Origin of the sequence: Streptomyces sp. JH34 (assembly GCF_029428875.1) — a bacterium.
In the GTDB taxonomy this organism is placed as follows: Bacteria; Actinomycetota; Actinomycetes; order Streptomycetales; family Streptomycetaceae; genus Streptomyces.
Genome location: NZ_JAJSOO010000001.1, coordinates 56362 through 169293, shown reverse-complemented (window position 1 = coordinate 169293; position 112932 = coordinate 56362). Strand labels below are relative to the sequence as shown.

General features: G+C 68.7%; 106 protein-coding genes and 10 pseudogenes (2 of these 116 cut by a window edge). 54 read left to right on the top strand and 62 right to left on the bottom strand.

Annotation, left to right across the window (positions count from 1 at the left end; all coding sequences use genetic code 11):
- The 10 genes from LWJ43_RS00875 to LWJ43_RS00830 form a co-directional block, all read left to right on the top strand.
- Positions 1-701, top strand: partial view of a 4-oxalomesaconate tautomerase gene (locus LWJ43_RS00875; protein ID WP_277330325.1) — the 3' portion only. The gene continues 487 nt to the left of window position 1, outside the view; only the last 701 of its 1188 coding nucleotides appear in the window; its start codon lies off the left edge, out of view; it ends in the stop codon at positions 699-701.
- Positions 698-1723 (top strand): amidohydrolase family protein, encoded by a 1026-nt coding sequence (locus tag LWJ43_RS00870; protein WP_277330324.1) that lies wholly within the window; start codon positions 698-700, stop codon positions 1721-1723. Before LWJ43_RS00875 ends, LWJ43_RS00870 begins: the two co-directional genes overlap by 4 nt.
- Before the next feature lie 74 nt (positions 1724-1797).
- Positions 1798-2481, top strand: coding sequence for a 4-carboxy-4-hydroxy-2-oxoadipate aldolase/oxaloacetate decarboxylase (gene ligK, locus LWJ43_RS00865; RefSeq protein ID WP_277330323.1), 684 nt, complete (start codon positions 1798-1800; stop codon positions 2479-2481).
- 20 nt (positions 2482-2501) lie between these two features.
- Entirely contained in the window at positions 2502-3425 is a 924-nt protein-coding gene (locus tag LWJ43_RS00860) for an amidohydrolase family protein (protein WP_277330322.1), read from the top strand.
- 54 nt (positions 3426-3479) lie between these two features.
- A complete protein-coding gene (locus tag LWJ43_RS00855; protein ID WP_277330321.1) occupies positions 3480-4859 on the top strand; it encodes an MFS transporter in 1380 nt (459 codons plus the stop codon).
- Between the two features lie 369 nt (positions 4860-5228).
- Complete coding sequence (locus LWJ43_RS00850) at positions 5229-5723, top strand: hemerythrin domain-containing protein (protein WP_277330320.1); 495 nt, start codon at positions 5229-5231, stop codon at positions 5721-5723.
- 510 nt (positions 5724-6233) lie between these two features.
- Positions 6234-6470, top strand: a complete 237-nt coding sequence (locus LWJ43_RS00845) for an alpha/beta fold hydrolase (RefSeq protein WP_277330319.1) — start codon at positions 6234-6236, stop codon at positions 6468-6470.
- Between the two features lie 191 nt (positions 6471-6661).
- The gene (locus LWJ43_RS00840) at positions 6662-6964 is read left to right on the top strand and encodes a hypothetical protein (protein ID WP_462100857.1); all 303 of its coding nucleotides are present in this window, start codon (positions 6662-6664) and stop codon (positions 6962-6964) included.
- A 9-nt stretch (positions 6965-6973) separates the two neighbouring features.
- Positions 6974-7561, top strand: a complete 588-nt coding sequence (locus tag LWJ43_RS00835) for a TetR/AcrR family transcriptional regulator (protein ID WP_277330318.1) — start codon at positions 6974-6976, stop codon at positions 7559-7561.
- A 118-nt stretch (positions 7562-7679) separates the two neighbouring features.
- Positions 7680-8387 (top strand): type 1 glutamine amidotransferase domain-containing protein, encoded by a 708-nt coding sequence (locus LWJ43_RS00830; RefSeq protein ID WP_277330317.1) that lies wholly within the window; start codon positions 7680-7682, stop codon positions 8385-8387.
- Positions 8388-8800: 413 nt separating this feature from the next.
- Here the strand turns inward: LWJ43_RS00830 and LWJ43_RS00825 are convergent, their stop codons facing one another.
- Positions 8801-9712: a LysR family transcriptional regulator gene (locus LWJ43_RS00825; RefSeq protein ID WP_277330316.1), complete on the bottom strand. Its 912-nt coding sequence runs from the start codon at positions 9710-9712 to the stop codon at positions 8801-8803.
- A 114-nt stretch (positions 9713-9826) separates the two neighbouring features.
- On the opposite strand from LWJ43_RS00825, the gene LWJ43_RS00820 reads away from it, so the two are divergent.
- The 3 genes from LWJ43_RS00820 (at position 9827) to LWJ43_RS00810 (ending at position 12608) form a co-directional block, all read left to right on the top strand.
- Positions 9827-10639, top strand: coding sequence for an inositol monophosphatase family protein (locus LWJ43_RS00820; protein ID WP_462100856.1), 813 nt, complete (start codon positions 9827-9829; stop codon positions 10637-10639).
- Positions 10640-10686: 47 nt separating this feature from the next.
- A complete protein-coding gene (locus tag LWJ43_RS00815; RefSeq protein WP_277330314.1) occupies positions 10687-11322 on the top strand; it encodes an NADPH-dependent F420 reductase in 636 nt (211 codons plus the stop codon).
- 110 nt (positions 11323-11432) lie between these two features.
- A complete protein-coding gene (locus LWJ43_RS00810) occupies positions 11433-12608 on the top strand; it encodes an alpha/beta fold hydrolase (protein WP_277330313.1) in 1176 nt (391 codons plus the stop codon).
- Positions 12609-12914: 306 nt separating this feature from the next.
- Here the strand turns inward: LWJ43_RS00810 and LWJ43_RS00805 are convergent, their stop codons facing one another.
- Positions 12915-13388 (bottom strand): ArsI/CadI family heavy metal resistance metalloenzyme, encoded by a 474-nt coding sequence (locus tag LWJ43_RS00805; protein WP_277330312.1) that lies wholly within the window; start codon positions 13386-13388, stop codon positions 12915-12917.
- A gap of 82 nt (positions 13389-13470) precedes the next feature.
- Between LWJ43_RS00805 and LWJ43_RS00800 the strand changes: the two genes are divergently transcribed.
- Genes LWJ43_RS00800 through LWJ43_RS00790 form a run of 3 tightly spaced genes read left to right on the top strand, consistent with a single transcriptional unit; the run spans position 13471 to position 14983 of the window.
- Positions 13471-13851 carry an ArsR/SmtB family transcription factor gene (locus LWJ43_RS00800; RefSeq protein WP_277330311.1) on the top strand — a complete coding sequence of 127 codons (381 nt, stop codon included), beginning with the start codon at positions 13471-13473 and terminating at the stop codon, positions 13849-13851.
- The gene (locus LWJ43_RS00795) at positions 13848-14621 is read left to right on the top strand and encodes an aquaporin (protein WP_277330310.1); all 774 of its coding nucleotides are present in this window, start codon (positions 13848-13850) and stop codon (positions 14619-14621) included. The genes LWJ43_RS00800 and LWJ43_RS00795 overlap by 4 nt, the downstream gene beginning before the upstream one ends.
- Positions 14621-14983, top strand: coding sequence for an arsenate reductase/protein-tyrosine-phosphatase family protein (locus tag LWJ43_RS00790; protein ID WP_277330309.1), 363 nt, complete (start codon positions 14621-14623; stop codon positions 14981-14983). The genes LWJ43_RS00795 and LWJ43_RS00790 overlap by 1 nt, the downstream gene beginning before the upstream one ends.
- A 232-nt stretch (positions 14984-15215) precedes the next feature.
- Here LWJ43_RS00790 and LWJ43_RS00785 read toward each other — a convergent pair whose 3' ends face one another.
- The 9 genes from LWJ43_RS00785 to LWJ43_RS00745 all read right to left on the bottom strand — a co-directional run bounded on the left by LWJ43_RS00785 (position 15216) and on the right by LWJ43_RS00745 (position 26399).
- Positions 15216-15629 carry a hypothetical protein gene (locus tag LWJ43_RS00785; protein ID WP_277330308.1) on the bottom strand — a complete coding sequence of 138 codons (414 nt, stop codon included), beginning with the start codon at positions 15627-15629 and terminating at the stop codon, positions 15216-15218.
- Between the two features lie 118 nt (positions 15630-15747).
- Positions 15748-15975: a hypothetical protein gene (locus LWJ43_RS00780; protein WP_277330307.1), complete on the bottom strand. Its 228-nt coding sequence runs from the start codon at positions 15973-15975 to the stop codon at positions 15748-15750.
- A gap of 372 nt (positions 15976-16347) precedes the next feature.
- Positions 16348-18120, bottom strand: a complete 1773-nt coding sequence (locus tag LWJ43_RS00775; RefSeq protein ID WP_462100855.1) for an NB-ARC domain-containing protein — start codon at positions 18118-18120, stop codon at positions 16348-16350.
- Between the two features lie 12 nt (positions 18121-18132).
- A complete protein-coding gene (locus LWJ43_RS32985) occupies positions 18133-18570 on the bottom strand; it encodes a helix-turn-helix domain-containing protein (protein WP_462100854.1) in 438 nt (145 codons plus the stop codon).
- A gap of 194 nt (positions 18571-18764) precedes the next feature.
- On the bottom strand, positions 18765-19184 hold the full coding sequence (locus LWJ43_RS00765; RefSeq protein WP_277330306.1) for a hypothetical protein: 420 nt from the start codon (positions 19182-19184) through the stop codon (positions 18765-18767).
- Positions 19181-23731 (bottom strand): DNRLRE domain-containing protein, encoded by a 4551-nt coding sequence (locus tag LWJ43_RS00760; protein ID WP_277330305.1) that lies wholly within the window; start codon positions 23729-23731, stop codon positions 19181-19183. Before LWJ43_RS00760 ends, LWJ43_RS00765 begins: the two co-directional genes overlap by 4 nt.
- Before the next feature lie 1013 nt (positions 23732-24744).
- Positions 24745-24954 (bottom strand): hypothetical protein, encoded by a 210-nt coding sequence (locus LWJ43_RS00755; RefSeq protein ID WP_277330304.1) that lies wholly within the window; start codon positions 24952-24954, stop codon positions 24745-24747.
- An 804-nt stretch (positions 24955-25758) separates the two neighbouring features.
- Entirely contained in the window at positions 25759-26004 is a 246-nt protein-coding gene (locus tag LWJ43_RS00750; RefSeq protein WP_277330303.1) for a hypothetical protein, read from the bottom strand.
- Entirely contained in the window at positions 26001-26399 is a 399-nt protein-coding gene (locus tag LWJ43_RS00745) for a hypothetical protein (RefSeq protein ID WP_277330302.1), read from the bottom strand. Before LWJ43_RS00745 ends, LWJ43_RS00750 begins: the two co-directional genes overlap by 4 nt.
- Before the next feature lie 328 nt (positions 26400-26727).
- On the opposite strand from LWJ43_RS00745, the gene LWJ43_RS00740 reads away from it, so the two are divergent.
- The 5 genes from LWJ43_RS00740 to LWJ43_RS00720 all read left to right on the top strand — a co-directional run bounded on the left by LWJ43_RS00740 (position 26728) and on the right by LWJ43_RS00720 (position 43306).
- Positions 26728-28002: an APC family permease gene (locus tag LWJ43_RS00740; RefSeq protein WP_277330301.1), complete on the top strand. Its 1275-nt coding sequence runs from the start codon at positions 26728-26730 to the stop codon at positions 28000-28002.
- Between the two features lie 273 nt (positions 28003-28275).
- Positions 28276-28632: a DUF6153 family protein gene (locus LWJ43_RS00735; RefSeq protein WP_277330300.1), complete on the top strand. Its 357-nt coding sequence runs from the start codon at positions 28276-28278 to the stop codon at positions 28630-28632.
- A gap of 229 nt (positions 28633-28861) precedes the next feature.
- Positions 28862-32884: a non-ribosomal peptide synthetase gene (locus tag LWJ43_RS00730; protein ID WP_277330299.1), complete on the top strand. Its 4023-nt coding sequence runs from the start codon at positions 28862-28864 to the stop codon at positions 32882-32884.
- Positions 32884-42345, top strand: a complete 9462-nt coding sequence (locus LWJ43_RS00725; protein ID WP_277330298.1) for a non-ribosomal peptide synthetase — start codon at positions 32884-32886, stop codon at positions 42343-42345. The genes LWJ43_RS00730 and LWJ43_RS00725 overlap by 1 nt, the downstream gene beginning before the upstream one ends.
- 70 nt (positions 42346-42415) lie before the next feature.
- Positions 42416-43306 (top strand): TauD/TfdA dioxygenase family protein, encoded by an 891-nt coding sequence (locus LWJ43_RS00720; RefSeq protein ID WP_277330297.1) that lies wholly within the window; start codon positions 42416-42418, stop codon positions 43304-43306.
- A gap of 335 nt (positions 43307-43641) precedes the next feature.
- On the opposite strand, the gene LWJ43_RS00715 is transcribed toward LWJ43_RS00720, so the two are convergent.
- The gene (locus LWJ43_RS00715; RefSeq protein ID WP_277330296.1) at positions 43642-44064 is read right to left on the bottom strand and encodes a CehA/McbA family metallohydrolase domain-containing protein; all 423 of its coding nucleotides are present in this window, start codon (positions 44062-44064) and stop codon (positions 43642-43644) included.
- 32 nt (positions 44065-44096) lie between these two features.
- Between LWJ43_RS00715 and LWJ43_RS00710 the strand changes: the two genes are divergently transcribed.
- The 3 genes and pseudogenes from LWJ43_RS00710 to LWJ43_RS00700 all read left to right on the top strand — a co-directional run.
- Positions 44097-44294, top strand: a complete 198-nt coding sequence (locus LWJ43_RS00710; protein ID WP_277335772.1) for a DUF5133 domain-containing protein — start codon at positions 44097-44099, stop codon at positions 44292-44294.
- Between the two features lie 300 nt (positions 44295-44594).
- On the top strand, positions 44595-45656 hold the full coding sequence (locus LWJ43_RS00705; RefSeq protein WP_277330295.1) for a YihY/virulence factor BrkB family protein: 1062 nt from the start codon (positions 44595-44597) through the stop codon (positions 45654-45656).
- Positions 45657-46062: 406 nt separating this feature from the next.
- A pseudogene (locus LWJ43_RS00700) lies at positions 46063-46134 on the top strand (hypothetical protein); the annotation flags it as partial.
- Between the two features lie 102 nt (positions 46135-46236).
- On the opposite strand, the gene LWJ43_RS00695 reads toward LWJ43_RS00700, so the two are convergent.
- On the bottom strand, positions 46237-46884 hold the full coding sequence (locus LWJ43_RS00695; RefSeq protein ID WP_277330294.1) for a type III effector protein: 648 nt from the start codon (positions 46882-46884) through the stop codon (positions 46237-46239).
- Positions 46885-47012: 128 nt separating this feature from the next.
- On the opposite strand from LWJ43_RS00695, the gene LWJ43_RS00690 reads away from it, so the two are divergent.
- From LWJ43_RS00690 to LWJ43_RS00680, 3 genes are all read left to right on the top strand, one after another.
- Complete coding sequence (locus LWJ43_RS00690; protein WP_277330293.1) at positions 47013-47447, top strand: Hsp20/alpha crystallin family protein; 435 nt, start codon at positions 47013-47015, stop codon at positions 47445-47447.
- 340 nt (positions 47448-47787) lie between these two features.
- Positions 47788-48222, top strand: a complete 435-nt coding sequence (locus LWJ43_RS00685) for a DUF2267 domain-containing protein (protein WP_277335771.1) — start codon at positions 47788-47790, stop codon at positions 48220-48222.
- Positions 48223-48549: 327 nt separating this feature from the next.
- A complete protein-coding gene (locus LWJ43_RS00680; RefSeq protein ID WP_277330292.1) occupies positions 48550-49176 on the top strand; it encodes an SMI1/KNR4 family protein in 627 nt (208 codons plus the stop codon).
- A 139-nt stretch (positions 49177-49315) separates the two neighbouring features.
- Here the strand turns inward: LWJ43_RS00680 and LWJ43_RS00675 are convergent, their stop codons facing one another.
- Positions 49316-49480, bottom strand: coding sequence for a hypothetical protein (locus LWJ43_RS00675; RefSeq protein ID WP_277330291.1), 165 nt, complete (start codon positions 49478-49480; stop codon positions 49316-49318).
- 129 nt (positions 49481-49609) lie between these two features.
- On the opposite strand from LWJ43_RS00675, the gene LWJ43_RS00670 reads away from it, so the two are divergent.
- Both LWJ43_RS00670 and LWJ43_RS00665 read left to right on the top strand, forming a co-directional pair.
- Complete coding sequence (locus LWJ43_RS00670) at positions 49610-49978, top strand: VOC family protein (RefSeq protein ID WP_277330290.1); 369 nt, start codon at positions 49610-49612, stop codon at positions 49976-49978.
- A gap of 226 nt (positions 49979-50204) precedes the next feature.
- Complete coding sequence (locus tag LWJ43_RS00665) at positions 50205-50492, top strand: hypothetical protein (RefSeq protein WP_277330289.1); 288 nt, start codon at positions 50205-50207, stop codon at positions 50490-50492.
- A gap of 402 nt (positions 50493-50894) precedes the next feature.
- Here the strand turns inward: LWJ43_RS00665 and LWJ43_RS00660 are convergent, their stop codons facing one another.
- Both LWJ43_RS00660 and LWJ43_RS00655 read right to left on the bottom strand, forming a co-directional pair.
- Positions 50895-52013: a fatty acid desaturase family protein gene (locus tag LWJ43_RS00660; RefSeq protein ID WP_277330288.1), complete on the bottom strand. Its 1119-nt coding sequence runs from the start codon at positions 52011-52013 to the stop codon at positions 50895-50897.
- 7 nt (positions 52014-52020) lie between these two features.
- On the bottom strand, positions 52021-53076 hold the full coding sequence (locus tag LWJ43_RS00655) for a ferredoxin reductase (protein ID WP_277330287.1): 1056 nt from the start codon (positions 53074-53076) through the stop codon (positions 52021-52023).
- Between the two features lie 87 nt (positions 53077-53163).
- On the opposite strand from LWJ43_RS00655, the gene LWJ43_RS00650 reads away from it, so the two are divergent.
- On the top strand, positions 53164-54303 hold the full coding sequence (locus LWJ43_RS00650) for a PucR family transcriptional regulator (protein WP_277330286.1): 1140 nt from the start codon (positions 53164-53166) through the stop codon (positions 54301-54303).
- A gap of 152 nt (positions 54304-54455) precedes the next feature.
- Here LWJ43_RS00650 and LWJ43_RS00645 read toward each other — a convergent pair whose 3' ends face one another.
- From LWJ43_RS00645 to LWJ43_RS00635, 3 genes are all read right to left on the bottom strand, one after another.
- On the bottom strand, positions 54456-55775 hold the full coding sequence (locus LWJ43_RS00645; RefSeq protein WP_277335770.1) for an IS630 family transposase: 1320 nt from the start codon (positions 55773-55775) through the stop codon (positions 54456-54458).
- A gap of 115 nt (positions 55776-55890) precedes the next feature.
- Complete coding sequence (locus LWJ43_RS00640) at positions 55891-56328, bottom strand: cytidine deaminase family protein (RefSeq protein ID WP_277330285.1); 438 nt, start codon at positions 56326-56328, stop codon at positions 55891-55893.
- A 21-nt stretch (positions 56329-56349) separates the two neighbouring features.
- On the bottom strand, positions 56350-57429 hold the full coding sequence (locus tag LWJ43_RS00635; protein ID WP_462100933.1) for an IS630 family transposase: 1080 nt from the start codon (positions 57427-57429) through the stop codon (positions 56350-56352).
- Positions 57430-57593: 164 nt separating this feature from the next.
- Between LWJ43_RS00635 and LWJ43_RS00630 the strand changes: the two genes are divergently transcribed.
- From LWJ43_RS00630 to LWJ43_RS00615, 3 genes and pseudogenes are all read left to right on the top strand, one after another.
- Complete coding sequence (locus LWJ43_RS00630; RefSeq protein WP_277330283.1) at positions 57594-58193, top strand: hypothetical protein; 600 nt, start codon at positions 57594-57596, stop codon at positions 58191-58193.
- Positions 58194-58533: 340 nt separating this feature from the next.
- On the top strand, positions 58534-59448 hold the full coding sequence (locus LWJ43_RS00620) for a transposase (RefSeq protein WP_277335769.1): 915 nt from the start codon (positions 58534-58536) through the stop codon (positions 59446-59448).
- A gap of 55 nt (positions 59449-59503) precedes the next feature.
- Positions 59504-60097, top strand: a pseudogene (locus LWJ43_RS00615) (transposase family protein); the annotation flags it as partial.
- An 89-nt stretch (positions 60098-60186) separates the two neighbouring features.
- On the opposite strand, the gene LWJ43_RS00610 reads toward LWJ43_RS00615, so the two are convergent.
- The 3 genes and pseudogenes from LWJ43_RS00610 to LWJ43_RS00600 all read right to left on the bottom strand — a co-directional run.
- Positions 60187-60897 (bottom strand): hypothetical protein, encoded by a 711-nt coding sequence (locus tag LWJ43_RS00610; protein WP_277330282.1) that lies wholly within the window; start codon positions 60895-60897, stop codon positions 60187-60189.
- Between the two features lie 259 nt (positions 60898-61156).
- Positions 61157-62395: an IS701 family transposase gene (locus tag LWJ43_RS00605; protein ID WP_277330281.1), complete on the bottom strand. Its 1239-nt coding sequence runs from the start codon at positions 62393-62395 to the stop codon at positions 61157-61159.
- A 99-nt stretch (positions 62396-62494) separates the two neighbouring features.
- A pseudogene (locus LWJ43_RS00600) lies at positions 62495-62934 on the bottom strand (transposase); the annotation flags it as partial.
- Between the two features lie 401 nt (positions 62935-63335).
- Between LWJ43_RS00600 and LWJ43_RS00595 the strand changes: the two are divergent.
- The 5 genes from LWJ43_RS00595 (at position 63336) to LWJ43_RS00575 (ending at position 67522) form a co-directional block, all read left to right on the top strand.
- Positions 63336-64532 (top strand): M4 family metallopeptidase, encoded by a 1197-nt coding sequence (locus LWJ43_RS00595; RefSeq protein WP_277330280.1) that lies wholly within the window; start codon positions 63336-63338, stop codon positions 64530-64532.
- A gap of 74 nt (positions 64533-64606) precedes the next feature.
- Positions 64607-64915, top strand: coding sequence for a protealysin inhibitor emfourin (locus LWJ43_RS00590; RefSeq protein ID WP_277330279.1), 309 nt, complete (start codon positions 64607-64609; stop codon positions 64913-64915).
- A gap of 89 nt (positions 64916-65004) precedes the next feature.
- Positions 65005-66171, top strand: coding sequence for a DUF2235 domain-containing protein (locus LWJ43_RS00585; protein WP_277330278.1), 1167 nt, complete (start codon positions 65005-65007; stop codon positions 66169-66171).
- Positions 66172-66291: 120 nt separating this feature from the next.
- Complete coding sequence (locus LWJ43_RS00580; protein WP_277330277.1) at positions 66292-67047, top strand: hypothetical protein; 756 nt, start codon at positions 66292-66294, stop codon at positions 67045-67047.
- Between the two features lie 4 nt (positions 67048-67051).
- Positions 67052-67522, top strand: a complete 471-nt coding sequence (locus tag LWJ43_RS00575) for an immunity 49 family protein (protein WP_277330276.1) — start codon at positions 67052-67054, stop codon at positions 67520-67522.
- Positions 67523-67670: 148 nt separating this feature from the next.
- Here the strand turns inward: LWJ43_RS00575 and LWJ43_RS00570 are convergent, their stop codons facing one another.
- The 7 genes from LWJ43_RS00570 to LWJ43_RS00535 all read right to left on the bottom strand — a co-directional run bounded on the left by LWJ43_RS00570 (position 67671) and on the right by LWJ43_RS00535 (position 74224).
- Positions 67671-68045, bottom strand: a complete 375-nt coding sequence (locus tag LWJ43_RS00570; RefSeq protein WP_277330275.1) for a hypothetical protein — start codon at positions 68043-68045, stop codon at positions 67671-67673.
- Positions 68046-68241: 196 nt separating this feature from the next.
- Positions 68242-69042: an SDR family NAD(P)-dependent oxidoreductase gene (locus LWJ43_RS00565; protein WP_277330274.1), complete on the bottom strand. Its 801-nt coding sequence runs from the start codon at positions 69040-69042 to the stop codon at positions 68242-68244.
- Positions 69039-69452, bottom strand: coding sequence for a helix-turn-helix domain-containing protein (locus tag LWJ43_RS00560; RefSeq protein ID WP_277330273.1), 414 nt, complete (start codon positions 69450-69452; stop codon positions 69039-69041). Before LWJ43_RS00560 ends, LWJ43_RS00565 begins: the two co-directional genes overlap by 4 nt.
- Before the next feature lie 272 nt (positions 69453-69724).
- Positions 69725-70390, bottom strand: coding sequence for an SDR family NAD(P)-dependent oxidoreductase (locus LWJ43_RS00555; RefSeq protein ID WP_277330272.1), 666 nt, complete (start codon positions 70388-70390; stop codon positions 69725-69727).
- Positions 70391-70560: 170 nt separating this feature from the next.
- A complete protein-coding gene (locus LWJ43_RS00550; protein ID WP_277330271.1) occupies positions 70561-71328 on the bottom strand; it encodes a glucose 1-dehydrogenase in 768 nt (255 codons plus the stop codon).
- Entirely contained in the window at positions 71328-71687 is a 360-nt protein-coding gene (locus LWJ43_RS00545; protein WP_277336059.1) for an MDR/zinc-dependent alcohol dehydrogenase-like family protein, read from the bottom strand. Before LWJ43_RS00545 ends, LWJ43_RS00550 begins: the two co-directional genes overlap by 1 nt.
- A gap of 1136 nt (positions 71688-72823) precedes the next feature.
- Positions 72824-74224, bottom strand: a complete 1401-nt coding sequence (locus tag LWJ43_RS00535; RefSeq protein ID WP_277330270.1) for a cytochrome P450 — start codon at positions 74222-74224, stop codon at positions 72824-72826.
- A 223-nt stretch (positions 74225-74447) separates the two neighbouring features.
- Here LWJ43_RS00535 and LWJ43_RS00530 point away from each other — a divergent pair, with 223 nt between their 5' ends.
- The gene (locus tag LWJ43_RS00530; RefSeq protein ID WP_277330269.1) at positions 74448-74600 is read left to right on the top strand and encodes a hypothetical protein; all 153 of its coding nucleotides are present in this window, start codon (positions 74448-74450) and stop codon (positions 74598-74600) included.
- Between the two features lie 92 nt (positions 74601-74692).
- On the opposite strand, the gene LWJ43_RS00525 is transcribed toward LWJ43_RS00530, so the two are convergent.
- Positions 74693-75619, bottom strand: coding sequence for a DUF3048 domain-containing protein (locus LWJ43_RS00525; protein WP_277330268.1), 927 nt, complete (start codon positions 75617-75619; stop codon positions 74693-74695).
- Between the two features lie 404 nt (positions 75620-76023).
- On the opposite strand from LWJ43_RS00525, the pseudogene LWJ43_RS00520 reads away from it, so the two are divergent.
- Both LWJ43_RS00520 and LWJ43_RS32980 read left to right on the top strand, forming a co-directional pair.
- Positions 76024-76344: pseudogene (locus LWJ43_RS00520) on the top strand (pyridoxal-dependent decarboxylase); the annotation flags it as partial.
- Positions 76345-76415: 71 nt separating this feature from the next.
- Positions 76416-76598: pseudogene (locus LWJ43_RS32980) on the top strand (helix-turn-helix domain-containing protein); the annotation flags it as partial.
- Positions 76599-76658: 60 nt separating this feature from the next.
- On the opposite strand, the gene LWJ43_RS00510 reads toward LWJ43_RS32980, so the two are convergent.
- Complete coding sequence (locus LWJ43_RS00510; RefSeq protein WP_277336058.1) at positions 76659-76955, bottom strand: hypothetical protein; 297 nt, start codon at positions 76953-76955, stop codon at positions 76659-76661.
- Between the two features lie 967 nt (positions 76956-77922).
- The gene (locus LWJ43_RS00505) at positions 77923-78054 is read right to left on the bottom strand and encodes a hypothetical protein (RefSeq protein ID WP_277330266.1); all 132 of its coding nucleotides are present in this window, start codon (positions 78052-78054) and stop codon (positions 77923-77925) included.
- 775 nt (positions 78055-78829) lie between these two features.
- Here LWJ43_RS00505 and LWJ43_RS00500 point away from each other — a divergent pair.
- The 5 genes from LWJ43_RS00500 to LWJ43_RS32975 all read left to right on the top strand — a co-directional run bounded on the left by LWJ43_RS00500 (position 78830) and on the right by LWJ43_RS32975 (position 81411).
- Positions 78830-79186 (top strand): DUF1036 domain-containing protein, encoded by a 357-nt coding sequence (locus LWJ43_RS00500; protein ID WP_277330265.1) that lies wholly within the window; start codon positions 78830-78832, stop codon positions 79184-79186.
- Positions 79187-80148: 962 nt separating this feature from the next.
- A complete protein-coding gene (locus LWJ43_RS00495; protein ID WP_277330264.1) occupies positions 80149-80439 on the top strand; it encodes a MerR family transcriptional regulator in 291 nt (96 codons plus the stop codon).
- A gap of 167 nt (positions 80440-80606) precedes the next feature.
- On the top strand, positions 80607-80804 hold the full coding sequence (locus tag LWJ43_RS00490) for a hypothetical protein (RefSeq protein ID WP_277330263.1): 198 nt from the start codon (positions 80607-80609) through the stop codon (positions 80802-80804).
- Positions 80805-80843: 39 nt separating this feature from the next.
- Complete coding sequence (locus LWJ43_RS00485; protein WP_277330262.1) at positions 80844-81281, top strand: ankyrin repeat domain-containing protein; 438 nt, start codon at positions 80844-80846, stop codon at positions 81279-81281.
- Positions 81208-81411, top strand: a complete 204-nt coding sequence (locus LWJ43_RS32975) for a hypothetical protein (protein WP_462100964.1) — start codon at positions 81208-81210, stop codon at positions 81409-81411. Before LWJ43_RS00485 ends, LWJ43_RS32975 begins: the two co-directional genes overlap by 74 nt.
- Before the next feature lie 312 nt (positions 81412-81723).
- Here LWJ43_RS32975 and LWJ43_RS00475 read toward each other — a convergent pair whose 3' ends face one another.
- The 3 genes and pseudogenes from LWJ43_RS00475 to LWJ43_RS00465 all read right to left on the bottom strand — a co-directional run bounded on the left by LWJ43_RS00475 (position 81724) and on the right by LWJ43_RS00465 (position 83145).
- Positions 81724-81885, bottom strand: coding sequence for a hypothetical protein (locus LWJ43_RS00475; protein ID WP_277330261.1), 162 nt, complete (start codon positions 81883-81885; stop codon positions 81724-81726).
- Positions 81886-81998: 113 nt separating this feature from the next.
- Positions 81999-82151, bottom strand: a pseudogene (locus LWJ43_RS00470) (recombinase family protein); the annotation flags it as partial.
- A gap of 148 nt (positions 82152-82299) precedes the next feature.
- The gene (locus LWJ43_RS00465) at positions 82300-83145 is read right to left on the bottom strand and encodes a 4Fe-4S domain-containing protein (RefSeq protein WP_277330260.1); all 846 of its coding nucleotides are present in this window, start codon (positions 83143-83145) and stop codon (positions 82300-82302) included.
- 153 nt (positions 83146-83298) lie between these two features.
- Here LWJ43_RS00465 and LWJ43_RS00460 point away from each other — a divergent pair, with 153 nt between their 5' ends.
- Positions 83299-83901: a TetR/AcrR family transcriptional regulator gene (locus LWJ43_RS00460; RefSeq protein ID WP_277330259.1), complete on the top strand. Its 603-nt coding sequence runs from the start codon at positions 83299-83301 to the stop codon at positions 83899-83901.
- Positions 83902-83997: 96 nt separating this feature from the next.
- Here the strand turns inward: LWJ43_RS00460 and LWJ43_RS00455 are convergent, their stop codons facing one another.
- Positions 83998-84369 carry a MerR family transcriptional regulator gene (locus LWJ43_RS00455; protein WP_277330258.1) on the bottom strand — a complete coding sequence of 124 codons (372 nt, stop codon included), beginning with the start codon at positions 84367-84369 and terminating at the stop codon, positions 83998-84000.
- A 158-nt stretch (positions 84370-84527) separates the two neighbouring features.
- Between LWJ43_RS00455 and LWJ43_RS00450 the strand changes: the two genes are divergently transcribed.
- Both LWJ43_RS00450 and LWJ43_RS00445 read left to right on the top strand, forming a co-directional pair.
- Positions 84528-84878 carry a putative quinol monooxygenase gene (locus tag LWJ43_RS00450; protein ID WP_277330257.1) on the top strand — a complete coding sequence of 117 codons (351 nt, stop codon included), beginning with the start codon at positions 84528-84530 and terminating at the stop codon, positions 84876-84878.
- 673 nt (positions 84879-85551) lie between these two features.
- Positions 85552-85797 carry an integrase core domain-containing protein gene (locus LWJ43_RS00445; protein WP_277330256.1) on the top strand — a complete coding sequence of 82 codons (246 nt, stop codon included), beginning with the start codon at positions 85552-85554 and terminating at the stop codon, positions 85795-85797.
- A 274-nt stretch (positions 85798-86071) separates the two neighbouring features.
- Here LWJ43_RS00445 and LWJ43_RS00440 read toward each other — a convergent pair whose 3' ends face one another.
- From LWJ43_RS00440 to LWJ43_RS00425, 4 genes are all read right to left on the bottom strand, one after another.
- Complete coding sequence (locus LWJ43_RS00440; RefSeq protein ID WP_277330255.1) at positions 86072-86335, bottom strand: hypothetical protein; 264 nt, start codon at positions 86333-86335, stop codon at positions 86072-86074.
- 26 nt (positions 86336-86361) lie between these two features.
- Positions 86362-87498: a protein kinase family protein gene (locus LWJ43_RS00435; protein ID WP_277330254.1), complete on the bottom strand. Its 1137-nt coding sequence runs from the start codon at positions 87496-87498 to the stop codon at positions 86362-86364.
- A gap of 165 nt (positions 87499-87663) precedes the next feature.
- Entirely contained in the window at positions 87664-88707 is a 1044-nt protein-coding gene (locus tag LWJ43_RS00430; RefSeq protein WP_277330253.1) for a zinc-binding dehydrogenase, read from the bottom strand.
- 169 nt (positions 88708-88876) lie between these two features.
- The gene (locus LWJ43_RS00425; protein WP_277330252.1) at positions 88877-90154 is read right to left on the bottom strand and encodes an MFS transporter; all 1278 of its coding nucleotides are present in this window, start codon (positions 90152-90154) and stop codon (positions 88877-88879) included.
- Positions 90155-90290: 136 nt separating this feature from the next.
- On the opposite strand from LWJ43_RS00425, the gene LWJ43_RS00420 reads away from it, so the two are divergent.
- The gene (locus LWJ43_RS00420; protein ID WP_277330251.1) at positions 90291-91196 is read left to right on the top strand and encodes a helix-turn-helix transcriptional regulator; all 906 of its coding nucleotides are present in this window, start codon (positions 90291-90293) and stop codon (positions 91194-91196) included.
- Between the two features lie 67 nt (positions 91197-91263).
- Here the strand turns inward: LWJ43_RS00420 and LWJ43_RS00415 are convergent, their stop codons facing one another.
- Complete coding sequence (locus LWJ43_RS00415; protein ID WP_277330250.1) at positions 91264-91404, bottom strand: hypothetical protein; 141 nt, start codon at positions 91402-91404, stop codon at positions 91264-91266.
- A gap of 221 nt (positions 91405-91625) precedes the next feature.
- Positions 91626-92477, bottom strand: a complete 852-nt coding sequence (locus LWJ43_RS00410; protein ID WP_277330249.1) for a helix-turn-helix transcriptional regulator — start codon at positions 92475-92477, stop codon at positions 91626-91628.
- Positions 92478-92562: 85 nt separating this feature from the next.
- Between LWJ43_RS00410 and LWJ43_RS00405 the strand changes: the two genes are divergently transcribed.
- Complete coding sequence (locus LWJ43_RS00405) at positions 92563-93357, top strand: SDR family NAD(P)-dependent oxidoreductase (RefSeq protein WP_277330248.1); 795 nt, start codon at positions 92563-92565, stop codon at positions 93355-93357.
- A 462-nt stretch (positions 93358-93819) separates the two neighbouring features.
- Here LWJ43_RS00405 and LWJ43_RS00400 read toward each other — a convergent pair whose 3' ends face one another.
- Entirely contained in the window at positions 93820-94116 is a 297-nt protein-coding gene (locus LWJ43_RS00400) for a Rossmann-fold NAD(P)-binding domain-containing protein (protein ID WP_277330247.1), read from the bottom strand.
- Between the two features lie 188 nt (positions 94117-94304).
- Positions 94305-95303, bottom strand: coding sequence for a hypothetical protein (locus LWJ43_RS00395; RefSeq protein ID WP_346771957.1), 999 nt, complete (start codon positions 95301-95303; stop codon positions 94305-94307).
- Positions 95304-95683: 380 nt separating this feature from the next.
- Here LWJ43_RS00395 and LWJ43_RS32970 point away from each other — a divergent pair.
- Positions 95684-96043: pseudogene (locus LWJ43_RS32970) on the top strand (helix-turn-helix domain-containing protein); the annotation flags it as partial.
- 12 nt (positions 96044-96055) lie between these two features.
- On the opposite strand, the gene LWJ43_RS00380 reads toward LWJ43_RS32970, so the two are convergent.
- The 7 genes from LWJ43_RS00380 to LWJ43_RS00350 form a co-directional block, all read right to left on the bottom strand.
- Positions 96056-96628, bottom strand: coding sequence for a S1 RNA-binding domain-containing protein (locus tag LWJ43_RS00380; RefSeq protein WP_277330243.1), 573 nt, complete (start codon positions 96626-96628; stop codon positions 96056-96058).
- Positions 96629-97012: 384 nt separating this feature from the next.
- Positions 97013-99172, bottom strand: a complete 2160-nt coding sequence (locus LWJ43_RS00375; protein ID WP_277330242.1) for an alpha-galactosidase — start codon at positions 99170-99172, stop codon at positions 97013-97015.
- Complete coding sequence (locus tag LWJ43_RS00370; protein WP_277330241.1) at positions 99172-101232, bottom strand: beta-galactosidase; 2061 nt, start codon at positions 101230-101232, stop codon at positions 99172-99174. Before LWJ43_RS00370 ends, LWJ43_RS00375 begins: the two co-directional genes overlap by 1 nt.
- Positions 101229-102125: a carbohydrate ABC transporter permease gene (locus tag LWJ43_RS00365; protein WP_277330240.1), complete on the bottom strand. Its 897-nt coding sequence runs from the start codon at positions 102123-102125 to the stop codon at positions 101229-101231. Before LWJ43_RS00365 ends, LWJ43_RS00370 begins: the two co-directional genes overlap by 4 nt.
- The gene (locus tag LWJ43_RS00360; RefSeq protein ID WP_277330239.1) at positions 102122-103048 is read right to left on the bottom strand and encodes a carbohydrate ABC transporter permease; all 927 of its coding nucleotides are present in this window, start codon (positions 103046-103048) and stop codon (positions 102122-102124) included. Before LWJ43_RS00360 ends, LWJ43_RS00365 begins: the two co-directional genes overlap by 4 nt.
- A gap of 63 nt (positions 103049-103111) precedes the next feature.
- A complete protein-coding gene (locus LWJ43_RS00355; RefSeq protein ID WP_277330238.1) occupies positions 103112-104479 on the bottom strand; it encodes an ABC transporter substrate-binding protein in 1368 nt (455 codons plus the stop codon).
- A gap of 326 nt (positions 104480-104805) precedes the next feature.
- A complete protein-coding gene (locus LWJ43_RS00350; protein WP_277330237.1) occupies positions 104806-105792 on the bottom strand; it encodes a LacI family DNA-binding transcriptional regulator in 987 nt (328 codons plus the stop codon).
- A 287-nt stretch (positions 105793-106079) separates the two neighbouring features.
- Between LWJ43_RS00350 and LWJ43_RS00345 the strand changes: the two genes are divergently transcribed.
- The gene (locus LWJ43_RS00345; protein WP_277335768.1) at positions 106080-106460 is read left to right on the top strand and encodes a hypothetical protein; all 381 of its coding nucleotides are present in this window, start codon (positions 106080-106082) and stop codon (positions 106458-106460) included.
- A 108-nt stretch (positions 106461-106568) separates the two neighbouring features.
- On the opposite strand, the pseudogene LWJ43_RS00340 reads toward LWJ43_RS00345, so the two are convergent.
- The 11 genes and pseudogenes from LWJ43_RS00340 to LWJ43_RS00290 all read right to left on the bottom strand — a co-directional run.
- Positions 106569-106913 (bottom strand): annotated as a pseudogene (locus LWJ43_RS00340) (amino acid permease); the annotation flags it as partial.
- Positions 106914-107219, bottom strand: a pseudogene (locus LWJ43_RS00335) (transcriptional regulator); the annotation flags it as partial. It lies immediately after the preceding pseudogene.
- Between the two features lie 126 nt (positions 107220-107345).
- Positions 107346-108302, bottom strand: coding sequence for a DUF4184 family protein (locus tag LWJ43_RS00330; protein ID WP_277330236.1), 957 nt, complete (start codon positions 108300-108302; stop codon positions 107346-107348).
- A gap of 274 nt (positions 108303-108576) precedes the next feature.
- A complete protein-coding gene (locus LWJ43_RS00325) occupies positions 108577-109464 on the bottom strand; it encodes a hypothetical protein (protein WP_277330235.1) in 888 nt (295 codons plus the stop codon).
- A complete protein-coding gene (locus tag LWJ43_RS00320; RefSeq protein WP_277330234.1) occupies positions 109461-109796 on the bottom strand; it encodes a PadR family transcriptional regulator in 336 nt (111 codons plus the stop codon). Before LWJ43_RS00320 ends, LWJ43_RS00325 begins: the two co-directional genes overlap by 4 nt.
- A gap of 27 nt (positions 109797-109823) precedes the next feature.
- Positions 109824-110075, bottom strand: coding sequence for a Tn3 family transposase (locus LWJ43_RS00315; RefSeq protein ID WP_277335767.1), 252 nt, complete (start codon positions 110073-110075; stop codon positions 109824-109826).
- Positions 110076-110161: 86 nt separating this feature from the next.
- Positions 110162-110433: pseudogene (locus LWJ43_RS00310) on the bottom strand (Tn3 family transposase).
- 174 nt (positions 110434-110607) lie between these two features.
- Entirely contained in the window at positions 110608-110838 is a 231-nt protein-coding gene (locus LWJ43_RS00305) for a tautomerase family protein (protein WP_277330233.1), read from the bottom strand.
- A gap of 29 nt (positions 110839-110867) precedes the next feature.
- Positions 110868-111098, bottom strand: coding sequence for a hypothetical protein (locus LWJ43_RS00300; protein ID WP_277330232.1), 231 nt, complete (start codon positions 111096-111098; stop codon positions 110868-110870).
- 110 nt (positions 111099-111208) lie between these two features.
- Complete coding sequence (locus tag LWJ43_RS00295) at positions 111209-111346, bottom strand: hypothetical protein (protein WP_277330231.1); 138 nt, start codon at positions 111344-111346, stop codon at positions 111209-111211.
- Between the two features lie 41 nt (positions 111347-111387).
- A complete protein-coding gene (locus LWJ43_RS00290; protein ID WP_277330230.1) occupies positions 111388-112170 on the bottom strand; it encodes an SDR family oxidoreductase in 783 nt (260 codons plus the stop codon).
- A 158-nt stretch (positions 112171-112328) separates the two neighbouring features.
- On the opposite strand from LWJ43_RS00290, the gene LWJ43_RS00285 reads away from it, so the two are divergent.
- On the top strand, positions 112329-112932 hold the 5' portion of the coding sequence (locus LWJ43_RS00285) for a helix-turn-helix transcriptional regulator (protein WP_277330229.1). Its footprint extends 302 nt past the window's final position; only the first 604 of its 906 coding nucleotides appear in the window; it begins with the start codon at positions 112329-112331; the stop codon falls past the right edge of the window.

Sequence of the window (112932 nt, the reverse complement as noted above, 5' to 3'; positions counted from 1 at the left end):
TCGACTACCGGGGCCAGGCGCGTATCGACGGTGTCCCCGGCACCGCCGCTCCGGTCGAGATCGGCTTCCTGGACACGGCCGGCTCCGTCGCCGGCTCCCTGCTCCCCACCGGGCGTACGCGCGACACCGTCGAGGTTCCCGGGGTCGGCGCCGTCGACGTCACCCTGATCGACAACGGCCAGCCCCTGGTGATCGTGGCAGCCGAGCGCCTGGGCGCCACCGGTTACGAGACGCCGTCAGAGATCGACGCCGACGACAGGCTCAAGGCCCGTGTCGAGAGCCTGCGCCTGATCTGCGGTGAAGCCATGGGCCTGGGCGACGTCACGGAGAAGAACTACCCGAAGATGACGCTGGTGGCGCCGCCGCGTCACGGGGGCACCCTCTCCACGCGCAGCCTCATTCCACGGGTCTGCCACCAGTCCATCGGCGTGCTCGCCGCCGTCACGGCCGCGACCGCCTGTGTACTCGAAGGCAGCGTCGCCCGCGACGTCGCCGCCGATGTGTCCGGCACGGAACCCACGGTCTCCGTCGAGCACCCGTCCGGAGAGTTCAGCGTCACCCTCGGCCTCGCCCCGGACGTCCCCCAGCGGGTCACCCGCTCCGCGCTGCTGCGCACCGCCCGCCTCATCATGGCCGGCGACCTGCTCGTACCCCGTTCCCTCTGGGACCCCGCCCCCACCACTCAGGAGAACACCGCGTGATCATCGACGTCCACGGCCACTACACGACGGCGCCGGCCCCGCTGGGGGAGTGGCGTGAGGCCCAGATCGCCGCGCTCACCGACCCGGCACGGGCACCCGACCGCGCAGGGCCCGCCATCAGCGACGACCAGATCCGCGAGTCCATCGAGACCAACCAACTGCGCCTCATGGACGAGCGCGGCATCGACGTCACCGTCTTCTCCCCCCGCGCCTCGTTCATGGCCCACCACATCGGCGACTTCGCCACCTCCTCCGCCTGGGCCCGCATCTGCAACGACCTGTGCCACCGCGTCGCCGAGCTGTACCCCGGGCGATTCGCCCCCGGCGCGATGCTGCCGCAGTCACCGGGAACCGATCCGGCCACCGTCGTCCCCGAGCTCGAACGCGCCGTGCTGGAGCTGGGCGCCGTCACAGTCAACATCAACCCGGACCCCTCCGGTGGCCACTGGACCGCACCGCCGTTGACCGACCGGTCGTGGTACCCGGTGTGGGAGAAGCTCGCCGAGCTGGACGTGCCGGCCATGGTTCACGTCTCCACCAGCTGCAACGCGGCCTTCCACACCACTGGGGCGCACTACCTCAACGCCGACACCACCGCGTTCATGCAACTGCTGACCGGCGATCTGTTCGCCGACTTTCCCGAGCTGCGCCTGATCGTCCCGCACGGCGGCGGGGCCGTGCCCTATCACTGGGGCCGATTCCGGGGCCTGGCACAGGCGTTGGGCAAGCCGGAGGCGGTGGAGTCACTCCTGCGCAACGTCTTCTTCGACACCTGCGTCTACCACCAGCCAGGCATCAACCTGCTGCTCGACGTCGTCCCGCACGGCAACGTCCTCTTCGCCTCCGAGATGATCGGGGCCGTCCGCGGCATCGACTCGCGCACCGGCCACCACTTCGACGACACCCGCCGCTACGTCGAGAACGCGGGCCTGTCCGACGAACAACTGACCGCGGTCCAGGAAGGGAACGCCAGGCGCGTCTACCCCCGTCTGGACGCCCGCTTGACCTCCCAGGGCCGCTGAGCCCGGGCCTCGTCCCCACACGGCCTGGTCCCGCTCTCGCATCGATCGCCCACGACAACGCAAGGAGTCACACCATGCACGAACTCGGAGTCGTCCACCGCGGCATACAACGCGCCGACCGCGCGGCGGTCCAAGCCCTGTCCCGGTTCGGGGTCGCCACGGTCCACGAGGCCATGGGCCGACTCGGCCTGATGCGTCCCTACATCCGGCCCGTCTACGAGGGCGCGAAGCTCTGCGGCACCGCTGTCACCGTGCTGCTGCAGCCCGGCGACAACTGGATGCTGCATGTGGCCGCCGAGCAGGTCCGGGAGGGCGACGTGGTCGTCGCCGGCTGCACGACCGAGAGCGAGGACGGCTTCTTCGGCGAGCTGCTCGCCACCTCCCTCCGCGCCCGCGGGGCCGAAGGGCTGGTCATCGACGGCGGCTGTCGCGACATCGACGAGCTGCGGCAGATGGACTTCCCCGTCTTCTCCCGCGCGATCAACGCCAAGGGCACCGTCAAGGCCACGCTCGGTTCGGTCAACGTTCCCGTCATCGTCGCCAACGCGCTGGTCAACCCGGGTGACGTGATCGTCGCCGACACCGACGGCGTGGTCGTGGTCCCCGCTTCCCAGGCCGTCGCGGTGGCCGAGGCGGCCGCAAGGCGCGAGGCCGCCGAGGAGGGCAAGCGGGAACGGTTCGGGGAGGGGGAACTGGGGCTGGACATGTACGCCATGCGCGGACCCCTGGCCGAGCTCGGCCTGACCTACGTCGACTGACGGCACGAGGAGCACTCCCGATGACTGACCAGGCCTTCGCCATCACCCAGGGATGGCTCGACTGGTACCGCGGCCCCACCACCCCCGCGTTCACGCTGCCGGCCGGGGCGGTGGACGCCCACTGCCACGTGTTCGGCCCCGCCGCCGAGTTCCCCTTCGCGGCCGAACGCAAGTACACGCCCGTCGACGCTTCCAAACACGACCTGTTCGCCCTCCGCGACCACCTCGGCATCGCGCGCAACGTCATCGTGCAGGCCACCTGCCACGGTGCCGACAACAGTGCCCTGGTGGACGCCCTGCATACTGCCGGCGACCGGGCCCGCGGGGTGGCGACCGTGCGCCCCGACGTCAGCGACGAGGAGCTGCGGCGCCTGCACGACGCCGGAGTGCGAGGGGTGCGATTCAACTTCGTCCGACGCCTGGTGGACGCCGCGCCCACCGAGGCACTGGCGGCCGTCGCCCGCAGGATCGCACCGCTGGGGTGGCACGTCGTCCTCTACTTCGAGGCTCCGGACCTGGCCGACCTGGAGACGTTCTTCGCCTCCCTGCCCGTCCCGCTCGTCATCGACCACATGGGCCGCCCCGACGTCACACGGAGCCCGGACGGGCCCGAGTTCGCCCGTTTCCTGCGCTTCGTCGAGACCAACGACGTCTGGGTCAAGGTCTCGTGCCCCGAGCGCCTGACCGTCACCGGACCGCCCGCCCTGGACGGCGAGCGCCACTCCTACCGTGATGTCGTGCCGTTCGCCCGCAAGGTCGTCGACGAGTTCACCGACCGGGCCCTGTGGGGCACCGACTGGCCCCACCCCAACCTCAGGAACCACATGCCCGACGACGGTCTGCTCGTCGATCACATCCCGCATGTCGCCACGACCACCGCCCGGCAGCAGGCCCTGCTGGTCGACAACCCCCGGCACCTGTACTGGCCGGAAGCGGCCGGCTGACCGCGAACCACCGGCCCCGCAACGGTGCCGCGTCCCCACCCCCAGGAGCGTGCAGTGCAGCACACACCCGCCACCAACGCGGCCAACCGGCTCGACCGGTTGCCCATATCGAAGTTCCACAAGACCGCCCTCTACGCGGTGGCGTTCGCATACTTCTTCGAGTTCGCGGACATCAACACCTTCGCCATCACAGCCCCCGTGGTGCGTGAACAATGGGGCGCCGATGTCAACCACATCGCCTATGTGATCTCGTTGTCCTTCGTCGGCATGTTCTTCGGGGCCGTCGTCGCCGGCGGACTGGCCGACCGGCTGGGACGCCTGCGCATGCTCGTCACGAGCACGGTCTGGTTCACCGCGTGGTCCTTCGCGTGCGTCTTCGCCTGGGACCTCTGGTCCCTGGGTGTCTTCCGCGTGATGACCTCGGCGGGACTGTCCGCGATGACCGTCGTCGCCGTCGTCTACATCAGCGAGCTCTACCCGCGCGCCAAACGCGGCAAGTTCCAGGCGTACGCCATCGTCATCGGTATCTGCGGCACCCCTGTCACCAACCTCATCGCCTCCGCGGTGGTGCCGCTGTCCGACTGGTCCTGGCGTCTGGTCTACCTGTGGGGCTCTCTCGGCGTGCTGTTCCTGTTCTTCGTGCGGAAACTCGAGGAGTCCCCGCAGTGGCTCGAGTCCCGCGGCCGCCACGAGGAGGCCGACGCCGTCCTGACGCGCATCGAGGCGGGCGTGGCAGCCGAGCACGGTGAGTTGAGCGCCGCACAGGAACCGCAGCCGCAGGGCCCGGCCGGCAGGTCCGGTCTGGGCATGCTCAAGGAAAAGAAGTTCCTGTTCCCCACGGCCCTGCTGTCGGTCCTGTGGATCACCCAGACCATCGGCTTCTTCGGCTACTCCAGCTGGGCGCCGACGCTGCTCGCCGCCGAGGGCGTCAGCGTGGAGGACTCGATCTTCTACGTGGCCCTGACGACGGTCGGCGCACCGCTCGGCTCCTTCCTCGCGGCGATGGTCACCGACCGGTTCGAGCGCAAGTGGTCCCTGGTGGTCTTCGGGCTGGTCATCGCCGTCACCGGTTTGATGTACGGGCTCACGTTCACCCCGCTGCTGATCGTCGTCTTCGGGTTCCTGGTCAACCTCTTCGAGCGCGGCTACACCGCCCTGGCCTACGCGTACTCACCGGAACTCTTCGACACCCGGGGCCGATCGCTCGGCACGAGCATCGCCTACGGCCTGGGACGACTGTCGAACGCGGCCGGCCCGCTGATGATCGCCGGTATCTACAACGGCGTCGGCTACGAGGCGGTCTTCATGTTCATCGCCGGAACCTGGACCGTCGGAGCCATCGTGCTGGCCGTCTTCGGCCCTGCCACGCGCCGCCACCGGCTGGCGGCAGAGGCCGCGGCCCTGGAGAAGCAGAAGGCCGTACCGGCATCCTGAACGCCGGAGTCACAGCAGGCGCACCCAGGGTGGGGGTGTGCCGGATCGACCGATCGAGGGGGAGCCCGCCAGTTCACGCTTCCTCAAGCTGAATGGACGGTCGCTCCCCCGCACCGAGCGCGCCGAAGACCTCCGCTGCGCGGCCGAACCGGCGCATCACGGGTTCTCTCGATGAGGTTGCTCCTTAAGCCTCAGCAGGGACGCGCATCACGGTGCCGGCAGACGCGTACCGCAACTCGTCCAGCACCGACCGCTCGGTCAGGACCGTGACGCGTGACCGGTGGAAGCAGCGAGATGCGGTGGCCGTTCTTGCTTGTCGTCGCCTCTCCGGGGTACCAGCGGAGCACTGGCCGAGGAGAGGAGTTCGTGGTGTCCGAAGCGCGTGACGTGGTGGCCGTGATTCTCGAGGACCATCGCACCATGGAGGAGCTGCTGCGGCGTATGCGGAGCGTCGAGGACGACCGCAGGGCGGCCCTGCATGATTTCGCCGCGCTCCTGATCGCCCACGCGGAGGCGGAGGAGGCCGAGGTGTACCCCGCGCTGAAGCGCTTCCGGAACGTGGACGACGAGGAAGTGGAGCACGGCGAGGAAGAGCATCACGAGGGCAACAAGGCGCTCCTCGCTCTGATGGAGGTGGAGGAGGTCAACTCCGACGAGTGGGACGAGAAGCTCGAGGAGCTCGCGACGGCCATCACCCACCACATCGACGAGGAGGAGCGCACGATCCTCAACGGAGCGCGGGCGAACGTACCGGACGCACGTCGCGCCGAGCTCGGCGCGGTCTTCCTCCGGGACAGGGAGAAGCACCTGAAGGCGGACTGCGGGAACATCGACAACGTCCGGGCGGTCGTCCAGGCGCAGTGAGTCTCACAGCTGCGGGTGGCACCCATCCGGACAGACTGACCTTGTCCATCCTGATCAGCCGGAGAGTTTCAAGGGTGACAGCTCGGAGGACGGCGGTGATCCGGGTGGTGCCGCAGCGGACTTTCCGCAGAGCCGCCAGGACTCGAGGATCGTCATGGCGCGTTCGCCCGGGCTGCGGACGGGCTCCGCACCTCGACGGGTACGACGACCACGGCCACGGACGGGCATCCGTGCCGCTCCCTGCCCGCCATCACGGTCTGCGTCTCGTCACCGTCACGGCTGAGGAACTGGACCGCCTCCCGTAGGTCTTCGCGGACCGGCTCACCGAGGCTTCGGCCGGCTGAGGCCGGAGAAAGCCGGTTCCGACGCCCTGGAAGAGCCCGAGGCAGCACCGGCCCATGATTTCGACCATGGCAGGGAACGTCATTGCCGCCGGTGAGGAGGGCGGATGACGGCCCTCTACCCAACTACGCCGCAGTGAAATTGTGGGTACCGCCGTGACGTGGCTACATGTACGACTCGGAGGAGCAGGTGCACGGCGACCACTGGAGCGACTGGACGGCCAGCACCTGCACCGCCCTGCTGATCCATGGCACCAAGGGCATCATCCCGCCCGAGCAGGTGCGCGCCATGGTCGAGCGTCGCCCCGGCACCGTATCGACCGAACTGGACGGCGACCACATGCTTCCCACCACCGCCCCGGACGCGTTCGCCACCGCAGTCCGCACCTTCCTGGCCACGATCTAGTGCCGCATCAGGCTGCGTTCGCCTCGCCGTGACGTTGGCGAAAACTGTCCTGCCGTTCGCGAGGTCGGCCGAATGTCTCGCGGTGGCGCTTCAGCCGAAGTCGCCGGCGGAAGTGAGGCCCTCGACGAAAGATCCGAAGTCCGCCGGAGGGGGCTCAGGCGTCCAGAATCCACGTGGCTGAACGTGTGCGCGTGCGGAAGATCGATGACGACGAACCCGCACCCACCTCACCGACCCCGGCGCCCGTACCCACCCGCCCCGAGCGGCGCGCCCGTAGCGCTGCCCGCGCGCGGGCCGGCACCACCCTCCTCATCGCCCGCGCCGTCCAGGAAGAAGCCGAGCGAGCCGGCGGGGACGAGGAGGCGGCCCTGCAAGCGCTGATCAAAAGGGCTGTCCCCGATGTGATGCACCTGCTCAACGAGACCCGGGCCCAGATCCTCGTGGACGTCCTCGACCACCGACCACGACTAGACGACCGGTCTAGTTGGAGATAGGGTAGGTCCATGCCAGTCACTCAGGGCGACACTCGCCGCAGCATTCTCGACACGGCTCAGCGGATCATGTCCCGCAAGGGGTTCGCCGCGGTCGGGATCAATGAGGTCCTCTCCGGGGCCGGAGTGCCGAAGGGGTCCTTCTACCACTACTTCGACTCCAAGGACGCCTTCGGTGAGGCGATGATGCGGTCGTACTTCAGCGACTACCTCGCGGACATGGACCGCATCCTCGGCGAGCCGGGCGCGACCTCTGCGCAGCGGCTACTGGACTACTGGCAGAGCTGGCGCGAGACCCAGAGCGTCGATGACTGCCAGGGCAAGTGTCTGGCCGTGAAGCTCGGCGCGGAGGTCTCCGACCTGTCGGAGTCGATGCGGCTCGCTCTGAAGGAGGGCACCACCGCCATCGTCGACCGCCTGGAGCGGGCGATCGCCGCCGGTCTGGAAGACGGTTCGCTCGCGATTGATGATGACGCCCGTACCACCGCGCAAGTCCTGTACGACCTGTGGCTCGGCGCAAGCGTCATGGCCAAGATTCACCGCGACACCGGCTCCCTGGCCACCGCTATGACGGTCACCCGCCGGCTCCTGCATCTGTAGTACCTTCCGCCCCCCGGCGCCACCACCACACCGCGCGTTCGGGCGGTCTGATGTCCACCTCTAGACGACCGGTCTACTCGTGGAAGTGGCCGGTTCACCATTCGAAGGAGCAGTAATCATGAAGGTTCTCATCGTCCTCACCTCGCACGACGAGCTCGGCGACACCGGCAGGAAGACCGGCTTCTGGCTGGAGGAGCTGGCCGCCCCCTACTACCGCTTCCGGGACGCCGGCGTCGGCCTCGTGCTCGCCTCTCCGCAGGGTGGCCGGCCCCCGCTGGACCCCAAGAGCAATGAGCCGGCCAACCAGACCGACGAGACTCGCCGCTTCGAAGCGGATCCCGAGGCCATGGCCGCTCTCGCCCACACCGTGCGCCTCGACTCCGTCGCCGCCGACGACTTCGACACCGTCTTCTACCCCGGCGGTCACGGCCCCCTGTGGGACCTGGCCGAGGACGTCACCTCCGTCCGCCTGATCGAGACCACTCTGCGCTCCGGCAAGCCGCTCGCTCTGGTCTGCCACGCCCCCGGTGTTCTGCGGCACGCGGTGAACGCGGACGGCACGCCGCTGGTGCAGGGCAAGAAGGTCACCGGGTTCACCAACAGCGAGGAAGAGGGCGTCCAGCTCACCGAGGTGGTCCCCTTTCTGGTCGAGGACGAACTCGTCCGGCTCGGCGGCGACTACTCCAAGGGTGACGACTGGGCGCCGTACGTCCTGCGGGACGGCCTGTTGATCACGGGGCAGAACCCCGCCTCCTCCGGGCCGGCCGCCGACGCGCTCATCGGACTCGTCACCAAAATCGCCGCGACCGGCAAGGCCGACGTGTGAGCGCTACGTCGTGATGCTGCGCGAGTGGCCTGATGACCCCGCCGGGCTGGAGGCCTGCACGGCCCTGGCCCGGGCGGGCCCGCCCGGGCCACCCGGTCAGTCCGGCGCCGTCGGATACGGCGTGATCCAGACCCTGGAGGGCGAACCGTGGGACGGCGTCCTGATCCGCCGGTTCCCACGGCCGAGCCGGTACGTGCCTGGTGCGGCAGCCCGGCCTGCCAGCAGGCAGCGACGACCACCCTGGCACTGACCTTCATCGCCATGCCCCACAAGGTCCGTTGACCGCGCAGCGCATCTCCTGATGCGCCGTCGCCTCGGCCCGCGGGGACCTGCACCCTCAATCCGCAGTTGCGACGGGACGGCCGTGTTACGCCTTTTGACGGCGCCTTCGGCTGGGTCGGATGCCGTGATCTTCAGATGCCCGTCGGTGCAAACAGCGCCTGGACGGTTTCGGTGGCCAGGTCACGTAGCCAGAGGTGGGCGCGATCGTCGTCGTAGCGCTGGTGCCACAGCAGGTACAACGAGACCTCGGGCACCAGGAGTGGCAACGGCATTGTGATCAGGCCGAGTTGGTCCCGGGTCGAGCGGGTGACCGCGTCGGGGAGGGTGACCACCAGGTCGGTGTCGCGGGCGAGTTGCAGCGCGAAGGCGGCGGTGGGCCCGGCGGCGACGACGCGTCGTTCGAGGCCGTGCGCGGCCAGTGCGTCGTCGATCGGGTCGTGCAGGCTTCCGCGACGCGAAATGGTGAGGTGTTCGGTGGCCGCGTAACGCTCGGGGCTCGGCACGCCCTCGGTGAGCGGGTGGCCTGGCCGGACCGCGACGACCAGCCGGTCCGTACCGATGTGGCGGTGGCGGATGTCGGGGAGTGCCGGCTCGCTGGAGCTGGATTCGAGGTCAACCTCCCCTCGGCGCAACTCGGCGTCGTCTGTGCCGGGTTCGGCGGAGAGGCGCAGTCGAACGCCTGGCGCCTGTTGGTGGACGGAGGTGATCAGAGCGGTGCCGCAGGCCGCGGTCAGGGCGTCGTGCCACCGCACGGTGAACACCCGGTCCAGAGCTGTCAGGTCAAGTTCCTCCTGCGCCGACAGAAGGTGGTGGGCCTGTTGCACGAGCGTATGGACCTCAGCACGCATGGCCAGTGCGCGGCTGGTGGGGACCATGCTGCGGCCGGTGCGGACCAGGATCTGGTCACCGGTTGCCTTGCGGATGCGGCCCAGTGAGCGGCTCATCGCCGGTGCGGTGACGTGGAGGCGGGTCGCGGCGCCAGTGACACTGCCCTCCTCCAGAAGGGCATCCAGGGCCGTGAGCAGGTTCAGATCCAGTTGCATGAAAGTAACTCTACAAGTGCAAAGCATGCACTTGCCGTCAATTGTCGGGCGGCCTATTTTCGAAGGGCGGGGCGAGAGAATCCCTCCGCTTCCACTTATCCCAGGGACCCGACCATGAGCCAAGTCATGCCTTTTCCCACCGACGCCTCGCTCATGTCCGATGTGACGGCCGCGGTGAAGACCGCCGGTCTCACGCTGCGCGACCGCTCCACCTCGCACGCCCGCGGCGTGAGTCTGAACGAGGTCGTCAACGAGATCCACGCCAACGACGACGCCGTACTGGACGCTCTCCGAGAACCGCTGCTGCAGGCCCGGGACGGCTCGCAGTGGGCCGAGGACGAACTGGCCGGTGGTGCGCTTCCGCCCGGGGAGTGGTGGGTCGTCGACCCCGCCGAGGGCAACATCAACCACGTCCACGGCATGGAGGACTGGGCCGTCACCGCCACTCTGGTCCGCGACAACCAGCCGGTGCTCACCGTCGTCCACCTGCCATTGACCGGCGATACCTACACCGCGGTCGTCGGCGGCGGTGCCCGCCTCAACGACCGACCCCTGAAGGTGTCAGCCAAGACCGACCTGGGCGCCGCACTCATCGGCACCGGTCAGGCCAAGCCTGGCGAGGACCACCGCACCTTCCGGCGGATCGGCGACTCCGTCACCGCCATGCTCGTCAACGGCCTGGTCGTGCGTGTTTCCGTGCCCGCCACGATGCAGCTCATCCATGTCGCCGCCGGACGGATGGACGCGTTCTGGCAGTTCTCCGACGTCCGCTCCGGCCTGGTCGCCGGCGCGCTGCTGGTCTCCGAAGCCGGAGGCACCGTCACCGATCTGGCGGGCGACCCCTGGCACACGGGCAGCCGCGACTTCCTGGCCGCCGCCCCTGGCGTCCACGCCGCCGCCCTCAAGGTCTTGGCGCCCATCGTCTGACCGGACGCCCCGCTCTTTCCACCCGATCCCACAAGGAGCATCACCTCATGACCAACATCGGTATCCTGGGCGCCGGCCGCGTCGGGACCAACCTGGCCGACAAGCTCGCCGCAGCCGGGCACCATGTCACCCTGGGCGCCCGAAGCCCAGAAGACACCACGGCCCACCCCGCCCCGCGGATCACCATCGCCGACCAGCGCACCACCGCCGGTACCACCGACATCGTGATCAACGCGACGCCCGGCGACAGCTCCCTGGACCGGCTCACCGACCTTCGCACCGAGCTCTCCGGAAAGATCCTCATCGATGTCTCCAACGCCACCCGTGACGGCGATGACGGTCTGCCCGGCGACTTGTGCTACCCCGGCAGCAGTCTCGCCGAGAAGCTCCAGGCCGCGCTCCCCGGTACACACGTGGTCAAGACGCTCAACACCATGCTCTTCATGGTCATGGCCGCGCCGGAAACCCTGGCCACCCCACCGACCGTCTACGTCTCAGGCGACGACGAGAACGCGAAGAAGACCGTCACCGGCCTGCTCGGCGACCTGGGCTGGCAGCCCGCCTGGATCGAGGACCTCGGTGACATCCGTACAGCCGGCGCCACCGAGGCCATGATCCTGGTCGTGCCCCACATCCTGCGCCGACACGGGTTTCAGCCCTTCGCCGTCTCCCTCGCCCGCTAGCCTTCCCGCCTGAGATCCTGGCGTCTCATACTGACCGGACAGGTCGCTCGAATCGCGGCCGGCTGACGATCGCTTGACCTGAACCACGGTCCAGGGGCGAGGCTTGAGGCATGAGTGAGGATGAGCTGTTCGGTATCGCGGACGTCTCGGCCTGGACCGGTCTGGCGCCCGACACGTTGCGGTACTTCGAACGTCAGGGGGTCGTACCGTCTCCACGGCGCGACATTGCGGGGCGTCGCCAATACACCACGGCCGACGTCGAGCTGATCCGCATGTTGGTTCATCTCCGTGAGACCGGGATGCCGCTGGCCGATATCGCGCAGTTCACAGGCGTCGACGACAAGGTGGCTGATCCGGCGAGGCTCCGAGTGGAGTTGCTGACGGCGCATCGCCGTCGCGTCCACGACAGGCGCGAGCAGCTGGACCGTGCGCTCGATGTGATCACTCGGAAGATCGCGGACTTCACTGATCGGATCACGAGTTCGGTGGACCTGCTCGACCGGCCGGACTGCACGATTGCATTCGGTGTCCAGGGCGAGGGGCCACTGCTGTTCCTCGTCGGCGCACCGGCTGGGCGGGCCGGTTTCGCAGCTCTGGCGCATGAGCTTGCGGGCCGGTTTACCGTCGTCACCCACGATCCGCGTGGTATCGGTGCCAGCCGCGCGGTCCCAGGGATGGCTGCGCCCACGCCCGAGGTCCTTGCCGCGGACCTCGCTGCGCTTGTCGACAGGTTCACCGGAGAGCCCGCTCTTTTTGTCGGCACCAGTGGTGGTGCCGTGACGCTGCTGGAGCTGGCCAAGCAGCGTCCTGAGATGGTCAGCCGGGCCGTCTTGCATGAGCCGCCCCTCGTGTCTCTTCTGGATGACGCAGACCTGGCGGACCGGGCCGCAGCAGCGTTCAAAGCTGCGGAGGCTGATCCTCAGCGGGCAGTGCAGGAGTTCTTTGACCTCAGCGGCGCTGCCCACCACACAGGACCGGATCAGATGCCTCCCGCCCATATGGCGCTACCCGAGCTACCGGGCGAGGAACTCGACAAGAACCGCTACTTCCTGGGGCGGATGGCCGGCCCCACGGTTTTCTACGTCCCTGACATCGAGGCCATCCGTCGTGTCTCGGTGACGCTGTGCGCTGGTTCGCTGAGCCATCACCAGATGGCGCGCCGGGCGACCCAGGCACTTGCTGAGCTTCTGGGGGTACCTCTGATCGACATGCCCGGCAACCACCTCGGCGCAAGCGCCGAGCCGGCAGACTTCTCCCACGTCCTCGGGCCCCTGCTCGAACTCTGAACACAACCCGCGGGCCCCTCCTGGGCCGGACGGCCCAGGAGGGGCCTTGCCCTGTCGCACTTCAACGCCGTACTGACTCCGCGCGACCACCTGAACGTTGTAGGACTCGTCGTCGAGGACGAGCGGCCGAGCAGCGAAGGTCACCGTTCGGTTCCAGGGGATGCGGTCACCCTCGCGAGGGCCCCACGGGCGGCGCGCACCCGACTCAGAGGTCTGCGACGGCGGTGCGGATCGCGCCCCTGCGGGTGCTATGAGATCGGGGCGAGGGCGGGGAGGACGAGCCGTAAGGAGGGGGAGCGGCGGCGTTCAGCTGCCGCAGGCGCAGCCGGAAGCCGCCGGCACGGGCTCGGTGCTCTCCTCCTGTCCGGCGCAGCAGGCGTCACCGCCGGCGACGACGCTCTTGCCCGGCTGGTCGGCGTCGGCCTTGACGACGTACACCTCCCACGGCTCCTTGCCGGGGCCGGTGACCCACACCTTGTCCTGGAGGGCGTAGCAGCACGAGGTGTCGTTCTCCTCGAGGGTCGTCAGCCCAGCGTCCTTGAGCCGGGTCGTGGCGGCATGGACCTGCTCGGTGGAGGCGACCTCCACGCCGAGGTGGTCCAGGCGGGTGTCCTCGCCGGCTTCGCCCTCGATGAGGACGAGCTTGAGCGGGGGCTCGGTGATGGCGAAGTTGGCATAGCCGTCGCGGCGCTTGGCCGGCTCGGTGCCGAAGAGCGTGGAGTAGAAGGTGATCGACGCCTCGAGGTCGGCGACGTGCAGGGCGAGCTGGACACGGGACATGGCGGTCTCCCAACTGCTTGTTTCGACATCTGTCGATACAGTCGACGTTGCCACCAGGATCGACGGCTGTCAATATTGAGGAATGTCGAAACAAGCTGCTCTGTCGATGCTCGGACAGGACGACGCCGCGTGCTGCGCGCCGATGGTCCGCGAGCCGCTCGGCGAGGAATCCGCGACCGAGCTGTCCCGGATGTTCAAGGCGCTGTCGGACCCGATCCGGCTGCGGCTGCTGTCGCTGATCGCCTCCCACGAAGGCGGCGAAGCGTGCGTGTGCGACCTCATCGGCCCCTTCGACGTCTCCCAGCCGACGATCTCCCACCACCTGAAGGTGCTGCGCGAAGCCGGGCTGGTCGGCTCCGAGCGGCGCGGGACCTGGGTGTACTACTGGGTGCTCCCCGAGGCCCTGGCGAAGCTGTCCGCCCTGCTGGAGATCCCCGCCTTCTCCGCGAAGACGCCCGCGTGAGCACGTCCGTGCCGCTGCTGCGGCGGGCCGCCGTCGAGGGGCTGGGGGCGGCCGCGCTGGTCACGGTGGTGGTCGGCTCCGGGATCCAGGCCACTGAACTGACCCGCGACGTCGGGACGCAGCTGCTGGCCAACTCCCTGGCCACGGTCTTCGGTCTCGGCGTGCTCATCGCCTTCCTGGGACCGGTTTCCGGAGCGCACTTCAACCCCGCGGTCACTCTGGCCGCCTGGTTCACCGGCCGCCGCACCCGCGAGGGCCTCGGACTGCGCGACGTCGCCGCGTACGTGCCCGCCCAGGTGGTCGGGGCGATCGCCGGTGCGGTGCTTGCCGACGCCATGTTCGGAAAGCCGCTGGTGGCCTTCTCCACCCATGAGCGGTGGGCCGGGCACCTGTGGCTGGCGGAGGTCGTGGCCACCGCCGGACTGGTCTGGCTCGTCTTCGGCCTGGCCCGCGCCGGCAGCGCGCACCTGGCGCCGCTGCTCGTCGCCTCCTACGTCGGCGCGGCGTACTGGTTCACGTCATCCACCTCCTTCGCCAACCCGGCCGTCACGATCGGCCGGGCTTTCACCGACACCTTCGCCGGTATCGCCCCCACCTCCGTGCTGCCCTTCCTCGCCGCCCAGCTGTGCGGCGCCGCCGCAGGGCTCGGTCTGGTCACCGTCTGCTTCGGCCGCCCGGCTGCCGTGGGGGAAGCGGAGGTTCCGGTCCCCGACGACGGGCGGCACCCTCCCAGTCCTGACCGTTCCACCGAAGGAAGCGCCCTGGTCTGATGGACACGCCCGCCGTTGCCTCCGTGCTGTTCGTCTGCGTGCACAACGCCGGCCGCTCGCAGATGGCCGCCGCCTTTCTCACCCACCTCGCCCACCTCGGCGCAGACCGGGTCCAGGTCCGCTCCGTCGGGTCCGCCCCCGCCGGAACGGTGAACCCGGCTGTCGTGGAGGCCTTGGCCGAGGTCGGCATCGACATCTCGGCCGAGACCCCGAAGGTCCTCACCACCGCGGCGGTGCAGGCCTCGAACGTGGGCTCGATCTCCCGTGCCACTAAGCGACTCCGCGATGCCTGGAACGAATTCCTCCATGTAATCGCGTTGTCCCAGGTGAATCGCGGATTCCGGAACTTTCCCCAAAGGTGATATATCGACCCCGTCGAGCCTGCCGCATTCTTCAAGATCGGACAGCGCGTGCGGGAGAGCCTCCCAGGTCACCCGGGATCTCTCGGGTGGCGCCGGCACGGCGAGCAGGTCACCCGTCACTCTGGCTTGAGTGTCGGAGAGCAGGTCCACGACGACGACGGCCCCCGCAAGCAACTTCCGCTCGCGGGGGCCGTCGAATGAGGTGAGGGAGCCCCGGCCGGGCGCGCGGTGATCAGCCGTTGAGCGGGAGGTCGTAGCGGGTCCACGAAGACCAGTTGCCGTCGTGGTCACGGTTGCGGCCCCAGTACTCCGCGGTCTGGTCGTAGTAGAACACCCTGAAGGTCCAGGGGTCGCTGGTTTCGTAGTCGTAGGCGCGCACCGTGCTCCACGCGTTCCCGCCCATGGACATCCACCCCGACCAGTCCCCGTCGGAGTCGGTCCAGCGGGTCCACACCGCACGGTCGGTACCGACGACGAACTCCTGCTTCGTACCGTCGGGCAACTTGTAGCTGCTCACGCCGTATTCGCAGATGTAGACGCCGCCTCCGCGCGAGCAGTTACTCGCCTCGGCCGGCGTGGCCACCACCGATACACTCACGACCGCGGCGGCCACAATCACGGCTGCCTTCAGCTTACGGACCAGCATGACTCTCTCCTTCGGATGTGCGACCGGCCCGTTCGGGCACGCGCGCGGTGCTGACAGCAGACTCTCCACCTCGTGGCCATCCTGATCAGGACACGATGCTGGCCGAAGAGACAGGGCCTCAGGCGCGCGGCGTCCGCCGACCCACGCCCCACTCGCCGAGCGGCGCGGCGAGGTCGGACTCGGACAGCTGGTAGCCGAAGACCGTGGTCGCGTGCGGGGCGGGGGCGGAAACGGGCTGTCCATGGTCTGCCTCGGACGCCTGGCCGGTGGCCACGGCCGCGGCCGCGATGACGACGGCACCGGCCAGGGCCATGGCACCGGCAAGCGACGTGATCTTCTGCTTCATGTTCGCTCTTACCTTTCGCTCTGCTCGAATTTCGCGCTTTTCATTCCTGGACCACCGAGAGGGGCCAGGCGGGGGCGCTGTGCGCCGACGGTGGGGTTGACCGCCGGTGCGGTGAAGCGCCCCTGTGGCAGGCCCAGTCGATCACGGTGGACGGGTACGGCCCCAGGCAATTCCACCTGCAAAAATACGGACGGCGTTCTTCTGTCGGGCCTTGGACCAGCTGTGCCCCGCTGCATCAGCGCAGTTGCCGCTGTGCCGTCGCGGTCGCGCTGTCGATGCCGGGAGACGAGGGCGGCGGCGCCCATCCCGGCCGAACATGCGCAGAAGGACGACCACGCAGAGTGCGTCTTTCCGGCGAAGACCTGCCCGGCTTCAGGTGGGCGTAGTGAGGCGGACGAGTGCCGCGTCGTAGCGTGTCTGGAGGGCCGCGTTCGGGGATGCGCGCAGCAGCGCACCGAGGGCTCGTACTGCGCCGTCCTCGTTGCCGGACGATTCCGCCTCTCGGGCCACCAGGTCGAGTTGAGTGAGGCCCTCGGCCTCGTTACCGAGCCCGAGCAGGGCCTCTCCCCTCACGATGAGGAGCAGGATCCGAGGAATGTCGGCCGTCGCCGAGCGGTCGTCCAAGGCCAGGGCCTCGGTCGCGGTGTCGAGGGCTTCGCGCCATCTGCCGGCGTCGGCCTGGTGGCGGGCGAGGTGCTGCATGGTCAGTCTCTCGAGACCCCGGTCACCGCCTTTCCGAGCCAGCTCTACCGCCCGTTCGCACCCCTGCGCAGCGTCGTCCAGGCTTCCGAGCGCCGCTTGCGCCATGGCCAGGGCGATCAGGGCGTTCGCCTCGGCGGCTGTGTCGCCTGCACACGAGGCGAGCGCGGACGCGGCTTCCAGATGGGTGAGCGCCTCCGCGATGTGTCCTTCCTCGGTGAGTACCCAGCCGAGTACGTTCAGGACCCGCGCCTCGCCGTACCGGTCGGCGTCGGCTCGGGCCGCCTCCAGGCCGGTCTTCAGGAGCGGGGCCCAGCCGTCGCGGACACGCCACACCATCAGCGGCCACAGCGTCATGACGATGCGCCAGGTCCTGTCGTGCAGTCCGGCGGCGTGCGCCGCGGACACCGCCTGCGTGAGGTCGTTCCTCTCGGTCGTGTACCAGGCCACGGCGGCGGACCGGTCGGCGAACTTCCGTATCACGGCGGGCGGGAGGTAGTGCGCAGGCAGCGGGAAGCAGTCCTCGTTACCGGGCTCGGCCGCAGCGATCGCCGCGAGGGCCGTGGCGATGTAGTGGTCGAGCACGCGCGTGAGCCCGTGGGGCCCGGTGTCCAGGCTGCGTGCGTAGAGCCGCACGAGATCGTGCATCGTCCAACGGCCGGGCGCCGTCTCCGTGACGAGGTGCGCGACGGTCAGCCGCTCCAAAGACGCCTCGGCGCTGCCCGGGTCCGTGCCTGCCAGGGCCGCCGCCGCGTACCGGTCGACGTGCGTACCGGGGTGGCAGCCGAGGTGGGCGAAGAGATCGGAGACGTCCCGGGGGAGCTGTTGCAGCGTCAGCCGCAGCGCCGCTCGTACGCCGGTGTCCTCCACGTCCAGCAGGCTCAGCCGGCGGCTCTCGTCGGACAGCTCGGCGGCCATCGCGGCCAGCGACCAGGAAGGCCGTTGCGCCAGGCGGGCGGCTGCCACCCGCAGGGCGAGGGGCAGCCCGCCGCACAACTCGGCCAGCCGTCGTGCGGCTGCCGGCTCTGCGAACACCCGTTCCTCTCCGAGTACCTCCGCGAGGAGCATTGTGCCGTCCTGCGGATCGAACACGTCCACGGCGACGAGCCGGGCGGTGTCGGTGACGATCAGCCCTGGCAGACGGTGCCGGCTGGTGACGACGGTCACGCAGCGGCGACCGCTTGGAAGGAGCGGCCTGACCTGCTTGGAGTCCCGAGCGTTGTCGAGTACCACGAGGAGCCGGCGGTCCGCGGTGAGCGACCGGAACAGCGCGGCCGCGCCGTTCGCCGACTCCGGTATCCGACTGTGCGGCACACCCAGTGCCGGCAGGAACTCGCGCAGCACCTCTACGAAGGTCGGCTCGCTCGTGTCGCCGAAGCCGCGTAGGTCGGCATAGAGCAGCCCGTCGGGAAATCCGGCACGGCCGTGGTGGGCCCAGTGCAGCACGAGGGCCGTCTTTCAAACCCCGGCGGGCCCGACGACCAGACAGACGGGTGCCTCGCCTTCGGCAGCACGTGACAGAGCGGCCAGTTCCGCCACCCGCCCGTGAAAGCCGCGCGGCGCGCGCGGCAGCAGGTCAGGCGCACCGGCCGGCGCGACAGCGTCCGGCACGGCGGCAGTTGGCGGGACATCCGTCGCGGCGGCGCGGCGGGGACGGCCAAGGCTCGCGGTGTACTCCAACTGCCGTGCACCATCCGCGTCCAAGCCCAGGGCTGCGGCCAGCGCCTGCACGGTGCGGCGCTGCGGCCCCCGGGAGCGTCCGCGCTCCATGTACGACAGCGCCCGCACACTCACCCCCGCGGCCAGCGCCAGCTCCTCCTGGCTCAGCCCGGCCCCCGTGCGAAGACCACGCAGAAGTGCGCCGAAGCCGACGGTGGCCGGTGTACCGGTGTCCATATCTGGAAATCCCCTGGTCAGTGCGGCCCAGCCGGAATGTCGTACCTCTCCTGCAAAAGTATGCACGACGTTACTTTTGCAGGTGAAGGCCACTGTTCCAGCCCTGATCGCGACCTGTGGGAATGACGCAGTGGGGCGAAATCAAAGAGTGTCGCTGGTTGCCGGGCGGGGACTTCGCCCCCGCCCGGCATGGTTCAGCCCATGTCCTTCAACTTACCGTCCGCGGTTAGTTGCAACGACCCGGTCAGGGCCTGGTCGCAGCCGTCTTCGGCCTGTTCCAGAGTGATTGTCTGTGAGGCGTTCAGGATTGGCGTGCCCGAATCGTCCGACAGCCGAAGTGTCACCTGTAGTGTCCGGTCGTCGAAACTCTCCGGAAGATCCACCGAGACGTGCACCTGGTCGCCGTAGGTCCGCAGTGCACCCGTCGTGCAGTGTTCTGCGGCGCACAACCGGTACGTGGCGGCGGTGTCGTAGGGATGGGATCCTGCCCGCCAGGACACGCCGACCGTCGGGATGAGGTCGAGCGCTGGGCACGGTTCCGGACGCCCGCCGCAAGCAGTGAGCGTGGCCAGGGCGGCGAGTGTGACCCCGCCGCAGCGCAGTGCACGGGTCACCACTTCTTCACCAGACCGGGCAGTGCGTCCTCGGCCAGCTTGATGTCGGTAAAGAGGATCTCGCAGTCCCAGTCAGTGGCGTCCGAGCAGTCCTTGTCGTCGTTCCATCCGTCGTCGTTTCCGTCGGAGCCGATGCCCCAGCCCGCGCAGAGCCCGCCTGAGTTCACGCCCTTGGCGTAGATGTGGCCGTTGCTGAGTACGGTGTAGATGGCACCGCCGGAGTCACCCGGGTAGATGCAGGTCCCCGAGTTCTTCTTGGCACGGGTGGCGTTCTTGAGGATCGTGCCGTCGCCGTACTTGACTGTCTGTTTTCCGCTGGTGACCTTCCAGCCACAGATCTCGCCGGTCGTCGAACCTCCGTGGCAGAACTTCTGTCCCACCTTGGAGCGGGTGGTCCAGCGGTCCTGCACCCGGCGGGTCTGGGAGCCGGTGGGGCCGCCCTTGTAGATGCGCGCGGAGACGCTGTACTTGTTGTCTATCACCTTGCCGGTGGACAAGTCTCCGGAGTAGTAGGACTTACCGGCCAGCTTGACCGATCCCTTGCTGTTGTTCCAGTTGTCGTAGGCGACGGGTGCGTAGGTGACCTCGGGGTTCCAGCTGTCCATGTAGCCGTTACCGGAGGTGCAGTGCCCTGCGGTGAGCATGTAGGGCTTGCCTTCATGGGTCCACGGGAACGCGGTGGTGCAGCGGTATTCCGTGACGCTGCCGTCGGAGCGGGGGATGATAGATCTGAAGGCCGCCGCACCCTTGAAGGGCGAGACGTCCGAGTAGCGGCCGGCCGAGCTGCGCAGTGCCGTGACCTCAGGTGCGACCCGGACGGCGATGGCGTCACGACCGTAGCGCTGGCCGAGTGCGTCGACGACCTTGTCGTTGCCCGCAGGGATCTCGACGACGACGCGGTTGTTCTCCGCGTCGATGGCGGCGGTGACCAACTGGGAGGCGCCGGGTATGTCGTCCTCGGTCAGCAGCAGCACCTCATCGGTGATGGACTGCAGTTCGGCCTGGCTGTGGCCGACCATCTCGGTCACGGGAGTGATCGTCGTGTCCTGGGTGGCGATCGGGTCGGCTACTCCGTCCTCGCCCGCAGGGGCGTCCACGTCGGTGTCCGGGTCGCCCTCGGCGCTGCCGTCGTCGCTTCCCTGGTCGAGGGGGATGTCGGTGAGAGTGATGGTGGCGCCGGCTTCAGGTGCCGCGGCGGTGTCCGTCACGGGCGCCATGATCTTGCCGGTGCCGTCGTCGAGGTAGGGCGGTGCGAACACGTCGGGGTCTGCTTCGGCGCGTCCTTCGGCAGCGTCCAGGGCGTAGGACTCGGCGGTGTCCGGCTCGGCGAGGGAGTCGAGATCGATCGGCTGGGTGAGGACGTCGACGCGGTTGAGCGTCACGGATACCGCTTCGGAGGGTGCTGGGTTGTCGTCGCCTTCGAAGCGGGTTCGTATCTGCAGTTGGCCGTCGGCCGGGAGCGCTCCGGTGTCCCAGAGCAGTCCAGACAGCTTGCCGTCGGATATCGCGGCGGGCCAGACCACCGCTTTGCCGTCGGCGGTGGTCACCTGCGCGGCCGGGATGTCGGCCCAGGCGTCGGTGTCCGCGCGGCGGTACTGGAAGGTGGCTCCGGTCAGGTCGCCGGGCCCAGCGGCCGCCAGCGGAACCTGGTGGCCGACGTCCTCGCCTGCCAGCGGGGAAACGAGACCGGCCGTGCCGACGTGAAAGGTGTACGTTGCGGCGGCGGAGGCGTTGCCCGCCTTGTCCACAGCGACCACCGTGAGGTGGTGACTGCCCTCGTCCGGGATGCCGATCTGTACGGTGGTGGCTGTTCCGGAGGCCTCGACGGTGCTCTGCACGCCGTCGTCGAGCCGATAGCGCAAGGTGCTGATATCGGAGTCGGCGGACGTCAGCTTGAAAGCACCGGTGTCACCGGCGTCACCGGCCCAGCCGTCTTCGGGGAAGTCCGGCGAGCTGACACCCGGGGCATTCGGCGCCACGGTGTCGATGGTGAACCGATAGTGCGATGGGGGGCCCCAGGCGCCGGCTGAGTCGACGGCGCGGACGTGCAGGTACCACGTGCCTTCGCCCTTTGTGCCGGAGTAGGAGGCCTGTGTGCCCTCGCTGACCGTGTCGGGGACGGTTGTCGCGGAGCCGTCGACGCCATAGCTGAAGCCTACGGAAGCCCCGGTGGTCTGCCAGGCTGCAGAAAATCCCGTGCTGTTGTAAGCGCCGGACTGGTCCGGGTGGCTGGTGGAGGTGATCGTGGGCCGCAGGGGCAGGCCGGCGTCGACCTGGAAGGCGAAGTGGCCTGCTGACGTTGACCAGTTGCCCGCCTTGTCCTTGGCCCGCACATGGAGATACCAGGTGCCGTCCGAAGCGACGCTCGCTCGGAAGGTGCTGGTCGACTGGACCGCTCCCGTCGTTGCGGGCAGGGTATCGGGGCTCTGGTCGACGCTGACCGAGTACCCGCCTGTGCCGGAGGGGTCAGTGGGCGGGGTCCACGCGAAGTCGGCGGTTCGGCTCGCGTAGGCGGCCGTGGAGAGCGGGTGGGTGGAGGAGACCACACTGGGGGCACCTGGCGAGACGGTGTCCACGCGGAAGGTGAAGTGACTGGTGGCGGACCACAGCCCCGCCCGGTTCCGGGCGGCGGCGTGTACGTACCAGATTCCCTGCGCGCGGTCGGCCGCCGAGACCGTCGCAGAGGTCTGAGTGACCTCGGTGCCTGCCGGGGTGAGCGGGTCCCGGTCGATCTTCACGGCGTAGCCGGCGATGCCGCTGGTGTCGCTCGCGCTCAGAGTGCCGGTGAAGTCATCCGTTGAGTACCAGGAATCGGTCGCTGCATGGCTGGTACTGCTGATCACCGGCACTGCGGGTGCGGTGGGGTCAACGGTGAGGGTACGCCAGCTGGACCAAGATGCTGACCAGTTGGCTCCGTCGTATGCCCTCACCCGCCACTTGTGCACGCCTGCGGGCAGGGTCGGCGAGGACCAGCTCGCGATGGACGCGGGTGCGAGGTAGGCGGTGGTGCCGGTCGTCCGGCGGTTGGTCAGGTCTGCGTCCCACACCTCGAACGTGTAGCGCAGCTCGTCGAGATCGGCGTCGGTCGCACGCGCCCGCAAGGTGGGCGTGGCATCGGCCGTCGTACTGCTGGCGAACGGCGGAAACGGTGCAGCGGTGCTCGGGTAGGCGTCGTAGGTGATGGACAGGTGCGGTTCGGTCGCCCCGTCCTCCCCGGCGGCGTAGTTCGCGGAACGGTAGCGCCGCCAGGTCAGCGAGTCGTTCTCGTCGAGGCCACGTACCTGTATGCCGTTGTTGTCATCGCCGTCGGCCCAGGCCTGGACGATGGCGTCGACGTCGAAGTTCACGGTGCCGGCGGGACAGTCGCTGGAATAACCCTTGGCGACCGTGCTGGTCACCGCGCCCGTGGTGGTCGTGGCGGGCTGGTCGCCCCAGGTCACGGTCGATGAGTTCAAGGGGGCGGTGACACGCCGGATCTGAGTGCCGGAGCCCGCCGTCGAGCAGGACGAGGACCACGTCGAGTACAGCGCCAGATTGGTGTCGACGACGTGTTTGCCAGCCAGCTCGGAGACGTCGAACTTCAGGTACGAACGAGCCTTCGTCGTACCGCCGTCGTACGTGCCGGACTTGAGCTCGGGCGAGGAGACCTGCGAGTCGGGATAGTTGGTGGCGACCCAGGTGTCGGTGCTCGCGGCCAGCGTGGACGTCGGGTCGACGGTGACCGGGTATTCGGCAGACGAGAGGAAACTCGGGTCCGGCGTGAGGACCAGGGTCTGCCGCCCGTTCGCGTCTTCTTCGATGTCGGTGGTGACAGCGAGTTGCTGCTCCGGTTCACCCGATACCGGGTTCTTGCTGGAGTCCCACATCATCGGCGCAGGTGCCTCGGCCACGAGCCGGCCTGCGGAGTTCTTCAGGAGCAGATGCCCTGACTCCGCCTGCGAGAGACGCAGACCGTCGGTCCGCACCGGTATGCGGTAGGTGACCGGATCAGCGGGTGCTTCGCTCAGCACGATGTTCTGCGAGAAGCCGTCGGGCAGGGCGGTGACGGTAAGCGTTTCGTCCCGTCCCACATCGTAGGAGGCGGTGTCGTCCTTCACGGCGGGGGTGGGAAGCGGTTCCGGCCAACCCAGCCCGAAGGACAAGCTGCCGTCCGTCACGGTGGCGAGTTTCGTGTCCCCGCCATCCGAGATGTCCAGGTCGGTGTCGGTCGTCGCCGGTGTGAGCGCGGAACCGGTGTCCGACAGCGCGGTGTCGATGTCCTTCCAGGCCCCGTTGTCCTTCACGCGAATGGGGGCGGGGTACGCCTCAGCGGTGAGGGACCCTTCTGGGTTGGCCCAGACCCCGCCGGTCGCGGTGCGCCGAGAAAGGATCTCGATACGACGGCCCTGCATCTGGGCGAGAATCCGGGCCTCGGACTCATTGGCGGCCTCGGCCGGCCCGAGGTCGGGCGCCGGCGGTGCGGCCGGCGCTGACACTGGCTCGGTGTCCGCCTGTGCTTCGTAGTTGGCCGCTGCCGCGAAGCCACCCGTGAGGGCCAGCACCAGCATGGCGGCGGCGGCCCGTTGGCCACTTCCCCATCGGGGTCTTCGTCTGTTGTGTACGTTCGTCGGCGGCATTGTGCCCTCCCCATTTCGTCCCGAGCAAGATCGCTGGGAGGACGAGTATGCATGGAGTCCCCGGCGTTTGTGGACAGGTCAACTGAAGCGACAGCGGCCCGAGACGGCGTTTAGGCAGATAAGTTCCAGAAGGCGGCTTTGCTCAGTGTCCTTCCCTGCTCGGGTTCGGGGAGTACGCGAACTTCATCCCTCTTGCCGTGCAGGACCTGCAGTCCGTTTCGCTCGCTTCCGCGACGAGGATTCCGTCTGGTTTGTGATGCATCAGAACCTCCCGACGAACAGCGGAACGGCACCTTCCGGCCTTCTCCCGGCACCTATGGCGTGAGCCGGCGCAAGTCGTACCGAGCGACCTGTCCGACGTCCGATGGGCCCTGATCGAGCAGACTCCGACGGCGTGCCGGAAAGCCCCGCTCCAGGGCCGCCTCGACGTGAAAGCGAGTGTGGGTTCACCCCAACTGCCTTTGTTGGTCGGCATCGAGGAACTGCTGGGGACTCACCCTCTGAAGGCGATCGCGTCGGTCACCACCCTATGTCACGCCAGCGGCCACCCCGCTTCGGCGTGCGGTCCGGGAACAACGGCTCGATCCGCGCCCACTACGCGTCAGCCAAGGACGCACACGGATTGACAATCAGATGATCTGACCGGAACGGCCGAGCTCACTTGCGTTCGAGCGCGGCCCGCACGGCCCCTGTGTCCGTATCCCCATCAAGGTTGACCGACTGATCGACGAGCCAGCTGTCCCGTTCCCCAGGTACGAGCCGGAGCGCGCTGTGAATCGCCATGCCGCCTGCACCGGGGTACTGCAACGGGCAGCAGCACGCCCGTCTTTTCCTTGCAGAGCGAGGTGCCCACCCACCCTTTCGCCGCCCCACGTGTCGCATTCTGAAGCGATAGGTGAGAGGGCGACGCTGCCGCGTGCAGCCGGCTGAGCTGACGCCGCTCCCTACGCCGCCGCGTACTGGTGCGCGCGCCCGCCCCGCCACTCCACCCACTCCGGCTGATCGAGCAGCCGGTCCGCGTCCGGGAGCCCGGCACGGCGCAGGAACTCCACGACGTCGTGATCTTCGTAAGCGAGGCCGGCGATCTGCCCGCGAATGGTGACCCGGCGCCCGCCCGTGGGGGAGGGGCGGTGAATGACGATCGGCGCGCTCATCTCTCCAGGGTGCGACTCCACGCCGGTCACAGCACGCCGGGCGGGCTCCTTGAGTCGCGCCTTGGAGTGGGGCGTCGTACACAGGAAACATGAGCGAGGAACAGACATCGTGGCATCCGGGCGAGGTCGTGCCGGAGAGCGGGATCTATGAGTGCGACTGCGGTGCGGGCCACCACTGGAGCACCGACGTGAAGGGCCACCGTTTCCCGCCTCTCCCGGCGGGTTGCCCCGGGGGCTCGTGGACGCTTCAGACGGACGCGCACCCGGACTCCTGACCCAGGTGCCCGACCGGCCGGGAGGGAGCCTCGTGCGGTCCTGAGGCCGCCTGTGGAGCCGATGCTCGCGCTGGCCCGCGAGACCTCCCACTCGTATGCACCAGCCCCGGCCGGGTGGCGGTCCAGCCAGAGCCTGACGGGCCACTGCCGGCCAGGTCCTGGAGCTGGGTAAACCCTGCAGCATCGTCGCCGATCCTCACCTTGGCGAGTTGCCTTTCGCCAGCATCGACCAGTGCAATGTCATGGTGGTCTTCGGCCCGGTCCACGCCAGAGAACACTGGCGTCGGTGACTCGGCAATCGCCATCCGGTCCTCCTTCGTCACGATTCGGACAACGGACAACAAACCGGTCCGATGGCCGCTGACGGGCCGGCCCGCAGGAACGGGACCACTTCGAGACCCAAACAGACAGAACAGTTCCTGGATCCGAGCACTCATGCCCAGACAGCTGGGCGCGAGCCAGCCTCGTCTTGTCACCAGGGCACCCAGGCCCGGGCACTCTGAATGGCGGCCCGCGACATCAGCCATCTCTAGAGCATGACTTCGCCGGTCCTTCGGATCCGATCGGCCTGATCCCGCGCCGCGGACGCTTCCGCGTCGGCCCGGATCTGGTCCTCCTCGAAGGGGAGCACGCCGGCCAAGGCATCCAGGGCGTCAGCGATCCGGTCCCGCCAGTGAGCGAACTCGCCTGGCTCAGTACCGGTCGGCCGCTCTGACTTCACAGCGCGAAGGTGGCGCAGGGCGACCTTCAGCGCAGGGTCGGCGACGCCTGTCACGGCCGCCCCTCGCCCGCCCGCAGTAGCCATTCCCGGACCGAAGGGGCCTGGTCAATGAGCCGCCTGACGTGCATCCCCTCTTCACGTGAGGTCACCTTCGGCAACGAGGTGAAGTCGTCGGGAATCACATCCAGCAGGCTCGTCACACGGTCTCCCGTACACAGAGTGATCAGCAGTTCCCACCGCACGTGACGTGGAACGTCCGGGCGGTGGGACAGGTTGGCCCACAGGGCCGGCCACAGATAGTGCTTGCCGTCGGGGGCCGCATTCGCGCGCACCCACGCCGGGGCCAACCGCTGGCTCAGCCGGAGGTCACCCGCCCGCTCCTCCAGGCTGAACAACGACGCCGAATCGATGACCTTCACCTCGCGAGGCAGCGACTGTTCGGAGTCCATCGCACCATGCTGCCCGACCGCGCCACACGCCGGGCAGTCGATCCCAAAGCGTCATGGTGCGGCCTCGGGGCGCAGCGGTGCAGCGGGCGCAGCGGCCAACGCTGAGCCGGTGATCACAGGATCGGGACAGGTCGGGGCGGACCTACTCCGTCTCCGGCCTTTCGGTACAGCTGGTGACGTCAAGCACTTGATCTTGGACCTTGAGCCGCCGAGACAAGCGAGAAGGGGGCGCGAGGTGATCCTGCTGGGCGTGCCCCGACCGGACATCTTGTGCCGCTACCGTGCACCTCGTTCGACAACAAGGCGATGGTCCAGGCAGGGAGTAGCGATGGACACGACGGGAGCTTCCGCGGGCCCGAATGGGCTGAAGCGCCGACTCGGGGTGTCCGATGCGGTGGTCATCGGTCTGGGGTCGATGATCGGAGCCGGGATCTTCGCCGCGCTGGGCCCGGCGGCCGGCGCCGCCGGTTCGGGGCTGCTGCTCGCCCTGGCGCTGGCCGCGGTGGTGGCCTACTGCAACGCGACTTCCTCAGCCCGGCTGGCCGCCCGCTATCCGCAGTCCGGCGGGACCTACGTCTACGGCCGTGAGCGGCTGGGCCCGTTCTGGGGCTACCTGGCGGGCTGGGCGTTCGTGGTCGGCAAGACCGCTTCCTGCGCGGCCATGGCGCTCACGGTCGGCTCGTACGTCTGGCCCGGCCAGGCGCACGCGGTGGCGGTGGCCGCCGTGGTGGCGCTGACCGCGCTCAATTACACCGGCGTGCAGAAGTCCGCGTTTCTCACCCGCGGCATCGTCGCTCTCGTCCTGGCTGTGCTCGCCGCCGTGGTGGTCACCGCCCTGACCTCCACCGGAGCCGAGGCGGCGCGGCTGGGCATCGGGTCGGACGCCACCGTTGGCGGTGTGTTGCAGGCGGCGGGCCTGCTGTTCTTCGCCTTCGCCGGCTACGCCCGTATCGCCACTCTCGGCGAGGAGGTCCGCGACCCGGTGCGCACCATCCCCCGTGCCATTCCGATCGCGCTGGGGATCGCCCTGTTCGTGTACGCGGCGGTCGCGGTCGCGGTCCTTTCGGTGCTGGGCCCCGGGGATCTGGCGGACGCCGCCGCACCGTTGTCGGATGCCGCACGGGCCGCGGGTGCCGGTTGGCTGGTGCCGGTGGTCCGCACCGGTGCGGCCGTTGCCGCACTCGGCGCTCTGCTCGCGCTGATCCTCGGAGTGTCCCGCACCACTCTGGCGATGGCTCGGGACCGACACCTGCCGCACGCCCTCGCCGCCGTCCACCCCCGCTTCGCTGTTCCGCACCGCGCCGAACTGGCCGTCGGCGCCGTGGTGGTTGTGCTGGCCGCGACCACCGACGTGCGCGGGGCGATCGGCTTCTCCTCCTTCGGTGTCCTGGCCTACTATGCGATCGCCAACGCCTCCGCGTGGACTCTCGCCCCCGGCGAGGGGCGTCCGAACCGTCTGGTGCCCGTCGTGGGCCTGACCGGCTGCGGGGTCCTCGCTTTCGCGCTCCCCGCGACCGCCGTCATCATCGGAGCCGCCGTCCTGGCCCTGGGGGCAGCGGTGTACGGGCTGCGGGCGGTTGTGGCAGGCGGCTCCAGCCGTTGACGCGCATGGCGGGGTGGTCGCTGGTCAGTTCTGCCGCGTCTGCGCGCTCGGGTGGGGCTGGGGCTGGAGACGTTCTCGGAGGTAGATGTCCTCCAGTGTCAGCGGGTCTTCGGGCCGGCGGATGTGGACGGCTTCGGGGCGGAGCGGCGGGCCGTTGTCCGCTGCGGCGTCCTCGGTTTCGGCCAGGGCTCGGCAGAGCGAGGCGACCGAGGGGCCTTTGCCGAGCGCGAGGTGTGGTGAGTGGCGCCGGATCGTACGATGGCCGCATGTCCTGTGCCGTCCCGTCGCCCTGCCGGGCGCGGTTTCGTGCTGCTGGTCCTGGCGGTGCTGGCCGGGGTGCTGGCGATGCACGGGCTCGCGCCGGCCAAGGCCACGGTGGCGGGCAGCACCCACGGCATGGTGATGGTCAACGAGGAGACCGCCCGGACGGCCGGGGGCTGGGCGCACGCCGTCGGCGGATCGGGGCATGCGCATCCCGCGGTGTCGCCCGGCACGGCACGGCAGGTGAGCGGCTCGAGCGGGGGAGCCCGTTCGGCTGGATCGCCGAAACCCGAGGTGGCGACCGCGGGATGCCTCGAAATAGGACAACCACCAAGTGATCGTATCCCCTTCTCCTCCGCCCGTCAGTGAACTGTTGACAGGCCGGATCGGCATGATCAATCATCGCGGGACGGCAGCCCTGATCGTTTCTGTTCGGTCGTGAGGGCCGGTGCGGGCGGGGCAGCACCCGGCACACGGTCGGCATGTGGCCGATCCTGTGCACCAGCGGCTTCGCGGCCCGAGCTCACACCACCCAGCGGGGCGCGGGGTCGCGCGGTCCCACCGTCACGTACGCACACAGTCGGGAAGGCAGCCCCCGGTGCCACACGCCTCACGCCATGTCAGTCCCCCCTCGCCGGCGGCTCCGGAGCCGATCGGGCGACGCGATCCCGGTTCCCCAGCGGCGATCAGGCCGGCCTCGTTCGCTCAGAAGCGGCTCTGGTTCCTGGCCCAACTCCCCAGCGGGAACGCCGCGTACAACGAACCGCTCGCCTTCCGGCTCGACGGTCCGCTCGACCGCGACGCCCTGGCCCTCTGCCTCGACGTGCTGACGGAGCGTCATGAAACTCTCCGAACACGCCTCGTGGAGCGCGACGGGGAGGTGTGGCAGCACATCGATCCGCCCGGCGCCGGATTCTCCCTGGCTCTCGTCGATCTCACGGACAGTGCTGATCCCGACGCGCGTCTCGAAGAGCTCCGGTCGGAGGAGGCAGGCACCCCCTTCGACCTGGCCGCCGGCCCGCTGGGCCGCGGCCATCTGGTCACTCTGGGAGCAGGGAGCCACATCCTCCTGCTGACGTTCCATCACACTGTGTACGACGGACATTCGATGAACGTCATGATGCGAGAACTCGGCCGGCTCTACGCGGCCCGAATGTCCGGCGACGCCGACCCGCTGCCCCCGCTCGACGTCCAGTACGCCGACCACGCACAGGTTCAGCACGACGCCGTCACCGACGGTGGTCTGTCCGGCCAGGAGTCCTACTGGCAAGGCGTTCTCGCCGGTGCCCCCGCGGTGTTGGAGCTTCCCGCTGACCGCACGCGCCCCGCCGAGCAGGCCTACGAGGGCGGCCGGATCGAGTTCGCGGTCGATGCGGCGACCACCGACGCGCTACGAGCCATGGCACGCAGGCACGGTGCCACGCTCTTCGTGACCGTCCTGACCGGATGGGCGATCCTGCTCTCCCGGCTCTCCGGACGCGACGACATCGTTGTCGGCAGCCCGGTCGCCAATCGCCGGGGGCCCGCCGCCGCGGACCTGATCGGCTTCCTCGTCAACTCGCTGCCCCTGCGGGTCGACCTGTCCGGCTCACCCACCGCGGCCGAGGCGCTGACGCGCACCCGCGCCGTCGTGCGCGAGGCGCTCAGGAACCAGGACCTGCCCTTCGAGCGCATGGTGGAGCTGGTCAACCCGCCTCGCAGCGCCGCCCACACCCCCCTCTTCCAGACGATGTTCGCCTGGCAGCCGGACCGGCACGACCTTCTCGACCTGCCCGGGGTACGGGTGCGGCCCCTGCCGATCGGCCACGCTCCCGCGCGCTTCGAACTGTCGCTGGTGGCGGTGGACGCAGGGGACCGCGTCACCGGCCACCTGGACTACGCGACCTCGCTCTACGACCGGGCGACGGCGCAGCGTTGGGCCCGACACCTCGAACACCTGCTCCGGGACATGGCTCGCGCGCCGGAGCGGACCATCGGGGCTCTGGAGTTGATGGACGACGAGGAGCAGTTGCGCCTGCTGCGCGACTGGGATGCCACCGGCAGCGTCCTGGAGCCCTCACTCCACGCCCCCGAGGGCTCGGTGACGCCGAAGTCCGTCCTGGCGGCCACCGGGCTCGTGGAGCTGTTCGAGAATCAGGTGCGCGCCCGGCCGCACCACACCGCCGTCGTGGGCCGGGACGGCACCCTGGACTACGTGGACCTCGACCGTCGGGCAGGCCACCTCGCCCACGCTCTCACCGCCCGCTCCGTGGGCCCCGGCGACGTGGTGGGCCTGCATGTCAGCCGCACCACCGCACTCGCCGTCGGCATCCTCGGCATCCTCAAAGCCGGTGCCGCCTACCTTCCCCTCGACCCCGGGCAGCCGTACGACCGGCTCGCCGCCATGATCGAGGACGCGGCCTGCCCGGTGGTGCTGAGCGACCGTGTCGGGGACGGAAGCCCCGGCCAGTGGCTGGACCTGGCGGCCGTCGAGGCCGAGGGAACCGACGGGCGGGCGCCGGGCGGCATCGGCCACACCCCGGACCAGCTCGCCTACGTGATCTTCACCTCCGGATCCACCGGACGGCCCAAGGGCGTCGCGGTGGAGCACCGCAGCGTGCTCAACCTGTTCGCCAACTGGCAGTCCCGCATGGGGTCCGGGCCCGGCGAGCCCGGCTCCGCCTGGTCCAGCGTCGGGTTCGACGCCTCGGTCCACGAACTGCTGCTCCCACTGATCACCGGTGGAACGCTTCACATCGTCCCCGAGGAACTGCGCGGCGATCCGGCTTCCCTCATGACGTGGATGGGCGAGCACGGCATCACCCAGGCCTTCCTGCCACCCGCTTATGTGAAGTGGATCGACGAGGACCCCGCCCGGCGGCTGGCGGGACTCCGGCTGCGTACCTTGCTCACCGGCGTCGAGTCGCTCACCGAGGCCGCCCTGTACCGCCTGACCCGGCACCTGCCCGGCCTGCGGATCTGCTTCGGCTACGGACCCACCGAGGCGACGCTCTACAGCACCGCCTACTACGAGCCCGGCCCGCTGGAGCGGCAGTGCCCCGTGGGGCGTCCGCTCGGCAATACCCGCCTGTACGTGCTCGACCGGGATCTACGGCCGGTCCCGCCCGGCGTGGTCGGCGAGGTCTACCTCGGCGGTGACTGCCTCGCCCGGGGCTACCTCAACCGTCCCGACCTCACCGAGGAACGCTTCCTGCCCGACCCGTTCCTGCCCGGCGAACGCGTCTACCGCACCGGTGACCTCGCCCGCCGTCTCCCCGACGGCCAAGCCCACTACGCCGGCCGTGCCGACGACCAGGTGAAGCTGCGCGGCTTCCGGATCGAGCCGGCCGAGATCGAGGCCGCACTGGGCACACTGCCCGGTGTCCGTGAGGCTGTCGTCCTGGTCGACCCGGACGCGGAGGGACAGCCCCGGCTCGTCGCCTGCGTCGGGCGGGGCGAGGCGGCACAGCGCACCACCCACGACTGGCGCACCGAACTCGCCCGCCTGCTGCCCGACTACATGGTCCCGGCCGCCTTCGTGGACCTGCCGACCCTCCCGCTCAACCGCAGCGGGAAACTCGACCGGGAGGCGCTGCTCGAGCTCGCCAGCTCCCAGACGTCCCGCGGGGTCAACGCGGCCAGCCCGCGCGACCACATAGAGCACGGGCTGTACCGGATATGGGGAGAGATCCTGCTCGCCCCGGACATAGGCATCGGCGACGACTTCTTCGAGATGGGCGGCACCTCCCTGTCCGCGATCAAGATGGCGCACCGTGTCGCCGAAACGTTCGGCCGGACCGTACCGGTGGCCGAGATCATCCTCCGGCCGACCATCGAGGCCCTCGGCGCGTTGCTGCGCGACGGGGGAACCCCCGACGCCACGGGCAACGTCATCGAGTTCCGGGCCGGCACGGGCGCGCGCGTGATCTGCGTACACCCCGCCGGAGGCACAGCCTTCTGCTACCTGCCGCTGGCCGGACTGCTGCCCGACTCGGTGGCCCTGCACGGCATCCAGTCCCCGGGGCTGAACGCCGGAGAGAGCCACCTGCCGAACGTCGAGGCGATGGCCGAGACGTACCTACGGCTCCTGGAACCCCTGGGGCAGGGGCCGCTCGTGCTGACCGGCCTGTCCTACGGCGGGCTCGTCGCCCACGAGATGGGGCGCAGGCTCGCCCTCAGCGGCCGCACCGACGTCAGCGTCGTCCTGCTCGACACCCAGGCCACCGACGATCCGGCCGCCCGTGAAGCCATCGCACCCGTGGACATGGCCGAGTTCCGCGACAAGCTGGTGCGGTTCAACGGCATGTACCCCGGTATCGAGGACGCCCAGGTGGAGCGGTACTTCCGGATCTACAACCACAACCGGATGACCGCCCGGGACCACGTCCCGGCCACCTCCGGAGCACGCGTCGTCCTCGCCCAGGCGGTGCCCGGGCGGGAGGACACCCCCTTCCACGCGGAAGTGCGCGAATTCTGGCGGCGCCGCTGTGCCGGGCTCCGGGTCGAGACCATGGACTGCGACCACTGGGAGATACTGGAAAGCGCCGAGGTACCACAGGTGGCGGACATCATCGCCGCCGAACTCGCGCACCACACAGCCCTGTCGGTCACCGGCGACGCCCTCCCGGCCCAGGAGGCGTGATGCACGACCACCTCCTCCCGTCGGCCGGCGCCCCGGCTCTCCCCTCGCTCCCGCCGACGAATCCGACCCTGGCCGAGGCCGTGCTCGCCCGGATCCGGCGCACTCCCGGCGCACCGGCCGTCGAGGACGGAGCGGTCGTCATCGACCACGCCGGACTCGACCGCCTCAGCGGCCGGGTGGCGTCAGCCCTGCGCGCCGCCGGTGTACGTCCGGGGCAGGCGGTCGCCGTCTGCCTTCCCCGGTCCTGGCAGCTCGTCTGCGTCATGCTCGGCATCCGCCGAGCCGGGGCGACCGTCGTACCGCTCGACCGTCTCAGCCCCGACCGGCGCCGCCGGCACATACTCGACGACTCCGGGGCCGTGGCGGCCGTCCACCGCGCGGCGGACGGAATCGACCTGCCCGCCTCGCTCCCGGCGTTCGACGCGGACCGGCTGATGGCAGGAGAGGACGAGCCCGCCGACGCGTTCCCGCCCGACGAGCCGCGGCATGGCACCGCTTCCGAAGCCGCCTTCGTCTTCTACACGTCGGGGACCACGGGCCTGCCCAAGGGCGTCGAGGTCACCGACGCGGGCGTACTCAGGCTGGCCGGAGCGCAGTACGTGACGGAGGGTGGGGGCGGCCGCTTCGGCTGCCTGTCCAACCCCGCCTTCGACGCACTGAGCTTCGAGGTCTGGACCCCGCTCCTGACCGGCGGCGTCTGTGTGGTGCTCCACGACGAAGTGGTGCAGAGCCCCCCGCTGTTCGCCACGGCCCTCCGCGACCTGCGCATCGACACGATGTTCATCACCGTGTCCCTGTTCAACGCCGTCGTGGCGGCGGTGCCCGACTGCTTCGCCACCGTCGGCCGGGTACTGATCGGCGGCGAGCAGCTCAACGCCCACGTCGTACGGCGCTGGTACGAGAACAACCCGGACAGCGGCACGGTCCTGTTCAACGCGTACGGGCCCACCGAGGCCACCACGTTCGCCCTGTGCCATCCCGTCGCCCGAGGGTTCACCGGTGACGCCGTCCCCATAGGCACCGCCCTGCCCGGCACCGGACTCCTCCTGCGCACCCCGGACGGGCGCATCGCCGAACCCGGTGAGACGGCCGAACTCCTGCTCGCAGGGGATGCGTTGGCTCTCGGCTACCGCAATCTTCCCGAGGAGACCGAGCGGTGCTTCGTACTCCTGCCACGAGCGGACGGCGGTGAGGTACGCTGGTACCGAACCGGTGACCTCGTACGGGCGGACGACGAGGGCCGCCTCACCCACCTCGGCCGCGCCGACCGGCAGGTCAAGGTGCGTGGCTTCCGCATCGAGCCGGGGGAGGTGGAACGGCACCTGCTGGCCCACCCCTCGGTGCGCCAGGCGCACGTGTGCACCCGGCGCGAGGACGCCGAGCAGCACGAACTGCTCGCGTTCCTCGTGCTGGAAGGCGACCTCTCCTACGAGACCTACGAACGGCATCTCGCCGACACCCTCCCGGCGTACATGCGTCCCCACCGCACGCACCGGGTCGAGCGGATCCCACTCAGCGCCAACGGGAAGGCGGACGAGCCCGCCCTGCTCGACACCGCTGACGCACAGGCGCCCTGGCGCGGCGAACACCATGGCGCCCAGGTGGCCACCGCCGCCCAGCGGGAGATCCTCGACCTCGCCGCCGAAGTGCTCGGGATCGAGGGGCTGCGTCCGGCCGACCGGCTGACAGCGAGCGGCGGCGACTCGCTCAAGGCGCTGCGCCTGCGGTTCGACATCCAGCGCCGGTTCGGTGTGGACCTTCCCCAGGACCTCGTGCTGCGGGCCGACTTCGCCGCCATCGCGGACGCCGTGCACGCCCCGGACGCCGCCGGTGACATCCACCCGCCCGTACCCCTCACCGTCCCCGGCCCCACCTCGCCCGCCACCAGCGAGCAGGAGCGCCTGTGGCTCCATCACGAACGTGACCCCGAGGACGCGGCGTACGACGTCCCGCTCGCCTTCGAGGTGCGCGGGACCGTACGCCTCCCCGCGCTCCGGCGGGCGCTGCGGACGGTGGTGGAACGCCACACGTCCCTGCGCACCCGTCTGGTCCCCACCGCGCAGGGACTGCTGCAGGAGGTGGACGCCCCCTACGACCCGTGGCAGCCGTGCGAGGCCGACGCCGACGAGCCGTGGCAGGACTCGGCCTCCCGCTTCTTCGCCCACCGCTTCGACCTGCGCTCCCCGTACATGTGCCGGGCCACCTGGCTGCCGTACGCCGAGCCGGACACGGACGGCCAGGAGCGCGGCGACGGCCCGGCTCGCGGCACCGTCGACGGGGGAGCCCTCCTGCTGCACCTGCACCACATCGCTGTGGACGGCTGTTCGCTCGGCATCATCCTCGGCGACCTCACCGAGGCGTACGGAGCGGCGTACGAGGGCGCGGAATCCCCGGCCGCCCCAGGCCCGGCCACGACCGTCGCACACTTCGCCCACTGGCAGCGGGCCTGGCGCGCGAGCCCCGCCTACGACGAACAGCGCACCCGCCTGCACGCGTACTACGAGCAGGGCGCCGAGACCGCGCCCGCCGCTACGGCGTCGTGTGCACCCGCCAGGCCCTCGGCCCGCCTGCTGCGTACCACCCTCGACACGGTCCGGCGCGGTGCGCTCGACCGGCTTGCCGCCGAGCACGGCCGGACCCGCTTCCAACTGCTGCTGTCCGCGTACGTCTGGAGCCTCTACGGCGTGACCGGCCAGACCCGGCCACTCGTGGCCGCGCCGGTGGCGAACCGGCCCCGGCCCGAGTTCGCGGACACGGTCGGCATGCTGGCGAACACCGTGCTGCTGCCTCTGGACATGGAGCCGGACGCCTCACTGGCCGTCCTGCTGGACCGGCACGCGGCGACGTCCGAAGAGGTCCTGCGAGGACAGGAGGTGCTTCTCGCCGATGTGGTGGCGGACCGGGGGACAGGCGCCCGGGGCGACCTCTTCGACTACCTCTTCGTGCAGGAGAACACCGACTTCTCGGCCCTGCGGCTCCCCGGCTGCACCGTCGGCCCGCTCTGGCCGGCCCCGCTCGGAGCCAAGTGCCGGATCACCCTCTCGGTCGTCGAGCACGCCTCCGGACTCGACTGCCTGTGGGAGTACCGGGAGGACGTCGACGAGGAGGAGGTACGGGCCGCCGCCCGCCTCCTCGCGCAGGCCGTCGACCGGATGGCCGACGGCGCCGACGTCCCCCTGCGCGATCTGGTGGCACCGTACCGCCGCACGCTCCCCGAGCACGGCCGAGGCCCCGCATCCGCCCCGGAGTTCACCACCGTGGCCGAGGGCTTCGAGCGCCAGGCGCGCCGCACCCCTGACGCCCCGGCGGTGGCGACGGCATACACCACCCTCAGCTACGCCGAACTCGACGCACGGGCAGCCGTGCTGGCGGAGGACCTGCGCCCCTACCTGCCCGCCGACCCGGCTGATCCGGCAGCCGTCGCCCTCTATCTGGAGCCCTCGGTCGAGCACGTGGTGTCGCTCCTCGCCGCCGCCCGGCTCAACCTGACCGCCGTGCCCCTCGACCCGTCGTACCCGCCGTCCCTGCTGCGCCAGGTGCTCGCCCAGGCCGCCCCGGTATGCGTCCTGGTGACACCGGAACGTGCCGACGCGCTCGACGCCATCGCACCTGCGGGCCTGCCCCGCCACCCTCTCGTGTGTCCGGCGGACCCCCCGGCCGCGGAACCCTGGCCAGGGCACCGGGCGCTGCGCCCCCTGTACACGCTGTTCACCTCGGGCTCGACCGGAACACCCAAGGGTGTGCAGGTGCCCGACCGTACGCTGTGCAACCTGCTGACCTGGCAGCGCGACCACGGCGGACTGACCGCTCCCGCCGTCACTCAGCAGTTCTCCATGCTGTCCTTCGACGTCTCCTTCCAGGAGATCTTCACCACCCTGTGCTCCGGGGGCCTCCTCCGCCTGGTCGACCCCGCCTGGCGGCAGGACATGCCCGCCCTCCTGGACCGGTTGGAGAGCACGGGCGTGGAGCGCCTCTTCCTCCCCTACGTCGCCCTGCAACTGCTCGCGGAACACGGAGTGCGGACCGGCCGCCATCCTTCCCGGCTACGCGACGTCATCACCGCGGGCGAGCAGTTGGTGTGCACGGACGCGATCCGGGGATGGTTCGCCGGAATGCCCTCCGCGCGCCTCTTCAACCACTACGGCCCCACCGAGACACACGTGGTCAGCGGCCTCCGTCTGGAGGGCGACCCCGCCCGATGGCCACTGCGGCCGGCGATCGGACGACCCGTCTCGGGTGCCCTGCTCCGGGTGGTGGACAAGGACGGCCACGCCGTTCCGCCCGGAGCGACCGGCCACCTCTGGCTCGGCGGCCTCATGGCCGGGCGCTGCTACCTGGGCGACACCGAACTGAACCGCACCCGCTTCCTGGACGACCCCGAAGCCGGTACCTTCTACCGCAGCGGCGACCTCGCCCGCTTCGACCGTCAGGGCCTGCTGCACTACGCGGGACGGATCGACACCCAGGTCAAGATCAGTGGACACCGGCTGGAACTGGGCGCCGTCGAAGCCGCGTTGCTCCAGTACCCCGGGGTGACCAACGCGGTCGTCACAGAGACGCACGGTTCCCTCGTGGCCAGCCTCCAGGCCGACCAGGACCCCGACGTCGACGCGCTCGACCGCCACCTGAGCGCGATGCTCCCCTCCCACGTCCGCATCAGCCGCTTCCGGCGCCTGACGCGGCTGCCGCGCACGCCCAGCGGAAAAGTGGACCGCCAGGCTGCCCTGTCCGCCGCCGGACACGACCTGCACCCCGGCGGCGGGCCCGCCCCGGCGCTCTCCGCACTGGAACGACGGCTCACCGACCTGTTCCGGACAGTGACCGGCCGGAACCCCGGCGCGCGGCAGCGGTTCTTCGACGCGGGAGCCACCAGCCTGGACCTCATGCGCTTCCAACTGCGCTGTGCGGGCGAGGGCGATCTGCACTTCGGCGTGCCGGAGCTGTTCGAGCACGTGACGATCCACTCCCTGGCGCGCCTCATCGAGGAGCGAGGTTCGCGGGCGGCAGACGGCGAAACACCCCCCGGAGCCTCCGCACCCTCCACCTCCGGCCCGGACCTCCCCAGGGCCGCCCCGGACACCGGTCGCACACGTCCAGCCGAGGGCGACGAACCAGTCGCCGTCATCGGCATGGCCGTCCGCCTGCCCGGCGCCGCCGACCTGGCCGCCTTCTGGGACCTGGTCACCTCAGGCGGACGCGGGATCGAGGACTTCCCCGCCGCCGACGGGCTGGTCGGCGCCCGCAGCCAGATGGACGGGCTCCTCGCCTTCGACCCCGGCCACTTCGGCATCAGCCCGCACGAGGCCCGGCTCATGGACCCGCAGCAGCGACACCTGCTGATGGCCTGCGTGCAGGCGCTCGCCCACGCCGGCGTCGCGGACGCCGGAGACGGGCGCGTCGGCCTCGTCGCCGCGTGCGGTGAGAACACCTACTTCCAGAGCCTGCTGCGGGAGGCCGATCCCGCGGAACTGCCCGACTCCTTCCGGCTCGCCCTGCACCACGAGAAGGACTTCCTGTCGACCCGGGCCGCGTACCACCTCGGCCTGCGGGGGCCTGCGTTCACCGTCCAATCCGCCTGCTCCAGCTCGCTCGTCGGCGTCCACCTCGCCGCCGGGCTGCTGCGGCAGGACGACGCCGACGTGATGCTCGTCGGCGGCGTCCTCGTGGACCTCGAGCTGACGGACGGGTACGTCCACCGGCCGAACCACATCTTCTCCCCGGACGGCCACTGCCGGCCCTTCAGCGCGGACGCCGCCGGTACCGTGGGCGCCAGCGGTGTGGGCGTCGTCGTACTCAAGCCGCTCGCCGCCGCGCGCCGCGACGGCGACACCGTCTACGCCGTGATCACGGGCTCCGCCGTCAACAACGACGGTGCGGACAAGATGAGCTACAGCGCACCCTCGCTGGCCGGACAGCGGGCTGCGGTGAGTACCGCCCTGCGCCGCAGCGGCCGTACCGCCGCCGAAGTCGGCTACGTGGAGGCCCACGGAACCGGAACCCGGCTGGGCGACCCGGTAGAAGCCGCCGCCCTGCGTGCCGGATACGGACTGGCCGACGACGCGGGCCTCGCCCTGTCCTCCGTCAAGAGCCAGATCGGGCACCTGGGCGCGGCCGCCGGTGTGGTGGGGCTGGTGAGGGCGGTGCTCGCCGTACACCACGGCACCATCCCCCCGACCGCCGACTTCGACCGCCTCAACCCGGCCGTCGACGCGGGTCCGTTCCGGATACCGGTGACCGCACAGCCCTGGCCCCACGCGGCGCCGCGCGTCGCGGGCGTGAGCAGCTTCGGCATCGGCGGTACCAACGCCCACCTGCTGGTGGAGAGTCCGCCCGCCACGGACACGACACCGCAGCCGCGCGACCGACCTGCCCAGCCGCCACTGCCCTGCCTCGTACTGTCCGCCAACTCGCCCGCCGCCCTGATCGCGGACGCCCGCCGGATCGCCGACCACCTCAGCGCCGGCCCGCGCGACTACGCACAGGTGCTGCGCCACCTCCAGGCGGGCCGTCCCGTACGGGCGTACCGGGCCGCCGCCACCTGCGAGGACGCCGAATCCGCCGTCGCGTGGCTGCGCGCACTCGTACCGCCGGCCGACCCGGTGCCACCGAGCGGTGTCCTGGCAGGAGGCATCGACGCGCTGGAGCCGGCCACGGCGTGGACCGACGGCCACACCGTCGCCTGGACGCCCGGCCCGGCCCCCGCGCCCTGGGACTTCCCGCCGCCCGCGTTCGACCTGGCGGACTACGACTTCCCGCGCGCGAGGCCTACGGCACGGACACCGGCGGACACCCCTCCGCCGACACCGACACCGACACCGACACCGACACCGGTGCCGGTGCCGGGCCGGACCCCGGACCCGCAGCGGCTCCCGATCGGCCGGTGGACGCACCAACCGCAGTGGACGCGGCTCCGCAGGGCGCTGACCGGCGGGTCGGTCCTGGCGCGGACCGCCGTGATCGTCGCCGACGAGCGGACCGACCCGACCGCGTGGGCGGAGCTGGAGCGGCGATACACACGGGTGGTGTGGCTGCTGCCCGGCAAGGACCTCGTCCGGATCGACGACGACCGCTTCGAGGCGGACCCCTCCGACACCGGGCACCTCGCCGCCGTACTGCTCGAGGCCGGCGCGCCGGGCCCGGCGGGCACCGCAGTCGACTGGCTGCACGCGCTGCCCCTCGCCATCGACGGCGACATCGGCGAGCCGTCGCTCGACACCGCCCGGTGGGCCTGCCTCGACACCGTCGCCGCGCTGTCCCGGGCCGTCGCTGACGTCGTGCGGGCACACGGCCGGGACCGGCCGCGCGTGTGGTTGCTGTCCTGCGGCGCCCAGCCGGTCACCGGTCCGGTCCGGCGACCTGAGGCAGGTCTGCTGGCGGCGGCGACACAGGTGCCGAGACAGGAGCTGGGCACGGAACTGAACTGGATCGACCTGCCCGGCCCCGATCCCACCCCGTGGTCGGCGTTCCTGCCCGACCTCCTCCTCGACGTCCCGGCGGATATGTCCGCCGTCGCCCTGCGCGACTCCTTCTGGTGGCACCGCGCCATCCATCCCGTAGCAGCCCCGGCCACGTCCGGGAGCGACACGGACCGCAGCCGTGAGACGTGGGCAGGGAGCACCGGCACGCACCTGGTCCTCGGCGGCACCGGTGGCATCGGTGCCGTCGTAGCCGCCCGTATCCTGCGGCATCCGGAGAGCCGCGTCGTCCTGCTGTCCCGCCACGCCCTGCTCCCGCCGGCCCTGGAACCGTGGCGGGACCGGGTCACCCTGGTGCGGGCGGACCTCGCCATGGAGGAGCCGGGCGATATCGCGGATCGTCTGGCGCCCCACCTGGACGGAGGCCTGGCCGGCCTCGTGCACGCGGCCGGAACGCCCGCCGGCGGGCTACTCGCGCTGCGCGACGCGGAAACCGCCCGCCGGGGGACGGACGTCAAACTCCGTGGCGCCCTGCTCATGGAGCGGCTCATCGCGTCGTACGACCCGGGCCACGCCGTCTACTGCTCGTCCATGGCCTCCTTGTTCGGCGGCGTCGGACAGTTCGACTACGCCGCGGCCAACGGCTGCCTTGACGCGTTCGCCCAGTACCAGGCCGACAACGGCACGAGCCGTACGGTCCGCATGGGCATCGGCTGGGACGTCTGGCGCGAGGCCGGTATGGCGCTGAGCGCGCTCGGCCACGACGAACAACACCAGAGGCACCTGCTGACCGGCCTGACATCCGACGAAGGCGCCGCCGTGTTCGAACAGGCCATGCGACTGCAACTCCCGTACCTCATGGTCAACACCACCGATCTCGCCCAGGCCCGGGGCTTCTACGAACGCCCGTCGACCGCCTCCGTGGAGACGACGCGCCCTTCCGCCGAAGAGGCACGGCCGACGCCGAGTCCGCCGCCCGGCCACGACCGCCTCGCGCAACTCGCCGACACCGTGGCCCCGCTGCTCGGGGTGGACGAGTTGGAGACCGACGTGTCGCTGTACGACCTGGGCGCGGACTCCCTGATGCTGCTGGAACTCGTGGACCGGATAATGGAGCGCTTCGGCGTGGACCTCGACCTCTCCCGTTTCAGCCACCGGGTCAGCGTGGCGGAGATCTCCGGCCTCATCGACGACGCCGCCGCACACGACGCACGTTCCACCACCTCGGATCCTCCGGTGCAGGTCGAGGTGTGGCAGCGGGGCGTCGACGGTTCGGACGTGCTCTGTCTCGTCCATCCGGTCGGCGGCGACATCCAGGCCTACCGCCCTCTCGTGTCGGCGCTGGGCGACCGGCTCACCGTATGCCTGATCGCGGACCCCGCACTGCGCGCCGGACCGGGCCGGCCCGCCGAGCCCATCGTCGACCGTGCCGCACGCTACCTGGAGGCGGTCCGGGCCGAAAACGCCGGATCCGGCGGCCGGCTGTTCCTGGCGGGTTGGTCCTTCGGTGCCTGGGTCGCCCTGTCGATGGCCGCTCTTGCGGAGAAGCACGACCGGCCCGCGGCCGGCCTGTACCTGCTTGACCCGCCCCCGCCCGGCGCGGGCGCGGCGGTGGCGGCCTACGACGACCGGCAGGTGGACGCCGTCTTCGCCCGCGAACTGGGCGGCGACCGCGCAGGTGGGCTGAGCGACAGCGGACGTGAATACGCCGAACACCTCGCCCGGTGCTGCCGTGCCAACCTGTCCGCCATGGCCGACCACCGGCTGCCACGCCTGAGCCTCACCCCGAGCTCCCTGTGGATCGCGGAACGTACCGTCCCGGACGTACCGTCCCTCGCGCCGGAGCCGGTGCCGACCGAGGAGTGGGAGGCCCATCTCCCGTCCCCTGTACGCGCCCACAGAATCGACGCGGACCACTACACGCTCGTCGCCGCACCCCACGTGGAGTCCATAGCCGCCGCCATCCTGCACGACGTGGCACCACGCGGAGAGGCCGGACACGGGCACAGGACCGACGCCGACGCGGGACTCCAGACCCCGCGCTGACCGCCACCACCGACTCACCCGACACAGCACGCACGAGTGACATCACCCACGAGCAGAAGAGGTCCTTTCCATGGAGGAGTACGCACTCCAGGCGGTCGAACGCCTGACGACCCGTCCGGCCGAACCGTACGAGACGATCTCCGTCACGCCCGTCACTCCGGTGCTGGGCGCCGAGGTGACGGGACTCGACCTGTCACAGGATCTGACGCCCCAGCAGGAAGGGGAACTCGTACACGCGTTCCTCGCCCACCACGTGCTGGTCTTCCGCGACCAGGACATCACCCCCGAACAGCACAAGCGGTTCGCAGCCCGCTTCGGTGAGCTGCACCCCGTGGCGCTCGCGGCCGACGGCTCCGACCCGCACATCCTGGAGATCAGGGCCACGAAGGAGTCCCGGGCCATCGCGGGCAACGGCTGGCACGCCGACGGCACCGCCGACGCCGACCCCTCGCTCGGCTCCATGCTGTACATCACGGAGATCCCCGAAGGAGGGAGCGGCGGAGACACCCTGTTCGCCAACATGCACCTGGCCTACGAACTCCTCTCCCCGGCCATGAGGTCCTTCCTGGACGGGCTCAGCGCACTGCACGACGGCGCCCTGCCCTGGGCCACCGCCGGACAGACCCCACCGGCGGACTACGACATCCCCCGCACCGAGCACCCCGTGGTCGTCCTGCATCCGGAGACCGGGCGCAAGCTGCTCTTCGTCAACGGCCCCTACACCTCGCACATCACCCAACTGGCGAGGCCCGAGAGCGACGCGCTCCTCCAGATGCTCTACGCCCACATAGCCCGCACACCCCTGCTCCAGTGCCGCATCCGTTGGCAGCCGCGCACCCTGGTGTTCTGGGACAACCGCTGCGTACAGCACCACGCGGTCTGGGACTACTTCCCCCACGGCCGCTACGGCCAGCGGGTAGCCATCGACGGAACCCGCCCCCAGCGGGGTTCCACGACCTGACCTCGCGGCGCCACCCGGCCCGCCGCCGACAAGCCTTCCGGCACCGGCGGCGTCGGCCGGCCCGAGACCCCGGAAGTCCAGGCATGCCGGGTCCGGTGCACCGGACGGAGTGGGGGATGTCCCGTGTGCCCCCACCCGTTGAGGGCCCCGGCCTGTCAGGCGGTGAGCGCGGCGGCCTCGTACGGACGCGAGGCGGCCGCCACGCCGCGGTCACCACGGTGCGCGCCCGGGCCGTCCGGAAGGCACGGCCATCGGCCGGCAGGCCACGTCTGCTCGAACTCGCCTGCAGCCTCATCTGCCTCCGTCGCCTGCGCACCGTGCGGTGAAACGAAGCGTCAGACGAGGATGATTGGATTGGTGAGGGCGGCGACGTCTCCGTTGGGATGGCGGACCTCGATGCGGACGAACATTGACTCCTCCGCCGTCGTGTCCCACTGCACCACATCTGCTCCGTCGCCAAGGAGAGACGCCCGGTAGCCCTCTCCTCCGGTGTGAAAGCTGACAGACCCCACCGGCACGCCTCGTACTGCTGCCCGAACTTGAACCCGTCCGCCAAGAGTTGTGAGTTGTTCCCCCACCCTGGCAACGCGGCCATCGGCATGGGCAGTGAACGTCACATCCACGTCCGCCGACTCCGCGACCCAACTGCGGCCGCCACGGATTCCGGACAGGATCGCCTCGGTGGTCAGTTCCTCGGCGAAGACCACGGTGTGAGGGATGCCGATCTGCCCTTCCAGGTGGGTGTCGCTGTTGCCCATCGCCGGCCGCCACGGTCCGGTGGGAACGTCCGCTGCGAGGCTCCGCCCCCACTCGGCCAAGGCGGTCTCGGGCGCACAATGGCGACGCAGAGGTACGGCAGCGGATGGACGACATTTCCTACACCCTCTGCCTGTCCACCGGTACCAGGGACATTGACGCCGCTCTGATCGCTGCCCGACACCAGCTGCCCGGCGCACGTCCTCAGGACGACTCGCTTGTACGCAGTTGAACCCAGCGCCGTCGGGCACCCCTGGCCCTGCCTCAAGCTCGGCCTGATGGCGCTGACGCGGCATCTCAGGGTGGAAGCACTACACCATGGGCCACGAGAAACAGGCCGCAGGCGGCCGGGCGATATGGACCATCCGACCCCGAACTCGGGGCCTCATGCCTCGGCCTCCCTCATGCCAAGCTGCGTTCCGTCGTAGGCGCCCGGACCCGGCTGGGTCCAGAGAGTGCACGCTCACCCCCATGGGCTCTCGGAACGGCTATGCGGTCGCGCCCTAGAAACACCTGCGATTGCCTGGTCCACATGCGGAACGAACAGAACGGCCAGGATGGCACCAGGTCGGTCGGCGGCCGCTCAGGCGCCGGACCGGGTCCGGAAGTGGAGCACGCGGCTCCCGACTCTCCGAAGAAATTCGGCAGGCCGTCGTGGAAGGCAGTGCTTCGTCGCACACTCGAAGAGTTCAAACAGGACGAGCTCACAGATCGAGCAGCGGCACTGACCTATTACGGCATCCTGGCCTTGTTCCCGGCTCTGCTGGTTCTTGTCTCCCTGCTCGGCATCGCGGGGGAGTCGGCAACCCAAACCGTTCTGGACAACATCCAGAAGCTTGCTCCCGGAGCTGCGCGTGATGTTCTCAAGAACGCGGTGACGCAGTTGCAGTCCAGCAGCGGGACCGGATGGGTCATCGCGATCGTAGGCCTTCTGGCCGCTCTGTGGTCCGCCTCCGGCTACGTGGCAGCGTTCATCCGGACCGCCAACGCCGTCTACGACGTCCCCGAAGGCCGGCCGGCCTGGAAGGTGCTTCCGGTCCGGGTCGGCCTGACCTTGGCACTCATGGTGCTGGCCTGCGTCAGTGCGTTGATCGTCGTCCTTTCGGGTAACCTCGCACGTCGACTGGGTACGGCGCTGGGACTCGGCGACACGGCCATGACCGTATGGTCGATCGCGAAATGGCCCGTCCTGGTGGTGCTGGTGACCATTCTGCTCGCGCTCCTGTACTGGGCAGCGCCCAATGCGAAGGGCCGAGGCTTCAAATTCGTCTCGCTGGGCAGCCTGTTGGCTCTCGTGATCTGGATGGCCGCGTCAGCAGCCTTCGCCTTCTACGTGGCCAACTTCGGGTCGTACAACAAGACCTACGGCGCGTTGGCCGGCGTGATCATCTTCCTGGTCTGGCTGTGGATCACAAACCTGGCCATCCTGCTCGGTCTCGAGTTCGACGCGGAGCTGGCAAGGGAGAGGGCTGCCATTGGTGGGCATCCACCCTTGGAGGAGCCCTACGCTGTGCCACGAGACACCAGCAAGTGGACGGACCACGACCGCAGAGGTATGGGCGACACCGGGCCCTCGGACCCCCGCTCCCACTGATTGACGTCGCCATCAGGTTCCCTCACGAATACCGAGCGGGCGATTTCCGGCTGCGTTGCTCCCAAAAACCGACACGCCACCGACTGCCTTGGGCGGACCGGTCTCTTTGACTATTCGACTTCATCCGGCTTCGCCGTCGATGTGACGGGAAACCGGCAGTCGGAGTACCCCGCAGTCCTTCCTGTACATCTTCGCCAGGGTCGCGGGTGACGCCACGTCCGCAATGCTGGAGGCTGTGACCAGCCTCGTCAAAGGGCGTCGAGCCTGGGACCGGTTCGGAACGGCACCCAATCTTGTGCCTGGTAGGCGCGCAGTGCGTCCACACCGCCCGGTCACAAGCAGGGTCGTGGAGCTGACCCTCGGGTTCGAGCCGCACTGGGAGACATGATCTTCGACGCAGACATGCTTGCGATGTCGGGCCTGGGCGACCGTACCCGGCCACATCGAGCGAGTCCCCGCGGACCAGGCAGCCGGCCGGATCTGTGCAGAGATGTTCACGCCCTACCCTCCAGGGATCCCCACCCGCCGTTGCCAGCCGGGCGGCGCCCGCCGACGTCACCCTCAGCGGGCGTCATCATCGTCAGGGAGTGCCGCGCTGGTCGTTGCTGGCCTGGCGGAGCTGATCGGTGTGTTGGTGAATAGTGTCGATACGGGCCGCGAGATTCGGGTGGTCGGCCGTCAGAAACCGATGGGCGGCGGTCAGTGGGGCGATGAGGCTGGCCGCATCGTCGTCGGCCAGTGCTGCGGAGAGCCGTGTGGTCGAGCCGCGGGGGAGATCGGACAGCGAGGTGATCTGGCCGGCGAGTTGTCGCAGGTCCGCGGCGTTGTCCCGCGCCCAGGTACTGACGCTGCGGTCGGCGGCGCGGTGGTTGCGCGTTGCCTGTACGCGCTCCTCGCCAGTGGCGCCAGGTGCTCCTGGACGGACACGCAGGTAGCGGCGTTCGGCTGCTTGCCGACTTGCGACGCCGAGTGGATGGGCGAGGTCGGCCCAGCTGCTGCCTGCCGCACGGGCTGTTTCGATCAGACCCGCCTCCCACCCCGCCAGCCCTTCGCGTAGTTCACGCAGAAGAAGCAGAGCTGCCAGAGCCTGCTCGGGACCTGTCCCGTTCGCTGTCGGCGGGACGAGCTCGGGTCTCTGAGCAGCGCGCACGGCCTCGTCGATCGCATCCAGCGCAGCTGAGGCCGCAGCGAAGGATGCGGGTTCGCCGGCCGCAGGGGAGGCGCTCATAGGGGGATCCTTCCATGACGTCACCCTTTGGATGACATCTCAGTTGTCATCGTTTGGATGACATGCTACAACGGTTGCATACGAAGCGCATTGGCAGTTTCTGCCAGACCAGTGGAGGTGTTTTCGCAATGTTGATGCGCACTGACCCGTTTCGGGAACTCGACCGGCTCGCCCAGCAGCTCACAGGCGTTTCCGGTTCCTGGTCCAGGCCGTCGGCCATGCCGATGGATGCCTACCGCGAAGGCGAGGAGTACGTGATCGCCCTCGACCTGCCCGGTGTGGCGAAGGACGCGATCGACATCGACGTCGAACGCAACATGCTCACCGTCAAGGCGGAACGCCGTCCTGTCACCACCGGCGAGGACGTGCAGATGGAGCTCTCCGAGCGTCCACTGGGCGCCTTCTCGCGCCAGCTGGTCCTGGCAGACACCTTGGACACGGAGCGCATCAGGGCCGACTACGACGCGGGAGTGCTGACCTTGCGCATCCCGATCGCCGAGCGAGCCAAGCCTCGCAAGATCACCATCGGCGGAGAAACCGTCCACAGGCAGCTCGGCGCCTGAGTCGTACCCCCGTCCTCGCGTGTGGGAGCTGACCCGCGAGAATCGTGTCACCGCCACCCACCCGGATGCCGAGCGGCCCTGTGCGGGTGATCAAGGCACGTCTGCTGCCGGCACTCAGATGCCACCCCGGCAGCTACTCGACCGCAGCGCGGATCCTTCCCTGAACGATCCGCGCTGCGGTACTCGAAGCCGAGCGATCACAAAACGGATACGGCATGTGAACTCAGGACTGCCCGTTGTCAATCCGGGCACCCGACGCAACGAACTCCTCAAGATCAGCAGTGCGGCTGTCGGTAAGCACGCCCCAGTGCCAGCCGCCGTCGAGAAAGGCACTACACCGATGCGCTCCCTGCGGGAACCGATGCGCTCCGTAACAGGCGTGACCTTCGAAGCGATGCTGGAAAAGATCAGGTACGAGGGTGCATACCCCACGCGTGAACGAGCCGAGGCCGTCACCCACGCCGTGCTGTCCGCCCTCGGCCGGCAGTTGACAGGCGACGAACGCGTCGAGCTCGCGGCGCGTCTGCCCGTCGAAGCCGCCCGCATCCTCACCGCCCAGATCCCTGTCTCCGATCTGCTCACCGGCTGGGGTTTCGTCAAGGAGATCGCAACCCGACACGGCGGAACACCTGCAACCGCGCGCTGGGACACCGGTGCCGTCCTCGCGACCGTCGGCCGGATTGCCGGGCCAGACCTTCTCGACCGCATCCTCGCCCAGCTCCCCTCCGGATACGCTCTGCTGTTCGGCCGCGCGGAACTTATCCAGGCTGCGTGAACGCCTTCGTACAGGAGCGCCAGGCCCGCCTGGGCGGTGCCGCCTCGAAAAGGCCGCCGGCCGTACCGAGCAGATCCTGGGCGGCAACATGGAGGAGCGTAACCGCGCCTGCGGCAAAGCCCGTATGAAGTGAAGGATGCACGCCCCCGTACTCGCTGCGCAGTCCCGCGAGAACTCCGTACTGAGACGGACCACGGGATTCTGGCCGCTGCCCGCCTGCGGACTTGCTCGTCCACTGCCACGTCCACATCAGAGGGCGGCAACTGGGCTGTTCCTCGCAGACGGTACGGCCGGCTGCCGTCGGCGTTGTCATGGCCACCTGGCACCATGATCGCCATGAGTGAGACAACTGAGCCTGAAGACATCGCAATTGCCGCTGTTCTGGCCACGCCGGAGGAGTGGCGTGTCTTTTTGGAGCGATACGGCGAGCTGTACGTGAAGGCCCGGGCCGACGGCGACGAGTTGGTCGATCTGCTGGATGACGATCAACTGGAGGCTCTGGATCGAGGGGAAGGGGTTGAGCTGTGGTTGGGTGAAGCGCCTGCTCCGGAGGAAGCTCTGGTGGCATCCGAGGAGCGGCTCGGGGTGCGGTTCCCACCGAGCGTGCGGGGATTCTTCCTGGCGAGCGACGGTTGGACGCGCCTGGATGCATGGGTGGACGATGTCCACCCATGCGGCCGAGTCATGTGGATGCGGGACAGCGATGCCGGCAGACGCGTGACCGAGATGTACGACTCGATACCCGGCAACGAGGATGTTGTGCAGTTGTTTCGCCGGTCCGTGGAGATCGCTCGGGGAGAGGACTTCTGGTTGCTCGATCCGACCGACGTAGGTCCGGACGGTGAGTGGGCCGCCTACGAGTTCGCTCCGAAGTACGGCAACCCGACGAAGTACCCCAGCTTCTCCGCGCTGTTCCACTCCGGGTACGAGAGCATGGACGAGGACATGGGCTGAATCGGTTTGCCAGCCGTCACACCCACGTCAGGAGCCACGCGAGGGTGACGGCTGCTTCGTAGGACTGTTCCGTGGCCGGGTTGAAGACGCAGGTGACTGGGTGCCGGGGTAGACCTCTGGGCCGTGGCGGGCCAGAGGTCTACCCCGGCACAGGGGTGGGGTCGGTGACGACGGAGCCGGCGAACCCGGTGCGGTGGTGGAAGTCGGCGAGCCGGGCGGCTGCCTCCTGGGGGGAGGGGCCGCTCAGGTCGTGCTGGTGGCCGGTGGTGAGGGCGAGCTGGTCAGCGGGGTGGCGTGACCTCATTCCGGGGTGTTCGTGCTGGTCGTGGGTCGCAGTCTGTGTTGTCGATCGTCCCGCGAGGTGGTTTCGCCGATGAGTTCACCGTCCTCGAACGGTCTACCCAGCGACACGACCGTTCTCGACAGGAGTGCCATGTCCACCATCCAGCCCGTGGTCCTGACTGCCGACCAGAACGCTCTGCTCGGCTTCTATACGAAATTGTTCGGCGCTGAGGAGATCTTCCGGGTACCGGAGGAAGGCGCCGCCTTCTACCTTGGCTTGCGCATTGGCGACACCGACCTCGGGTTGGTGGCCAAGGCGGACCCTGGGACCGGGGCGGTGTCGCGGATCCTGCTCAGCATCGGTGTCGACGACGTCGACGAGACACTCGCCCGGGTGGAGGCGCTCGGCGGCTCGGTCAGCGGAGGCGCCAACGACATGCCGTGGGGACAGCGCGTCGCCCACATCAAGGACCCCGACGGCAACCCGGTGAACCTCACGCAGCCGATCCCGGCCCGGTGACGCGGTTCCGGTGCTGCTAGTTCCGGCTGTCAGAGGGCGGTTCGTGAGTTGATGTCCATTTCCGAGTGAGGCTGGGGCCGAGCCCAGTTGCGCGCGGAGACCGGTGGGTCCAGCACTTCCTCGTCGACGGCGTGGTCACTTGGTGCTGCTCGACGGGATCGCCTTGTCAGTGGTGCTGCACAGGGTGCGACCCGACGACCAATGGCTTGTGGGTGAGGGGCGAGGCATGCGCGATGGGATTCAGTGGCTGGTCGATCTCGAGCACTGGATGTCCAGTGTGGTGTTCGCACGCGGGATATCCGCGCAGCAACTGGCGGTGCGCATGGGAGGCGACCGGGACGGCGCGACCGAGCCCATCACCGACGCCGAGGCGTGGGACCTCGGGCAGTGGTACCGACCGGGCGAGGACGGCGATGGTGTCGTACGGGTCGGAGAGCATGGAGGCTGGTCCTTCGCCCTGGAGTACGGAGACTCGACCGGCTGGACTGATGCCCCGGACCGCCACCGTCCCTGAAGACTTGCCCAACGCACCCCACGTGCTGCTCGTCCTCGGACTCCGACTCCGAACCGCCGGCGCCCGAGGCAGGCACACCCGTCACCCCGTTGCGGTCTTCTGTGACGGTCGGGATACGCCGCCACGGCGCCCGTCGTGGGGTCGTTGGGCTGCCCATGGACCACGGGAGTCTTCCGGCGCAGAGAAGTTTCGCCGACGTGCGGGCGCGTGGAGGGTGGGTGTCGAGTTCTCCGATCTACGATGCTCTCCAGCGGCAGCGGCGCCAGGAAGGCCGGGAAGTTGCCGGCGGCGAAGGAACCGCGCCGACATGAAGCCACCGGTCGGCAGGCGCAGACCTGTCCCACCGCGGCCGGCCGTACCGGCCCACCGGTACGGCCGAAGGATCTGAACCAGCACCGGGAATCAGGCCGCGACGAGCTCCTGCTCGCGGTCCGGCGTTTTGACCTTGGGCGTCCTGTTCGGCAGTGAGAGCCGGAAGACCTTGCGCCACGCGGAGAACACCTGCTTCGGGAGTGGCCCGGTCACGTACTCCAGCTCGTACTTTTCGAACAGCGCGCGCACTTTCACCGCGACCTCGGCGTACCGGTTGCTCGGCAGGTCCGGGAACAGGTGGTGCTCGATCTGGTGCGACAGGTTGCCGGTCATGAAGTGCATGGCCCTGCTGCCGCTGATGTTCGCCGAGCCCATCATCTGGCGCAGGTACCACTGGCCGCGCGTTTCGCCCTTGATCGACCGGCGCTCGAAGACCTGTACCCCCTCCGGGAAGTGCCCGCACATGATCACCGAGTGGGACCAGATGTTGCGGACCAGGTTCGCGGTGAACGTGGCGGCGAGCGTGGTGAGGAACGACGGGCCCGACAGCAGCGGGTGGATCACGTAGTCCTTGATCACCTGCTTGCGGATCTTTCGGCCCACGGCCTTGGCCCGGGCGCGGAACTCGGGGTTCTTGCGGCGGCGCTTGTGCAGGTTCTTGCCGAGCTCCAGGTCGTACGCTGCGATGCCGTACTCGAAGAAGCAGGCGTTGATGAAGTTCCACAGCGGCTGGCCGAGGTGGAACGGGTGCCACTTCTGGTCCTCGTCGACGCGCATGATGCCGTAGCCGAGGTCGTTGTCCTTGCCGATCACGTTGGTGTACGTGTGGTGCAGTTCGTTGTGCGAGTGCTTCCACTGCTCGGACGGCGAGACGTGATCCCACTCCCAGGTGGTGGAGTGAACCTTCGGGTCTCGCATCCAGTCCCACTGGCCGTGAAGAACATTGTGGCCGATCTCCATGTTGTCCATGATCTTCGCCACGGACAGGCCGGCGGTCCCGATCAGCCAGGCGGGCGGGAAGATCGAGAACAGCAGCACGCCCCTGCTGACCAGCTCGAGCTTGCGCTGCGCCGAGATGACCTTACGGATGTAGGCGGCGTCTTTCTCGCCGCGGCTGGCGATCACCTCGTCGCGGATCGCGTCAAGCTCGTGGCCAAGCTCCTCGATCTGTTCCGCGGTCAGGTGGGCGGTGGGGTCGATGGCGGTCAAGGTGCTCCTACCGTTCGATGTCGCAGGGGCCCGCCGCGGCGGACACACAGGTCTGGATGAGGACTCCCGGCTCGGCCTGGGTGATCTCGCCGGTGCGCAGGTCGCGGACGGCGCCTGCCCTGAGCGGCGTGATGCAGCCGTAGCAGATGCCCATGCGGCACCCGGAGGGCATGAGCACGCCGGCCTCCTCGCCGATGTCCAGGAGCGGCGTGGCGCCGTCCGCGTCGACGGTCTTGCCGGTGGCGCTGAACGTGACCTCGCCGCCGCTGCCGGCGACGACGATGCTGGGGCGGAAGCGTTCGGTGTGCAGGCGCTCTTGTACGCCGTGCTCGGCCCAGTGCTCTTCGGCGGCGTCGAGCAGGCCCGCGGGCCCGCAAGCCCAGGCCTCGCGCTCCGCCCAGTCGGGCACGAGCTCGTCGAGACGGGCGATGTCGAGAATGCCGTCTGTGTCGGTGTGTACCTCGGTGAGCCGCAGCTTCTTGTCCGCGACCAGGTCGTGCAGTTCGTTGCGGAAGATCACGTCTTGCGGCTGTGGCGCGCAGTGGACCATGACGACGTCGTCGAACTCGGTGTCGCGCAGCATGCCCATCACAGGCGTGATGCCGCTGCCGGCCGTCAGGTAGAGCACCTTGGCGGGCTTGGCCTGCGGCAGAACGAAGTCACCGGTCGGCTGGTCGAGCTGGATCAGCGTGCCCGGCTCCGCACTGCGGACCAGGTGGTTGCTGACCTTGCCGTCCGGGATCGCCTTCACGGTGATCGTGACGCGGCCGTCCTTGCGGTCTGTCGGTGAGGTGATGGAGTAGGCACGCCACAGGCGCACCCCGTCGACATCGACGCCGATCCGCACATACTGACCGGCTGTGTGGCCGCGCCAGCCCCGCCCCGGTTTGATCACGACAGTCGCGGCGTCACCCGTCTCGGGGTGGACGGCTTCGATGCGCCCACGCAGCTCGGCGCCCGCACGCAACGGGCTGACCAGGTCGAGGTAGTCCGACGGCAGCAGCGGCGTCGTGACCATCTCCAGTAGTTTCCACGCCCCGCTACGGAGGGCTGCACTCGTCATGACTCCAGCTTGCTGCGTCTTAGGGCGTAAAGTCATGACCGCAGAACGTAAATCTGGTCGGCTGAATTGTTCGCAGGGAACAAAATCGTGAGCCATGCAATCCGGAGGGCCGGCGAACTGGCCCTCGATGAGACGACGGTCACCGCACTTCGGGCCGCGCTGAAGACCACCGCCGACGAGGTCGTCCAAGCGATCATCGACGAGGTCCCTCCCTACGCCAACGCCCTTTCGGGCCACATGGGTGCCACCATCCGCCGAGCCGTCCGTACCGCCCTGGGGCACTACCTGGACCTCGCGAGCGGGAAAGCCACGGGTGGCGACGCCGGTGACGCAGCCTACGAGCTGGGCCGCGGCGAGGTGCGCGACGGCCGTTCGATGGACGCCCTGCTCAGCGCCTACCGCGTCGGTGCCCGCGTGGCCTGGCGGTGCCTGGCAGCGGGTGCCGTACCCGCAGGTCTGCCCGCCGCCCAGGTCGCCAAATTCGCCGAGCTGACCTTCGCCTACATCGACGAGCTCTCGGCTGCGAGCGCCGCGGGCCACGCCGACGAACTGGCTGCCCGGGGCAGGGCCCACGAACGCCACCTGGAACACCTGGCCCGCGGCCTCCTTGCCGGCGCGAGCCCAGACGTGCTGCTGACATCTGTCCAACGAGCCGGGTGGCAGCCTCCGGATTCGCTGACCGCGGTCCTGCTGCCCGCCGGCCAGGCCCGGCCTGCCTACCGTGCGCTCGACCCGAGCACCCTCGTCCTCGATGATCTGCCGGACGCCACTGGTGTGCTGCTCGTCCCCGATGCCGACCGATCACATCTCCTGCGGCAGCTGACCGACCGCACCGCCGTGGTCGGCCCGGCCCGGCCATGGACTCGTGCGTCCGCCTCGTACGCACGAGCCGTACGCGCGCGCTCCCTCTCCTCGGATATTCGCGACACCGAGGACCACCTGCCCGAACTGGTGCTGAGTGCCGACGTGGACGCGTTCGCAGACCTGCGTGCCCGCGCCCTCGCACCGTTGCGGACCTTGCCTGTCGCGACGGCACGGCGGCTGGAGGAGACGTTGCGGGCGTGGCTGCTGCATCAGGGCAGGCGGGAGGAGGTGGCGGCGGCGTTGTTCGTCCATCCCCAGACGGTCCGGTACCGGATGTCGCAGTTGCGGGACCTGTTTCCGGATCTCGCATCGCCACACCGGGTCCTTGAACTGACGCTGGCGGTCGGTCTTCGAGTCAGCTGACGCGTACTTCGTCCGTCCGCGACCGCGTCCGCGAGCAGTCCAGGAAGCCCGTCCCGTTCTCGGTGCCGTCAGTTGGAGCGTGCGGACCGGGGGAGAGCTGTAGACGCACTACGGGCCCTCCAGCTAGTGTGATGCGCCAGAAATCCAGTGGGTTAGTTCTGCTCGGTTTTCTGGCCGGTAGTTCCGATTTTGGTGAGGTAGTCGGCGAGGGAGTTGAGGATCTCGTCGGCTGTCTTGGTCCAGGTGAAGGGCCGCGGGTTCTCGTTCCAAGTATCGATCCACGCAGTTATGTCGTCCTCCAGCGCCTTCTCGGAGGTGTGGACACCGCGGCGGATGAGCTTGTCGGTCAGCAAGCCGAACCACCGCTCCACCTGGTTCATCCACGAGGAGCCGGTGGGGGTGAAATGGACGTGGAAACGTGGGTGTTTGCCGAGCCACGTCCTGATGTCGGCGGTGTTGTGGGTGGCGTAGTTGTCGCAGACGAGGTGCACGTCGAGCCCGGTGGGCACCGCCTTGTCGATCCGGATCAGGAACTTCTTGAACTCGATCGCCCGGTGGCGGCGGTGCAGTGCCGATATGACGGTGCCGTCAGCGATGTTGAAGGCGGCGAACAGGCTGGTGATGCCGTGCCTCAGATAGTCGTGGGTGCGGCGTTCGGGCATACCCGGCATCATCGGCAGCACCGGCTGGGACCGGTCCAGCGCCTGGATCTGGCTCTTCTCGTCCACACAGAGCACGACCGCCTTCTCGGGCGGGTGGTGGTACAGGCCGACAACGTCGACGACCTTGGCGACGAACTGCGGATCGGTGGACAGCTTGAAGGAGTCCTGCAGGTGGGGCTTGAGGTCGAACCGTTTCCAGATGCGCCCGACCGTCGACTTCGACAGGCCGGTGTGCTGGGCCATCGAGGCCCGCGACCAGTGCGTGTCCTGGCCCGGGACCGACTCCAGGGTGGCCACGATGACCTCCTCGACCTGGTCGAGGAGGATCGAGGGCGGCCGGCCCGAGCGCGGCTCGTCATGCAGACCATCGAGGCGCTTCGCGATGAACCGGGCCCGCCAGCGGTCCACGGTCGACCTGTCGATTCCGAGGTCGTCCGCGGCCTGCTGATTCGTCCCGCCCTCCGCGCAGCGCAGCACGATCCTGGCACGCAACGCGAGGAACTGGGCGGTCTTGGCCCGCCTAGCCCACTGCTGCAACTGTCTGCGCTCGGCATCGTCGAGGATCAGGCCGGCCTTCGGGCGGCCAATCCAGCCGGCGTCCTCAAGCCCAGCCATCCGCCCTGCGGCGAATGCCCGACGCCACTTGCCGACCGTCTTGGCCTGGACACCGATGAGCCGTGCGACATGCGCGTTTGACATGCCATCAGCACACGCCAGGATGATGCGGGCCTTCTCGGCCGAGCGACGGTGCGGCAATTTCGTCCGGAGCACCAACTCGGCGCGCTCGGCCTCGGACAACGTGATCGCCACAGCAGAAGGCCCCGAATATGACATACCGACAGGGTACTTACTAACCCACTGGATTTCTGGCGCATCACACTAGTGCCGCATCAGACAACGTTCGCCCTGTTTAGGTCTGGCGGTGTCAGCTCGTGCTGAGTGGCTCGGTTTCCTCAGTGTCGAGCTGATGGTCGGCCCAGATGTAGCTTTCGGGAAGCAGATCGGTGATGGAGACGGTCCGGAGCCGCTCGCCTGCCCCGACGATGACTTGCAGAGCCGGGAAGTAGTCGAGAAGGACCTGGCGGCACCGTCCGCACGGGGGAACGACCCCTCGGTCGCCGTCGCCCACGGCGACGATCGTGTCCAGCTCGTAGGCGCCCTGGGCGGCTGCCGTGCCGAGGAGAACCAGCTCTGCGCAGGGGCCCCCGGTGAAGTGGTAGGCGTTCACTGCGGTGACGATCCGGCCGTCCTGGGCACGGGCTGCGGCCGCCATGGTGTGGCTGTCGCCCCGGCAGCGAGTGCGTGCGACGTGGGCCGCGGCCTCGATGAGTTCGTGGTCGACGAGGTGGGTCTGCGTGGTCATCTACTCTGCCTTCGTGAGGTGTCAGGCGACGTTGACCCGAGTGACGATGGTGCGCAAGCGAATATCGGCTGTGTGCTTGTTCCGCCAGATGATGTAGCGGCGGATCATGCTGCCCTGCTCTTTGTGGTCGGCGTGGTCGGTGCCGTCGAGGGTGAAGTAGCGCAGGGCAGTGAACTGGGCCTCGATGCGGTTCAGCCAGGAGGAGCTGGTAGGGGTGTAGGCGATCTCGACGTTGTTCGCTGCCGCCCAGGTCCCGACCCGCTGGCACTTCTTCGTAGTCAGGTGGGGTGAGAAGTTGTCGCAGACAATCGCGATCCGCACCGTCGGTGGGTAGAGCGAGCGCAGGTAGCGGCAGAACTCCAGAAACTGGGTGCGCCGCTTGATGGGCTTGATGTGGCCGTAGAGCTTGTCTTTGGTCAGGTCGAGTGCGGCGAACAGGTGTCGTACCCCGCCGTAGCGGTTGTAGGTTGCCCGCCGCCGTCGGCGCGGTTCGCGGTCGGGGTCCTTGTGCCGGCCGCTGCGCTCGGCCCACTGCCGACCCGGGTAGGGCATCAGATTAAGCGGGCCGAACTTGTCCATACTGAAGATGACTTCGGGCTCGTCGGCCTCGGATATGACCTCTCTGTCAGCGATCGCATACAGGTGCTCCACCCGCGCTTTCTTGGCCGCGTAATCGGGGTCGCGGGAGGTCTTCCAGGTCTTCAGGCGTTGAAAGGAGACGCCTTCCTCGCGGAGCGAGATGCGCAGGCCCTCGTGGCTGATGTCGTCGACCACCCCCTCGGCGACCAGGTAGTCCGCCAGCTTGGTCAGACTCCAGGTGGAGAACGGCAGGTCGTGCTCGGTCGGCGTGGACTTCGCAATCTTCTTGATCTCGCGTCGCTCGGGCAGCGTGAACGTCTTGGGCCGGCCGCCCTTGTACTTCGGATAGAGCGAATCGAAGCCGTCGGCGTTGAAGTTGTGGATCACGTCGCGGACCCGGTCGTCGCTGGTGAACGTCACCTCGGCGATCTTTGCCACGGGCATGCCCTGGGCGGACAGCAGCACCATCTGGGCCCGCCGCCAGGTCACTACCGAACCGGTGCCACGTCGGACGGCTCGCAGTAGCCGCCTGGAGCCATTTCCAACCTGACTGCGGTGGCCGCGTGTTGTGACTGAGCGCTTCGTTGCCGACTGCGTCCGGACGAAGCCAGCCACGTTGGAATTAACTGGGCGCTCCATCCCGATCGTGACAGGATGACGGTTCAGGACAGGGGAGGCGGGGCGGTATGGGGTTGGACTACAGCTATAAGATCTTCATGCCCCCTCGGAACGTTGCGAGAGCGCTGACCCGGCTGGCCGAGCTCGCCCCCCAAGGCCGCGACACGCCGCCGCTTCCGGTGACCCTGCCGGGCGGAGAGCAGTTGGTCGTGCCGTTCACCTCCAAGTTCAAGAGCGAACCGGTCGACTGTTCGGCAGGCGGCTCGCTCGAACTAGACACCTCGATCGTCGTCGGCGTCGACGACGCGGTGCACGAGTTCTTCCTCCGCGATTCCGACAGGGTCGACGAGCAGGGACGGGTGTCGGTCGGGTACATCTACCTGACGGTCAGGTTCTCCCCCGCATGGCACCCGAACTTTGCGTCACTGCAGTTCACAGCCGCTACCTCGAGCATGAGCCGGATGTTCGTGCAGTCCGCGAGCGTCAGGAAGGTGTTCACCGACCTCACCGCCACCACCGGTGGTGTGTGCTGCCTCCTCGACACCGAGACCGACATCTTCGACATCTGCTGGCTCAACGGCGAGACGCTCAGTGGTGAGACTGTTCCTGGCACCCGTTTCTTGGGCTTCCAGGATCTCGTCGCCGCCTGGTGCGAGCCGGTGGAGTAGAACGGGGAGGGCGCCCGCACGGGATACGGTGCACCTGCCCGGTCAACGCTCAACCGGCCAACTGCAAAGCTCAGCAACACGTGTTGGACGGAACTGTGAAACAACGAAGCTCCTGGTAGACGGGTTCTCGACCAAGATCGCCCGCAGCCACCAGGAGCTTCGTGTGCTTGTCTACCCGTCGTCGATCGACCTGTGCAGTCGCACCCTGCGGTACCTAACCGAGCGACTCGCTGCCCGGCGAGGGGAGATCGGCCTGCGCTGTGGTGACACTTACGAGCTGGTGCGTGATTGCGGGTGAGGTGTTCTTGCTGGTGGGTGGCATGATCCGGTTGTGGCGATCATGGTCAGTCGGACGGTTCTCGCGCATCAAGTGTTCACGGGGGTCTCCCGGGGTCATCTCGCCCGCCTGGTTGAGGAGTTGGCCGACCCTTGGCAGGCCGTGGTCGAGGGCCGGCGTTACGAAGCTCGCGGCGGGGCCAGGAAGCGTGGGGCAGGAGCGGGTGTCCGGCATCGGCTGGTGTTCGTCGACCGGGTCGTGGCCACACTGATTCATCTGCGGCACGATTTGCCGCATGCAGCATTGGGGCTGCTGTTCGGCGTCGACCGCTCCACGATCACCCGTGCGATCGGCGAGATACGAGGATTGCTGGCAGAGCGGGGATGCGCGGTTCCAGACCGGCCCGGCCTGCGGCTGCGGACCCTGGCGGACGTGTTCGCCTACGCCCAGGCCGAAGGCATCGAGCTGCGGCTGGACGCCACCGAAGTCCAGGTCCGCCGTCCCCCAGCCAGCCGCGGCGGACGCCGTTCCTTCGTCTCAGGGAAGAAGAAGCAGAACACGATGAAGGCCACCGTCGTCGCCGACCATCGAGGCCGCACGCTCTGGACCGATGCCCTGCGACCAGGGCGGATGCATGACGCGACCGCCGCACGCAATGAAGGCATCGGTACCTGTTTCCAGCACTTTCCCGACGTGGAAGTCCTCCTGGACGACGGCTACCTCGGACTCCGTCGCGACCATCCCGGCCAAGCGGTGACCCCGCCTAGGAAGGGAAACAAGATCAGCCCACCCGAAGTCCTCGAAGCCCGCCTACGAGCCCGACACAGGCACTCTTCAAAGCGCATCACCGTCGAACACGCCCTCGCCGACCACAAACGCTGGAAGCAACTGACCCGCTGGACCCACCGCCGAGAGAACCTGCCCGCCACCTACCGGGCCATCGCCGGCCTCGTCTCCGACCGCAACACCACCGACTGACACAAACCCCCAGGTCAGGCACCCACGTCTCAAACGCAATCACGCACCAGCTCGTTACAGCCAACTTGCCGCCGGGTTCGGAATCGGCATCGCGACCGCATACCGCTACATACGCGAGGCCGTGGACGTACTGGCCGCCCTCGCGCCTACTCTGGCCGAGGCGATGCGCCTCGTGCGGACCAAGGCGTTCGTGATCCTGGACGGCACCCTGCTGCCTATCGACCGGATCGCCGCCGACACCCCGTACTACTCGGGCAAACACAAGCGCCACGGCATGAACGTCCAAGTCCTCACCGACCCGTTCGGCCGCCTGTTGTGGGCCTCGCCCGCGTTGCCCGGCTCCACCCACGACCTAACCGCCACCCGCACCCACGGCATCGTCGAAGCACTCACCGACGCCGACCTCAAGTGCTGGGCCGACAAGGCATACCAGGGCGCCGGCGGCTCCATCCGGGTGCCCTTCCGCGGCCGTCGCCTCAAACGGTGGCAGCGCCGCCACAACAGCACACACGCCAAGATCCGCTGCCTCGGCGAGCAGGCCATGGCCACCCTGAAGGGCTGGCGCCTCCTACGGAAGCTCCGCTGCAGCACCAACCGCATCACCGCGATCGTCCAGGCCGACCTCGTCCTTCACCACGCGTCAGCGTGAGGTTGGAAGAGGCTCCTGGCCTCGTCGTCATCGATTTCGCGAACATGTACACGCTTTGGTATCCGCATAGGATCTCGCTCAATGCGCGGTCACATCGGAGCCCCAGGCGGCGCGTAGTGATTCAAGTATTCCTGCAGCCGCGGCTCAAGCATTGGCAGTGCACGGTCGTTGACCGCATGCCAGAGGCGGTTCTCGATCCAGAACCGATGGGCAAACTCCTCGAACGACGGCGCACACCACAAGATCGCGGCCCTCTGCTCCTCCGCATCCTCGAGATCGGTCTGTGTCTCCTCCCCGTCGCGCCGCGCCTCGTACTCAAACTCGTAGTCGAGGTCGGAGTACACCACGAACGCCTCGCTCGCCGGGCGGATGTAGAGGTACCAGATGACGCAGTCCTGCTGATCCCGGAAGAACCGCACCAGGAAGGCGCCAGGCTCGACTGGACTGGGCAGAGGGCCCGAAAGATCCGTCCAGCACCCAGTTACCGAAACCTCGTCCAGCGAGCCGTACAGATTCTCGGTGGTCTGGAACGTGACGAAATCCCGCGGCAAGGTGAGGCCCCTGGCGGCCAGGTCTCTTGCCAGCCCGTTGAGCTTCATGACCTGCCGCGGGATGGGAGCGCCGGCGTCCCCGAGCCATCGAAAGGCACCCGTGAACTGGCTGGAGTCCAGCGGCGGCAGACTCTCAAGGGAGTAGTCCTCGTAGGTGTACTGGCAGGCACGGTACTTGCCGAGGTCGGTGGCACACCAAGCGGCGTCGAAGTCGACCGAAGCCAGGTCGGACCCTGACTGTTCACTCATCGGAACCCCTGAACGATCACTGGGAGCGGAGGTGTCGGCGTCAGCATCGCATTGGCCACAGACAACTCTGCCGAGGAGCGCGCGTGGACAGACCCTCAGGCTGAGTCAAGAGGGCCAACGTTGCCTGATGCGGCACTAGTAGTGCTTCGTTAGGTTCTGCGTCTGCTCCGGTTGCGGGGCAGGGGGCGGTTGCAGGTGGTGCAGGTGCCGGTCCAGCCCTTCAGCAGGTCCTGGAGGACGTCCAGGACCTGGTAAAGGGTCAGGCCGGCGTGGGGACTTTTGGGTCGAGCCGCCTGAGGGTGAGGAATGCCTGGGCGGCGGTGACGAGGGTGACGTGGTGGTGCCAGCCGCGCCAGGTGCGTCCCTCGAAGTGGTCCAGGCCCAGGCCGTGCTTGAGTTCGCGGTAGTCGTGTTCGATGCGCCAGCGCATCTTCGCCCACCGCACCAGCTCGGCAACGGGAGTCTCGTGCGGCAGGTTCGATATCCAGAAACCCGTCGGTCCGTACTGGTCCGCAGGCCATTCCACCAAGACGGTGGACGGGGGCAGGACGCCGTTCCACTGGTTGCGTCCGCCGCCTGCCGCTTGGGCGGCGGCCAGGGACTGCTTGCCCGCCGGGCGAACAGCCAGGACCGCGAACCGTGAGGTCATCGTGCCTTTACTGCCCTGTCGCCAGGCCACCTCAGCGAAGTGGTCGGCGGCAGCAGCCTCGGCAGCGTGGACGGTAAGTGCTCGCGGCGCCGTCCGGTAGCGGGCAAGCGTCGGTGGGCCCAGTCCTCCGTAATTCGGCTGGTGGGGCTCGATGTCCAGCTCGTGGGCGACTTCTTTCCCGGTCAGCGCCAGCACGTAGGACAGGCCCCGTTCCTCCAGGCCATGGCGGAAGGGGGTGCTGACGCCGTAACCCGCATCCGCGACCACGACCGGGGCTTTCAGCCCCCACTCGCCCACGTTGTCCAGCAGCCCGAGCGCGAGGCGCCATTTCTCCTGGTGGACGACGTCGTCGGGGACGCCGGCCCGGCGGCAGCGGCCCGGCTCGTCCGTCCACTCCCGGGGCAGATACAACTGCCAGTCCAACGGACACGACGCGGTGTCGGTGGCGGCATGGACACTGACCGCAACCTGACAGTTCGCCCGCTTCCCGAGTGCTCCGCAGTACTGACGGGCCACCCCGGCAGAGGCGCGGCCACACTTGGGAAACGACACATCGTCGATCACCCACACCTGCGGTCTGATCACCTCCGACAGCCGCCGGGCGATCCGCCGCCGAACCGGCAACGGATCCCACGGCGACTGGCTCACGAACTGCTGCAGAGCCTGCATGTTCCCGTCCGGCAACCGCTCGGCCATCGGCTGGATCGACTTGCGCCGCCCGTCCAGCATCAGACCGCGCAGATAACACGCACCCCACCGGCGCTGATCCCGCCGCGGCAACGACCCGAACACATCACCCACGAACTCCGCCAACTCGCCCCGGAGCCGCTCGACATCCCCCAGTTTCACATCTCGAAGATGCCCACCACCAGGCAAGATAACTCAAGGTAACGAAGCACTACTAGGTCCTGTCCGATGGGTTCGCGGAGTGACGTTGGCCGGCTCCTGTAGCGGCAGTCCGTCCGCGTCGGACAGGATGTGCATCTCGGAACCTGCCTTGCCCCGGTCCACGGGGCTCGGACCTGCGAGTTCGCCCCCCCTTTTTTAGCGCGGACGTGTGCGGAGGCCATAACAGCCCGGGACAGGTCGATCAGGTCCCGTTCTTCCACGGGCTGGAGAATGTTCTGATGCAGCCGACCCCATACTCCGGCTCTCGACAAGATGACGAAGCGGCGGTGCACGGGCGACTTTGACGCCCCGAAGCACGGAGGTGGGGCCCGCCAGGCGCACCCGCTGACCAGGACGTCGATGATGGCTGCGAACACCGCCTCATCATCGATGTTCGTGACCCCGCCACTCTGCGGGCGCACCCGGGTCGGCGGCAGCAACGGCCTCGCTACCTCCCACAGTCCGTCCGGAACGATCCATCCCCACCGTCCACTCGTCATGGCCAGTACAACTGCCGACGCACCATGTAGGAAACGGTCTTTAGCAGCGGCGCGGGGCCTGCGTGCGGCGTGACGAGCTGACGGTCTATTTGAAACGCGTGAGAGCACGAAACAAACGAGGGAGAAGTTATGTGAAAGCGCAAATTTGAGGCCTCTTCACACCGGTCGATTCTAGGTGGCATCGATCCCGCGGGGCGTGTGATGATGGATGGGCGAGACGCCTCATATCGGGACGCTTCGACGGATGAATTGGCCGCGGGCCCAGCAGATCATTCGCGTTGGTCGGCCCGGGAGTAATTTGCCCACCAGCCGCGGTCGTAGTGCGTGCAGGTTCGGGCGTCCCTCGAAGCGAAGAACAGATCCTCTGGATCACGATGTACCGCAATGAACGGAGTACCGCAATGACCAGCGAACTTCGGCTGAATTGCATAACCCCGCCGTATCTGCTCAAAAGGATGCTGAAAAGCGATGACAGCGAGGTGCGCCAAGCTGCACTGAACACCTTGCTCACGACCGCCCATCTGCGGGGCGAGCGATCGGTCCAAGCGGCCTTCCCCGGTGCCGCCGCTCCCGGCAACGCTCGTAGGACTGTCTACGATTGCCGGAACACCACGTCTTTGCCCTTCGCGATTCTGGCGCGGTCCGAAGACGGCCCGGAGTCGACCGATGTCTCCGCCAACCGGGCATTCGACACGCTCGGCAAGACTCGAGATTTTTTCCAGCAGGTGTATGCCCGGGACTCGATCGACGGTCACGGAATGCGTCTGGACGGATACGTCCACTACGACTACGAGTTCGCCAACGCTTTCTGGAACGGGCGCCAGATGGTGTTCGGTGATGGGGACGGTCGTATCTTCTCCGACCTCACGGGCTCGATTTCCGTGATCGCCCATGAACTGGGGCACGGAGTGACCGAGCACACCGCGGGACTCGAGTACCACAACCAGTCCGGGGCCTTGAACGAGTCCATGTCGGACGTGTTCGGGGCGATGGTAGACCAATGGACGCTGGGGCAGACGGCCGAGCAGGCGGACTGGCTGATCGGCCGTGAGGTCTTCACGCCTCACATCGAAGCCGACGCCCTGCGGTCGATGAAGGCGCCCGGGCACGCCTGGAACACCGAGAAGTTCGGAAAGGACCCGCAGCCAGACCACATGTCCAAGTACGTAAACATGCCGGACACCTACGAGGGAGACTGGGGCGCGGTGCATTACAACTCCGGCATCCCGAACAAGGCGTTCTACGTGACGGCGGCGACCATCGGCGGATACTCGTGGGAGGCTCCCGGACTCATCTGGTACGAGGCTCTCAAGGCGTCCAACAGCGAGACACGGTTCCAGGAGTTCGCGGACACCACGTACCGGAAGGCCGGACAGCTGTACGGGACCGGCGGCAGCGAGCAAACGGCCGTACTGAGGGCGTGGCGGGAGGTTGGCATCTCGGTCACCGGGGTCTCGACCGGGCTCGCGAGTGCGCAGACCCGCACAGCCGGCCAGAACGGGGACCCCTTCACAGCAGTCAGGGCGCTGACGGTCCAGGTGCAGGACCTGAGCCGAGAGGTGGCCGCGCTCAAGGGGCGCGTTTCGACCGGCGGTTGACGTCAAGGCGCCCGGCGGTCGACGCCGGGCGCCTCTGCCGGACCAGCGGAAGCAGTGGGTGGCTGAGAGGTGCCATGAGGGTTACTTTGGCGACGTACGGCGGGCTCGCAGCGGCAGCCCGGGCCGGCCTCCCGCCGGACACGGTAGACACCGACGCCCTGCCCGAGAGTGCTGCGGCCGAGTTGTTCCGACTGGTGGCCACAGCGGTCCCGGCGACCGGAGGCGACCGAGAGGTCCACGGTCGCGCGCCGGATGCCATGAGCTACTCGATCACCGTCGAGGAGAGCGGCCACTCATCCGTTCTGGTCCAGTCGGACGCGGACATGTCTCCGGAGTTCGCGGCGTTGCTGCGGTGGCTAAAGGAGCATGTCACGCGAGAGTGAGAGAGGAATCGAAACGGCCGTCGCCCATGTGGTGGGACCCTGGAACTGGCGATACATGCCGCTTCGCACTCTCGCGAGGAAGGATAGCCATGGGCAAGCGTCTGGTGGTCTGTTGCGACGGTACGTGGAACTTCGCCGATCAGCCGAGTAAGACCAATGTCGCCAAGATTGCCTTGTCTGTTCGGCCGGGCTCTGCCGGTGGAAAGGAGCAGCGCGTCTACTACCACAGCGGGGTCGGCACCCTTCGGCGTGAGCGTCTGCGCGGCGGTGCTTTCGGTGTAGGTTTGTCCCGCAATGTTCTCGATGCGTATCGCTTCCTCGTGGAATGTTATGAGCCGGATGACGATTTGTACCTATTCGGTTTCAGTCGTGGTGCTTTCACCGCCCGTAGCCTGGCCGGGCTCGTACGCAACAGCGGCATTCTGCGCAGGGATCACAGTGACCGGATCGCGGAGGCTTGGGCGCTGTACCGCGACCGGATCGAGCGGCCGACCGGCGCCGCCGCCACGTTGTTCCGCCGGTCCTATGCCCAGGAGACCCCCGTCCGCTTCATCGGAGTGTGGGACACCGTGGGCGCCCTGGGGATCCCGGTCCCGGACGCAGAGATGCTGCGACCGGCAGTGGACCGGTTCAACCACCGTTGGGCGTTCCACGACACCGAGCTGAGCAGCTGGATCGTCGCGGCCTTCCAGGCACTGGCCGTCGACGAGCAGCGCTCAGCGTTCCGTCCCGCGCTGTGGCATCAGCAGCCCGCGGCCGCCCAGCAGGGCCAGGAGCTGAGACAGGTCTGGTTCGCCGGGGCGCACTGCGACGTGGGCGGCGGTTACCAAGAGACGGGACTTTCGGACATCACCCTGCTGTGGATGGCCGACCAGGCCCACAGGCACGGGTTGCACTTGGATCCCGGCGTACTCGGTGGGGGCGGGCCGCCGACGATGAGCGGGCGGGAAAGCACTGATTTTCGTGTGCGGCCGGACAGCTATGGGCCATTGCACCCTACGCGGACGGGAGCGTACCGGCTCGCCAAACCGCTGCACCGCCCGATCGGGAGGTCGGTGAACGCCGAGAGGGTATCCGATGGGAACGAATACCTGGCAGTGCCGGCCAAGGAACGACGGGACAGGGACCCGGGCTATCGACCGCCGGAGCTGGAGCGATACGCGAGCGATCGACAACTGTGCCGGTTGGAGCCCGTTCTTCTGACCGACTTCTCGGCGTCCACGACACCTGCCTCCACCCATCGCGCTCGGCCCTGACGGACCACTCGGAGTCGCCCGCGTTCTTCCGCATCCGTGCGATCCAGCCACTCCGGTCCGACGCCGCCCCGCCCACGAGGAAGACGCACACACCACCGAGAGGCGAACAGGAGCAAAGCAATGAACCTGCTGCCGGTCGAAATCAAGGTCAATGTAGAGGGCGACGTTGCTGCGGCGCTCTCGGCCCTCGGGGGGACCCAGGACGCGATGGCCACACGTCTCATCTGGTTCGCCGAAGAGGCGAAAGGTGTGGCCGAGGGGCGGCTTCCGCTCCTGAACAGCGGCGGGATCATACGGTTCAGAATCGGTGCCGCTTCGGACGACCTGACCGTCAAGCTGCGCCCTTGCATCGTTGAGCAACTGATCGGCCGGTTCTCCGCCGCCTTCAAGGAGGAACCTCTTACCTACAAGATCGAGGAGGACTGGTCGCCGGTGGGCCGAGTGCTCGCGGCCTCCGCGGTGCGTACTTGTCCTCCAGGGACTCTGTCGGACGCGGTGGAGCCCGGAGCCGATCCCACCGCTCCGATCGACGCGGCGCAGAAGCGGTTCCTGCACGCCTGCGGGCCCGCTGTCCCGCTCGACGGGCTGGTCGCGCTGGGGCCGGTCCTCTCGACGAAGGCCGACGACGTCCGGCTCGACGACCTGGAGGTGGACCTAGAGACGTGGTCGGCCGTCGATCTTGAGTTCCTGGAGGTGTCCCTGCGAGTGAAGCCCGAGGACGAGGACGATACCGAGAAGCTGACGGGCCGGGCAGAGCGTAAACAGCGGAAGTTGGAGGACGCGGTGCGCGAGCGCGGAGTCATCCTCTCGGAGAATTCGGAGAACAAGACTCGCCGCACTCTCACTGCCTTGGCGCAGGCGGGACGAACCAGTTGAGACGGTGAGTGAACTTTCCCGTGCCGTCGCCTTCGCCCTGATCACCGGCGTGCGCGAGGACCTCGCCCCGCTGGTCCTCACCGGCCCCACTTTCGCCCGTCCGGACGGCTCCGCGTTCACCGAGTACCGCAAGGCCCTCCACGCCTACCTGAAAGGAGCCGAGCCCGACGCAGCCGCGCAACGGGCACTGCAGGAGGCTGAACAGGCCAAGGACTGGGGCTTCGCGATGCCACCCGCCGTGCTGCTGTCCCAGCTCGTGGAGGGCGACGAGGAGAGCTTCAACCTCGCCCTGGCCGACGCGCTCGAAGCCCACCGCGCCTACTACGAGGTCTCCGACCGCGAGGATGATCCGGACGTTTCCGTCAACCTCGACGTCCTCGCCCTGGCCTGCCATGCCCGCCGCCGCGGCTGGGCGATCCGGGTGGAGTCCCCCTACCTGCCGCAGGATCTCCTGCGGGCCGCTGAACCCTTCTAGGGCGAGCGTCACGCTCGAACGCTTCTCCGGCCCTGGCCAGGATGACGCCGGCGTTCTCCCAGGGCCGGGGGCCGGGCAGGAAGTGCCTTCCTCACAGATCACAGAGGCAGGCGTCCGACCTGGAGCCGGTAAAGGAAGCGGCACCTGCTCAGTTGTCCACAGGCCAAGAGCCGGCAGGGTCGTGCCCATCACCCCTGGTGGCCTCCCTCACATGCCGGCAGACCTCCGGGGAGACGGTCTCCTTGACATCGAGGGAGTAGTTCGGTTCGGCCCCGTCCCGAGAACTGCTCCCCGTGATCTCGAAACCGATGGCCTGGTCCGCGGTGAGCAGCGCGACCTTCAGTTGGGCAGCGGTCAGCGGTTCGGAGTGCTCCGCCGCCTTACCGGCTGCCGTGCTCGTCGCCGGCCCCGGCTTCCTCCCGGCTTCGGCGGGCTCGGCGCCGGCCCCGCACCCTGCGGTCAGTCCTGTCGCCGACACGAACGCCAGCGCCGATACCAGATATCGTCCGCTCTTTGGCCCCATCAGGTCCCCGCCCTCGAACTCGCACTGTCCACATACGTATTGGCCAACGATATCCGCGCATGCCCAGCGTCCTGACGAGCCAGTGTCGCCGTGTCTACCCGTCGCGACATCACTGCCGACGGCACGTCTATCTCCGCATCCAGGTATGTCGGTATCCGCTGCAGCCCGCTGGAGGCACCGGATGACTGGCGGGTGCTCACCGGTGGGGGCGGGGCTTGGCCTTGGTGGCGTGGCGGGCGGCCTTGTAGGTCTCGGGCAGGAAGCGGTGCTCGACGGCCGTGCGTTTGGTGGCGGCGTCGCCGCCGACGATCTCGGCGCGCCCTTCCATCATGGCGACGAAGCCCTGGCGGGCGACGTCCTTGCGACTGTTCTTCTTCGCGCCGGTGCCGAAGGCGGTGTTGTTCATCCCGGCGCGGGCGTGGAAGTCGCTGTCGGTGGCTCCGGGCATGAGGCAGGTGACGGTGACGCCGTGTTCCTTGAGTTCTTCGCGCAGCCCGAGGGCGAACATGCGGGTGAAGGCGCGGGAGGGCCCGTACACGGTCTCGTAGGGGGTGGGCAGCGTCGCGGAGAGGGAGGAGGTGATGAGGATCTTCCCTCCGCCGTGTTCGGCCATGTGCCGGGTGACGCGCTTGGCGAGGTGGACGACGGAGGTGACGTTGAGAGAGATCAGGGAGAGCTCATCGTCCAGGTCGGTGTCGAGGAACGCGCCGCCGATGCTGCGGCCGGCGTTGAGCACCGCTGCGGCCAGGGGGCGGCCGGTCTTCTCCACGGCATGCCACACCGTCTCGACCCCGTCGGCGCCGGCGAGGTCGGCGCGCACGGGGATGACGCGGGCGCCATCGCGGGTGAACTGCTGGGCCCTTTCGTCGATCTTGTCGCTGCGCCCGGTGACGACGAGGTCGAAGCCGTTGAGGGCGCAGAGGCGGGCGATCTCGTAGCCGATGCCGTTGGATGCGCCGGTGACCAGGGCCAACGGGCGACTGGAGGGGGTGCTCACAGGCTGCTCCTGTCGTCGGAGGGGGAGTGGGACGGGCTGTCGTCCGGTTTGGGTGAAGGAGTCCAGGAGCCGCATAAGGCCGGGGCGGGCGCGCTGCACGCCGGGTGCGGCGCGGCGCGCGCGGCGGCCCGGCTTGGCCTTGACGAGGTGCGGCAGGTGCTCCGCTCCGCGTCGTCCAGGCGCAGGGCATCGGCGACTGCATGCAGCACGCTGTCGGAGGGGGTGATGTTGCGGCCTTGTTCGAGGCGGATGTAGTAGTCGGTGCTCACTCCGGCGAGCTGGGCGACCTCTTCACGGCGCAGACCAGGCACGCGGCGGTAGGCACCGCGCTCCGGGAGGCCGAGCGACTCGGGGTCGATGCGGTCCCGGCAGCGGCGCGAGAACTGGGTGAGGTCCACGTTGCCGGACATGACTCCATCCTCCCGCCCCGGCATGAGCGTCGCGATTGCGGCGGGTGGGTCGCTGCATCCTAGGAAACCGCGTCCCCGGGTCGAAGTGGCCCCGGAACCGCAGGCTGAAGGCCGCGCCGACGGTCGTCCTCCGGGCTCGCCGCCACCGCCGGCCTGCGGCGCCCGGCCGTAGTTACCGCACAGCTGACCCCGCCGCAGGGCAGAAACCTCGGCCCGCCGCTCCGCGGCACCCGAGGTAGGGCGCAGGATCGATGCGGGGCGGTGCGGGATACTCAGGTGGGCATGGGCTCGGAGTAGTGCCGGAAGACGCCGCGTTCGGTGTGGATGGTGTACAGGCGCTCGGCCAGTGCTTGGGGACTGGAGTGCTCGGCGTCCGGGCGGATGGCGCCGGGGACGATCAGCTGAGCGACGTGGATGTTCTCCGGCGCGAGGACGTCGTGGAGCATCGCCGCGTAGGCACTCTCTGCGGCGAACGCGACCGAGGTGCCGGCCACGCGAGGGTTCGGGCGCACGGCACTCCCGCCGTTGACGAAGAGCAGTGTGCCCCTGCCCAGCTCCCGCATCCCCGGCAGGACCGCATGCAGGCAGGTCACCGGGCCTTTGACCGAGAATGCCAGCGGATCGTCCAGGTCCGCAGCGGTCGTCTCCAGGACCGGCTTCATGAAGTCACCGCGGGGCACGGGGCTGAACTGGAGGATCTCGACGGGCCCGAGTGTGTCGGTGGCCTCTCGCAGGGCGGCGGTCAGGGAGGCAGGGTCGAGGACATCGGCGGTGAACCCGCGGGCGTGGACGTCCTCGCGAGCCAGTTCCGCGGCCAGGTCGTCCTGGTGCCGGGCGTTGCGCGAGATGAGGGCGACGTGGTGGCCGGCAGTGCCGAAGCGGTGGGCGGCGGCCAGGCCCAGGCCGGGGCCGGCGCCGATGAGGGCGAAGGTGGTCACAGGGTTCCTCCTTGGTTCAGGCGGTGGTCAGGGCGGCGGTGGCCTGGTCGGTGAGGGGGGCGAGCCCGGGCACGACGTCGTCGCCCTCGTTGATGACTTTGTTCGGGTCGAGCCGGCCCTGAAAACGGGGCCGAAGAGGTCGGGCAGGTAGCGGTGCAGGTGGAACGAGTTCAGTGGGTGGTGAACCCGCCGTCCACGGGGAGGGCGACGCCGACGACGAAGGAGGCAGCCGGGCTGCACAGCCACAGGGCGGCGGCGGCGATCTCGTCGGCGGTGCCCAGGCGGCCGATGGGCTGCTGCTTCATGATCTCGGCCATGGCCTCGGCCTGGCCCTCGAGCATGCCGGCGACCATCGGGGTCTCGATGACGCCGGGACACACGGCGTTGATGCGGATGCCCTTGGGGGCGTACTCGACCGCGGCGCTCTTGGTCAGGCCGATCACTCCGTGTTTGGAGGCGTGGTACGCGGCGCGTTCAGGCAGGCCGACCAGGCCGCCGAGGGAGGAGCAGTTGACGATCGCGCCGGAGCCCTGGATGCGCATCTGCCGCAGTTCGTGCTTCTGGCACGTCCAGATGCCGCGCAGGTTGACCGCGTTGACGCGATCGAAGTTCGCAGCCGTCTCGTCGGCGGCGTCGGTAGGCGGAACCTGGATGCCGGCGTTGTTGAAGGCCATGTCCAGGCGTCCGAAGGTTTCCACGGTGCGGGTGACCATGGTGGCGGCCTGGTCCTCGTCGGCCACGTCGCAGCCGATCCCGATGGCCTGGTGGCCGGCGGCGGTCAGCTCCTGCGCCGTGCGTTCCGCGGCCTTCCGGTCGAGGTCGGCGAGCGCGACAGCGGCGCCGGCCTGTGCAAAGGCGCGGGCGGTGGCCAGGCCCATGCCGGAGGCGGCGCCGGTGACGAGGGCGACCTGGCCGGTGAAGTCGTAGGTGGGGTTCATCAGTGAAGAGTCCTCTTCGGTGATCGGGATGTGCGGGGGGCTGCGGCGCCGCCATCGGGCGGCGCCGCACGGGTCGGTTCAGGGGTGCAGGAGGACCTTGGTGGCGCGGCGCCGTACCAGCCGGTGCGGAGCACATCGGAGGCGGCCAGCGGTGAGGGGATCAGCTCCCCGTCCGGCTGACCGGCGGTGGCGACGAGGGTGCCGTCCGCGTGCGGGATGCGGGCCTTGTCGGCCTGGGTGCCGACCGTGCCTGCCACGAACTCGCGGTGCACGCAGCCGCACTGGTAGCCCGAGTGGCAGATCTCGGAGGTGTTGTCGGAGACAATGAAGGACCCGACAACGAGGCCACCGGGCTGCACGGTGGTGGCCTCGGAGCCGACTTTTCGACGACGCCGACGTACTCGTGGCCCATGAGGGTGTGGTCGGCGGGCTCGACTCCTCGGTAGGGCCACAGGTCGGAGCCGCAGGCGCAGGTCGTGGTCAGCCGGATGATCGCGTCGGCCGGCTCGATGGTTTTCAGGTCGTCGCGATCCTCGAACCGGACGTCTCCGGCGGTGTGCATGACTACTTCACGCATGGGGGCTCTCCTTGCTGCGTGCCCCAGCGCCCGGGGGCCTGTATGTAATCAGGAGGGCACAGCTTTCTATGAAATCTATCGAAATATTCTGTTTTGGTGTTGTGGTGGCGCCGTCCCGCAATTGGTGCCCTGGTGCATGGCACCGGAATTAACCACCCCGACGGCCCGCGAGCTCGCGGCCGGGTCGGCCGCCCGGGTGGCCACGACGTTCGCCACCGCCCAGAACGCTTTCTGCGACGCGTTCGTCGACGGGGGCGTGGAGGGCCGCTCCTTGCATGCTGGGGCTCCAAAAGGGGTGTCACTGCGGGATTACGCATCCCAGGAAACCGGCATCCAAGAAGGGGGGCGAGGCACTGATGAAGGGTGTACTGGCAGTACATCGCTGGGTCGGGAGCACGACGGGCGAAGGACGACTCCGCTGCCCCACCCCGAGCCCGACCCCCGAGACCGGTCCAGCGGGCCCGGCGTGGGAATCTGTTGTCGGTGTCGTACCGCGATGCGTATTCGTGGCGAATGGATCGAGTCGACGTGACTGCCGCGGCTTCCGATGGCGAAGCGCTGAGAGAGGATCATGTCGTGATCGTCGGCAGCAGGCCCCTTCCCACAATCCTCTTGACGCTGACACAGAAGCGACTGAACGAGAACAGCCGTTACCTACGCTGAAACCGCCGCTCAGGAAGCATCGACCCCGCGCCTGCGGGGACGCGCTCCGGAATTGGCTGCGGCGCCCTTCCGCCTCGCCCTGGCGGCTTCGCGGACGTGCGTGGCGTAGACGCCACGTGCGGGGGAGGTGGTGAGCTGAGGCCCCTTCCCCCGCTCCTGCCGTGCCTTCACCGCTTCTCGACCGGCCCGTTCGCGACCCGGTGAACTGCCGAAGCAGGTGGCGGCCGCGGAGGCTGCCACCCTGCTTCTGTGCCGCTAGGGCTGCTGCTGGAAGGTCATGGTCATCGCGTCGGGCTTGACAGTGACTACAGCCTGAGCCTTAGGGGGGCGCGAGGTGAGTTCCAACCGTGGCCACGTCTGGAGAATGGTGGCCAAGATGATCTGCAGCTCTGTCCAGGCGAAGTTCTCGCCGATGCACTTGCGTCGGCCGTCGCCGAAGGCGAGGAACGATCCGCGTGTGAGGTGGGCACGCTCGGCTGTCCAGCGGTCTGGGTCAAATGCTTCGGGTTCGGGGAAGAAGGCCGGGTCGTGCTGGTGGAGGTAGGGGCTCCACACAACATCGGCGCCCTGGGGGATGTGGTGCCCTCCGAGGTCGACGTCCCGCGTGGCGGTCCGGGTCACCATCCACGCAGGGCCGTACTTGCGAATGCTCTCCTGCAGAACCATTCGCGCGTAGGGGAGGCTGTCGAGGTCGTCGTGCACCAGGGGGCGGCCGGGGCACACGGCGGCGATCTCGGCACGAAGCCGCTTTTCCACCTGGGGGTTCTGGGATATCTCGTAGAGCGTCCAGGCCAAGGTGGTTCCGGTCGTTTCGATCGCGCCGGTCAAGAGCGTGATCGCCTCGTCCTGCAGCTGCTGGTGTGTGAGTGGGTGCTCCGCGTTGAGGAGGGTGTCGAACAATCCGGCCTCCTGCTGTGCCGGGGGATCGTGGGGGCACGCGGGGGGTCGGGGAAGCCCGGCTGCGGGACGGTGAGCGGGCGCGGAGGCTGTGCGGTGCTCGATGGCCTGGTCAACGAGCTGACGGAGGCGCCGGACGCGGTCTGCGTGCGCCCGGTGTGCTGGCAGGGGCAGCCGCGTCAGCCAGGAGGGAAGGACGGTCTGCCGAATCGTTCCCTTCATGATTTCGGGCATGAGGGCGGTGAATTCGCCCTGCAGGTGGGCGGGGAGGTCGTCGCCGAACAGCGCGACGAGGAAGACAGCGAGGGCGACATCGTTCACGGCCGCGAAGACGTCGCGAGGGCTTTCCTCTGGCCAGGAGGTGACCATCGCGCGTACCTGGTCGATCATGGCGGGGCCGCGGGTTTCGATGTGCGCCTTGTTGAACATCGGCTGCATGAGGCGCCGCTGACGCAGGTGGGCGTCACCGTCGGCGACGGTGGCCAGGCCGTCACCGAAGAAGACGCGCAAGGCGTCGATGATCTTGCCGCCCTTGGCGAAGTCCGCTGCCTCTGTCACGAGCACGCGCCGGGTGAGCGCGGGGTCGGTGACGACATAGGCGGGCGTCGGGCCGATGCGTATACGCACGACGCTGCCGTGCTCACGCAGTGAGGTGATGAACGGCAGGGGATCGCGGGCGAGTCGGTGCACATGGCCGATCAAGGGGAGGCTGCCGGGCGCGGCCGGCGTGGGGGACGACGGCGCGGTGGGGGGATGCATGGTGTCATCTGCTCCTGACGTGGGGAGTCCGGACTGCGGCCCATGCATTCCCGTGATCACATCACCGGATGTCATTGACCTACGATCTTTGCGGCAGGTGGCTGGGGTGTGATATAAGCCCGCCGGGCGATGGGGCTCGGCGCACGGACTTCGCTCCCGTGGGGACCGCGCGTGCCGACCGTCGGACGTGCAGCCAGGACATGGCCGACCTCCTGCCGTCGGCATGCAGACGGTCCTTGGGTACGCGCACCTGAGCACCACCGCGGACGTCCAGCTGGGGGAGGGCGAAGAGCACGTGAACGTGCGTGCGCAGGCATACCTTGTCGACGTCGAGGAACGCGCTGCCCTCGCCGGCTCCGGGGTACGAGGCGAGTGACCTGGCCGCGCTGTTCGGCGGTCAGCTAGCCGCGGGCCTCGGACATGGAAACGCCCGTCCTCGGTGACTCCGTCGAGGTGACGTAGCCGCCGTCAATTCGATACGAGCACGATCCAGACCTGCCCGGTCGCGAACGTCATCGGATTGCCGTCCTTGGTGGTGAAGCCGGTCGCTGACTCGGCGGTGTTGCGCTGCCATGTCACGTCGTACGACTTGCCGTCACGCAGGACCACAGCCGAGCCGGACCCCACGGTCGCGCTGAACGGCGAGGTGTTGCCTCCTCGGTCCCGGAAACGGGAAGGCTGCACGTCCACATTCTGCAGGACCACTGTGGCTGCTGCGAGCCGGTCCCCGGAGGCCGTACGGGCGGGGGCTCTGTCCATGCTCACCAGCCACTCGTCCCGGTCCAAGGACCAGGTGAAGGTGAACCGTGCCGAGGGGTAGGACACGCTGCGCTCGTTGACGGGGGTGCCGCCCGGGGGCGGCGCGGCGAAGCGGAGCCCGATGTCCTCGGCCGCATTCACCCCGGTGGAGGCGTGCGGGACCTTCCCCGGGCGCAGATACAGATTGTGTGGTGCGGCGTGCTCCCCACTGCGGAAATAGGCGTCCGGTGCCTCCGACGGCGGCAGCGCATCGAGGGGGGCAGCTTCGATCGACGGCTGGAGAGCGGACTGGGCGCCCGAGTACGCGAGTGTGGGCTCGTCGAACTGCCGGAGCAGCTCCAGATCCGTTTCGCGAGCACTGCGTACGGGGCCGACGACGGGCGGCAGGCCGGAGGAGTAGGCGGCGAGTATGCGACTGAGGCCTGCCTCCACCTGCTCCACGTAGACGATGTCTGCCTTCTCGAGTCCGGTCGGCGGCCGGGCCGCGGCTACGTTGTCGATCTTCACGGCGAGCACCTTGGCGCGTGCTCCGGACGTCGTCTTCCCTCCGCCCGAGCTGCCGCAGGCCGCGGCGATGACGAGCGCGAGCGCGGCGAGCGCGGCGGCGGCCGGTCTATTCGTTCTGGAGGTAGGCATGGCTGCGGCCCCTTTCGAGCCGACCCTGCGGCATCGGCGCATGTCTGCTGCGGCGAAGACTTTCTTGGCCATCATCACGCAGGAGACCGTCCGGAGCGTCTCGGGCGCGATGCTTTCTTCTCGGACTTCGACCAGTCCTTCCGAAGTTCGACGACCGTCGATTTCGCCTCGTGGAAGCTTGAGCACCAGCTAGTCGAAGAGGTCCCGCACCCAAGCCTGCGGGTCTCGCCAGCTTTTCCCCGCCCAGGCCCCTGGTTGTCTGACGCCGCCGCTGTCGGAGGCCCCAGTTACGGTTTTCAGGTGAACGGATCGAATGCACCAGCCGACGTACCCAGCCACCACGGAGCGTTGTTGCCTCTCCCGGGTGCCGGCCAGGTGGTCATCGACTTCTTCGCCGGGGTTGCGGTGTGCTGATGGCCGAGTGCCGGGACAAGAACATGATCGACAAGGACGAGTACCCCCGCACCGCCGAGCTGGAACGGCGCTGCGTGGCGATGCTCGCCGACCTCTGGAACGCACCCGACCCGGCATCCACGGTGGGCTGTTCGACGACGGGCTCCAGCGAGGCCTGCATGCTGGCGGGGATGGCACTGAAGCGGCGCTGGTCGGCGAGGAACACCGACCGTTATCCGGCGACGGCGCGGCCCAACCTGGTGATGGGCGTCAACGTGCAGGTCTGTTGGGAGAAGTTCTGCACGTTCTGGGAGGTGGAGCCGCGCCGGGTCCTGGGGTTCCATCCAGGTGGTGACGACGTCGGCGCGGAGGCAGAGACTGAGCCGGTCCCGCTGCAACTCCCCTGGCAGGGGAGTTGCAGCGGGACCGGCTGACTCACGGCTTCGACGATAGAGGCTGGACGCTCAAGCGCGTGATGTTGCTGATCGGGCGGCTGTTCCACAACGGCTACACGATCCATGGGGTGTGGCGGTTGCTGCGGCGGCACGGCTGGAGCCGCCAGGTGCCGGTCCGTCGGGCGCGAGAGCCGCTTATGCACAGAGCCTGGTTCGCGGTGCGCCGACCGCAGTGCTGGCTGGACGACGTCTCACGGGTTGTCGTCGATCCTGTGCATTCTGACGATATGTTCCCGTACGTCGTTCCTGGTGCGCTCGGCAAGCCCGGAGTCGGTTGAGTACGCGCTCACCGTCATCCACAGGTTGTCCGATTGTGGGACGCTGACCACCGTGGCGATGACGTCACCGTTCCCTCCAATCACTTGATAGTCGCCGTCACTGGCATTGTCCCAGATTTGCAGGCCAGATTTCTGCATCGCTTCCGCAGCGAAGGTAAGGCTGTCCGTGAGACGCGCCCCCTTGGTAAATGTGCCCCAGTGTGCATACATTTGACTCCTCCTTCAGAAGTGAAGGGATTACGTCGTATGTTCAGTACCCGATACAGGCAGCCGTTGCGCCCTCGCGCCGATGCGCGACCCATCGCATCACACTTCGCCATTGCGTTATTGAGAGGCAGATCGGACAGAAGGTGCGCTCTGGAATGGCTTCAAGTCTAGCTCTGTCCGTCCACGGCGGCACCTTCTCCGGTCGTTATTCAGGTTGAATCGGCTATGTGGTTCATCGATGTTCCACCACAGGGAGGACACGACAACTCCTCGAAGGACTATGGGAGATCGCGCCATTTGCCATGCCCCAGTTTCACCCGGACCGGGAAAGCGCGCGTGCTCTGTGTAGCGGGACCAGTGCCACGCACTCCTTGCTGCCGGGACTTCGGTCGGTCACGCAGCGGTCCCCATACTTTGCACGGCGGTGCTCCATGCCTCCGAGCTGCGATCTCCCCCTTCGAGCCGGGGGATTGCACCCACTCCTGCACCTTGCCGACCGGGACGCCCTGGTCGATCTGAGGGTCTGTCAATTGAACGGCCCTGTCTCACAGGCGGTGATGGCGGTAAGTCAATAAACGGCGACGAACAGGCCTTCGGTCACGAAACAGCAGGCCTGCGTTCCCGCAGGCCTTCCCGGGATCGACCGATCGGCCGATCGACTTGGTGTCTGGTCGTGAGAGTCCGGCGCGACAAGGCCGGTAAACCAGTGCGACGTTGTCTGCCGCGAAACATACAGGCCAGAGTGACTGTCGCGCTCTTCGCGAGGTAGAGATGCTCAACCTTCACGATCCATTACCACCAGGGTGAGACAGAGTCGAACGATTTGCCGTCCCGTATTCAGTGGCGTTCATCAGATGGCGGCGGGCGAAAGCGGAGTGAGATCCCGCTGACTGCGGACAGGAACTGCGGGGTCCCACCAGTACTACGGGACTCTCCATCGCATGTTCGTGCTGTCTCATCGGCTCGGCCGTCAGGCCGACTTGGGGGCGAGTGCCTGGGCGTCCGTGTCGACGCGGTAGTTCTCGACCACGTCCGTCAGGCGTCCGACGACCTCGGCGGGGTCACCGTCGGCGCTGACCTCCGGAGCGTCCAACTCCGTCACGCGCTCACCCGCCTGCGGCACGAGGCGTGCCACCGGTGCGCCGGGGTCGTCATGGCGCGCGAGCGGTTGACCTGCACGGATACAGCGACGGCTCTATCGTGCACGATCTCGTTAGTTGCCCGACGGGCGTCGGCGTACAGGGCGCGGCGCTTCGTACTCCAGGGGCGGGAGGGGAAGCCCCGCTGGCCTATGCAGCAGGAGGCGTGCGCGACCGCTCTCGCCACCCTTCCAGATCGCGCACGAGCACCACGTGACTCGTTCCAAGACCTCGAATGCACCTCTTGGAGTTGGCGACTTGGTGTCCTGCGCTCGTGGTCGGATCTCCCCCAATTACTTGCCCAGATGCGATGCAGATGCGTTGAAGCTAGTTTGGTATGGCAGATGCACTTACAACGCTGGTGAATCGGCGAACCCGGCGGGCGCTTCGGTTCTGGTGAATAGAACCCACCGACACGCTCGATCCGAGGCATCTTTAACCGAGGCGATGCGGCGCGCGATACCAACGGAACCCCCGCAGAACGGCACCTTGAGCATCGCTCGGTCTACCAGGAGATGGAAGGGTGTTGAGTATGGCAGAGAAATTGTCGCGGGCCTGGACGGCGGACGAAGCGGCCGAAAATCGGCAATCACGCGGTCCGGACCGGACGGGCGAGGCGGTCCCGATGGATCGGACGGCGGAGGTCTCCAGCGGTGAGGACCACCGTCCCGGCGTGGAGAGCGACCACGCCGACGACGACAGGCGCGGTGACGACCCCACGCCGCAGGAGGGATGACCGTGGGACTCTACTTCCAGAACAGCACGTCGAAGACTGTTTGGTTCGCTTACGCCTACTCGAACAGCGACTGCGCGTCGGAGGGCGACCCGTGGTCGAAGATCGGATGGTTCATGGTCACTCCGCACACAGATTTGAAGGTGCGTTCTGGCCCGGTCAACGGCGCGAAGTACTTCTTTTTCGCGGAGAATCAGGACAGAAGTCTGAGTTGGGGTGGCGAATTCTCCACCCAACTTCCGGACCGGGCATTCGACTGGTGCTGGACCACGGGGAGCACCGACTCCCGGCTGCTCGGCATGAAAAAGATAATTGTGCCGGTGACTTCGATCAACCACACGATCAACGTCATCGGGCCCTGACCGGACCGTGGTCGCGCGGCAGCCGTCACGGCTGCCGCGCGACCACGGTTCCGTCACGTCGGCATGCAAAATCACGGCACCGCCCCGGACGCGTTGACCAGCACGAAGAACACCCGGCCACCACACCCACACGCAGAAGGAGCGATCTTCACCGAGAGGTCGTCAACCGCATCCCGCAGGGACTCGGCGAGCTCCGCGGGGGTCACCCTCGCCAACCTGATCCTGACCAAAGACATAGGGGCACCCCCGCGAGACCTCTATGAACACCTGATGCGCGAGAACCATCCGACTGACCAGGATCGCCACATCCGGATCATGACACCCACCAGCAAGAACACGTCACCCGCATCGCACCAGCTCGTAAGACCACTCGGGAACCGGCGGTGAGCCGTGGCACCGGAGGTCCGGAGGTCGATGACAGCTGCTGGCACGTACAGCTCGACGCCACGAACACGCGGCCAGTACCTCGCGGTCCTCGATCCTCCGCGCACCGGGAATGCAGGCCACGGGAGATCGTCATCATCGCGTCTCACTTCCCACGGACCAGCCTGTGTGACGTCATCGGGCGTAGCGGGCGAACTCCCACGGGTCGTGGGCCGAGAAGGCCTCGATCTGGTGGCCGTGGTCGCGGATCAGTTCTCGTAGGCGGGCCTGCGTCCCGAGCCGCAGGTCACGGGAGACCTGCGAACCGGTCTGAACGATGTCGAGGAGTGGGTGGACCTCCCGCGAAGATTCGAGCTCGCGGTGGTAGTAGTACGCATCGCCGCAATGCAGGAGCCATCGGGCACCGTCCTGGACAGCGATGCCGGTATGACCTGCAGTGTGGCCCCCAGGGGAATCAGTTTGATCTCCTGCGGCAGCCCTTTCGGCTGTAGGGCGGAGAAGCCGAACCACTGTTCGCCGGAGTCGGGCTCGGAGGCGTAGGTGATCCAGCGGGGCTCGTGTGTCCAGTGAGCCGGCCGGTGACGGAAGCTGGGAGCCTGAGAGCGGGCCGCGTCGAGTTCGGACGCGAGAACGTGGACGTCGGCGCCGGGGAAGTCGGGCAGACCACCGCTGTGGCGGCCCGCCCCTCCGACGCCGACCTGCGCCTCCGGATGGCCACCAGGGCACGTGATCTCGATGAGCAACTCAGCAGACTCACGCGGCTCCGCGACAGCCTCCGCCACGCCGCCGTCTGCGACCACGAACCGATCGTCGAGTGCCCCGACTTCAAGCGCGCCGTCGGCGAGGTATCCGCACCGGCAGCATCGTGAAGCAGAGCGACATCCCAAACCTCACGATGAGGGTCCGCGGCCACGGTGACGATGGACGCGCGCCGGACTGATCGTTTCGACGTGGATGGAGGAGTCGCCCCAAGCAGATAGTGCCGCAGACGAGTTGCAGTGGACCGAGGTGGAGATCGGCGCTTACCTCGTAACGGATGAGAAGTCGGTCAGGACTCTGCTCCCGTGGTGGTCAGCCGTCGCATTTCGACCAGGCCGACCACCGCGAGCGGCAAGCGGTCGAGTGCGGTATCAACCACCTCGGGCGGCAGCGGGCCGTGGCCACTGGTGACGACGAACTCGCCGTTCGCTACGAAGCCGTTGGGCTGGTCGTGGTGATCACCGAGTGGATATGAGTGGCTCCGCCGTACTCGTGATCGCTAGCCTCGCCTGTTATGAAGCAGCGTCAACAGAAGAAGCTCTCCCGCCACCTCTTCGAAGCAGTCTTGACAGGTGACGCCAGGCATTCGAAGGCCTTGTTGCGTAGTGGAGCAAGTCCAGAGAGGCGGAACAGTGACGGCACCACTCCGCTGTACCTGGCTGCAGTGCAGGGCGACGCCGAGATAGCTCGTTTGCTCATGGAAGCCGGGGCTTCTCCCGATACCGAAAGCAGCGGCCTCGGCTCGGAAGGCACACCGCTGTGCGCAGCCGCCTGCTGGGGGCACGCCGAAACCGTCCAGCAGTTGTTGGCGCACGGCGCCGACCCCAACCTCCGGGAAGACCACGGCACAGGCAGGTCGCCGCTGGACTGGGCGGACCATGGTTCTCACCCTGACACTGCCGAAATCCTCCGGGCAGCAGGGGCGCAACCGGCAGATCACCCAGAGCTGTAGCCTCACGTATGTAGCGACAGACCGTCGCAGTGCCGATGCGGAAGCCGGCGTCGAGATGGGCCTGGTGCCCACCCGCGACCACGCCGTCGCCGAGCAGTCGAAGAACTACCGGTACTCCCGGTACTGGTGAGCTCGCCTGTTCAACTGTCGTCAGATCCTGAGGGACTTTCCTCTGATGACAACCTTCTGTGACCGTCCCAGCGTGCTCACGGTTCAGCGCAGGAAGCCGCGCTCGTCGACGCTGCGTGTCGGTGGTGTGCCGAGGAAGACCTCGGGCGAGGCGAGGCCGTAAGAAATGTTGAACGTATCGAGTCGGTATGACCACGGCCCGCCCCTGGTGGTCACGCAATGAGCGCAGGTCACCAAGCCATTCGTCGACCATCGCCGGCGTCCACTGTCAGGGGAAGGCGTTCACGTAGGCGGCGAACGCCTTCACCGCGTTCTACCGGCCCTCGACCGTTGAGCGGGCCAGGTTCCGAGCGAGCTGCTGGTCGGCGAATCCGCCCAGCATCGCGCTGAACACCTGCTCTTCCGGCCGCAGCAGTGCGACCCCGTCTGCCAGGTGAAGCGTCGCCGCTCCAGGCACCGTCCCTCTGAACCGCACCGGCCACCACTCTCCGTCACTCGCATGCCGGGGTCAGGCGGCAGATCGCGAGCGGCGCGGATGACTTCCTCGGCGGCGACGCTCGGGCGCCCGCCGACCCAGCCGCGCTCGCGAGCGGCGGCCAGGCCCTCGTTGGTGCCGATGACGATGAGCTCGCGGATGAACTCGGCCGGCGCGGCGAAGACGTGGAAGACGAGCCGGCCGCCAGGGGTGGTGGTGTCCAGGTTCTCGTGCAGCGAGGTGAAGCCGATCCCACGCTCGCGCAGCCCCCGGGATGGCTTCAGCGGTGCCGCGTGCCTGCCAACTGCCGAATCTGGCAGCGCCTGGCAACGCGGGATCCGTCCGACCGCCCCACCTCACGCTCCGCTCGCACGGGTTCGCGGCGCTGACGCGAACCCGTGCGAGCGGAGCGTGCTACTCGTCCGCCAGGTCGCGCTGCAGGCGGGCGACCAGCGCTTGCAGCCGCCGACGCATGTCGCCCGGTTCGAGCGTCGGGCTCATCGTGCCGTGGGTGGGAACGACCCGTGCGAAATTGAAGCCTGCGAGCCGCTGGAGTGAGCCGACCTGGGCGGGCCAGGAGTACCAGCACACGGACGGTTCTGCGCTGAGGTCATGACGACAGGGGTCCCAGCCGAGCGAGTCGCCGGTGAACAGGGTGCCGTCGTCATTCAGGTACATGACGTGTCCCTCGGTGTGCCCGGGGGTGGGGATCGCCAGCACACCGGCGGCAACCTCGCAGGCCTCGGCACTTCTCAGGATCCGGTCTGCGAATGGGGCGGCGTCAGCGTCGGCGGCATGAATGACCACTTCAGAGCCGAATGCATCGGCATATCGCTCGGCATCGCCGACGTCGTCGCGGTGCGTCAGCAAGATCGTCGTGATACCACCGAGCGATTCCATCCAGGCGCAGAGCGACGGGGCGAAGCGCGGCGCGTCGACGAGGACGTTGCCCTCGGTGCGCTGCACGAGGAAGGCGTTGCCGCCTGCGGTTTCGGGCGAGTTCGAGCCCGTCCGCCAGGTGCCGGGTGTGATCTCCAAGGGGTGGTGTCGCCGCCACTTCACGCCGGATTCGGTGCCGATCGACCGGGACGGGCACACCTCGGCGGCGAGCTGTGCCTGCAGGATCTCGTCCTCGGTGGCCGGCTGGCGGGTCATGACGAAATGCTCGCCGTCGGTAGCCGGCCCGAACAGCGTCGGCGCGAGCGAGACCGAACCTCCGCACCCGATACAGCGGTCGTCGACGAACCAGTCTCCGGCCACGTTCTCAGGGTGACGCCGGTCTCCGCGGGCCATCGCCGTTCCTCCTCTGAGCAAAGGTCGCCTGAGGGACAAACGTACCACCTGATGGAACATTGATGTTCCATTAATGATCAGCGATGTAATGTATTGGGGTCCGGTAGTACAGTGACCAGCATGAAGGAGCCTGGACCCGAGGCCGCAGGAGCACGCACGCGCAGTCGTACACGCCGCGCCATCCTCAGCGCGGCCGCCTCTGTACTCGGCCGCGACTATCACGCCACGCTGGCGGATATCGCAGACGCCGCCGGCGTCGGCCGCACGACACTGCACCGCTACTTCTCCGACCGCACCGGGCTCATCAGCGCAACCATCGAGGACTCCATCGCAGCGATCGACGAGTCGGTGGCCGGCGCGGCCATCGATCAGGGATCCCCCGTCGAGGCGATGCGCAGGCTGGTCACGGCGATGGTGGCGGTCGGCGAGCGGCTGGTGTTCCTCTTCGGCGATCCACGCGTTCTGGAAGGCCGCGGCGCAGCAAAGACACCGGAGCCTCTCGATGACCCGGTGCTCACTCTCATCAAGCGCGGGCAAGCCGAAGGCGCCTTCGACCCGGACGTCGCTCCCGCCTGGATCCAACGTGTGCTCTGGTCGCTGGTGTACACCGGGTACCAGGACGCCGAGGCCTGTGGGCTGCCGAGGCACGGCATCGTCTCCACCGTCATCCGCACGCTCGAAAACGGTATCCATACGTCGAATCCGGAACACCGTCAGGCATGAGTCGCGAGCTCAGCCATCCAATCAGGTCGGAATGATGGGCGCCCCAGTCCGAAGAGGCCGAGAGCGATCCGGCGGCGGGTCCAGGTGCAGCCCTCGTCAGCCCGCGGACTCGCCGGCCGACCGTGTCGCGCCGAGCTCAGCGGCGGCGAGGACAGAGTCCAGTCGGGCTCGCGTGGCGGCAAGGTCCCGCATGTGCTCGTCGAGGCGGTCCCGCTCCGCGCGAAGCCGGGCGATCATCTCCGGGCCGGCGATACCGGTGTGCACGCACGGCAGGAACTCCACGATCGTCCGGCTGCTCAACCCGGCAGCGTAGAGGAGCTGGATCCACCGCACCCGCTCCACCGTGTCCGGGGCGTAGAGACGCTGCCCGCCTGCGCTGCGGCTCGACACGATGAGCTGCTGCTGCTCGTAGTAGCGCAGCGCCCGCGTGCTCACTCCCGCGGCCGCCGCCACCTCGCCGATACGCATTCCGTCGCTCCCTCTGCTCCACATGCCGCCGGGTCCCGGTTGCTGCCGGGCCGTCCCGGGGTTCGTCACCGACTTGCCTTTGACGTCAACGTCAACTTTTACACTCCGGTAGCCGGCCATCAACACCGGCGGAACCGACCACGACGGAGTAGGACCTCATGAGCACTGACGACACCACACCCGACGGCCTCATCCCCGCCGCCATCCTCGCCTCGGACACACCGGTCGCGGTATATGGATACGCCCGGGCCAAGGCGGGCGAGGAGGGCCGGATGCTGGGCGAGATCCAGGCGATCATCGACCTCACCCGCAAGGAGGACGGATGCGAGCAGTACGTGGTGCACACCACGCCGGACCAGCCGGGCGCCTACGCCTTCTACGAGCGCTGGTCCTCCGGCGCCCACCTGCTGGCGCACGTTTCGCAGCCGTTCATGCAGACGTACTTCGCCGCCATCGCCGGCCTGGTCGAGGGGGAACTGGAAGCCCACTGGCTGCACCCCCTCTCCTGACCCACTACACACGGCCGGCCCCGCGCCCCGGGGCCAGCCGCCGACTTCGGCGTCCACCCGATCACGCTGTCGAAGTGGCTGCGCCACGTCGACACCGACGAGGGCGGCGCCAAGCCCGCAACGGTGTCGGGTGAGGCGGCCGAGTTGCGGAGGCCCGCAAGCGCATCCGGCTCCTGGAGCAGGAGAACGAAGTGTTGCGCAGGGCTGCGGCGTACCTGTCGCAGGCGAACCTGCCGTCAAAATGATGTATCCCCTCGTCCGCGAGCTGGCCGCCGCCGCAGCCCCTCACCGGGTGCCGGTGGCGGTGACGTGCCGGGTGCTCAAGCTGGCCCGCCAGCCCTACTACCGGTGGCTGGCCTCACCGGTCACCGACGCCCGAACTCGCCTAGGCATACCGGGCGAACGCCCTGTTCGACGCGCATCGCGACGACCCGGAGTTCGGCCACCGATTCCTGGCCGATTAGGCCCGCGCGGCCGGCGAGGCGATGGCCGCGCGGACCGCTTGGAAGATTTGCCGCGACAACCGCTGGTGGAGTTTCTTCGGCAAGCGGCGGGGCCGGGGCAAGAAACGTCAAGGTCGGCCCGCCGGTCCACGACTACCGGGTGAGGCGCGACTTCACTGCGGCCGGGCCCAACCACACGGAAATTCATCGCCGTACTCGCACGTCACAGCATGATCGGATCAGTGGGCCGGGTTGGTGCCGCCGGCGACAACGCGGCCATGGAGAGCTTCTTCGCGCTGCTCCAGAAAAACGTCCTCGACCGCCGTACCTGGACCAGCCGTAAGGAGCTGCGGATCGCGATCGTCACCTGGATCGAGCGCACCTACCACCGGCGCCGGCGTCACAGACGCCGGGCCCGATTGACCCCCGTCGAGTACGAGAAAATCATGACCCCACCCGCAGCCCTGGCTGCATGACCTCGCTGTTACCTATCCGTACACCAGTCCTGGCCGCCTATCTCAGCGTTTCCACGGTCACTGTGGGCTACTGACCGAGTCATAACGTTGCGGGGTGTGTGGTTGCAACCACACACCCCGCAAGCCGTCTGGGCCTGTAGCCATCACTCACGTGGGGTTTTGCGTGCCACTGCACTACACCGGCCTCGGGACTGGTAAGCCCCATGCTGAGGTGTCGCATATTCTCTGACGGTTTTCGGCTTGACCACACTGAGTGGTCGGTGGTTCCTACTGATCACTCGGCGCCGTGGTGACCGGGCTCGTAGGGCGGGATCGTCCAGCGCATCGTTGTCTGGCCCGTGGAGCCAGGCTGAAGAGTCACGGGATGGACCTGTCCGAAGCGGCGTTCGCCGCGATGTCGCATCGAGTGGTCGCCGCTGTCCCAGTTGATCCCCAGTACGGAGCAGTCAGCGGCCCCGATGGCGCCGATCTGAAGCGGGTGGGTCCAACTCGCGCGGTTGAAGCGGTGGAAGTCGGTGTGCTCATCGACTGCGACCATGACGCCCCGGCCCTGTTCGTCGCCTTTCAAGGCGTTGAGGGCGTCGCCGAGCTTCTTGGCGTCATAGAGCGGGAGGTCGAGCCACCCTCGCAAGTGGCGTCAGCGCCCAATTGTCGTTCGATCTCCGCGGCCGGGAACGGCGTCTGCTTGCTCTCGGTGAGCAGACGGCGGAAGAAGGAGTCCACGACGACGGTGGGGCGTGCGTGCCGGTCGATGATGGCTGAGATCTCAGGCGGGATGTCGCCAGGTCGCCGACCCGCGATCCAGTCGTGCAGGAAGGCTTCGCGTTCCGTGTCACCGCGCACGCCGTCGAGCAAGTGGTACTGGAGCAGGTGGCTCGCCGTGTAGCAGTGGTCGTATGCGAGGTGGTCCGAGAGGAAGGTGGACTCGTCCGCCGAAAGGTCGAAGCGCGAGCTCAGGGCAAGTCCGAAGTCAGCGAAGTAGAGCTGGCGTCCATCGGTCAGGATGTTGGCAAAGTGAGCATCGAAGTGGACAAGTCCGCGAGAACTCATGAAGGCAGCTCCGCTCACCAGCGCTTCCTCCACCCAGCGGAAGGGCAAGCTGTCCCCGCCTTCCGGCATGGCGGTCTCGCGCTGGGTGCCCAGCCATCCGGCGAGTGTGTGCGGCACGTGCTCCAGGAAGACCACCAGGCTGCATGAGGACTGGCCGATGGCCTCCAGCCGGTCACGAACGGCGGGTGATCCCTCCCAGTGCGCGACGGCCCCCTCCAGGCCTCCGAACTCGTCGGTGAATCCTTCGGGAGGGGAGTCAGGTAGAACTCGCCAGTGGTACATCAGGGGGAATCCCGCATACTCGTCGCCCAGAACCCAGTTGGTGGTCATGGTGTGCACGGCGAGCTCCCTCCAGGCACCGAACCCGGCCGAGCCCACCCCGTACTGGTAGAACATCGGCAGTCCGAAGACGTTCGCCGTCGACCGCGCGTTCTCCGGGCGCAATTCGGTGTCCGTCAAAGGGATCCGCTTGACGAACACGAACGTTCCGTTGATGTCCAGCGCTGCCGACCTGCCGCCGATGCCCGACCCGAGCGGGGTAGCGGCTGCTACGACCTCCCCGAGCCGGTGGTCGCTCAGCAAGGAGAGCTGGGTGCTCACGGTTCCGTAACCCGCCAGGCGCGCGGCGCGTAGCGAATCCTGGTCCAGCATCGACGGCTCCTCGGTGCCCGAACCAGGGCTTAGGCAATCCCGCGTACGGCACCGACCGTACGCTGAGAAGGTCAGCCACTCTCATGAACGACCGTTTGTGAGAATTTCGCGAGGTTCGACTGCCAGGGGGGTGCGGCCCGCGTCGCACCCCCCTGCGTCCCAAGGTCAGGGCTTGACGAGGACCTTGAGGCTCTTGCGGTCGGCCATGTCCTTGTAGCCGGCGGGGACGCCGTCGAGGTTGGTGGTGGCGTCGAAGACCTTTCCTGGCTCGATGGTGCCGTCGAGGATGGCGGGCATCAGTTCCTCGATGTAGGCGCGGACCGGTGCCGGTCCGCCGGCGAGCCGGATGTTGTGGCGGAAGAGGCTGCCGAAGCCCACCGGCGCCTCCTCGTACTGTGGGACGCCGACGCGGCTGATGACGCCGCCGGGGCGGACGATACCGAGGGCCTGCTGGTAGGCGGGCATGGCGCCGACGGCCTCCAGAACTACGTGTGTGCCGTGTCCGCCGGTGAGCTGACGGACCTGCTCGATGCCTTCCTCGCCGCGGGCGGCCACGACATCGGTGGCGCCGAACTCGCGGCCGAGGTCGGTGCGCGCCTGGTGGCGGCCCATGAGGATGATCTGCTCGGCGCCCAGGAGCTTGGCCGAGAGCACGCCGAGCAGGCCGACCGCACCGTCGCCGATCACGGTGACGCGGGTGCGCTCGTTGACGCCGCCCATCACGGCGGCGTGGTGGCCGGTGCCGAAGACGTCGGAGAGGGTCAGCAGGGACGGGACGAGCGCGGAGTCCGCCGCGACGGGCAGCTTGGCGAGGGTGCCGTCAGCGAGCGGGACCCGGACGGCCTCGGCCTGGCCGCCTTCTTCCGCCTCGCCGTCCCAGAAGTTGGCCTGCGGGTGGGAGCACGAGGTGTGCAGGCCCTCGCGGCAGAACTCGCAGGTGTTGTCGGAGATCGCGAAGGGGGCGACGACCAGGTCGCCGCGCTTGACGGTGGTGACCTCGGAACCGGTGTCCTCGACGATGCCGATGAACTCGTGCCCCATCCGGGCGGGACCGTCCTCAGGCTTCATCGAGGCGTACGGCCAGAGGTCGCTGCCGCACACGCAGGAGGCGGTGATGCGGACGAGGGCGTCCGTGGGGTGCTTGATGACGGGGTCGGGGACGTTCTCGACGCGGACGTCGCCGGCGCCGTACATGAGGGTCGCGCGCATGAGTGGTGCTCCATTTCCAGGTGGTACGTATGGTGTGGGTCAGTCGCTCGTGGTGGGCAGGACCTCGCCGATGGTGTGGGTCTTCCAGCAGGCGATGGTCTTCGGCGGCGCCGTCTGCCCACCACTCTCGTTGGTTTGATCCGGTCCAGTCGTATTTGCGGGCCTTCCTTCATGTCCTTTTCGTGCCGGTGTCCGCGGCGTCCCAGGCGTCGGCTGCTGTGCGGCGGCGCTGGAGGAGCGCGAGGGTGAGGGTGGGTATCAGGGTGAGGGCGGCGATGACGGTGCCGACGATGGCGGGGCCGGTGGTGCCGAGCGAGGAGTCGAGGGTGCGACCGGCGATCCAGGTACCGATGGCGGTACCGAGGTTGAACGCCGAGACGGTCAGCGCGGAGGCCAGCACCGGTGCCTGCTTCGCGAAGCGGACGGCCAGGGCCATCAGCACCGGGTTGGCGCCCAGGCCGAAGAAGCCGAGCAGGGTGACCAGGATGATGGTGGGCACGGCGTAGCCGGCCAGCAGGGAGATCGCCAGCAGCAGGAGAGTCGCTCCGGCGGCGGCCACGAGCGTGACCGCGTGCGGGCTGCGGTCGCCGAGGCGGCCTCCGACCAGCGAGCCGGCCAGGGCACCCAGGCCGAAGCCGACCAGGACCAGCGGCACAATGCCGGAGGCGATCCCGGACCGGTCGGTCAGCAGCGGGGCGATGTAGGAGTAGGCGGCCAGGACACCGCCGGTCGTGGTGGCGCAGGCCGCCAGCACCAGCCACACGCGGCCCGAGCGCAGCGCGGTCAGCTCGGAGCGGATCGACACCGTCTGCTGGGCCTGTCCGTCGTTCGTGACCGTGCGGGCGATCAGCACGATGGCCGCGGCGGAGAGAACGGCCAGGGCCCAGAAGGGGCCGCGCCAGCCCATGAGCTGTCCGGCGAACGCGCCCAGCGGCACGCCGACGACGTTGGCGAGCATCGCACCTGCCCCGACGAGACCGAGGGCGCGCGAGCCGGCGGCGGGGCCCGCGGCGTTCGCGGCGGCCACGTTGGCCACCGCCCAGAACGCACCGGTGGCGATGGCGGTCAGGAACCGCGCCGCCAGCAGCACAGTGAAGTCCGAGCCGAGGGCGACAATGACATGCCCGGCAGCGAAGACCCCGAGGGCGAGCATCAGGGTGACCCGCTTGGGTAGCCGCAGGGTGAGCATCGCCATCAGCGGCGCCCCGATGATCATGCCGACCGCGAAGACGGTGATCATCAGGCCGGTCCGCGCCACGCTCACGTTCAGGTCGCCCGCGATCTCGGGCAGCAGGCCGGCCACGACGAACTCGGTCGTGCCCATCAAGAACGTGCCGAGCGCCAGGATGTAGACGACGAGCGGCAGCCGGGACGGTCCAGCTGCCTGCTCGACCGGTTCAGTCCGTACATCGGCGGGGGCTTGGAGGGTTCCTCCTCGCGTACTCACGGTGCATCTCCAAAGGGGGGGGTGATCGGGGTGCGTCATCCAGAAAACCGGGCGCCCCGCCCTTGAGGAAGGTCGCGTTTATGGGGGGTACAAGCTCAACCTCCCTCCCCGCCCGCCGGTGGCTACCGTGGAAGACATGGACGATCAGCACGAGCACCGCACCGAGATCCGGGACTTTCTCGCCAGCCGCCGAGCGAAGATCACCCCGGAGCAGGCGGGGCTGCCCACCAGCGGCCGGCGCCGGGTCCCGGGCCTGCGGCGCGAGGAGGTCGCCGTCCTGGCCGGGGTGAGCACCGAGTGGTACACCCGGCTGGAGAAGGGCCACATCAGTGGGGTGTCTGAGGACGTTCTCGCCGCGGTCGCCCAGGCCCTGCAGCTGGACGAGGACGAGCGCACCTACCTCTTCGACCTGGCCCGCGCCGCCCGCCCCGCACGGCGCACGCCCTCGCGCCGCCGTGACGTCGCCGTCCCGGCCCGCATCGAGTGGCTGCTGGACTCCATCACGATGTCGGCCGCCTTCGTCCGCAATGGCCGCCTGGACGTCATCGCCCACAACGCCCTCGGTCGTGCCCTGCACGCGCCGATGTTCGACAGTTCCACCACCGACAAACGCGGCCGTCCCAACTTCGCCCGCTACCACTTCCTCGACGACGGCTCCCACAACTTCTTCGTCGACTGGGAATCAGGCGCCGCCGCCACCGTCGCGCTGCTGCGCGCCGAGGCAGGGCGGGAACCGCACGACCGGACCCTGCGCGAGCTGATCGGCGAGTTGTCTACCCTCAGCCGTGACTTCCGCACCCTGTGGGCAGCGCACGACGTCCGGATCCGCCACGACGGCGTCAAGCGGCTCCAGCACCCCGACGCCGGCGAGCTGGAACTCACCTACCAGTCCATGGACCTGCCCGTGTCCCAGCGGGCCGTGCACGACCTGAGCCTCTACACCGCTGAACCGGGCAGCACCTCCGAAGAACGCCTCAAGCTCCTCGCCAGCCTGGCGGCGACCCCTCTCCGGGCGGCAGAGCCCACCGACCGACTCAGCTGAGAGGTCCGTCCCCCGCTGCCGGCACACCGGTCAAGCAGCCCGAACCACACCCCGGCCGCCCTGTTGCTCACGCCGGCGCGGTCATGTGGCGGGCAGCGTCGGCCTTCCTCCAGGGGGCGCGCGGCGCGGGCTCCGTCGCCGCCAGGGCGGTCAGGTCCAGGGCGAGACGGCTATTCATGTCCAGCTCGAACCTGCCGTAGGGGTTCACGTGCGCCAGAACAAGCAATGGGGACAGAGCACGTCGGTCGGCGTCGGTGAGCCGCCTCAGCCACTTCTCCTCGCTCAGGATGTCCTGGAGGAGCAGGGTGTTGACGTAGTCGTCACACCGGCCGGGACCGTTACGGCTTCGCGGACCCCGCTCGGCCGACCGTCGGCGGGCCCGGTACGCGCCTTCTGCCGCGATAGTGCTTGCGGTGGCTGGGTGTGGCGCTACCGCGGGTAGTGACTGGCCCGTGCTCCCAGGACGTTCAGCAGGGCCAGGGCTTCGGTGCCGGGGGATCCCGGCGGCGCGCTGTAGAGCACGAGGTATTGGTCGCGGTCGGTGAGGGTGAGGGTGTCGCAGTCGACGGTGACCTCGCCGACGGTCGGGTGGTGGAAGGTCTTGGTGAGCATCGGCGCGGCCTGTACGTCGTGTCGTTCCCAGAGCCGGGCGAAGTCGGTACTGGCGTCTCGGAGTTCGGCAATGAGGCCGCTCACCACGGGATCGGTGGGGTAGCGGGCGAGGGTGGCGTGGAGTTGCATCACGACGCTGAGGCGGAACTCGGCGGCGTCAGAGATCCCGTAAGGCGTCGCATCGGCGCGCTGCGGCCCGGGGAAGGCCCGGCGCGCGAGGTTGCGGTCCTCGGGCGCGAGCGGGGCGAAGTCCTCCATGAGCGCGGCCGCGAGGTCGTTCCAGGCAAGGACCTCGAAGGCGGCGGACATCACGAATCCGGGCGTCTGCGGCAGCCGCTGAAGGAGTGCGAGGATGCTCGGGCGGACGTCGCGCCGGTGCAGTCGGGTACGGTTCGGCGCGGTGCCTGCGAGGACGTGGAGGTGGTCGGACTCTGCGCCGGTGAGCCGCAGCGCTCCGGCGATCGCGGCCAGGACGTCGCCCGAGGGGCGTGGCGCCCTGCCCTGCTCGAGCCGGATGTAGTACTCCGTGGAGATGTGCGCGAGGACCGCCACTTCCTCACGGCGAAGACCTGGTGTGCGACGTCGCGGGCCGGAGGGGAGCCCGACGTCCTGCGGGCGGAGCCGCTCGCGGCGGCTGCGGAGGAACGCCCCGAGTTCCTGTTTGTCCATACGCCCAGTGTGCGCGCCGCCCGGCGGCGGATCCTGGTACAGCCTGTGCCTGCATCCGGCCGGCGGACTGCCGGACGCTGTTGCCATGACGAACAACACGAACACCACCGACAGCGCACCCATCGGCCTGCTCACCGGCAAGGTCGTCTTCGTCACCGGCGCCAGCCGCGGCATCGGGGCGGCCGCGGCCCGGCTCTTCGCGTCCGAGGGCGCCGCCGTCGTGCTCGCCGCCCGCAGCACCGACGCCCTGGACCGCATCGTGAAGGAGATCCGCACCGACGGCGGCACCGCCGACGCCATCACCCTCGACCTCGCCGACCCCGCGAGCATCCGCGCCGCCGTCGACCGCGTCGAGGAACTGCACGGACGGCTCGACGGCGCTTTCAACAACGGTGCGATCGTCCAGCAGCAGCCCGGCCCGCTCGACACCACGAGCGACGCGGACATCGACGGGCAGTTCGCGGTGAACTTCCGCTCGCACTGGACCGCCATGAACGCCGAGGCCGCACTCATGCGGCGAAGCGGCGGCGGGGCGATCGTCAACACCTCCAGCATCGGCAGCCGCCGCGCGGTACCGCCCCTGCCCGCGTACGGCGCCATGAAGCGCGCGCTCAACAGCCTCACCGAGACCGCTGCGGTGACCTGGGCCCCGGAGGGCATCCGGGTGAATGGCATCACTCCCGGCGCCACAGCCACGGAGATGATGGAGGAATGGGAGGCGGCGACTCCCGGCATCATCGAGGCCAGTACCGCGGGGACACCGCTCGGCCGCATGGCCCAGCCCCGCGAGGTCGCCGAGACGGCCGCGTGGCTGCTCAGCGACCGCGCCTCGTACGTGACCGGCGCGATCGTCCCGGTCGACGGCGGCGCCGGCGCCTGAAAGGAACGGCCCGGGCTCCGGTCCGCTCCTTCACGACCCTGTACAGGAACGGCGACAGCATCTCGATCACCGGCGACGCGCTCGGTATCGGTCCCGGATCCGCACGGAAGCCGGGGGGCGCCGAAAAGAGGAAAAAGAGGCTTGGGGCCTGTGCGGCGGTCGGGCTGGTGGCGTGGGTGACAGCCGCACATCCGGAAGGGGACGGCCAAGCCTGGGCGCGGTCGGAGCGGTGGCCGGAGTTGCCGCGGTGGGGGTGTCGTTGTGGCAGCTGCGGGCGGCGCATGCCCCGACTTCGCCGCCCACGCGCCCCTCCAGCGTCCGGTCGCGGATGTACTCGCGCTCCATGCCCGACATCGCGGCGAGCACGGTGAAGACGACGCCGTCCGGGTCATGGCTGCCCTGGAGGTCGCCGGTGAGGAACTGCAGGCCGATGCCGCCCGCGCGCAGGGGCTGGGGGATGCGTCAGCCGGCGAGGTTCTCCTCGACCCACTGGCGGAGGTCGGTCACGGGGATCGCGTGGCGTGCGTTGTAGGTGTCGTCCTTCGCCCACGCGACGCCGCGGCCCTGCGCGAAGACCGCCCGGTACTTCCGCGTCATGTTGTCCGGGTCGGCGGCCAGCTCGTCGAGCAGCGACGGAACCGTCCACACCACACGGCGGAACGGACGCTCCAGCACGGTCTCGAGCGTCTCGGCCAGCTCGCCGTAGGTGATGGTGTCAGCAGCGAGATGGACGACCCTTTCCATCGGTGCCGGAGCCACCGAACCATCGGAGGGCCCGACGCCAGTTCCGCGACATGCCGAAGGGCTTGTTCCCGCGCTGTCCGGGAGGCTGCAGAGCTCATCAGCGAAGTGTTCCCCACTCTGATCAACCGGTGCACGCGGATTGTCCACTGACAGCCCGTCCCAGCGCGATGGAGCGTTGATTGATCACCAACCGAGACGATCTCTTACTGGAAGCTGAGCCGGTGCGGGTGAGCCGGACCGGGCGGGCAGGTGTGTATGCGCATCAGGCCGCGGCCGAGGTAGACGTCAGTCGGGTTGGTCGCGTGCGCATCACTGCCGGAGTCCCGGTCCTCGATCGGCAGCCAGCTGCGTGAGGCACCGTCGCACTCCCACATGTCCACGGTGAGCAGGGGCGGCATCGCTGCCCCGCACACCTCGCAGTCGACCGGAGCGGGGTCGGTCAGGTGCCATGAAGCAAAGCCGCCGACCTTCCAGCCAGGGGCGATCGACAGATCGCTCATGTAGTTGATTTCCTCAGGTTCGGCAGCCTCGGCTGCGGCCATCGCCTCTGCGTACTCCTCAGGTTCGGCAGCCTCGGCTGCGGCCATCGCCTCTGCGTACTCCTCATAGGTCGCGTAGCTTGCTGGTGGAGCGGAGCTGTATTCGTCCTCATCGTCTTCGTCGAGGCGCTCCTCCTCCCACTCGTCGATCTCCTCCTGGAGTTCCTCCTCCAGCAGGCCGAGGTACTCGTGCTCCACCACGCGTTCAGGGTGTACGACGCACATGTTCGGCACGCATTCCTCCCGGCCGACTACGGGCGGTTCGGGCTGAGGTATGAGTACGGCGCCGACATCGGGGGACCGTCGCCACTTCAGTACGACGTCGATCGTGCGGTCGGCGCCGTGCACCTCAAAGGGGCACCAGAAGACCTGCAGCAGGTCGTGGTCCTCAGGTCCCACGAGATCGGGAATCTCGCGTGCGTACAGCTGGGCAACGGCCAGCATCGGCAGCGGGGCGTCGTCCTGCAGTTCCGGGACGTGATTGCCCTCGGTCATACCGTGGATCAGGCGCTGTTCCTCGGCGGTGTACTGCCGCCCCCGGGCGGCCTCCTGGATCCGGCGGCGCTGCCGCACGTCGGAGAGTAGGTGGCCTGTGCCCTTCCGGTGGACGGCCGTGCAGACCGGCCACGGTTCGTCGGCCGGCCACAGCAGAGGGCCCGCCACTGAGCTTTCCTGGGCCCCGGGAGAGCCGTGGCGGGGGTGGAGCCGTGTGGTTGTGCGCCGGTGGGCTGCCAGAGCAGGGAAAACCGCCTCTACGTCGAGGGGACGTGGCGGGGTGGTGCGGGTCATGAGGAAGCCTTCCAGATACGGTCGGTCGCGATGTTATGTCCCGCGTACCTCCACGTGAGGACGGTTCCGGCCCTCTCGTCGTATTGCTCGACCAGGAGCGGCCCGTCCCACGTGAAGCGGACCGTCTCGACAACCGTGGTGCCGCCGGTCGCCGGCCGCCGTGCGGTGCTTTGCGGAGCCTCGGCCGAGCGGGTCGTGGGCGTAGGTCCATCGGGTGCCGTCAGGTGTGACGCAGGAGGTCGGACGGTCCTCGGCGTCATAGACGTACCGCCAGACGTCCGGTTCTGCCAGGGGTGGCGTCGAAGGGGGCGCCAGGTCGGCCCCGACTGTCTGACGTGCAGACGGCCAGGTCGGAGCGGGAGTTGGAGCGCGGTCCGCTGGCACAAGGGTGGGCGGACCAGCGGTGGAGATTGGCCCGGTGAAGACGCTCATCGGCCGACTGTTCCACGTCCCGTACACGGTCGAGGGCACGTGGCGGTTGCTGCGGCGGTACGGCTGGTCGTGGCAGCAGCCGGCCGGCGCGCGATCGAGCGCGACGACGACGCGGTAGAACTGTGAAAGCGGGAGGTCTGGCCGCGGGTGAGAGCACCGCGCCGGCGAACGGAGCCTGGGTGGCAGGCAGCGCCTCACACGCCGGCGGATGAGCCTTGTCGGCGGGAGAGGGCCAGCCTGCGTCGCTCTCGGTCGATCTCGGTGACGACTACCGTGATCTTGTCGCCGACCCGGATGACATCTGATGGAGTCTCCACCGGTGTCCAGGCGAGCTCTCGCAGGTGAACCAGTCCCTCGATTCCGTCGGCGACCTGGACGAAGACGCCGAACGGGATCAGCTTGGTGACCTGGCCAGGCAGTCTCTGCCCCACCGCAACGGTGTCGGCGAATACCTGAAAGGGGTCCGGCTGTGTGGCTTTCAGGGACAGCCTGGCCTCCAGGTTCCACGTGTCGAACTGGAGGAACTCGCATGAGACGCGCTGCCCGACCTGCACGACGTCAGAGGCTGCCTCGAAACGGCGCCAGGACAGTTCAACGAACGAGATGAACCCGACGCCAGGGAAGACCGGATGGTCGGGCCTGTCGTCCAGCGCAACGAACACACCGAACCGTTCGATCGCTGTGACGGTGCCGGAGAGGAGTTCGCCACGGTGCAGTGATTCCAGGAAGGCCCAGAGTTCTGGGTTCTCAGACGGTCCACCCCACATGCTCTCAGCCTTTCACGAGGAGCCGGAAGTTCTGTGCCGACGGTGACCTGACGCTGGTGAACCAGTACGGGCCGAGCGAGACGCATGTGGTCACGCAGTACCGCCTGACGGGCGACGTCGCCGAGTGGCCCGACCGGTCGCCCATCGGCACCGCCGCCGTCGACGCGGAGCTGCTCTGCCTCGTGGACGGACGGCTGCGCCCGTTCACGGTCGGTGAGACTCGGGAGCTGGTCATCGCCGGGAACTGCGTCGGGGTCGGGCACGCCTGCCCAGCTCCTCACGATCCTCGCCGCCGGTCGGTGAGCTGGTCTCCCGCGACCACCGGTCCGGCAAGCCGAAGACGGGCCGAGCCCGGCGGCTGCGTCGGGGCGGGACTTCTCGATGTCATCCCTCCCGGCGCAGCGTCAGCATCCTGCTCGCGTAACCTCCCTGCGGTAGCTGAGCCGGCAGTCCGTGCGCCATCAGCGCGGCACCGCTGCGCACGGTGCCCGCACGCGTGACCTCGCTGTCGTCGTCGACGCGGTACACGGCCTCGGGATCAAGGCCGCGCAGTCGCAGGCGGGGCAACGCCGCGCGTTCCTCGGGCCCCGCCCGCCACTGGAAGACCACGGACTCGTCGCCGTCGCGCGCCACGTACTGCACGGCGTGGGAGCTGTCCGCCGGGGAGCCCAGCCTGTACTGCCGGCCGGTCTGGATGGTGGACCGCACCGTTTTGTACAGGGCTACGTACGCGGCCGTCTCGTCGAGTTCCGCCTCCGGCCAGCGCGTCAGGTCGCCGCCGATACCGAGAGACCCGGCCATCGCGCTGTGCAGGCGAAAACGCAGGGGCACGGTCCGCCGGGTGATCGGGTTCGGGCTGTCCGTCACCCAGGCGCCCATCACCTGCGCGGGATAGAGCTGCGAGAAGCCGTACTGGATGCTCAGCCGGTCAACCGCGTCCGTGTTGTCCGACGTCCACGCCTGGTCGGTACGGGCCAGGCTCGCCAGGTCGACGCGTCCGCCACCGCCCGAGCAGGTCTCGATCCGCAGCGCGGGCCGCGCGGCCCGCAGCCGGTCCATGACCTTGTGCGCCCCGAGGGCGTGCTCGACGAACACCCTGCGTCCGTCGGGGTGGCGACCGGCGGAACCCGCTTCCGTGAACGACCGATTGAAGTCCCACTTGAGGAAGTCCACGGCGAACGCGTCGACGGTGCGCAGCAGCCAGGTGAGCGCCCAGTCCGTCACCTCGGGCCGCGAGAAGTCGAGCACCAACTGGTTCCGCAGGGTGTGGGCGGTGCGGTCGGGCAGGTGCAGTACCCACTCCGGGTGCGCGCGGAACAGATCGCTGTCGGGATTGACCATCTCCGGCTCCACCCACAGCCCGAACCGCATGCCCAGCCCGTGGACGTGGTCGGCGAGCGGGCGCAGCCCGTCGGGGAAGGCGCCTGGCCGAGGGGTCCAGTCGCCGAGACCCGCGCGATCGCTGTCGCGGGCCCCGAACCATCCGTCGTCGACCACGAACAGCTCGGCCCCGACGCGCGCGGCCAGGTCCGCCAGTTCCCGCTGCCCGTCGAAGGTGACGTCGAAGGCCGTCGCCTCCCAGGAGTTGTAGAGCACGGGGCGCGGGTCGTCGGGGGCGGGCAGCACGTGCCGTCGCACGTAGGAGTGGTACGCCCGGGACGCTCCGCCGAACCCCCCGGGCGCGTACAGGCCGGTGCTCACGGGAGTGGTCCAGCTCGCGCCGGGCGCGAGGGTGATCTCCACGCCCTCGTGACCGCTGCCGCCCAGCACCCCGCACCGGCCTTCCGCGGACCGTACCGCCGTCATCCGCCAGCTTCCCGCGGTGGCGAGGGCGACCGTCCAGACCTCGCCCGTCTCCTCGGTGGCGTCCCCGGCGTCGAGGGCCAGCCAGGGATTGCTCTGGTGGCCCGTGTGACCGCGCCGGCTGCTGACCGTCGTCTCGCCGACGGCGAGCGGGGTCCGCCGCAGCTGGAACTCGCCCGCCCACTGCCCGTGCACGGAACTCATCCGGTACGCGGGCAGGACCGGCAGATTCCACTGGGCGGCCGAATGCCGTATGAGCGAGAGCGCCGGCTCCTCGCCGGGCTCCGCCGGCCCGGGGCCCGTGTGCCGGAACACGGTCCAGCGTTCGATCACCGGGCAGTCCTGGCGGACGCGGTAGTGCAGCGTCCACGCGAGCGGGCGGCCGTGGTCGCGGAGTCTGACGGACAGCTCCGAGCTGTCGCCGTCCCGCCGGACGTCGTAGCCGTCCACGACGGGCTCGACCGTGCTGGTCCCGTCCCCGTACCGCACGTCGAGTGCGGGCGGGGCGAACCGCACCTGTCCGTCGACCGCCAGTTCCTCCGTGCCGTCCAGCGGGCTGCGGAAACTGTTCGTGCCGGGGTCCGGCTCCAGCAGCGCGCGGGCGTCGTCGAGGGCGAGCGACGCCCCCCAGTGGAGCATTCGCACGGTCCCGGCCACCGTGTCGACCCGCAGGACGTAGCTGGTGTCGGAGGCGCGGAGCAGCACGGTCCCCGACGGCCGGTCGATCTCGATGTGGGGCATCAGCGGTCTTCCTCGTGGTGTCGATGGGCGTGTTGCTCTGCGGTGCTGCCTTCCCGCAGGACGACGACATCTCCCGCCGGGACGACCACGGGCCCCGGCGGCACCGAGCCGTCGAGCCGTGTGTGGCCGTCGAGAGGGACGCTCACGTCCTCATCCGTGTGGTTGATGAGGAAGAGGTACGAGCGGTCGTCAGCGGCTCGGCGTACCGCTTCGACCCCGGCGGGTACGGACGCCGCGGGGGCCGCTCCGGCTTCCCGGCACACGGCGTCGAGAAGGCCGAGCAGGGCAGGCGCGGGCAGTGCGGCGGCCGCGTACCAGCCGGCGCCGTCGCCGTAGGAGTTCCGGGTCACCGCGGGACCGCCGGGGGCGGGGCCGCCGTCGGGGCCGTCCGCGAACCGCAGCCGGACGGTGCAGCCGCGCGACTCGACACGCTCGGTCCACAGCCGGGCGCGGGAGCCGTCGGACAGCAGCACCGACTCGTTCTCACGCAGGGGGATGTACTCGTCGACGACGAGGCCGAGGAGGTCGCGGAACGCGCCGGGGTGGGCCCCGGGGTGCATCCGGTCGTAGGCGTCCACGGCGCCGCTGAACGGGCCGAACACGGCGTGGCCGCCGTCGCGCACATAGGTGTGCAGTGCCTCGGCGTCCGCGGCGGAGACCAGATAGAGGCTGGGGGCGACGACGGCGGCGTACGACGTCAGATCGGCGTCGGGTGCCACGAGGTCGCAGGTGACGCCGAGGTCCCACAGCGCCACGTACCACTGCCGGACCGTGTCCAGATAGCGCAGGCGCTCGGAGGGGCGGGCCTCCAGCTCCAGTGCCCACCAGGCATGCCAGTCGAAGAGCAGCGCCACGCTTGCCCGCACCCGGGTGCCCCGTACCTCGGCCAGGCCGGCGATTTCCGCGCCGAGGCCGGTGACCTCGCCCCAGGTGCGTGCCGCCGTGCCGCCGTGCGGAAGCATCGCGGAGTGCCACTTCTCCGCTCCCGCACGGGACTGCCGCCACTGGAAGAACATGATGCCGTCGGCGCCGCGCGCCAGGTGGGTGAGGCTGTTGCGGCGCATCTCGCCCGGGCCCTTGGGAACGTTGACGGGCTGCCAGTTGACCGCGGAGGTGGAGTGCTCCATCAGCAGCCAGGGGCGACCGCCGGCCATGCCGCGGGCGAGGTCGGCGTTGAGCGCCAGATCGACGTGGTTGGCGGGGTCCGCGGCGACGAGGTAGTGGTCGATGGAGACGATGTCGGAGTGCCGGGCGAAGGAGTGCCCGTCGACCTTCTTCTCCAGTGTGCCGAGGAGGTTGGTCGTGACCGGGATGCCGGGTGCCAGCCGGCGCAGCAGGGTGGTCTCCGCGCGGTGCCGGGCGAGCAGGGCGTCGGAGGAGAAACGGCGGTAGTCCAGCTCCTGGCCCGGGTTACGGAAGGCGGTGGTCTCGCGCGGCGGGTCGATCTCCTCCCAGTCGCCGTACCGCTGGCCCCAGAAGTCGGTGCCCCAGAGCTCGTTGAGCTCGTCGAGGGTCCCGTACCGGTCGCGCAGCCAGGTGCGGAAGGCGGCGGCGCTGGCGTCGCAGTAGCAGAGGGCGTTGTGATTGCCCCACTCGTTGTGGACGTGCCACATGACGACGGCCGGGTGGCAGGCGTACCGGGTCGCCAGCGCGGTGACGATGGCGTCGGCGGCGCGGGCGTAGTCCGGGCTGCTGGGGCAGAACGCCTGCCGGCTGCCGTGGGTGAGCCGGGTGCCCGAGGCGGTCTGGGGGAGCGAGGCGGGGTGGGCCTTGCTGAACCACGGCGGGGGAGCGGCGGTGGGGGTGGCGAGGTCGACCGCGATGCCGTGGTTGTGCAGCAGGTCGAGGACCGTGTCGAGGAGGGTCCAGTCGTACGTGCCGGGGCGGGGTTCGTACCGCGACCAGGAGAACACCCCGACGGTGACGAGGTTGACGCCCGCCTCGCCCATGAGGCGTACGTCCTCGTGCCACACGTCCTGTGGCCACTGCTCCGGGTTGTAGTCGCCCCCGTAGGCGATCCCGCCGAGACGCTCCCCGAGCGCGTTCCAGGGGTCGGTCATGACTTCACCGCACCGGCGGCGAGACCCGCGCGCCAGTAACGCTGGAGCAGCAGGAAGGTGATCACGATGGGGACGACGGAGACGAGCGCGCCGACCAGGGTGAGCGTCTGGAGCTCCGGTGCCCGGCTGGTCTGCGACTGCCAGGTGAACAGGCCCAGGGTGACGGGGTACAGCTGCTCGTCCTGGAGCATGATCAGCGGGAGCAGGAAGTTGTTCCAGATGACGACGAACTGGAAGAGGAAGACCGTCACCAGCGCCGGCGACATCATGCGCAGGGCGATGCTGCGGAAGATCGTCCACTCCCCGGCCCCGTCGATACGGGCTGCCTCGATGACCTCCCCGGGTATGGAGGCCGCGGCGAAGATACGGGACAGATAGACGCCGAACGGGCTGACGATGCTGGGCAGGAACACCGACCAGAACGTGTTGGTGGCGTCCACCTCCGCGAACAGCAGGAACAGCGGCAGCGCGAGCGCGGTGGCGGGGACCAGGACTCCGCCGAGAATGACCGAGAAGACAGCTTCCCGACCCTTGAACTCGTAGACGGCCAGGGCGTATCCGGCCATGGCGGCGAGCAGTGTGCCGACCGCCGCCCCGGCGCCGGCGTACGCCAGGCTGTTGACCAGCCAGCGCACGTACACGCCGTCCTGCTGAGTGAGGAGCGCGCTGAGGTTGTCGCCCAGATGCCACTCGGCGGGGAGCAGACCGGGCGTGTCGACGAGGTCGCTCTGGCTCTTGGTCGCCGAGACGAGCAGCCAGTAGACGGGCAGCAGCATGTAACCGGCGACCAGGACCATGAACACGAACACCGGCACGGTCGACAGACGCGGGGCGCGGCGGGGGCGTACCGGCGAGGGGGCGTGCGCGCCCTCGGTACGGGTGAGGAGGGTCATCCCTGCCTCCTGGCAGTGAAACGGAGGAACAGGAAGGACAGCGCGAAGGTGGCCACGGCGAGCAGTACCGACAGCGCGGCGGCCTCGCTGTAGTGGTCGCCCGCCGCGAGCGAGTACGCGGCCAGATTCGGCGTGTACGTGCTGGTGACGCTGGTGGAGATGGCGCGGAACACCTGCGGTTCGGTGAACAGTTGGAACGTGCCGATGAGCGAGAACACCCCGGTCAGCACGAGGGCCGGCCGGATGACCGGCACCTTGATGCGCAGGGCGATCGTCCACGGCCCGGCCCCGTCCACCCGCGCGGCCTCGCTGAGATCGGCGGGCACGGCCTGCAGCGCCGCGTACATGATCAGCATGTTGTAGCCGGTGTACGTCCAGGTGACGACGTTCCCGATCGACCAGAGGATGGCGTCGGGGCCGAGAAGATCGACGTCGAGGTGCGCCGAGCGGAGCAGGTCGACCACGGGAGACAGACGCGGGTCGTAGAGGAACGCCCACATCAGCGCGGCGACGACGCCGGGAATGCCGTACGGCACGAAGTACACCAGCCGGAAGAACCGCTTGAGGCGGGCGACCGCCGAGTCGAGCAGCAGGGCGAGGGTGAGGGCGAGCGCGATCATCACGGGGATCTGCACCAGCGCGAAGAGCGCCACGCGGAGCAGGCTGTCCATGAAGAACGGCTCGGACATGACGTCGGCGTACTGCTGGAACCCGGCGAAGACCGTCTCGGTGCGGCCGAAGGTGCCACCCGTGCGCTCGGTCTTGTGCAGGCTCTGCCAGAAGGCGTAGCCGACCGGGACGAGGGTGAACAGTACGAACGGGATCAGGAAGGGGGCGAGGAATGCGAGCGGAGCGGTGTGACGGCGACGGGGCGCCGCCGTCACCGGGGTCCGGCTGCTCGCCACTGTGCGGGTGGGCGTCACGGGTGACCTTCGGGTTGGGCCGTACCGGCGGAGCGGGGGGTGGGTAGGAGACCGGCCGCAGGGTCAGTCGGTGACCTTGAGCGACTGCTTGCGCAGCGAGTCCGCGCTCTGGGTGTCCGCGTCCTTCAGTACGTTCCCGAGGGTGCTCCCGCCTCCGGTGGCCTTCGCGGTGCCGTCGCTGAGGAAGCGGTAGGTGTCGGTCATGGTCGGCCCCCAGGTGAACTCGGTGTCGACGTCGGCCGAGGCCTCCGCGAAGACGTCGAAGATCTTCTGTTTGCCGTAGAAGTCGACGGGCTGCTGGAGTGCCGGCATCGTCAGCCCGTCCTTCGCCGCCGGGTAGAGACCGCCCTCGCGGTTGAGGATCTCCAGCGCCTTCGCGTCGGAGTTCAGCCACAGCGCGAACTTCGCGGCTTCGGCCGGGTGCTTGCTGCCGGCCAGGACCGCGGTGGTCGAACCGCCCCAGTTACCCGCCTGCTTCTGGCCCTTCTCCCACTGCGGCATCGGGGCGACGGCCCACTTGCCCGCAGTCGACTTCGCGTTGTCGCGGATGGTGCTGTAACCCCAGGCAGCACTGATCCAGGTGACGATCTCGTCCTCGTTCCACGCCTTGTAAAGCGCGGGGGAGAAGCCCTGGAGGTCGGTGGCGACGAGCTTCTCGTCGATGAGCTTCTGCCAGTAGTCGGCCACCTGGCGGCTCTCGGGCCGGTCGACGCTGACCTTCCAGTTCTCGCCGTCGCGCTCGAACATGGTGGCCTTGTTCTGCCACAGCAGTCCGGTGAACCAGTTCGGATCGGTCTGCGAGAAGTGGGTGATGTACTGCCCCTTCTTCGCCGCTTTGATCTTCCGGGCGTCAGCGGCGTACTCCTCCCAGGTCGTGGGCGCGGTCAGGCCGAGCTCGTCGAAGATGTCCTTGCGGTAGAACAGGGCCATCGGACCGGTGTCCTGCGGCACCGCCCAGACACCGTCCTTGCCGTCGGCCCCGAAGTCGACCTGGGACCAGGTCCAGTCGACGAACTTCGGCTGGGCTTCCGTGACACCGGCACACTTCGCGATGTCCGTCAGCCCGCCCTTGAGCCGGAAGCTGGCCAGCGAGTCGTACTCGATCTGGCCGAGGTCGGGAGCCTTGTCGGCCTTCAGCGCGTTGGACAGGTTCTGGTACGTGCCCGCGTTTCCGGACGGCGTGGTCTTGAGCGTGACCTGGATGTCGGGGTTCTCGCCGTTCCAGACATCGACGGCCTTCTGCATGCCGGGCACCCAGGACCAGTAGTCGAGCGTGACCTTTCCCGAGGACGGCTCACAGGCGGCGCCCGCAGCCGAGCCGGCCCCGTCCTCGGAGCCGCCACCACCGCAGGCGGTCAGCGCCGTGAGGGTGAGAGCAATGCCACCGATCAGGCCACGCCTGACGATCGAACCGCGCTTGTGAACTGCCATGAGGGTGCTCCCTGAGCTGAGGGATGTCACGCCCGAGTGAGGCGAACGCGCCACCTTCACAACAGAGATCAACAGAAGTCAACAGTTCTGGCGAACTTCATTGCGTAAAGCGACCGTTCCGTAATGTGGCGGGAGGTGGTCAAGGCGAGCGAAAAGTGGCTCTGAGCTCGACGTATGGGTGATCTGCCGCGACGTGTCACGTGTTCACATCGGCAGACGTAATCGATTACGCATCAGGCGATGCGCAGTGGCACCACTTCTTCGTGTCGTCATCCGACGCCGGATGAGAATCGGAACCTTGCGACCCACCCCGGGCGGCGCACGGCTCACGATGCTGTTCGGACGGTCCCGCGCGAGATGAACTCCGCCTTGACGTGCACGGTCTTTCTCACGGATCGCCCGTTGAGGCGCTCGATGAGGAGCCGCGCCGCGGCCTTTCCCACGTCGACGGCCGGGTATCTGACCGTGGTGAGCCGAGGACGAACCAGCGACGCGAACGAGGCGTCGTCATGGCCGATCAAAGCCACGTCACCCGGGATGTCGACGCCCAGTTCCTCCGCCTTGTCCATCGCGCCGATCGCCACGACGTCGTTCGCGCAGAAGACGGCGTCGGGGCGGGGCCTGATGCGCATCAGGTGCTCGAAACCCACCGCTCCGGCCTCCCGGGTGTGCTCACCGCGCACGACCAGCCGACCTGGCAGCGCGGTCCCGAACTGGGCGGCCAGGGACCGCAGCAGGTTGAGCCGAGGATCGCCGCCGGTCGCGTCCCGTGGGCCGGCGACCATGGCGATGTGCCGACGGCCGGCCCCCGTCACCTCGGTCAGCGCCGCGCGTATGGCGGCCCGCGCGTCGGGCGTCACCAGGTCATTGTCCCCGAAGGGAAGGTCAGCGCTGACGACCGCGGGAATGCCCGCCTCCGACAGTACGAGGAAGTCCTTCGCCACCAGTCGGAACGGCGTGATCACGACCCCCGCGAACCTCTGCTGGACTGCCTCCCGCAAGAACGCGCGTTCCTCTTCCCGGTCCGCCTTCGTGTCGCAGACCATGACGTGCAGGCCGAGTACACGCAATTCCTCCTGCAGGGAGGCTGCCAACTGAGCGAAGAAGGGATTGGAGAGGTCGGGCACGACCAATGCCACGATGCTCGAACGCCCAGTGCGCAGACTCCGCGCCACCGTGTTCACGCTGAAGCCCAGATCGGCGATCGCCTTCTCGACCACGCGCCTGGTGTGCTCGGCGACCGGCCGCTTCCCCGAGATGACGTAGGAGACGGTTGCCGAGGACACTCCGGCCGCCTGGGCAACATCCGCCATGGTGACCCGACCTAGCAACGCACACGCTCCCTCCGCACGGCTCGTCACCCTACTTCACGCCATGGTGCGGGCGGCCCGGCGATATTGCCCACTCGACGATTCGCACGCCGTGCGTGCAAGATCAGCACGGAGGTGCGCACCCCTTTCCGATGGTTCTGGCTGCGCTGACAGGCATCGACCGCCTTCCACCGGGTCGACAGAGCAGTCGGCGTGGCGTGCGTCGAACCGGGTCGTGCAAACTCTGGGGGCAACAACTAGCGTCTAGTGGGGGTTTGGTGAGCAAGGGAATGACTCTGGTGGCCGTGGTGCTGCTTGCTATGGCCACCGGGTGCGGTGGGGGAGACGACTCGGCGGCGCATGAGACCCCGAAGTCGAGCGCGTCGGAGACGTACAGCCCGGAGGCCGAGAAATGCTTCGCGGATGTGCTGAAGGCGGTGCACCTGACTCTGAAGACGGATGAGGAGGGGTACGAGCCGATGGCGGAGGAGGACGCGGAGCACAGCGAGTTCCTGCAGGAGGCTGCGGGGACCCGGCTGTGGGACATCTACGAGTCGTACACCGACATGGGTGCGAAGGACCTGGCCGATGGTTCGTATGCCTCGGCAACCGATGCGGCGTCATCGTATGCGCCCTCTGTGAAGCTGGAGTGCGTTCAGGCGTACGGCTGAAAGCTGACGTTGCGCTGGCATCAGGGCGGATCGTGCCTGCGCGGCCAGGTCGGCTTCTTGTTTCTGTCGGGCGACAGCAGATTGTCAGTTGCGCCAGCATGTGAGGCGTCAGTGGCGGGAGCTGTCGGTTCTGGACTCTCGCAGGCCGTAGAGGGCTGCCCCGAGGATGAGGACCGCGGTGCCGGAGATGACGGTGCTCCGGGGCAGGGCGACGGCCGGCGCTGTACAGCCGGCGAGGCCGATGACGGGGACGAGGCGGTTGGGGCGGCCCACCTGTGGGGTGAGGGTCCAGGCGGAGGCGTTGGCGTAGTAGGCCAGGACGCCGAAGGGGGAGAAGCCGATCGCGCCGCGTACGTCGGTGGTTGCGGCGAGCAGGGCGACGACGGTGCCGATGGTCAGTTCGGCGCGGTGCGGGACGCCGAAGCGGGGATGGATGGCGGCCAAGGCGTGCGGCGGCGATTTGGTCGTCGGACAGGCTCTGCGCAACCAGCACGACGGCTCTCGTTCGCGGTTGGTCAGCTCTTTCAGCCCCGTGTCGGGGCCCGTGCGGAGCGGCTGTGTGACGTACCTGCTGATCAGCCTTCGGGTGATCGACGGGGCCGGCAAGGCGTCACCGCGCGCGGCGACACGTACGGCGTGCAGGAAGTCCTCCGGCACGATGTCCTTGACCAGGAATCCGGCGGCGCCGGTCCGCAGTGCGTCGAAGACGTATTCGTCCAAGCCGTAGTCGGTCAGGATGACGACGTGCACTCGCGCCAGCGGTACGCCCGCCCCGGCGTCGACGCGGTCGCCGGGCACGTCGGCAGCGCGACCCCGCTGCCCGTCGCCGGGGCTGAACCAGGCACCTCCGCGGTCAGGGCGCGGATGCCGGTCTGCCGAGCGCCGTCACTTCCCGTCCTGAGTCGGTCGTGGCGAGGGGGCGCGGCTGGGCACCGTCGCTGGCCGGCGCGAGATGGCGCCGATCTGCCAGGTGGCGGAGTACAGCAGCAGTGCGACCGTGAACGAAGCGCCCGCTCTCTTGGCGGCTCCGGTCAACACGCCTTCGGCGACGGTCCCCCACGGAGCTTGGGCCCTCTTGGAGGGATAGGTGGTCTCGCTCGCGCCGTCGCCCAGGTCGACGGTGGTCGGTTGGCTGTAGTCCACTTCGGTCGCATAGCGGTAGGCGTTGAAGTTGTCACGGCCGTTGACGGCGCCGCCCAGCACGGGTGCCGCAACCAGCAGAGTCACCACGCTCCACCGCATGACGGGACCCAGGCGGGCAACGGTGTCGGTGCCGACGTGGGTGCGCAGACGGTCCCGACGCCGCCAAAGATGCCAGCCGACGGCCGCCAGGCCGAAGGCGGTGCTCGCGTACTGCAGCAGCCGGGCGGCCGTCAGGCCTCCCAGGGCCGAGGCGCGCAGCGACTGCACGTGGGTGACCAGGAAGCCGTCGCCGTGGGTGAAGGAGTCCCACGCGAGGTGGGAGGCGATACCGATCAGGGCGGAGACCAGCAGCCACACGGTGTAGCGGACCTTGGCCGGCAGGCTGGTCGTCCGCTCGGGTTCCGGGAGGCGGAGGCCGGATGGGAGCAGCGCTGTGATCGGCGCGCGCAGCATCCGGTAGGCGGCGACCAGGCCGATGGCAAGGGGCAGACTGACCACCGGACCCGCACTGAGCGAGTGGGTCTCCGTGGCGTTGAGGAGCGGCCCGTACCAGTCCTGGGGGCTGGTCTCGGACACGCCGAGGGCGTCCAGGAAGTACGGGACGTCGGGTGCCGTGGCACCCGCGACCAGAGCCGCCGGAACGAAGGGCCGACGCATCAGCGGCAGCACTGCTGCGGGGTGGGACAAGGTGAACGGCAACTCGATGCTCTTCTCTGCTCGGAAGGGACCGGGCGGGGGTCACTGCGCATCCCGCTGCGGGCGCCCTTTCGCCGGCGGCACCCGAGATCGCACGGCTGGCCCAGACAACACTCCCGGATAGAACCTCGGACAGAGTATTCATCTCAACGGACTATCGCAACGTGCTCGGGGCACGGTGTGCTGCCGGCATGGAAGCCGTCAGGCAAGACACGTGGTCGGCACGGCAAAGCCGGCCGCCCGTTGGCGGACGGCCGGCCGGAAAGTAAGGGCGGGGTCAGGGTCGGCGGCGCACTGCCTGGAAGAACGCGGTGAGCGCGGTCACGACCGACAGCAGGAGAAGGGTGCCGAGGACGGGCCAGGGATCGCTCCAGGCAGTCGCGTAGGAGTAGGCGACCAGCGGCGGAGAGGCCGCGGCCATCGCGCCCATCTCACGCAGACCCGAGGAACGCGCGCGCAGGGCGAGGACGGCCCCCGTGAAGGCGAGGACCAGCATCGGCCAGGCGCCGTAGTCCGTGGTCACACCGAAGGCCCCTGTATAGGTCCCTGCATTCACGACGACGACGGGAAACCAACCCGCGGCAGCCATGGCTCCGGCCGCCGCCGACAGCCGCCTGTCACCGCGTCGATCCGGAGGGCAGGCGAGGACGACGGCGACGGTCAGCAACGCTGCGACCGGAGCGATGGCCCCCTCGCCGTACACGCGAGCGCCGGCGGCCCACTGCACGGTCGTCCCCAGCAGCCCGCACACGGCCACCCCCACACCCGGCCCCCACCGGCCGGTCAAGGCGATGACCGCGCCGACGCACACCAGCAGTGAGAGCAGCATGTACAGGCTCCACGCACCATCCACGGTGGAGAGCTGTACCCATACCGGGGCCGGCGAGAGAACAAGCCCGGCGTACCAGCGCGTCAGACGCAGCCCGCCGTCCACCGCACCAGCCGCCAGCGCGAACGGGGCAGCCAGGGCGAAGAAACGCCCCGCAGGCGACGCCGAGTCAAGCCCCAGCCGAACCCGCAGGGCGTGCGCGGCCAGGTCGGCATCCGCACGCAGCCGGGCCGGACGCGCCATGTCCGCCGTCATCTCCCGGTGCACGGCGATGATTTCCTGCCCGTAAGCAGCCCGGTACGTAGCCGGATACAGACGGACGAGGGGATCGCTCACGCCGGCGCCGCCGCGCCGTCGGCCAGACGCCGCCTGACCTCCCGGGCGGTCGCGGCCAGCCGCTCCGCCTCGGCCTCCAGCCGCTCCCGCCCGGCGGGAGCGAGAGAGAAGACACGACGAGCCCGGCCGTCCACCACCTCCTCACGCTCCACCCGGATCAAACCCTCCGCCAAGAGCCTGTCCAACGCCCCGTAGAGCGCCCCGGTACGCGGCGTCACGCGGCCGTCGGTGATGGTCTTGACCTCCTGGGCGATGGCATACCCGTGCCGAGGGGCATTCGCCAGCGCCGTCAGCAGCAGCAGAGCCAGCTCCTGCATTCCTCGTTCGCTCATAGCAACAGAGTATTCCGCCCAACGGACCTACGCGGGCCGGAGCCGCAGTGGTCTCGTCCTCGCAGGTGGTGGGCCGGGCACCGTCGCCGACCGGGCTGTCAGGTCCAGGCCGAGGCGACTGTGCATGTCGAGCTCGAACCGGCCGTAGGGGTTCACGTGGGTCCAGAACAGCGGAGACAATGCCCGGCGGTCGGTCTCCGCGAGCCTGTCGGCCCACTTCGGCTCGGCCAAGAGCTTTTGAAGCAGCAGCATATTGACGTGGACCGGACTCGACTGCAGGAGGTCCAGGGCGAGCAGGGAAATCTCCTGTCCCTCCTTGTCCGCGCGCCGTCCTTGCCGTAGTACAGGTCGTGGTTGGCCGAGTTTCAGTTCTCCACCACCTGCAGGCCCTCGTGGATCTCCCGCCGCATCTGCGGGTCCGACAGGTGGTCACAGATGAGGGCCGTGCGCACGGCCCGTCCCAGCTCCTCGATCGCCGGTAGGTCCTGCGAAGCACCTGCTCGGCCTCGGCAGTGCCCAGCCGCAGCGCGGTGGTGTACTTGGCGATCTGGTCGTACTGCTGGCGGATCAGCGCCCAGTCGATCGTGCGGTGGAGGGCCGCGCGCAGGTTGGCCCGGTTGACGAACAGGTGCCGCACCCGCCGCAGCCTCGGACTGGCCGTGCTTGCCCCCGACGCCACCTCCTGGTGCAGGCACCAGCCGCGAAAGCAGGTCGCGCAGCACAGGTGGGCCCAGCCGAGGGCCGCCGGGTGCGATCGGCGGCCCTCGGTCTCACGGTGCTGTCTTGGCCGAATGACGGCTGGTGGGTGCGGTCAGGCGTCGCTGGTGTCGATCGGTGTCGCCTCACCGAGCATGGCGAGGGTCAGCACGTTGCCGGAGATGCCCCAGCCGCCGTCGGCGACCTCTTCGACCAGAACCATGGTGTTGTTACGGGCGCGCTCGCCGTAGATCTCGACGTACAGCTCGGTGGCGCGGGTGACGATCTGCTCCTTCTGCTTGGGGGTGAGGGTCTTCTCGGGGACCTTGAAGTTCGCGAAAGGCATGGCGGGTTGTTCCTTCTCTCAGTGGGGCGTTACAGGAAGCTGCCTGCGGTGAGCAGGCTGTCCAGTCCGATGCGGCGGAAGAAGTCGGCGCGGAGGCGGTCGGCGACCGCTTCGCTGCCGTCTCGGCTGGGGTTTAGGTGGGTGCGCTGAGACCGAGTGCCATGCGCCATCGCGACCAGGCGCGCGACGGCTTCAGCGACCTCGGTCACTTCGGCGTCCGAAGGGATGAGCGCGGCCAGGCGTTTGCCCGGATCGCCCATCAGGGGTGCGGCGTCGGCGGAGTCCTCAGAGGTGAGGTCCAGCTCGACGGCGTGCTACGTCGACGTGGTGGTCGGTGCCGTAGTGAGTCAGGTCGGCCACCGCGGTCGCATTACGGGGCGGGTCGTGGTCTGGCGATCCCCGCGTGCACGGTGTGACCGGAGAGGGCCGGAGCACGCACGGACAGCGTCCCGATGCCGCTGGAGGCTCCGGTGACCAGGATGACCTTGCCGGCGTCGTCGTTCCTCATGACAGGGTCTTTCGTTGATCGATGGGGTGGCAGGGGTGGGGTCAGATGATTCCGCCGTTGGCGCGGACGACCTGTCCGTTGATCCAGTGGCCGGCCGGGGAGGCCAGGAACGCGACGACCTCGGCGATGTCGGACGGGGTACCGAGTCGCTCAAGCGGGGGCTGGGCGGCCAGGCGGGCGATGGTCTCCTCGTCCTTGCCGTCCAGGAAGAGGTCGGTGGCCGTGGGGCCGGGCGCGACGGCGTTGGCGGTGACGTCCCGGCCCCGCAGTTCCCGGGCCAGGATCAGTGTCAGCGCCTCGACCGCACCTTTGCTGGCGGAGTACGCGCCGTAGTTCGGGAAGGCCAGCCCCACCACGGACGTGGAGAACGTCACGATCGCACCGCCGGGGCGCACCCGACGGGCGGCCTGCTGGACGACGACGAAGGTGCCGCGGATGTTGGTGCGGTGCAGGTCGTCCAGGACGGCCAGGTCCAGCTCGGCGATCGGCGCCATGTGTGCCCGCCCGGCCGCGTGCACGACGACGTCGATACCGCCGAACTCTGCTTCGGCCGCGTCGAACAGGGCTGCGACGGCGTGTTCGTCGGCGACGTCGGCGCGTACCGCGATCGCCAGGGCACCGCTGTTGACGGCCTCCTTCACTGCGGCTTCGGCCTCGTTCTGGTTGCCGGCATAGCCGACCACGACGGCGTACCCGTCGGCGGCCAGCCGGCTGACGGTCTGGCGGCCGATGCCGCGTGAGCCGCCGGTGACGATCGCGACACGGAGTGAGGCGGAGGGCTGGGCCTGGGCGGTGATCCCGTCGAGGGAGGTGGGGAGGGGCATTACTGACTCCTGTGGTGAATGCGGGTCGGGCCGCGGTCTCGCCGTCGCCCTGCTGCGTCCTTGACTATCGGCCGGTCCCTCACCCTTAGCCAGGGCTGCGTTTACCCAGGGGATGCCACCCCCTGGTTATGGCCTGGCGCGCGAGAGACGATGTAGGGGTGAACCTTCCAGAACTCGGCGCCTTCCTCAGGACACGCCGCGACCGCGTCCGACCCGCCGAGGTCGGTCTCCCTCAAGGCCCACGCCGGCGCGTCCCCGGGCTGCGCCGTGAGGAAGTCGCCCAGCTGGCAGGGCTGTCGGCCGACTACTACACCGAGTTGGAACGAGGCAGCGCGAAGAACGGCGTGCAGCCCTCGGCCCAGACCCTGGCCGCCCTCGCCCGAGCCCTGCGCCTGAACGGCGACGAGCGCGACCACCTGTTCCGCCTGGCCGAGCGGCCGGTCCCCCCGTCAGCACACGGACCGTCGGCACACGTGCAGCCCGCGCTTCTCGGACTGCTGGACCGGCTGTCCAACACACCCGCGCGCATCATCACCGATCTGCACGAAACCCTGGTGGAAAACGACCTGGCCCGAAACCTGCTCGGTAAGTCACCGGCACACCGCGGCCCGGCGGCGAGCTTCGTGTACCGCTGGTTCACCGACCCGCAGACCCGCGAGAGGTACCCGGTCGAGGACCACCCGCACCACTCCCGGGTGTTCGTGGCAGACCTCCAGGCAGCGGCCGCCCGACGCGGCCGGGACGCGGAGGTCCAGAAGATGA

Coding starts and splice junctions, on each gene's coding strand:
- LWJ43_RS00430 (WP_277330253.1), bottom strand. CDS start 88,707: ATGCGCGCGACCCTCATGTACGGCGCCGGCGACGTCCGCGTCGAGAAC.
- LWJ43_RS00410 (WP_277330249.1), bottom strand. CDS start 92,477: ATGGACAAACAGGAACTCGGGGCGTTCCTCCGCAGCCGCCGCGAGCGG.
- LWJ43_RS00580 (WP_277330277.1), top strand. CDS start 66,292: ATGAACCTGCTGCCGGTCGAAATCAAGGTCAATGTAGAGGGCGACGTT.
- LWJ43_RS00760 (WP_277330305.1), bottom strand. CDS start 23,731: ATGCTGGTGCTGGCCCTCACGGGTGGCTTCGCGGCAGCGGCCAACTAC.
- LWJ43_RS00720 (WP_277330297.1), top strand. CDS start 42,416: ATGGAGGAGTACGCACTCCAGGCGGTCGAACGCCTGACGACCCGTCCG.
- LWJ43_RS00510 (WP_277336058.1), bottom strand. CDS start 76,955: ATGTATGCACACTGGGGCACATTTACCAAGGGGGCGCGTCTCACGGAC.
- LWJ43_RS00800 (WP_277330311.1), top strand. CDS start 13,471: ATGTCGAAACAAGCTGCTCTGTCGATGCTCGGACAGGACGACGCCGCG.
- LWJ43_RS00830 (WP_277330317.1), top strand. CDS start 7,680: ATGAAGGTTCTCATCGTCCTCACCTCGCACGACGAGCTCGGCGACACC.
- ligK (WP_277330323.1), top strand. CDS start 1,798: ATGCACGAACTCGGAGTCGTCCACCGCGGCATACAACGCGCCGACCGC.
- LWJ43_RS00845 (WP_277330319.1), top strand. CDS start 6,234: ATGTACGACTCGGAGGAGCAGGTGCACGGCGACCACTGGAGCGACTGG.
- LWJ43_RS00420 (WP_277330251.1), top strand. CDS start 90,291: ATGGACGATCAGCACGAGCACCGCACCGAGATCCGGGACTTTCTCGCC.
- LWJ43_RS00610 (WP_277330282.1), bottom strand. CDS start 60,897: ATGAGTGAACAGTCAGGGTCCGACCTGGCTTCGGTCGACTTCGACGCC.
- LWJ43_RS00375 (WP_277330242.1), bottom strand. CDS start 99,172: ATGCCCCACATCGAGATCGACCGGCCGTCGGGGACCGTGCTGCTCCGC.
- LWJ43_RS00715 (WP_277330296.1), bottom strand. CDS start 44,064: ATGGGCAACAGCGACACCCACCTGGAAGGGCAGATCGGCATCCCTCAC.
- LWJ43_RS00590 (WP_277330279.1), top strand. CDS start 64,607: ATGAGGGTTACTTTGGCGACGTACGGCGGGCTCGCAGCGGCAGCCCGG.
- LWJ43_RS00345 (WP_277335768.1), top strand. CDS start 106,080: ATGACTCTGGTGGCCGTGGTGCTGCTTGCTATGGCCACCGGGTGCGGT.
- LWJ43_RS00630 (WP_277330283.1), top strand. CDS start 57,594: ATGGGGTTGGACTACAGCTATAAGATCTTCATGCCCCCTCGGAACGTT.
- LWJ43_RS00455 (WP_277330258.1), bottom strand. CDS start 84,369: ATGCGTATCGGCGAGGTGGCGGCGGCCGCGGGAGTGAGCACGCGGGCG.
- LWJ43_RS00435 (WP_277330254.1), bottom strand. CDS start 87,498: ATGCTGGACCAGGATTCGCTACGCGCCGCGCGCCTGGCGGGTTACGGA.
- LWJ43_RS00405 (WP_277330248.1), top strand. CDS start 92,563: ATGACGAACAACACGAACACCACCGACAGCGCACCCATCGGCCTGCTC.
- LWJ43_RS00835 (WP_277330318.1), top strand. CDS start 6,974: ATGCCAGTCACTCAGGGCGACACTCGCCGCAGCATTCTCGACACGGCT.
- LWJ43_RS00860 (WP_277330322.1), top strand. CDS start 2,502: ATGACTGACCAGGCCTTCGCCATCACCCAGGGATGGCTCGACTGGTAC.
- LWJ43_RS00530 (WP_277330269.1), top strand. CDS start 74,448: ATGCAGACGGTCCTTGGGTACGCGCACCTGAGCACCACCGCGGACGTC.
- LWJ43_RS00440 (WP_277330255.1), bottom strand. CDS start 86,335: ATGGTCGCAGTCGATGAGCACACCGACTTCCACCGCTTCAACCGCGCG.
- LWJ43_RS32985 (WP_462100854.1), bottom strand. CDS start 18,570: ATGGACACCGGTACACCGGCCACCGTCGGCTTCGGCGCACTTCTGCGT.
- LWJ43_RS00570 (WP_277330275.1), bottom strand. CDS start 68,045: ATGGGGCCAAAGAGCGGACGATATCTGGTATCGGCGCTGGCGTTCGTG.
- LWJ43_RS00370 (WP_277330241.1), bottom strand. CDS start 101,232: ATGACCGACCCCTGGAACGCGCTCGGGGAGCGTCTCGGCGGGATCGCC.
- LWJ43_RS00485 (WP_277330262.1), top strand. CDS start 80,844: ATGAAGCAGCGTCAACAGAAGAAGCTCTCCCGCCACCTCTTCGAAGCA.
- LWJ43_RS00780 (WP_277330307.1), bottom strand. CDS start 15,975: ATGAAGCAGAAGATCACGTCGCTTGCCGGTGCCATGGCCCTGGCCGGT.
- LWJ43_RS00790 (WP_277330309.1), top strand. CDS start 14,621: ATGGACACGCCCGCCGTTGCCTCCGTGCTGTTCGTCTGCGTGCACAAC.
- LWJ43_RS00665 (WP_277330289.1), top strand. CDS start 50,205: ATGCGCGATGGGATTCAGTGGCTGGTCGATCTCGAGCACTGGATGTCC.
- LWJ43_RS00535 (WP_277330270.1), bottom strand. CDS start 74,224: ATGCATCCCCCCACCGCGCCGTCGTCCCCCACGCCGGCCGCGCCCGGC.
- LWJ43_RS00365 (WP_277330240.1), bottom strand. CDS start 102,125: ATGACCCTCCTCACCCGTACCGAGGGCGCGCACGCCCCCTCGCCGGTA.
- LWJ43_RS00685 (WP_277335771.1), top strand. CDS start 47,788: ATGCGCTCCCTGCGGGAACCGATGCGCTCCGTAACAGGCGTGACCTTC.
- LWJ43_RS00815 (WP_277330314.1), top strand. CDS start 10,687: ATGACCAACATCGGTATCCTGGGCGCCGGCCGCGTCGGGACCAACCTG.
- LWJ43_RS00290 (WP_277330230.1), bottom strand. CDS start 112,170: ATGCCCCTCCCCACCTCCCTCGACGGGATCACCGCCCAGGCCCAGCCC.
- LWJ43_RS00805 (WP_277330312.1), bottom strand. CDS start 13,388: ATGTCCCGTGTCCAGCTCGCCCTGCACGTCGCCGACCTCGAGGCGTCG.
- LWJ43_RS00560 (WP_277330273.1), bottom strand. CDS start 69,452: ATGTCCGGCAACGTGGACCTCACCCAGTTCTCGCGCCGCTGCCGGGAC.
- LWJ43_RS00445 (WP_277330256.1), top strand. CDS start 85,552: ATGATCGGATCAGTGGGCCGGGTTGGTGCCGCCGGCGACAACGCGGCC.
- LWJ43_RS00585 (WP_277330278.1), top strand. CDS start 65,005: ATGGGCAAGCGTCTGGTGGTCTGTTGCGACGGTACGTGGAACTTCGCC.
- LWJ43_RS00690 (WP_277330293.1), top strand. CDS start 47,013: ATGTTGATGCGCACTGACCCGTTTCGGGAACTCGACCGGCTCGCCCAG.
- LWJ43_RS00820 (WP_462100856.1), top strand. CDS start 9,827: ATGAGCCAAGTCATGCCTTTTCCCACCGACGCCTCGCTCATGTCCGAT.
- LWJ43_RS00450 (WP_277330257.1), top strand. CDS start 84,528: ATGAGCACTGACGACACCACACCCGACGGCCTCATCCCCGCCGCCATC.
- LWJ43_RS00595 (WP_277330280.1), top strand. CDS start 63,336: ATGACCAGCGAACTTCGGCTGAATTGCATAACCCCGCCGTATCTGCTC.
- LWJ43_RS00550 (WP_277330271.1), bottom strand. CDS start 71,328: ATGAACCCCACCTACGACTTCACCGGCCAGGTCGCCCTCGTCACCGGC.
- LWJ43_RS00640 (WP_277330285.1), bottom strand. CDS start 56,328: ATGACCACGCAGACCCACCTCGTCGACCACGAACTCATCGAGGCCGCG.
- LWJ43_RS00755 (WP_277330304.1), bottom strand. CDS start 24,954: ATGAGCGCGCCGATCGTCATTCACCGCCCCTCCCCCACGGGCGGGCGC.
- LWJ43_RS00305 (WP_277330233.1), bottom strand. CDS start 110,838: ATGCCTTTCGCGAACTTCAAGGTCCCCGAGAAGACCCTCACCCCCAAG.
- LWJ43_RS00460 (WP_277330259.1), top strand. CDS start 83,299: ATGAAGGAGCCTGGACCCGAGGCCGCAGGAGCACGCACGCGCAGTCGT.
- LWJ43_RS00380 (WP_277330243.1), bottom strand. CDS start 96,628: ATGTGGGGTGGACCGTCTGAGAACCCAGAACTCTGGGCCTTCCTGGAA.
- LWJ43_RS00620 (WP_277335769.1), top strand. CDS start 58,534: ATGGTCAGTCGGACGGTTCTCGCGCATCAAGTGTTCACGGGGGTCTCC.
- LWJ43_RS00810 (WP_277330313.1), top strand. CDS start 11,433: ATGAGTGAGGATGAGCTGTTCGGTATCGCGGACGTCTCGGCCTGGACC.
- LWJ43_RS00655 (WP_277330287.1), bottom strand. CDS start 53,076: ATGACGAGTGCAGCCCTCCGTAGCGGGGCGTGGAAACTACTGGAGATG.
- LWJ43_RS00785 (WP_277330308.1), bottom strand. CDS start 15,629: ATGCTGGTCCGTAAGCTGAAGGCAGCCGTGATTGTGGCCGCCGCGGTC.
- LWJ43_RS00300 (WP_277330232.1), bottom strand. CDS start 111,098: ATGGGCGATCCGGGCAAACGCCTGGCCGCGCTCATCCCTTCGGACGCC.
- LWJ43_RS32975 (WP_462100964.1), top strand. CDS start 81,208: ATGGTTCTCACCCTGACACTGCCGAAATCCTCCGGGCAGCAGGGGCGC.
- LWJ43_RS00670 (WP_277330290.1), top strand. CDS start 49,610: ATGTCCACCATCCAGCCCGTGGTCCTGACTGCCGACCAGAACGCTCTG.
- LWJ43_RS00490 (WP_277330263.1), top strand. CDS start 80,607: ATGAGAAGTCGGTCAGGACTCTGCTCCCGTGGTGGTCAGCCGTCGCAT.
- LWJ43_RS00745 (WP_277330302.1), bottom strand. CDS start 26,399: ATGGACTCCGAACAGTCGCTGCCTCGCGAGGTGAAGGTCATCGATTCG.
- LWJ43_RS00725 (WP_277330298.1), top strand. CDS start 32,884: ATGCACGACCACCTCCTCCCGTCGGCCGGCGCCCCGGCTCTCCCCTCG.
- LWJ43_RS00525 (WP_277330268.1), bottom strand. CDS start 75,619: ATGCCTACCTCCAGAACGAATAGACCGGCCGCCGCCGCGCTCGCCGCG.
- LWJ43_RS00355 (WP_277330238.1), bottom strand. CDS start 104,479: ATGGCAGTTCACAAGCGCGGTTCGATCGTCAGGCGTGGCCTGATCGGT.
- LWJ43_RS00695 (WP_277330294.1), bottom strand. CDS start 46,884: ATGAGCGCCTCCCCTGCGGCCGGCGAACCCGCATCCTTCGCTGCGGCC.
- LWJ43_RS00350 (WP_277330237.1), bottom strand. CDS start 105,792: ATGGCGGATGTTGCCCAGGCGGCCGGAGTGTCCTCGGCAACCGTCTCC.
- LWJ43_RS00825 (WP_277330316.1), bottom strand. CDS start 9,712: ATGCAACTGGATCTGAACCTGCTCACGGCCCTGGATGCCCTTCTGGAG.
- LWJ43_RS00675 (WP_277330291.1), bottom strand. CDS start 49,480: ATGAGGTCACGCCACCCCGCTGACCAGCTCGCCCTCACCACCGGCCAC.
- LWJ43_RS00705 (WP_277330295.1), top strand. CDS start 44,595: ATGCGGAACGAACAGAACGGCCAGGATGGCACCAGGTCGGTCGGCGGC.
- LWJ43_RS00320 (WP_277330234.1), bottom strand. CDS start 109,796: ATGAGCGAACGAGGAATGCAGGAGCTGGCTCTGCTGCTGCTGACGGCG.
- LWJ43_RS00680 (WP_277330292.1), top strand. CDS start 48,550: ATGATCGCCATGAGTGAGACAACTGAGCCTGAAGACATCGCAATTGCC.
- LWJ43_RS00740 (WP_277330301.1), top strand. CDS start 26,728: ATGGACACGACGGGAGCTTCCGCGGGCCCGAATGGGCTGAAGCGCCGA.
- LWJ43_RS00295 (WP_277330231.1), bottom strand. CDS start 111,346: ATGAGGAACGACGACGCCGGCAAGGTCATCCTGGTCACCGGAGCCTCC.